This is a genomic window from Psychrobacter sp. NG25, assembly GCF_015234355.1.
Lineage (GTDB): Bacteria > Pseudomonadota > Gammaproteobacteria > Pseudomonadales > Moraxellaceae > Psychrobacter.
The window spans coordinates 1-115,343 of sequence record NZ_JADGMV010000002.1; the positions used below are offsets into that span (position 1 = coordinate 1).

Below are 115,343 nucleotides of genomic sequence, written 5' to 3' on the forward strand. Positions count from 1 at the left end.
CTGCCTTATGCGTTTTTCTGTTATTTGTCGTTACTATTAACGCTGCTCTTTGGCTTTACGGGAGTGACTATTAGTCGAATAAAGAGCCATTAGGTGTTATCTGCTCACTATTACTTCTGATGCTATTCTTACTATAAAGCTGTCCCAAACAATATTTAGGACAGCTGTTAATACTAGGGCGTGTCTTCAATTCACTCGAAAAATGAAGACACACCCTAGACTTTAGTACCGATTAAAATTTATAGTTGATACCCATGTAAAATGAGCGGCCCACGCCAGGTACAGCAGTGCCCCAGTTAGAGCCTGTAGTTAGCTCGTTATTGATACCCATGGTACTGCCTTGACCCATATACGCACCGCCTAGTGGTAATGCGTAGTTCTTATCCAATATATTATCAATACCGGCCTCAACGCTAATCGCATCCCACTGATAACCAGTGCTCAGGTTTAACAAACCGTAGCCAGCTGTTTTAATCTCATTACGCGGTGTCGACACCTTGTTTTTAGCAGCGACGGCAACCACTTCGACTTGGTTTCTCCAGTTATTGTTTTCGTGATTGAGCGCAATGCTAGCATTGAGTGGCATGATGTTGTATAGGTGGGAGCCTGTGTCTTTATTTTTGCCATTGGTATAGCTCAATGAGCCTGTAAGTCCCCAATAACCCCAAGCATTAGAGGTTAAGTCACGGTCTGCTGTGATATCTAAGCCATATATTCTTGCATCTTGATTGGTATAACGCATCACATTATATTGATTCGCCGTTTGGGTAGTTGCGGCGGTATTGGTTGCTGAATCCCATTGTATGGCATCAACATAATCATCGATGTGTGAGTAATAAGGCGTTGCTTTAATACCCCAGCTGTCATCAGCACCGCGCCAATCGAATGTTAGAGATAGCGTGTTAGATTTTTCTGGACTCAGATCAGGATCACCGAAATAGCCGTTACCATCACCCACGGTATTGTTCATAATCGATGCCATGCCCCATGTCGACCATATATAGCGCTCGTATAGGCTAGGGGTGCGCTCTTTGTGTGCGACTCCTATCTCTATTGATCGCTGAGTGTCGATGTCGTAGCGTGCAATGGCAGTGGCGTCAATATTGTTGTCAGTTGTGCTACGGTCGCTTGCGTTGAAAGCAGCACTATCTCGGGCTTGATTGGCCATCATATTATAGCCGCTGACTTCGTCAGCACTGGTACGCACGTTTTCGTAACGAGCACCCAGCTGTGTGGTCCACTTTGGTGCTATCTGTTTTTCCCACTCGCCATAGACACCGATACGTTCGCGTTCGCCATTATTGATATTTTGGAACTCACCAGGCCCCATCATGCCAGTACCAGAGGCTGGCCATAAGTCATCGAGGGTGTAGTCTTGATACTCAGCGCCTACGGTCACAGTGCCTTGGTTAGTCAAATCGATAATGCCTTTGAGGTTAGCACCGATGGTTTCACTGTTGGTATACATAGGCATACCCGGAGCCGTACCGTACAAGAACTGTTTGTCTTCACCAAAGTTCATATAGTGTTCGACGTCTTCATGATACGCCTGTGCTTCTAATTGTCCCCAGCTTAAATCGCCTTTGTATCGTAGATTGATGCGGTCGAGCTGGTTGTCGAGCATGTCCATACGCTGGTTTGGGTAAAGCTCTTCTGGCACACGTTGCCAAAGATAGGTACCTTGCAACAGATGATCGCCATTTTGATAAGCCACATTGACAGACTGAGTCTGGCTTTCAAAGGCAGTCGAACCAACTTCATCTTTGGAGAGTTCTTTGCCGTCGCCACTCGCATCTGTGTAAGACTTAAAGTCACCACCAGCGTCGTAATTGTCTGATTTGGCGTAGCTGCCTTTATAACTGAGGCTTAAAGTATCGTTAGCGATAGTGGTTTCAATGTTGGCACCGTAGCCATTACCATTACTTCGATAGAATGTGCCAACCTCGCCTGACGTCACAACGGTACTGTCTTCTGAAAACGTTGGCTCTGCTGATTCTACTACGATGGTGCCGCCAATACTGTTACCACCGACACTCACGGGCGTGACGCCTGCATAGACTGTGGTTTCTTCCACGGCGCTAGGCGATATGTAGGATAGCGGTGAGTTCATACTGTTTGGGCAAGAAGCGATGGAGTCCACACCGTCTACTAAAATGCGCAGACGATTATCAGCCAGTCCTCTAATGACGGGCAAGTTTGAGATGCCACCAGCACTCTGCACATTTATGCCTGGAATTTTGGTCAATATGGTTGCAGTATCACTGGTTGCTAACTGTTTGTTGTCGATATCATTTTTATTAAGCGTCGCAGATGTACCAAGGTTACTGGCATCTGATGCGGTTGCCATTACTGTAATAGTGGGCAGGTAGGCCATTGGAATATCGTCAGTATTAGAGTGATCCTCTCCATTGTGGGCATAGGCATTACTGATTTGAAACAAAGCCATTGCCAACACGCTAAGCTTTAGAGCAGGGGTCGTACTTTTTAATGGTTGTAACATATTCTTTTCCTGAAAACTTTAAAAAACACATGATAAGAGGATTGTATTTTTGGTGATCAGTCACGGTCAGGCAGCGCATTAATAATGATAATAGCTCGCTGTACGACGCTATATACGGTCGTCAGTTATGCTCTCAACGTTTTATCGTTGAGCGGGTTACCAACTGTTAAATCAGCTGTCAATATTATTGGTAGTGACTGATTAAGCAATCAGGATAAAGGGAGGGGCACGGGAGAATGGTCGTAAGAAGTCAGTTGCATAGTAGACCACTATTGTAGGCGGTATCATCGCTACGATAGCGGTGAGTTCAATGAGCTGAAATTCAGGTAATTCGATGATAAGCGGGGTAATCACTGCTGACATGGAGGTACATATGTCACAGCTATTGTGTTGCTGCGCATCGTGTTTGGAGGTCGTGATGGTCTCTGTATTGACTACTGCTGCTGTCTCTGAGTGTGTCAGCATTGTGGCATCTGAATGATGCTGCGAATGCATATTGTGGTCATGAGAAGCAGATATAACAGGTGCAAGCTCAATACAGATACCGTGACCCAAACTGGCGTTGTCACTCCATAAAGGGGTCAACAATGGAGTGGTATGTAACAGCCATGCGAGGCATGCCAATAGCATAGCTGTCCACATCATTGCAGGTGACAACAATGAATATCGGCACGTATTGTTGGGCAGCTTTACAGGCATAAGGTGCTCATTACTCTAGTATCGCAAAAGAATATTGAATAATCGATAATATGATTCTGATACAATTAGCAAAGAAAAATTAACAAGACTTATAAGGAATGCTATTCTACGGTAATTACCTTGTTTTTTACAAGGAATAAAATATTGAGAGGAAAATTAAGATTGTGGCAAAAAAATACCTCGATGAGCCTTTTATGAGACGCATTGGGGTATCTTGTTTATCTATACTAGAAAGATGTTTTTACGCTTACTTTTCTGCGTTTTTGTTCAAAGTTTTCTTCAGAAAATGGTCGAATATAAAGGGCCCAAAGGGTAAAAATGAGCCAAGCACGCCTGCAGGCATGGCCCAAAGCGGCATTCTTATTCTACCGACAGTAATCAGTAGGACAAGGATATAAGCGATAAATAATATGCCGTGTGCCATGCCGATATATTTTACCGCTTCGGGCATACCCATCATATATTTAAGTGGCATAGCAATGCCCATCAATAATAAGAAAGAAGTGCCTTCTAGATAGCCGACAACGGTTAATACCTTTAACGATGAATGCTGTTTTTTGCTAGGGCCAGTTGTTTCACTACTAGTAGGGCTGGTGGTCTGAGCTTGTGACACGTTGTGTTCCTTTCGATATTATTGAATGCACCATATGATACTGGCTTTGTTCTATGCTTTGAAGGATTGCTTTGTGTCAGTGACTATATAGTCTATTCTTAGGGTAGACCCCAGAATATGTTCTCACTTCAATCTCTTCAAAACTTGTGTATTTCCCATCCGTTCAGCATCATTTATATAGACTCAGCTTTTACTGCCTTAGCTTTTATTATATGAGTCTTTATGTCTGTTTCAATCCTTACGCCAATAGACTTTAACGACCGCATCAGCGCGCTCTAATGTGAGTCTTTGTTTGAGTAATCGACGCAGTGATTTGGCGGCACCTGCTTCAAGCGCTCCCCAGACCTTATCGATTTTTAGCGGATGCGTGGCTAGATAGTCGCCCACTGTATTGTCTATCAACGTAGCTAACTCTTTTCCTGAATTTACCTGACCTGTCACTAATGGCAGTACTGTGATTTTATTATCTGTATTGCTTTCTATGTCACTGCTCATGTTATCAGCGTTTATTTTGACGTCATTAAAATAAGCTTGATCTTTTCCATCTTGAGTAACACAGAGGATGAGTGGTGGTAGAGGATTGTCCCACAGCTCCAGTAAGCGTGCTACGGTCGGCATCGAAGTCTCATCTGCCACTAGCAGCGCTTGTCCCTCATGTAGATGCTCAACTTTCTCTGGAAACTCGCGCTTACTGATCACGCTATCACCTGCTTGCAATGAGCGTGCCCAATTGCCGCCAGAGGTATCTCCGTGTAAAAACACATCGACCCATGCCTGCACACCGTCTGAAGTTTGCCATGCTTTTCTTAGCGTGTAATAGCAATGAGAGCGCGAAGGGCGATCATGCTCATCAGTGACGTTATGCTCTAAATCAAATAAGTACGCATAGCCCGCTTCATTGACGGGCACAGGATTAGAGGTATTAGTTTCTGGTGCTGTTAAGGTCAGACGCAGCATGTTTTCGCTAACCTGATAGCTGTCTTGTACAATGAATTTTTGCTCAGTCAGCTTGATGGTTTTTTTGCCGAGTTTTTTATCTGCGCGTTGTTTAAGCAAAATGTATTGCGTCTGTAGTTCGCTAAGCTGTGTAATAGGCGAGGTAAATGGTATAAAAAAATCATGATCTTGAACGGCTGTATTTTGAGAGTTTGCGCGCGGATGTGTTGAATCGTTCGGCTGTACTCGTAACGCGATACCTTCAGCATAAATATTAGACAACTGTATATCTGCGTTATCCATCTCATCGATCGTCAGGGAAGTAAACGCTTTCAAAAATCCAAGCAACTCGTCGAAATGCTCTTCATTGATATGAGCAATGGTACTTGGCAGCTCTGGAAGGTCTAATGGGGTATAGCTGTTTTCTTGAATTGGGCGCTCATTTGTGGCAGCTAAAGTAGAAGGCATCATATATATACTCACGAACAACAGTGAATGGGAGGTGAAAAGAATCATATTTTGAGTTAATGATAATTGTTTTTATTACTATTTACGAGTAAAATCAGTTTTTATTGGTTATCCAATATAAATACAATGATTTAAATTAATGATGAGTGTCTCTATGTTACGTGCAAACCAACTGACCATCAGCCGTCAAGGAAATACTCTGTTAGACAATGTTAGCTGTGAGATTGATACCAATCAATTGGTTGCTTTGGTGGGACATAATGGCTCTGGCAAATCAACTTTGATCAAAGCGTTGGCAGGCGAGATGATAGGTAATGGCGGTAGCGTCAGCTTAGATGATCGTCCTATGAGTAGCTACAGTAGTAAAGAGCTGGCACGCCAAATGGCATACTTACCGCAGCAGTTGCCTGAAGCCGCTGGTTTTACTGTACGTGAGCTGGTTATGCTAGGCCGTTATCCACATCAAAAATGGCTACAAAAACCCACTCAAGTTGATAAAGATAAAGTAATAGAAGCCATGCGTATTACGCAAGTAGAAGCGTTCGCTGACCGTCTTACCGCCACATTGTCAGGTGGTGAGCGTGCGCGAGTTTGGCTGGCGATGTGTCTGGCACAAGACACGCGATATCTGTTACTTGATGAGCCACTGGCTGCACTAGATATGCACTATCAGTTAGAAGTCATTCAGCTGATTCGCCGTCTGGTCGATGAGCAGGGCTTGAGCGTGGTGATCATCGTACATGACATCAATCTGGCTGCGCAGTATGCCGATCGAGTGATTGCTCTAAAAAAAGGCCGCATCTGCCATAACGGTGATATCAAAAGTACCATGCAACCGGACATACTACACAATATCTTTAATGTTGATATGCAACTACTCAGCCATCCTATAACAGGGCAACCTGTCGCCATCGCTTAATGTCTGGCTCATCTTGTGTCTCCTACTTGCTTACTTCACTTTATTTGCCCAAAAGATAGGCCGCCATGTTTCCTGCTCTTTATAAAAATAATATCTCTAAAAATGTCTCAAGAAATACTATCAAACCGTCAACCAAAGATGGTTCATCAGAATCTTCAAAGATACGCTTGAAGCGGTTGTCTCTCGTCGTCAGCTTGGCATTGACTACCATGCTGACCGCGTGTCAAGAACCAGTGACTGAGCAAAAAAACGTTCAGGCAACTGCTGAAACAGACGTTCAGGTAGGCGAGGCGAATCGCAATAAAATGAATATTGTCTCACCTGATTGGGGTAACGCAGCAACTTTGACAGCGATGGGCTATCCACCGATCGCGACTGGTGATGTTCGAGTATGGGACAGATGGGTAGGGACACCAAGTCTGCCGCCTAATACGATGGACTTGGGTATTCGTTATCAGCCTAATGCTGAATTGGTCGCCCAGTTGCCAGTTGACCTAGTGGTAGATAACTCTTTTTATCAACATGCCCGCAATTTATATGGTGATGTGCCTGCCGAGTCTATTATGTTTGCCGCTAAAGGTGAGACAGCTAATTGGACAGATTATACTGAGCCCACTCGTAAGCTGGGTGAGATAATTAATGAGCCAAAATTGGCGGAAGATTATATCGCCAAAAGTAAACAAGACATACATATTGCTAGTGAGCGTCTCCAACAGCGCTATCCAAACGTTAAGAAATTTGCAGTGGTACAGTTTGCTGATGCCAATAACATGCGTATGTATGTCGCAAACAGTTTGTTTCAACCAGCGCTCATAGGTATGGGCAGACAGCTTGATGTGTTGGGCAAGGGCAATAAATGGGGGTTTGTACCGATACGTATGGGAGATTTGGCACAGTTAGACGCTGAGACCTGTCTCTTGATTATAGACCCCCTGAGTCCAATCACCCGTGCTGAGATTGATGATAGTTTGATCTGGCAGCGGTTGAGCTATGGCAATGAGCGCTGTGTGGGTGAGCTACCACCAGTATGGATATATGGTGGCATGTCATCATTGGTCAGTTTGGCCAACAATCTATCAGAAGTCACATTACAGGGCGGGGCCGCATCATGAGCCATAATACTGCCGATACCACCATCAATAACGTTGATTCTATGTCTTCACTCCCTCAGCAAGCCAAGCGCGAATCCCAACATAATAATACGGCTCCCAATCCGTCACCAAATTCGCCGTTACCAGAGGTTTCTACTGCTAGCACTTCGTGGCGATTATGGGTGATGCTTGTTGCTCTCATGGTGTTGTCACTATCGAGTGGGTGGGCATTAATCGCTCAGGAGTGGACACGGCCTATCGCCGATCTGCTAATGCCAAGCTCACAGTTAGACATTGCAAGTATGGCGACACAGCTGCACTTGGTCGCAACCAGTATCGTGGCAATATTGGCAGGTGGACTGCTTGGGGTCGTCAGTATTTTACTCCAGCAATTGGTCAAAAACCCATTGGCTTCAGACACCACTTTGGGTGTCGGTGTGGGTGCGCAATTGGCAATGCTAATCGTGACCCTGTTTTTGCCAAGCTTGGCAATTTATGGCGGTATTTATGTCGCGTTTGTCGGTGCGATTATCAGTATGGGCTTGGTATTTGCCTTGTCAGCACCCAGTCGCTTTAACCCGTTGATTTTAATACTTGCCGGCTTAGTGGTGAATATTTTGCTCGCTGCGGTGGCCAATGTCTTGGTGTTATTTTTCGCGGAGCGCAGCAATGGTATGCTGTCATGGGCTGCAGGGTTTTTGGCACAGAATAGCTGGCATACCAGTACGACGCTATCGATAACCGCAGTTGTGATGCTGGTCGTATGTCTGCCATTGTTAAAACCACTGACTCTAATGAGCTTAGATGACTTGCAAGCCAAGCGTTTAGGCGTACCTATTAATAGTATTCGCGCGCTAGTGGTGTTGCTCGTCGCGATCGTAACTGCATTGGTCGTGAGTGAAGTTGGGCTGATTGGCTTTATCGGATTGGGTGCGGCTAGTCTGGTCAATGCGCTGGGTATTTCTTCTATTAGCAAGCGTTTAGTCGTCGCCTTCGTATTGGGTGCGCTATTACTATGGTTGACCAGTAATGTTGCGTTATTGCTAGAGCCGATACTTGACATGCAGATTCCAGCAGGTGCAATGACGGGCATCCTCGGTGCTCCGTTGATCATCTGGCTGATTTTACGTCAGCGCCGTGAGCAGATAGAGACCGTAACCCCAATGATTACCGGTAAGGATAAGCCGGTCGTATTATGGCGTTGGGGTATTGGCGTAGTTGCACTCATCGCGTTGGCATGTCTGTTCGTCCAAGATATCAATGGCTGGGTATTCAGTACCGACTGGGCCATTACTCAGCAATATCGACTACCTCGCAGTTTGAGCGCGGCGGCAACGGGTCTAATGCTTGCCATCGCTGGTGTGCTATTACAAACGCTCACGCGCAATCCAATGGCAAGCCCAGAAGTATTGGGGGTCAGCTCGGGCGCTGCGCTTGGCGTTATTTTAGGGTTTTTGCTGCTGCCCAGTTTGGGTCTGTCCGCAGGTGCAGGTACGTTGCTCATCTCAGGATTGTCTGGTGCCATGGCGGTGTTGCTATTGGTTATTTGGCTGGCACGTCGAGTAAGTTCGGGCTATCTATTATTGGTCGGTATCGGGATCGCTGCCATGATGGATGGGGTGATGCATATGGTAAAGATATCTGGCGATCCGCGTTTAGAAGCGATGCTCAGTTGGCTATCAGGAACGACCTATAGCGCCCAGCCTAGTACGGTTTGGTATCTTATTGCGATTGCCTTTATTCTGTTTGCACTCAGTTTGCTAGTAGTAAAACCTTTGCGTATCCTTGGTTTGGGTACAGGCGTGGCTCGTAATTTGGGCGTCGCCGTCAAGCCCGTGACCCTTGCATTGTTGGTATTGGTAGCGGCATTAAGCACCGCCAGTACATTGGCTGTCGGGCCACTAAGTTTTATTGGCTTGATGGTGCCACATTTGGCGACGTCGCTTGGTGCGATAAAGATTGAGCGTCAATTGCCATTAGCCGCCTTGCTCGGTGCAGGTGTGATGGTGATAGCAGATTGGATTGGGCGTTATGTTATCTTCCCTTATGAGCTGCCTGCGGGTACTGTGGCGGCTATTATTGGTGGCGCATATTTCTTGTGGCTGATTCGCAAAGTGCCTGTTTCTGCGAGTTGATGGTTCTCACAATAGTATTAAGCCCCATTTTTCTATAAACCAGACGAATGGGGCTTTTTTATAGGCTCAATACGCCATACTTTGCTGTATGTCATCTGTCGCGCTCAACGCAACCGCGACGAAAGCGGCAGCCGTTGCACTGTTATTGGTCTGCTTGTATTGGATATGCACGGGTATGTGTGTGCTGACATTGTTTAGCATCATAAAGTGACAGCCATCGCTATACAGTTTGCGTACGCAATAAGGCGCAATCGCCACGCCTAAGCCTGCAGCTACCTCGGTCACCAATGTCTGCATGTGCTTGGGTTGACTGATAATATTGGGCGAAAACCCAGCTTGTTTACACAGCATGATGGTTTCATCAAATAGACCAACCGCTTCATCACGGTTAAAAATAATAAACTTATCATCTTTCAGCTGCGCCAAATCAATGGTTTGTTGATCGGCCAATGCATGGCTCTGGTTCACAATCGCCACCAATTTATCGATATAAACACTGTGGCTGACAAAGTCATCGGCAATAGCGCTCGGTAGCGGCCTAGAAAAACCAATATCAATGCGATCATTATTAAACGCTTCTATTTGTTCGGTCACCGTCATCTCAAATAATGACACATGCACGTGCGGAAATTTTTCTTTATAACTGCGTACCAATGTGGCCATAAAGGTCAGACATGCTGAGCTTAAATGCGCAATATTGAGCGTACCTACCTGTCCGTCATGTGCCCGTTTAACTTGTGTTTTCGCTTGCTCTGCTAAGCTCAAAATAACAGCAGCGTCTTTCAGTAGTTGCTCGCCAGCGGGTGTGATAGTCACCTCACGAGAAGTACGGTTAAATAGAACAACACCCAATTCTGTCTCTAACGATGAGATATGGCGACTGATGGCAGGTTGTACGGTATACAGCTCACGCGCCGCTTCCGAAAAGCTCTGGTGCTTGGCAACGGCCATAAAGCTTTTGAGTGTTTTTATATCCATATCATCAATCCCTTTTATTAATATCTTTCATCAAAATCTTGCTCAATCTTGGTTTTTTATCTATACAGTATTTGTATGGATTCAATCATATACTATCATTTTTGTTATGGTTTGATAGGCTCTATACTTGCGGCATGATTTATTAAGCCGAGATAACAATGGATAAGCCAGTACCAGTACTAAACCAATCGTCAAGCCAGTCATTAAGCCGATTTATTCTGCTTTTAATGACCGCCGCGATTGCTGCAACCGCCGCCAACCTTTATTACAATCAGCCGATTTTACCGCTCATCGGTCATGAGTTTCATTTGACCGACTCACAACTGGGTAGTATTCCGGCATTGACGCAGTTTGGTTATGCCTTTGCTTTACTGTTCCTCTCACCTTTGGGCGATTCGATTGCGCGTAGACGCTTGATTGGTATTCTGTCGTGCTTATTAGTAGCGGCTTGTATTTTTGCAGCGATATCACCCAGCTTACCCGTACTGCTGCTATCGGTGTTTTTGATTGGTGTCAGCGCCAATATTACCCAACAGCTCATTCCGTTTGCCGCGTCCATGGTGTCTCCTGAAAACAAAGGTGCAACCCTTGGTACTCTGATGATGGGGTTAACCATTGGTATATTGCTATCTAGAACCTTAAGTGGGTTTGTAGGGGAGCAATTCGGTTGGCGCAGCGTGTTTGTGATGTCTGCAGCACTTGCCGCTATCTTTGGGATATTACTGCGGGTATTTTTGCCAACCAACACCCCACAAACCACACTACGTTACTTTCCGCTTATTAAAAGTAGCTTGGCACTGTTTATAAAACATAAATCCCTGCAGAAATTCACCCTTGCAGGCGCATTTTGGTTTGCTTCATTCAATGTACTGTGGGCAACACTGGCGATTTATGTCAGCGATGCGCCTTTTAATTACAATGCACAGCAAGCAGGATTGTTTGGTGTGATTGCGCTGGCAGGCGTGATAGGGGCTAAATCCTCTGGCAAATGGGTCAATAAACTGGGCTCTAAAACCTTAGTGATGATCGCATTGGCACTGGCTGCCACAGGCTTCGCTATTACAGGGTTGTTTGCAGGTAATTTGGTGTCGCTGATTGTCGGTATTATCTTAATCGACTTTGCTGTATTCAGTGCGCAAGTGGCCAATCAGGTTCGCGTCTTTAGTATCGACCCAGCTGCCCAAAGCCGTATCAACGGTATCTATATGTTGGGTTACTACACAGGCGGAGCATTGGGGTCTATGGCGGGTGTCAAAGCTTTTGCCTTATACCAATGGCCAGGAGTAGTGGTGGTCAGCATCGTCTTTATCATCATCAGCGCAATATTCAATTCATTCGCCAAAAAATAAGCGATATCAGTACGTAGGTATTGATTAGTACGAGATTACTGATAAATCGATGTTACTTCTTATCGTCTAAGGACACATATGAACCAATTAAAAACGGCAGGTAGTTTTACCTTACTGTGTATTGCCAGTTTGACCATTATGGTCGGCACGTTACTGGCACCCGGCTTGGTCAGTATTTCGGCAGGCTTGGGCATTACCGACAATAGCGTGCTATTAATCACCTTGCCGTCATTGGGTGCGGTGGTATTTGCGCCACTGGCTGGCAAGTTAATCGATAAATATGGCGCGTACAAACTCTTGATAATCGGTTTGTTTTTATACGGATTTGCAGGTGCCAGTGCTTATCTTCTATATGGACCAGCACAGGTGTTTAGCAATCGGTTTCTATTGGGCGGTATAACGGCAGTCGTCATGGCGAGCTGTACGGTACTAATCTCCACGTGGTATCAGGGGGAGGCGCGCCTAAAAATGATTGCCAAGCAAGGGATGTCCATTGAGCTGGGCGGGGTTATATTCTTATTTTTAGGTGGTTTGCTAGCTTCACAGTTTTGGGCATTACCGCTATCGATTTATTTATTAGCGTGGGTGTTTTTAGCCATGCTGCTACTGTTTGTACCACGGCATCATGTAACTGCTGTAAACAACGATCAGATGGCCGAGGACGATAGTAAAGCCATCATTAGTGGCTTATCTCTAAAAAATGTATATCTTATCTCAACCTTAGCGATGACCATATTTTTTACCTCAACCGTGTTACTGCCCATCACCATGCATGAATTGAGCTATAACGAATCACAAATTGGTCAACTACTGGCCTTTATCTCTTTGGTGGCAGTCGTTACCGCAGGCTTTATGCCAAAAATAATCAAATGGTTGAATGAACCCAAAGTATTGGCACTGGCATTTTTAGCATTTGCGTTGTCGTATATTTGCTTTACGCAAGCCAGTACTTTGCTACTAACATTAGGCGCGCTATTGATCGGTATTGGCTTTGGTTTTAGTATTCCGCTGTTGAACCATATGACCGTCGAGCTAAGTGCTGCGAAAGTACGTGGCCGCAACTTATCTTACTTTACGATGGCGGTGTTTTCGGGTCAGTTCTTCACATCATTTATGGAGTACATGCCGGGCGGCGCGCACAACGTGTTTATTATGTGCAGCGTGTTGAGCGTCATTATTAGCATGGTTTTATTTGTGAAAGGTCGTAAATTTGCTTGATAGATTGCTATAGTGGGATAGAGATAAAGTAGAAAAAGGGAAGGGGCTAATAATCCTTGGCCAACCCTCTTCAAACCGTCTGATTCTGTATTACCAACAGCATCAGACGGTTTTCGTTTTAATTAAGCCAGTTGCTTTTTAAGCGTTCGTAAACGACTTTTAAACTCTGAGCGGTCAACATAACAGCCTTTGAGACGACGCTCACCGACGTTTTCATCAAATGCGTTACGCCCATGCAGGACTCGGCGGTTATCAAAGACCACCATTTGACCCGCTGCTAATTTTAACTCAATCTTATAGCGACTGTCTTTTAGTCGAGCCATCAGCTCTCGATAAGCGAGATAGTAGTCGTACATAATATCACTTGGCAAATCAAAAACATCTGCAAGATGCGCGTTGTATTTGATTTCGACAATATTGCCAAAGTTGTCTAGATTGATGACGGGGTGGTGCTCACGGATATCATGGGCAGTGTCATGAAAACGAAAGGGGATAGCATACTCGGCAAGCAAGCGAAAATACTCAGGCTGCTCTTTTCGTAACCCTTCTAACACCTTTAATCCATCCACAAAAGTAGATTCGCCGCCTATGCTTTCATTACTCAAAAAATGCAAAAATTGATAGCCTGGAGGCAATTCCTGATTTGGCAAGTCGGTATGCAAAGGTAATGAGAGTGAGGTATAAGCCAAATTAATCGGTGATTTTTCTGATATCACATCAAAGGTCATACCGAAATTAGTCTGCCGCAGATAATCAACTCGCATGGCGGTCTGTACGCCAGCATCAGAGTCATCTGGCATATTATCAATGATAGTAAGCCCATATTTATCCAGCGCACTCATCCACTCATATAAAGCACTGTCACTGGTCATGATGCTCTGTTGGTCATACATCGGAATGTGGTCAATAAACGTGCCATCCCAGCTTTCATAAGGACTGCTATGGTCCTTGGCCAACGCGTTAGAATACCCAAACTCACGTAACCAGCTTTGTTCAAAGTGGCTGATATGCTCTTGTTCTGACCATTCAATCGTCAGCGTTGTCTCATCAAAAGAGACGGATAGCGGATGGATATCTTTTGAGATACTCAGCAAATCAAAGCTACGCTCGCCAGTTTGCGGATGAAAAGCCGATGGGCAGTTATCACGCAGCCAGATATAGTGATAGGTGCTCTCGATACCATCATTCCAGCGTATTTGAATGGCGCGGTCAATGAGTGCAACGGATTCTATTTGATAGTCATTTGCTACGGTGATGTCTAGAGATGGTGTTGCTTGAGGCGTTTCCATTGGAGCAGATCCTACATATACATGAAGTAAAAATATATTTTACGGTATATTGCTAATATCGGTTATTCAAACACTGAATTACGAATCACCTAATGGGCAATATCAATTAGCATGTGACAGAGCGAGTGATGTGGGTAATCTAATAGGAGGTAGCAGATAACTTGTATTGTGGCTCATTGACATGAGGGATATAGTTGAGTTCAAATAATTCCAATACAAGGAAACCGTGTGCAAGCTATTGTATGGCTTTGCGAACGCCATTTTTAGCCCATTTACCGTTTACTGTTCAGATTGAGGACACGCCCTAACTAAGGAAGAATAAATGAGCAATACAAACGACGTCTGGCTATCAGGCTTTAATATGACAACTTCTGTCAATTTTTATGATATTTATCCTGCCAATAGTAAAAAATATGACTTTCCTAAGTATTGGAAAGTATTTGAAAGTAGGGAAAAAACAGCTGATCCTAAGTTATTAGAAATAAAAAAAGTGTATAAAGAAAATAGGTTGGAGCTATCCAAAGCTAGCAGTGGTTTTTTTGAGACCGAGCACTTACCAGACAGCTTGTGGGTAGAGAGTAGTGATACCAAGCTACCGCCATCGTCTGAATATATCTTTTTTATGAGAAGTGGTGGCGTTGTGCTTACTCAAGCCTGTGCCCAGCTGCTACAGCAGTTTCGCTTAGGGGAAAGTACGATCACGCCAGTACAACTCTACAACCTTGAGACCCAGCAGCTGTGTAGTGACGAGACTTTTTATTTTCTTAATCTATGTGAAAGACGAGAATATCTTCAATACCCGCACCCTCAGGTGAACGAGTCATTTTCCTCTTATGCTAGTTCTAGCTTTGATGGTAAGCAAAGATACGCAACCAGTATACCTATCAAAGACAAACAACTACTAGTTAGTAAATCAGCACTAAACTGCGAGCTAGACCTATGGCATGACCCCTTGTTGATGAGTTATGTATTTGTGTCCGATGCACTGCATGATGCCTTGGTACAAGCGAATATGGACAGTCAATGGGAGATGGTGTCTTGTCAGCTGGTTTGATCTTCAATATTTAATACTTAAATCTTACTCATTTTAACGCTTAACTTTTGGAACATTACTATGGCAGACTCCGTCCCACAGCAAGCCCATCACATCATTCCGAAAATGTAGATAGCTTTGCAGTGCCTATTGATGACAGTAATGACTGCAAAGCTTTTAACTAACTTAAACTTTAACCCTGAGGAGATAACAAATGAGTAACGAACCAAAGGTATGGATTAGCATACTGGATTATGAACATGTCAATATCTATTCAATCGGCATGAATATTCCTAATGTTTATGACTACCCTGCCTATCAAGCAAGCAATTTAGAATATTTTGCTAATCAAAAGGATAAGGATGTTATAGCTAAAAATAAGGAGTTAGGGTCTTATGGCGCGAATATAGAAAGGCTTGTCCAAGCTTTTAAGAAGTTTCCCACTTCTCCAGATAGCTTATGGCTAGAAAATGATAGAGAAGAGTTGCCTAAGAAGTCAGATTATATATTTCGAGTCAAAGGCGGTGGGTTAGTGCTAAACGAAGCCTGTGCAAATGTTTTTAAGCAGTTTAACTTAGGGGAGTCAACGCTGACCCCGCTGAAGATTCATAAACTCTTTACCGATGAGCTGTGGCTGGACGATACTTTTTATTTTTTAAATTTATGTGAGCGTAGAGAGTATCTGATAAATCCACAGCTTGATGAAAGACTTGAATATCACTATAAGAACTATCCTACACCATTTTATAATACTTTCCATGATATAGAAGACAATATGTTAGCGGTAAGTCAATCCGTGACAGAGTGTGATGTGGATATATGGCATGACCCCTTATTTCAGAGTTCTTATTTTATGTCCGATGCGCTGCATGATGCCTTGGTACAAGCGAATATGGACAGTCAGTGGGAGATGGTGTCTTGTCAGCTGGTTTGATGCTCAATATTTTAGTTTCTAAACCCCACTAACTTTTCATTTTTAAAACACTAGAAAGGCTACTCATGAGCAATACAAACAACGTCTGGCTGGCAGGCTTTAAATTAACTTCAATTAATTTTTATGATATCTATCCTGCTAATAGTAAAAAATATGACTTTCCTAAGCATTGGAAAGTACTTCAACGTATAGAAAAAACAGCTGACCCTAAGTTATTAGAAATAAAAAAGGTGTTTAAAGAAGAAATGTTGGAGCTATCCAAAGCTAGTAGTGGTTTTTTTAAGACCAATCACTTACCAGACAGCTTGTGGGTAGAGAGTAGTGACACCAAGCTACCGCCATCGTCTGAATATATTTTCAAGGTAAGAAGTGGTGGTGTTGTGTTTACCCAAGCCTGTGCTCAGCTGCTACAGCAGTTTCGCTTAGGGGAAAGTACGCTCACGCCAGTGCAAATCTACGACCTTGAGACACAGCAGCTGTGTAGTGAGGAGACCTTTTATTTTCTTAATTTGTGCGAGCGACGAGAGTACCTTCGAGACTTGGAGTCAGATGGTATGTTGGTGTCTTTTATGACCGATGAAAAGGCTGTTCAGTATAGCGTTCGTGGTGACATCAAAAGTGGACAGTTACTAGTAGATCAGTCCGTACAGAACTGCGAGCTAGATCTATGGCACGACCCATTGTTGATGAGTTATGTATTTGTGTCCGATGCACTGCATGACGCCTTGGTACAAGCGAATATGGACAGTCAATGGGAGATGGTGTCTTGTCAGCTGGTTTAGATAAGATTACCCGCCAAACCTACTTTTACTGCGGCCAGTAAGCACGATATCAGTTATCTTAGCTGATATGCTTATCTCTAGTACTACTAAAAATAAGCTGTTTATTTTGAAGTATATTCAAGCATAATGAAAAAAATTGAGGCTTCGTTCGCGAAGCCTCAATTGGTATAAGCATTCTATTTATCTCAAAACTGCTCTAACCAGTATTGCGTAAGCCCGCTGCCAGTGCATTAATACTACGGATTAATGGGTCTTCAACTTGCAGATTATTCAGCTCGCTGCTGGCTATATTATCTGTGCTATCTGAGCCATCTGCTTGTCTAGCACGCTTTAACAGCTCGATTTGAATATAGTTAATCGGGTCTAGATAAGCGTCGCGCCATTGCAGGGATGAAGCAAGGTTTTGCTGATTGGATAATAAAGAGTATTGCTCAAGCAGAGAGTTCAATCCTGAATTGGTCAGCGTGTGTTCATCGGTGACCGCTGTCATGATTTTTTCGCGTAACGGCTCATCATCACATAGTTGGCTATAAGCCTCGGCAATATTCATATTGGCTTTGGTAAATGCCATTTCGATATTACTGATAAACACGCTAAAAAACGGCCAGTGCTTATTCATCTCTTTCATCAATGCTTCGTCTTTTTTGACGCTATCTAGCGCACTACCGACGCCATACCAAGCAGGTAGGGTAAAGCGTGCCAATGACCAGCCAAACACCCAAGGAATCGCTCGCAAGGTGGTCTTACTTGGTAGGCCTTTTTTACGATGGGCTGGACGTGAGCCAATATTCAATAAAGAGATTTCTTGTACAGGGGTGACCTCGGAGTAGAATTTATAAAACCCTTCGGTATGATCGGTCAGCTCGCGATAGCGTTGTTCACCCGCATCTGCTAAGCGTGCAAACAGCGCTTCATAATTTGGTAACTCAGTAGGTTGCACCACAAACCTTGAAGAGCAGGCTTTGAGTGTGCCCGTGATACCCATGGTGAGCTCAAATACAGCGGTATCAGTATTGGCATACTTAGCATATAGCACTTCGCCTTGTTCAGTCACTTTAATCTGACCATGTAGCGTGCCAGCGGGCTGTGCGGCGATGGCATTATGCGTTGATCCACCACCACGGCTCACAGATCCGCCGCGACCATGGAACAGTCGTGTTTTGATGCCATATTGCTCAGCGATATGGTTGATGGTTTGCTGTGCACTATAAAGCTGCCACGCCGAGGTAATGATGCCGCCATCTTTCGATGAATCTGAATAACCCAGCATGATCTCTTGCGTATTATCCGTATTCTGTAGCAGTCCACGATACAATGGGTTGTCTAACACGGCAGGCAAGATTTTATCGATGTTTTTAAGATCTTCGATGGTCTCAAACAATGGTGCGACAGGTAGGTCAGCAGACAATTGACCATCAGCATCAATCGTACATAAACCTGCAAACCGCATCAATAGCAACACTTCTAGTAGCTGACTGGCATTATTAGTCATGGAAATGACGTAACTGCCAAAGGTGTCTTGGCCAACCAGTTTGCGTAGGGTGGCGACTGAGTTCATCAGTGCCAATTGCTCGCGTGTTTTGTCTGCTAGGTTGTCAGTATAGATGAGCGGTGTGCCTGGTTTTTTCAGCAAGCGTGTCAACCAGTCACGGCGTTCTAGCTCACTGAGCGCTTGATAGTCTGGGAGGTTAGAGGCACTGGCAAAAATATCGGCAATGACTTCGCTATGGTATGACGACTCCTGACGGATATCGAGCGCTGCCAAATGAAAGCCACAGGTCTTGACCAGACGAATGACATCGAGCAATAAACCATCTGCATGTGCTGTGTCATGAGTATTCACGCTATGACGGATAATGCGTAAGTCTTCTAGTAACGCTTCTGGGTTGGCATACGCATCTCTTTCGGCCTCGATATCCGTACCTTTGCTTTGAATGCGGCGATTGGTGGCTTTGACTTTAGTCAGAATGATAGAGAGCAGTCGACGATAAGGCTCATTGCTGTAATCATCGAGATTGTAGTCAAATACCCGCTGATCGAGTTCGTCATAGCTTTTGATTTTGGCATACACTTCAGGCTCGACCGTCACGATCGTATCACTGTGAATGAGCTGGCGGCGTAGTTTTTTGAGCAATACTTGGTAGTGACGTAACACCGTATCCGCATGCATCAATACAGCACGCTCTGTGGTTTCAAACGTCACAAAAGGATTGCCATCTCTGTCGCCACCGATCCAAGAGCCAAAGCTGATAAATGCGGGTAGCGGATAGTCTGTCAGCTCTGGGTAGATATCGATGATGGCTTTTTTAATATTGCGATACACTTTAGGAATGGCATTAAACAAACTGGCATTAAAGTAGTGCAGTCCATTATTGATCTCATCATAGACCAGTGGCTTACGGGTACGCACTTCATCAGATGACCATAATAAGTCAATCGTTTGTGCGGTTTGGTCTTTAGCTTGCTCGTAGGCGACGCTGTTTTTATCCAGATTGTTTAGCGCATCGCTGTGTGTGAATAGGCTTTGTAACATGTTCATCGTCGTGCGGCGACGAGCTTCGGTAGGATGGGCAGTGAATACGGGTATGAACTTTAGCTGATCAATCAGCTCTTGCATTTGGGCAGGTTCGATATTGCGCTCACGGCACTCAAGTAGCGTACGACGGAACGAGCCTTCCCAGCTATGTTCTGACTGCATGCGTTGGGCATGGCGTTGCTCACGTAAGTAGTTCTCTTCACTTAGATTGGCAAGGAAAAAATAGATAGAAAAGCTACGGATGACATTTTTTAAGGTTTGATTGTCTAAAGAGGCAATGAAGTCGATGAGCTGCTGCTTGTTTTCCTCGTTAGGCTCGCGGCGTTGTTGAATAAAACCTTTGCGTAGAGTTTCAATCGTGTGAATTGTTTTTTCGCCAGTTTGGCGAGAAATCGCATCACCTAAAAATGATCCTAATAAGCTGATGCGCTCACGTAATACGTTATTATCTATAGTCATCATTAACCTTCTCATTAAATGGGTTGGCAATATATGAAAATCATGATTTTAATATATTGTTATTGACGGGTATTCATTGGCTGCTTTTATTATTTTGACTGTCCAAGCAATTTACCACATTAACCATAGCAAAACTAATGTGCTACTGGTATAAGTTTTTCTCGCGAAATGCATTTAGAATTTATCAAAGTTGTCAAATAACTCACATTAACTCTACGACAGTACTTCAAAATGAATTAACTGTCGTTTAATAAATTTGCTTTAAGATATGAAGTTGCGATCAAGGGTATTGCTCTTGAAGTAGCTGGCTAGTAGCCAATAATCTAGGGCGTATCATCATATAGATTGTGGGTCTTTATATCAGAAAGATAGATGACACACCCTAGCGTAGTGCTTTCAGTCTTACCTTTTTCAATGTTAACTATTTTTGATGGGTTTACCAAGATCTACGATGGCTTCCGCATCGATAGTAGTAGGGGACTTTGCTTGCTGACGTTTATCCCACCAAGCAAAGATATTTGCTAATACAGAGCCGGATACAGAATGCCAGATACAAGCAACGGCAGCAGCGATGGCTGATTCTGCATTACCAGGGAAAAACTTGGTACTTAGACCTGTGGCTAAACCTGCATTTTGTACACCAACCTCAATAGATATGGTGCGTTTTTTGGCTTTATTCATACCAAAGAGTGCGCCTGAGTAGTAGCCCAATACATAGCCGATGATATTGTGTACGGCAATGGCTAAAATGACGACCAATCCTGATTGTAAAAACTGACTGCCAAATACGGCCGCAACGCCACCGACGATAGCGGCAAAAGCCAAGACAGCAACGCCTGGCATAATGGCACGTACATCATTAAACCAGTGCTTGTTGTGAAATAAAATATTTAGCATAGAACCAATAGCGACTGGTAACAACGTCACTAGAAGCATAAAGCGGAACATGCCCCAGCCATCCATTTCGACTGATTGACCCACCAGATAGTTCAACCAAAGTGGCGTTACTAAAGGCGCAATGATGGTCGAGACAGTGGTCATACCTACTGAAAACGCCACATCACCTTTAGCCAGATAACTCATGATGTTCGAAGACACACCACCTGGACAAGTGCCGACTAAGACCAAACCTAGTGTCAAGCCGGGTGAGAGATCAAAAAGGCGAGCCACGCCAATGGCCAATATTGGCATCACGGTATATTGAATGATAGAACCAATAAAAATATCTAGTGGGCGCTTGGCCAATACTTTGTAATCTTCTTTGCCTAACGTCATACCCATTGCTAGCATGATGACACCCAGCACAATGACTTGGGTATCGCCTGTCACCCAAGAAAAAGTCGCAGGCTCTATAAATGTCACTGCCGCTGCCAAAATAATAACCAATGCTGTAAATCGACTCAATTGCTGACTTATCATCCCTAAAAACTGCATCTCTCACTCCTTCTAAGTCGAAAAATACTAAAGTATAAGTTTAAAACCGTTGTATTTCCAATAGGTTTGGGGTGTTTTTAGCCAACAATAAGTTGCTATTATGACAACTTTAAATATTTTCCATTTTTGATACAGAGGGGACTATTTGATCAAAATTACGGATAGCTGACCATATCGTTACCTTTCTTTAACTTCCACAATTTTAGATGCCGTTATAATTGCTTATAATTTAGTGTATGTAATCTAAATAACACTTCATTTATGAAGCATATGTATAAGGTGCTATGCAAATTAACGTTATTCTTTGCAGTAGAATTATTTCACAATAGCATCGTATAGTTAGTATACTAACAATTAATATGCTAACTAAATAATATCTAATATGCCTAATCAACCTTATCAGTTTCACTTTTTTTTGCATTGTGGTCATCTCATCGAAGAGCGTCTGCGTACCAAACTGACCCCTTTAGAAATTATGCCGCGTCAAGCACGCGTGTTAGATGCGCTCGGAAGAATGGGGCAAGCATCGCAAGTGCAGTTGGCTGACGAGTTTGGATTGTCTGCTGCAAGCATGAGCACGATGACAGCACGCTTATTGACAGCGGGTCTAATCGAAAGACGTGTCGATGAGCATGAGCTGCGCAGTAACGTCCTCAAGCTCTCCAAGCACGGGAAAGGTTTATTAACGCAGATTTATGAAGTATGGCGCGAATTAGATCAAGAAATATATGAGGCGATAGGGTCTGAAAACGCGACGCAACTTGCCAAAATTACTCATGAGCTACGCAATGCATTTGGCGGTTTTACACCAGGTGAGAATAGCTCGAATTCAGAAAAATAAGCGCCCACACAATTGAATTCAACACGCCCTAATATTTTTATAAGAGATTGTTCACCCATTCAGTCTAACCAGCTATCAGGAACCTTACGATGTCGACCTTTATTCAATCACCTGTTCGATCAAAAAGTATTATCAAACGCCTATCTTTACTGACGTTATTAACCACATCTTCTTACGCCTTTGCGCTCGATGTTAATTTTGTGGATAGCAAATGGGATGGTAAGACCGTTCCTGAAGGACAACAGTGCCAAAAATTTGATGGGGTCAATCCAGGCACACCCAAGCTGAGCGTGTCTGGTATTCCGGCAGGGTCAGACAGTGTGGTTTTGGTATATAGCGACCGCGATTCAAAAAAGATGAATAATGGCGGGCATGGCATTATGAATTATACCTTGCCAAAAGGCTCAACTGTGGTTCAGTTGCCGATTGTGGCTGGACACAGTTATGAGATGCCAAAAGGGTTTGAGATAATTGCAGAGCATCGCGGTGCTGGCTGGGACAAAGAAGGGGCGTATATGCCGCCTTGTTCTGGTGGTAGTGGCCATGAATATTACGTCACGGTTCAAACGTATAAAGGCAATACGGTCACTGCTGAAACCGTATTAGAGCTAGGTAAGTTTTAATCGGTAACGTGGTATTCGCTATAAAAAAAATTAATCAATTATTTATATAAAGAGGACACTATTCATGCAACTTTCTACTGCCAAATTTGGCTTAAGCTGCTTAGCGCTGACACTCGCATCAGGCGGACTGTTCGCTTGTAGTAGTGACATGTCGAACACTAGTGAAAGTACGTCTACCAGTGTATCTAGCAAAAATGCAGACAATGTAATGCCATCGGTACAACCGTCTTATTTTTTGAGTGATGGCTTGGTTGAGCCTATTAGTAAGGTGTCATGCTCATTGTCAGATGGTAGTACTGGTGAATGCTATAAAATCGTTACCGAAAACAAGCCGAGTGACGTTGGTATGGGGCCGTGGTGTCCGAGCAATATTGCAGATGATGCCTCAAAAGGTGGGATTTGGCTAGAAGGCGGCGAAGTCCATGATGTTGATGGCGAGTTCGTTAAAAACTTAGCAGAGTTCTATGGCGACAGTAATTGGAATATGTATAACAAAACCACTGGGAAGATTATAAAAACATCAACGCTTGAGGACTGTGTCGCTGCGGCCAACCCCAACGTCGGTGCAGAGTATCGTAACTATTGTGTGGAGTGCCTGCCAGAGTACGCCGCAGATTTGACCGATACTTTCTATATACCAGTGACGCCAAAAGCCTCAGAAAGTATCACTGAGTTCGGTGGCCCAGGCCCTCAGGCTAGAGGTCCATCGGTGCGCGGTATTGCTTTTAATGGTGTACGTTTTGATGCGCCAGCACCTGTCAGTAATATCTTAGGTGCTTATACGCTTGCGCCATTTGATGATGCTGGTGGGCATATCAACTCTCATGAAGGCTACCATTATCACGCTGCCACTGGTCTAACGACTAAGGTTGAACAAGAAGACGGTCATGCACCAATGATAGGTTATGCACTTGATGGTTATGGCATATACGCTAATACTGATGCAGAGGGTAATGAATATACCGATCTGGATGAAGCACGTGGTCATTATGATGATATGAGAGGGTATCACTATCACGTGGACAAAGCAGGAAATAACAACTTTATCAACGGACTGCGTGGTGTGTATGCTGAAGACTAGTTTGTCATCAACGACGGTTGCGTGCTTAGCTACATTTGGACTGAGTATCGTGAGCGTCAATGCGACTGCCCACAACCCCAATACCTCGACTTTTATACTGTCGAAAGCGGCTGATGGCAAATATTTGGTGCGTCTAGATGGTGCTTTGACTGGAGTAGAGGCGCAAATTAACGAAACGTACTCGACCGACGCGTATAAAACGGCGGAGGAGTTTCAGCAGTTAGCCAATGAGCACTTTGTTAAGTCATTGACTTTATCTATCAATGACCAGCCCATTAAAGTAGTAAACCCAAATGTACAGCTGGGCCACGGTACACAGTTCTCTGCCGAGGCGCAGGGTACTGGCGATACGGTCGAATCTATTGATTTGACCAATACGTTCTTTAAAGACTTGCATGGCAACCGAATGACGGTCGTATTGCTGTCTGACCAATTTCCAAAGACGCAATATACGCTTAGTGATAGCAATGAGCATCATTTAAGTTTACAGTTGGTTGACGGTCAGTGGCAACAAAATAACAGCGATGCACTGCCTATGACAGCTGATGGTGCTCAACCGCATACTCATGATGGAAGTGGTCAAGAGGTGGTACATCATCATGACGAAGACGGCCATGACGTAGATAATCATTCGCATGAATCTGCTGATGATCTAGCACTAGATAGTGTTTTAAATGATGATAAAATAAAATTAGCAAGCACGCCGACATTGGCTGCAGCAGACAAGAGCTTGTTTGGTTCTATCTATGTATTGGGTATTGGTGCTGTAATAGTATTGCTGATAGGTGCAAGGTGGTTTTTTAAGAAAAAACAGTAGGAGCATGGCGCGTGGTGTCAATCTAGACATCACGCCCAGAGCTTTTTCCAAACAATATAAACAGGTCAGCATATTTCAAGGCTATTTAATTGAACACTGTGTCTACGCATCTTTTGTCTACGACTCGTGCGCCATCGAAATCAACACGTCTTAGACATCTGGCTCTTGCATTATCCATATTTTATCTGCTCTATAACGTGACGACTTTGTATAGTGTTTCATTATATAAACTCTACCCATCGACAATTCATAATCTCGCCACGCCGTTCGATAGCGCAATACCTTTCATTCCAGCTATGATTGTTCCTTATAGCTGGTCGTTGATTTTATTTGTCGTCAGCTTTTTTTTAGTACGGACATCCACGCAATTATCCTTATTGAGCTATCGCGTAATCTTAGCGACCATCTTTGCCTGTTTGATCTTCTATTTTTATCCTGCTCGTTTTTCATTTAATCGGCTGATACCCGATGATTGGACGCAGTTCGGCTATCAGTTTTTACAGTTGGTGGACAAGCCATTTAATCAATTGCCATCATTGCATGTCAGTTATGCCATATTGCTTGGCGTGTCATTATGGGATATTGCAGGGTCTGAAAAATCATGGGTTTCAGGGGCTTATCGGTTATTGCTTACTGGCATATGTACATTGATTGCTCTTTCCACGGTGTTGACGTATCAACATCATTTGCTAGACATGCTAGGTGGGGCAGTATTGGCCATTTTGGTGCTTATGCTCTCGAATCAAATCCGTAATGCACTGGTAATCAAGTATTTGGCAGTGGGTAGTATCGGGTTTTTGTTAATAGCGATTGCAGGGTTTTGCTTTGCTAATATGAGTATGATAGCGTTTGAGTCTATAGAAACCTTAGCTATTATTATCGCTCTATATTGGTTAATAAGCTTTACAACGTTGGCTTATGCCTATCAACAGGCCAAACCAATGCGGGATGCACGTTGGTTTCAAAAGTCCTATAATGGACGACTCACCTTATATACTTGGATGAAGTTTGCGCCGATCATTATCATTTATAACGGTATGTCGTTTTTGGGACAGTGGTATTTTAAAGTTTTCTCAAAAGGTCAAAGACATCTGCTCACACCATATTCGATTAATAACAGGGGCAAGGTTGTTGCTTCAGCTCGATTGATGCGGAATGATATAAGTAGTCATTTAACGTATTGGCTGTTTGGCTGCGATTCACTAGAGCGGTCGCGCTCATTAGAAAAACTGCCGCCCTCGGTTCACTATCAGATTATCGTCATTGATTTAGCCGCTGAGATATCTAGCCACGCTGATCATCTCGAAGCAGCTGCTAAAAATATGACGAGTACGCCTGTCCATTATTTATATCTACCTCTACTAGACTTGCAGCCATTAAGTGATGTATTGCTCAAAGATTATATTGATCTATTTAAGCGAATTGACGCTTTGACGCAATCAGCTGAAACGCGAGCGATAACTGCTAATAATGACAGTCATATAGAGAATAGCCTCACCACGATTATCAATTTCCATTGCGTAATGGGGTTATCACGTAGCATCGGCGTGCAGGTTTTATATTTATTATATTGTGGTACGCTAACTGTCCATAACTATCAATCGTGGCTTGAGAAGCATTATCCGCATGCGCACCTGAAAGATGATTATCTACCCCAGTCATTGGTAGAAACGATGGCTAATTATAAATCTGTCACCTATTCAACAGCGCCTTAATAAATATCAATGTCAGTAGGTTTGCGTCTGCTAATTTTTCTTTGTTTGCTCTTTACCTATTATTTAATTCCTATTCAACTATGGAAATATCTATGAACGCTTCATTGCCTTACTTGTACTCTTTTCGTCGCTGTCCTTATGCCATGCGTGCTCGTCTCGGTCTATTATTTGCCGAGTTATCAGTAGAGCTACGAGAAATCACATTAAAGAATAAGCCAGAGCAAATGCTAGCGATTAGTCCAAAAGGTACGGTGCCAGTATTGCAGCTCTCAGATGGGTTAGTGATTGAAGAAAGCTCAGAGATAATGATGCGGGCGCTTGGGCAGCAAGACCCGCAAGGACTATTAGACGAAAAAGTGCTACATCAAGCCAATATGCTCATTGACAAAAACGACAATGAATTTAAGCATTGGCTAGATCGCTACAAATACGCTGACCGCCATCTCGAAATGACTCAGACCGAGTATCGACAACAGGGTGAAGTTTTTTTACAGTCATTAGAGTCATTGCTGGTGGAAAATACGTATCTGCTCGGAGATAAAGTGACTGTTGCTGATATTGGTATCATGCCTTTCGTTCGCCAGTTTGCCCATGTCGATCGTGATGTCTTTTATAGTTTGCCGTATCCGAAGCTGCAATTATGGCTACAGCATTGGCTGACGCATCCATTGTTTATACAAGCCATGACGAAGTTTCAGCCATGGCAAGAGGGAGATGAGATAGTGGTTTTTTCTTCTTAATATTAGGGTCTGTCATCAGTAGACCCGAAGCCGTGAATCTAATACAGTCGTATAATAAATAGGCATTAATAACAGCTATCTTCACTTAGCCATGTTTTCTATCTTGTTCGAACTTACTATCTTTGTGCTTTGTTTTGCTGTCATGATGCGCGTCTTTCTGCTTAGCTTTTTGTTTTGCTCGCAGCTCTGCATCATGCTTGGCTTTTTGTTTCGATTTCAGATCTGAGTGGTGCTTTGATTCTGCCTTGTGTTTAGCTTTGGCTTTAAGTTCTGTATGGTGCTTGGCTTTTTGCTTGGCCTCTATCGAATTTTTTTGTTTTTGGGTCAAATGATGCGTATCTGTTTGGGGCGCAGCGTTTGCTTGACCAATCGCAGCAAAGCAAGTAGACACAGCAATTAGTGAGCTGATGGCGATATTTTTCAAGTTAAATTTTTTCATGGTAAAGCCTTTTTAAGCTCATTATAAGCATTTATTAAGTGGTTAAAGAGGTATGAATATAAAGTTGCTCTATCGAACGACGACCACTTTCTTTGTTGGATGTTTTGCTTTCGCTACGACAACTTGCTTGGCCTTATGTTTTGCTTTAACAACTACCACTTTTTTCGCTTTAGGCTTGGCTTTTTTAACGACTACTACTTGTGTTGCTTTAGGTTTTTCTTTGACAACGATCACTTGTGGTGCGGCATTTGCTGTGCCGACCATTGCAAAGCAAGTAGACACAGCAATTAGTGAGCTGATGGCGATATTTTTCAAGTTAAGGTTTTTCATAGTAAGGTCCTTTTAAGCTCATTATAAGTATGAGTATTTATTGAGTGGTTAGAAATATAAATAGAACGTCGCTCTATCCAATAAGGAAATCATAACGGATTGCAGTGTTACGTACGTTTATGAAAGTTAAAGAAAGGTGACTTTTTCTAGCCAATACTCAACTATTCACACTAATGCACGTGAGTTGTGCGAGTGATAGGCACGTTAGCAATACTCTAGAGAGGATACTTACTCAAGACCCTCACTTTGTTTTCCCCTTTAAGGGTCTGATACATTCTGACAAGCTTGTTAGTTACTCTATTAAGAGACTAAATTATTAATGGATTGTGATACGAGTAGAGTAGGCGGTTATGACAGTAAGCAGTAAGCAGTAAGCAGTAAGCAGTAAGCTGGCGAATGATATGTTGCTTGGTGAGTATTGAGACCATCATTGAGAGATGAGTCAGACGGCATATGGGCAATAAGTAGAGGGGTTTTATAAAATTTAGAAGAGTTGCTAACTAATGGCACCTGTTTATTATGGAATAGTGTGACCATAGAAGATATTGATATCAAGCTGTTCGTTCGCCACTTTTCCTATGTGAATCGTGATGTCTTTTATAGCTTATCTTACCCAAAGCTACCACTATGGCTAAAATGCTAGTAGGAGCATGCATGGCTTATAACGAGCAAGCCATGACTAAGTTTTAGCCATGGCAAGAGGAGAGTGATGTGGTGGTTTTTCTTGATTAGTAAGGAGCTTCACTAATAGGTCCTTAAGTAGCTTGGAGTTTTTTTCTTCCAGCTATTTTATCGACACCAATTTTTTTTAGCACTAGGAAGAGTACAAAAGTAAATGGAAAGCCAACCAACCAAGAGTAGTCAAGAAATGCAAAGGATATAATGGCGCCACCAACGAGTGACATCATGCCAGCAGGACTAAACCCACCTTTATACTCATAGCTTTCATTATCATACAGTTTATCAAGGTCTAGTTTCATTTTTCTAACTATGAAATAGTCTGCAATCATGATCGCGGCTGCTGGACCAAGAAAACTCGAATATACATTTTGAAATTTAAAGAAATAGTCACTACTGAAAAGAAACCAAGGTGCTGATACGACGGATAGAATGGCGACCCAAATAATGCCACCTTTCCAAGAGGTTTTCATAATATCCTGAAAGGCTAAGGCTGGTGGTAGGATGTTTAACGTAAGATTCGATGTGATTTGAGCTAGGATAATAAAAATCAGTAACACAATACCGAAGGCTGGATTGGGAGATAGTTCGACTAAACCAGCAATAGGATCTTTACTTCCTGTTGCGAGACCTATGAATATACCAGACACTATCATGAACATCCAAGGTGGAAGCACCCCAACGAAGTTAGCGATAGCACTGGTTTTGAGAATCGATTGACCTTCAGGATTTACTTGTCGCGTGAGATCTGATGCATTCAAAATCACAGTGGTCCAGTTCGCAAATGCTGCCATCATTCCTGCAACCCATGGCAGTCCCCACGAGCCTTCAATTGCTGAGGCGGCTGCGAAGTCGATGTCACCAGTTGAGAAAACCACATAAAAGAAGTACAGCAGCATGGCGAAAATGATGAACGACATGGCACCATTAAATTTTGATATGGTTTCAATGCCACGATATGCAAGTAAGCTTTGTAATATGATTAAAAGAAAGAAATAAACCCATATATTTGAAAACCCGAACAGAGTGTTTGTGACTTGCTCTAATGCGAGTGCACCTATCCACGTTCCTATACCGTTCCAAGCGATTGCGGGTATACACCGTAAAATTGCAACTATCTTGGTACCTTTGTTTCCAAAGCTGCTTCTACCCTGAACGATAAAAGGAATACCATAGCGCATACCTGCATGACCTTGAAACGTCATCAACAGTGCAACTCCAATAGCCGCTACAATACCTGCCACAAGTGCCTGTATGAAGTTTAAACCTCCAATAGGGTATAAAAGGTACTGACCAATAACCATGATTTGTACAATAATCCCCGATGACCAGAAAACAAGAGCATAATTCATTTTAGTCATAGGTCTACTATTAGGAGGAATGGGATTAATACCATCTAGCGAGTTTGTATTTGGTGTAGATTGATGCTGACTCATATATAGTTCCTTCTTATGTCGGGTGCTATCGGTAGAAAAGTACTACTGAGTAAATTACCCATAGCCATTAGCTGTACTAGTAGGATGTTTTACTGAAGGGCTGGGACTACGTGTTTGTGCTTGTCTGTAATCACTTCAAAAGTAAATGTGCTTCGTAGTTTCTGAGTAAGTAATGTCATTGAACTCATCTCCTGAAATTTGTTAAAAATTCTAAAGTATTTATTTAGAGCTCAGTAAAGCCTCAATTTTTGGGAAACCATTCAGTGATACACTAAATGGTGCCGATTCAGATAGGATTTGCATGCCAGCCCATGTACCGGTTGATATGATGGTTCCGGATTCTAGGGGTTGCTCATATAAGGTTTGACTAAGATTGGCAAGCCAAGGAAGCGATTGAAGCGGATGGCCTTGTGGATGTGTCAGGATTTTTTCGTTGATGAGTTGCTGCCCTAAGTGAATGATGGGCGTTATATGCGAGAACTCATTAGGCCATCCTGTGATAGGCAAGCCAAAAAGTACAATATTACGATTCATTTGATGGTCGGCGAGTCGAAATAAATCTGGTAGAAACTGCCATTGCTCTGCACGTTCATCACAGATTTCTAGCGCTAAATACGTTTCACCAATCGCTGAAATAGCATCGTCTAAGCTATCGCCTGCCTTCAGAGTTCTCTTAAGCTTTACTGCCAATTCAAACTCTAGCCCAGTAAAAGTGCAGGCTTCATCTATATGGAGAGCTAACGGTTCATTCTTGGTATGGTGTTTTAACATTGATAGATCCAATGCTGCTGCTGTCGGATTTCCCAGTAGGCCGCCTAATTTCCACAGTTTAGGGCCTTGACTATCGAACCAGCCAAGTTTTTGGGAAACAGTTTTTTGTACTTGGTATGCTTCGAAATCACTTTCAGGTGTAAGCTCAATTGCAGATGTTAGAGTAAGCGGAATATTTAGGCTTCTTGATTTGATTAATTGCTCAATGAGTTTGTGGTTATTTTTCATGAGGGTTGCACTCGTTTAAAGGGAGTGGAGTGCACTTTGGGACGAGCAGGTTCTGGTTTTTCACAACGTAGAAAGCGACCATTTCCTGGTGTTCCAAGGAATTCACCGTTTTGCCACACTACTTTTCCTCGACTTAACGTTATAGCAGGCCAAGCATCGACTTCAATCCCTTCATACGGCGTATAGTCCACGGCATGATGTAATTTACTATTAGTAATGGTTTGAGACTTTTTGCAATCCCAGATAACTAAATCTGCATCGGAGCCGATAGCAATCGAACCTTTGCGTGGATAGAGCCCATACATTTTTGCCACGTTGGTCGATGTTATAGAGACAAACTGTTCAATACTAATTTTGCCTGTCATGACACCATATGAAAACAACAGTGGTAGCCGTGTCTCTACACCCGGAATGCCATTAGCGACTTTATTAAAAGCTGGTTTGTCTCCGTGAGCGCTCTTGCCTTTTGGGTCTGCATAACTAAAGGGCGCGTGATCTGATGAGAAAATTGAGAAAGTATCTGCTTGTAAGCCTTCCCATATATAACGCTGATTTTCTGGATCTCTTGGAGGAGGGCTACAAATACATTTGGTTGCCTCGTAATCATCTTCACCGCCAAGATCATCTGTAGAGAGAAACAAATACTGTGGACAAGTTTCAGCGTATATTTTCAGCCCCTTGTTTTGTGCCCATCTAATCTGCTCCATTGCTTCTCTACCTGATACATGTACTATCAACATAGGTACATCAACAAGCTCCGCAAACGTAATTGCTCTATGTGTAGCCTCTCGTTCAACAAGCATCGGACGTGACTCAGCGTGATATTTCGGAGCGGTATGACCAGCTTCTAATAAACGTTCAGTAAGCCAAGCAATACAGTCAGAGTTTTCTGCATGAACCATCACTAGTGCGCCATTATCTCGCGCCGCTGCTAATGTATTTATGATGTCTCGGTCAGATAGTTTCATATCTTCATAAGTCATATAGATTTTAAAAGAGGTATAGCCTTCTTTGGTTAGCGTAGGTAACTCTTCTTTAAGTACTTTCTCGTTAACATCAGTGAGAATCATGTGAAAGGCGTAATCGATGCATGAGTTATTACCAACGATACGATGATAATTATTAACGGCATCTCTTAGCGTTTGTCCACGTTGTTGTACTGCAAAAGGAATGACGGTGGTGGTACCACCACAAGCAGCTGAGCGGGGACCTGAAAGGAAATTATCCGCCATCTCGATACCGTTTTTACTTGGTTCTGCGAAATGACAATGGCCGTCAATACCACCTGGTGTAACCCAAGCGCCTTTGGCATCTATTTCTTCTAGAGATTCTTTTAAGTGATTGCCAAGCGCAGTAATAATGCCGTCTTGTATACCTATGTCAGCTGTGAAAGTATCTGCTGCTGTCGCACAGCGGGCATTACGAATGATTAAATCGAAGGGAGTATTCATTTTGCCTCCTGAGGAAAGAGGCTGCAGGTACCACTACAGGTTGGTATAAAACGTGTATTTTTGAGCATGACTTTAGCTATTGTAGAGCTCATACCAATAGGAGATGAAATATTAAGATATTTCAGATTTAGATTATTTAAGATGCTATGTGTGATTTTAGATCTGGCTAAATCAGCTAGTAATGCTTCGATTCGGTCTGCAATTCTGGTGATGGGTGTTTCTACTGATTTTTTGAGGGTAGGCTTCAACGAAGGGGACAGTACACCAAGCAAAAATTGGTCAGTGAGATAAATAAGTTCCATCTGTGAGCTCCTGAATATATCTTAGCGATATATATCCATCGCTAAAAATTGTAAAATTATCGCATGCAAAAATGCATGCAATCTTGTATACAATATTCAGAAGCATTAAATGTGCCAATTAAAATTTAAAAAACAAAATATAAGCCTAGTTGAGCGCTCAGTTATCCAAGTATGTTCTCCCATTTAAACTCTTTGGAGCTATTAGACTTATCTAAGTTTAGAGCTTTTTCAATATGTCCTAAGTGATGTTGCATCAATGAAATAGCCTTATTTTTATCTCCTGATTCAATAGCAGAAACGATGTGTTGATGCTCATCTTCAGGGCAGGCAGGCGTATTGGGGACATCATATAAAGCTATTATTAGACAAGTCAAAGGGCATAGTTCAGCCATTGTTTTTTCTATATAACGGTTGCCACACATAGCAGCCAACAACATATGGAACTCTCCAGATAGACGAATAATAGCGCGCCGATCTGAGCATTCACGTGCTTGTTTTTCAGTGGCAAGATGTTCATGCAGTAACTTGATATCGTTATCTTTTATGTTAGCTATTACCCCTCGAATTATTTCTGGCTCAAGCAAATTACGAAGCGCAAATACTTGTTTGGCTTCGGTAATAGATGGACTATTGACAAAAAAACCACGGTTGGGTAGCTGCTGAACGAGTCCGCTTTCTGCTAGCATCATCAACGCTTGATTTGTTTTAGTTCTGGAAACATTGAATGCTTCAGCCATACGTGATTCTGATAGCTTACTGCCTGGAACAAGTCGTTGCTCCATAATGGCGTTGGTTATAGACTCAGCAATTGCTTCAGCTTGGGGGTTCGCTGACTTTAATAGTTCCATGTTATGTTCTCATACTCAATTGAAGACAACTGCCAAATAATTAGCAAATTTAATTATAACATTCGAGACTATCATCAGATTAAAGAATCAATATACATATATTTTGACCAAGATTGGTGCAAATTTTTAAATTAAGTGTATTTTTTTAGAGCAATACCGCACTAATATAGAGCGACTTTGATTATTTATTTTAAGTTATTTCTGACTTGTAGGCTGTATTAGAAAATATCAGATGAGGTGGGGTACTATAGTGAGAGGTCTTCATATCAATTCTAAAGCTTTCCCTCAAATTAAGCCCTCAATAGCTCAACACTGACTTGAAAGTAATAATCATCTTTAATAGTCACGCTGACATTACCTTTATGAGCTTGTGCAATCGTTTGGACGATTGATAACCCTAAGCCCGCTCCTGTGTGCTTGTTGTCTGTTTTATGATGACGATAAAAACGCTCAGATAATTTATCTGCCTCTAGCGGGGTCATTGGCTCATCTAAACGATTGGTCATCACGATTTTTAGAGAAGATTGCTTCAATGCAGGTGATGATACCTTTTGCAGAACATTCCTAGTTGTATGCGTCATCGTCGAATCTCCAGTCGAAAAGGCTTCAATAGTGATGCTACTATCACTCGCTGCATAATAAGTGGCATTTGATATCAAATTGGCAAATAATCTCTGCAATAAACTCTCATCTCCCAATACGGCTTGGAAGTTACCTGTCTTTTGAAAGGTAATGTTACGCTCTTCCGCTACCAGCTCATAATAAGAGATAAGGTTGGTCATCATTGACTCGGTATCGATACGATTGAGCTGTGAATCAGACAGCCCTTTTTGGGTTTTTGCGAGTAGTAGCATGTTGTTGATTAGCGCAGATAGTTGCTCGAGGGTGTCATGTTGATGATGCAGTTGTTCGACATATTCATTACAGCTTCTATTTTTGCTGAGCATCACTTGAGTTTGGGTGCTAAGCGTGGCAAGCGGAGTACGCAGCTCATGCGCGATATTATCCGAAAAGCGAGACAGCGATTCAAAATTGCTTTCAAGGGTTGCCATCATGAGATTGTAAGATTCAGTCAGTGGTCGTAGCTCTCGAGGCATATCAGTAACGATGACCCTTTCATCCAAGCGCTCAGGATTAATGCCTTTCATTTTTTGGACGATGGTAGATAACGGTGCAAAACCCCAGTAGACACTCATGGCGGCCACTGATATCAGTAGCAGTGTGATTATCCCTAAAATAATACTTAACTGACGATTGAAGTGTAATAGGTATTGCTGATGGACATCGATAGGTAAGGCAATCAGTGCCAATGTTTGGTTGTTTTGAATAATAATGGCATGGTAGTTTTTACCGTTCATTGCCAATGAAAACTGTTGCTCATGGTAGGTGTCCCATAATGGCAATACTTGAAAGTCTTCGGGTAAAAAGGCTGAAAATCCGCTAGGGGCGCTCGATAGTAGTTTTCCATTTTTATCAAAAATAAGGGTTTTTATATCGTAATCAAGCCATGAAGTATGCAGGTGGTCCGCATCAGCAGGTGAAGATAATGTCAAAGCATTAGATAGAGTCGTTTGTTCATCAGTGCTATTGACACGTTTGCGCAGGTTGAAGGCGGCATGAGACAGCATTTCAGTATCCATTTGATCGAAATGGTTACTGACAGAGCGCTGAACCCAGATATAGATGATGGCTTGAGAGATAACGACAAATATCGTTAGTAAGAAAATAGTACGCCATAACAAAGGCAAGCGCCGATTGTGGATATTACTCTTCATTGTGTGCGTACTCAGCGTTGTCATTGCTATCGTCGGGTACATCTAACTTATAACCCATACCTCGTACGGTATGAATCAGTTTTATATCAAAGTCATCATCGATTTTTAGACGCAAACGACGAATGGCAACATCAATGACGTTGGTGTCACTATCAAAGTTCATATCCCAGACTTGAGAGGCAATGACAGAGCGCGGTAATACCTCGCCATGGTGCTCTAAAAATAACTGCAGTAGAGAGAACTCTTTAGCAGTAAGTTTTATGGTGGTGTGACCTCTATTGACTGTGCGCTTGGAGAGATCCATCTTTAAGTCTGCGATTTGCATGATGCTGCTTTTATAATCTGCTTGATTAGCACGGCGTAGCAAACTCTTGATTCTTACAATCAATTCAGCAAAAGCAAAAGGCTTGGTCAGATAGTCATCACCACCAATCTCAATACCTTTGATTCTGTCGCTCAGATCATCTTTTGCTGTCAAAAATAGCACAGGCGTATAGTTTCCAGCCGCTCTATAATTGCGGATTAACTCAAAGCCGCTAATGTCTGGCAACATGACATCCATGACTACCACGCTGAAATCATCCGTCATCAACGCATGATGACCATCTAAACCAGTCATATAGTGGTCTACAATAAAACCTGCTTCGGTTAATCCTTTTTTAATATATTCACCGAGTTTTATTTCATCTTCAACCAGTAGTACTTTCATATTTTCTCTATTTAGTATGATGTGCGTATTTATCACAACTGAAGTGCATGGGCATGAATAGGGTAGATGCCATTAATGCTATCAGGTGTTTAGGATTCAAGTTATATTAGTTTTTGATACGTCAATTCTGTGTGGCAGTATATGTTTGATAGAAATCATACAGCTGACATAATCATAGGGTTTCAACGTCATATTAAAGGAAACGGTCGCGCATTAGAATCCAAAGGCACCAACATGACAAAATTGTCATGTTGGTGTCATCTATCAGTCAGAATCAACCGTGTATGCTCCATGCTGATTTAATGGACTGTAATACCAGTCCTATCACTTTTATTAGCATCGAATCAAACCAATAGAACTCCCTGATGTGGTCATTCAAATCAATGGCGGCTTGATTGGTGCATATTGAAACACAAGCATATCTCAATATTAAATTAATCTTGGTACGAAACAAATTAGAGGCGGTCTTATGAGACACGAGAGTAGTACTTATACATATAGGCATCGCAAGATATCGAGTCATATTTTATTAGTGGCGCTGACATCGTTACTCTTTGCTTGTAGCCAACCAAGTACGGATGCACAGAATATACAAAGTATATCAAACGATAAATCTGCCACTACTGACTCGCAAGCAGTACAGACAAGCGCTGCTGAGATAGAGCCAGTCATGACTCCTGTAACCGACTCGTCTACATCACTTAAAAATGTTTCAGCCACTGTCTACAAAACGCCAGATTGCGGCTGTTGTGAGGACTGGATAGAACACATAGAAAGTCATGGTTTGGATGCAAGTGTTCAACACCCTGAAGACTTGTCTTTATTTAAAGATCGTTATGATGTTCCGCAGCAGATGCGTACTTGTCATACCGCTGTTACCGCAGATGGCTACGTCTTTGAAGGTCATGTGCCTGCAAAATATATGGCGCAGTTCTTAGCGAGCCCGCCCGCCCAAGCCATTGGTCTTGCTGTACCAGGTATGCCAGTGGGCAGTCCTGGTATGGAGCAACAAGATAAATTTATGCCGTACCAAGTAATGCAGATGAATAAAGATGGCACAACAGAAGTATATGTTGATATTACGTCTGCTCAGCAGCAACTATAGCCCTGTATGGTGTGATCATTATCAATTATTAATATCGAGCACCTTATACCTATTATTATTAACAAAACAACCTATTGAAAATGAAATGCTTTAACATCATTTTTGATATCAGTACTATAAATTTAGAACCATGGAGAAATATAATGATGAACGATACCGCTATGAATGGATCAATGATGAACGGAACCATGATGCAAGGTATGGGCATGGGTGGCATGATGATGTGTATGCTATTTGCACTATTGCTATTTGCAGTACTCATATTAGCTGGCATCGCACTGATAAAACACTTGCGTAAGCCAGCAGCAATTGCATAATAAACGACCGTATCTGGCAGCAGGGGATAGAGATAATGTGTCTGTCCCAAGTTGCCAGAGATTGTTTTAAGCTGATGGTTCTCGACGGAGAGTTTGATTCAGTGTGATATACCATCAATAGAGATGAACAATCTAATAGGGCTGGCAATTTAATAAAATTGCCAGCCCTAATGGTATGGTGATGACGTCATTTAATGTATTTTCTAATGCTTTGCTATCAGATGTTTATTAAAAGATTGCCAGTTATAGTCAATCCTCTATAAATTGGGTACGGTGTCAGTCTCGCTTAGCCTACTACTTGTAGTGCTTTCACTCGGCTTCCTTGTATCCAAATTATATTGAACTGACTATAGTAAAAAGGTTATTCAGGGTTGTCATTAATGAACGTAACCAAAAGCTCGCCCAATGTTTCGCCCTGATCTTCTTGAAGAAAATGCCCACCATTGGTAATAATCGTATGGTTTTGACCTTTGGTCCCCGGAATAAGCTTTTGCATTATCTTATCGCCACCGTTAGTGACCGGATCTGAATCGCTGAATAAGGTGATGAACGGCTTTGTCCATTTACTCAGTTCAACCCAAGCCGCACGGTTCTTGTCTGAGGCAGGATCATTCGGTGTCGTAGGTACGAGTACAGGGAACTGTCTGGCGCCTTCTTTATAAGACTCATCAGGAAACGGTGCATCATAAGCGTCGATTACCGCCTGTGATAGCTCTGTAGTAGTACCGCTCTTGATAGCACCGCCAACATTGAATAGTGGCGTTTCTTGTGAGAATTTTTGCCATTTGCGAAAGCCTTCCCCTGGATCATGATCGCCTGTAGGGAGCATGGTATTACCAGCGGCTACCCGAGTAAATTTATCTGGGTGTGCGGCTACAAGACGAAGTCCGATCAGACCACCCCAATCTTGACAAAACAGGGTAATGTCCTTCAAATCTAATTGATCAAGTACCGATTGCATCCAGTCGACGTGACGCTGGTAGGTATAGTCTTCACGAGACGCAGGTTTGTCTGAACGTCCAAAACCAGGAAGGTCTGGGGCAATCACACGATGACCAGCGGCAGTTAATATTGGGATGACTTTGCGATATAGATAAGACCATGAAGGCTCTCCGTGTAACAATAATACTGGAGCGGCATCTTTTGGGCCTTCGTCGAGGTAATGCACACGTAGTTCACCCCCTTCGCTATCGTCGACCATTAAGTAGTTCGGCTCAAAGTCGTAATCAGATAGGTTCGCAAAACACGAATCAGGGGTTCTAAGTACTTTCATATATCATCCTTGTTATCGTTTAGGTCCATTAAATGTGACTTCAGGGTGGGGCTTTTGGTACGTGATGTAATAATTATATTTTATCTACTTCGACACTTCGACACTTCGACAGGTAGTCATCTTAATCAGCAGAGGTATCTACTATAATGAATGAGCAAGCTCGCCTTGTATATTTAAAAAATACTTCAAATAAAGACTATATCGCAGATACCTTTGTTCATGCAACACAGAGATTTCTGAAAAAGGTATGAGCGATATGTTGTACGGATAATGAAACATTCAAATTCAGTTAATACATGAATTGCTATATATAGGCTTTGTTATTTATGAACGAGCTTGGTGTAAGCTTTGCCTAATACCACGCCAAAGACGAGATGTAGCATTAAGGTTGCGATAGGTATCATAAAACCGCTTGGCATATCTAAGCCAAACATTGCTTTGCCCATTATTGGCATCACGGCAACCATCATCACAAGCCAACCTACAAAACCTATCCCGATACCGAGCCCGACGAAGTTTCTATGTAAATTATTACCAGATGCTGATGCAATGCCAATACCGTAGCCGATAGACCCAATCATAAAGTGAGCCACCAAAGCGATGGCTTTACTACCACCCATCTTGGATGCGATCATCGCGATGATATCGAAATCAGGCATTAGTCCCATCATGCTTTTGAACATGAGTAGTAAAGACATGACGATAGTAGCGATAAAGCCTGCAATTATTCCTGCTATATATTTATTCATGACCAATATCCCTTTTTTATGGTTTTATAGTTATTCTTTCTTTTTTGAGATAATTTGCTCAACCAGTGTGATAAGATCTGACGCTATAAAGTTAGGAGTTGGGACATTAGGCGCGGGTAACATAGCGTTGTAAGGGCGTGTGAGAAAGGCCCCTTGGCAGCCAACTGCTTGTGCGCCAATCGTATCCCAAAGATGAGAAGCTACTAGGCACATATCAGACATCTCCACCGATAGCTCGTTTGCCACCATTTGATAGGTCTCAGGTGCAGGCTTGAATTTCTCTACCGTCTCAACACTAAAAGACTGCTCAAAAAATTCACTCAATCCTGCTTTTTCAAGTGGTGTAGGGGAGGTGATACTCGCTGAATTGGTCAATGTCACGAGTCTAAACCCTGCTGCACGTAGTTTGGTCAATGCAGGCGCAGCGTCAGGATGAGCAGGCATATTACCCATGCGAGTTTTGAATTCTTGGATATCATCATCGGTGAGTGTGATTTGATGGATATCAGCTGTCATCTGTAATGCGCCAACACCGAGCTCACCGAAAGATGTATAAAGACCGGATAAGGTCATGACTTGCGAATACAGCACCAACTGAGCGAACCATTCTCTTAATATATTTTCGTTGTCGAACAGATGAGAAAATAAAGGTGTGAGGGTGTCGATATCTAGTAATGTCTCATTAACATCAAATACGATGATTGAGGGAGATAGGTTAGAGGGCATAAAAGCTCCTTTTAATATATAAGTATTTTAAATATATGTGCTTTGCAGTTATAAGTATTAGAGCAACAGCATCAGTAGCTATTACAGTAACTGGACTTAAGCAAGCATTCAAGTTAATTTGAGTAATCACTCAAATTTAATAATTAAGCTTAATCGAGATTTTTAAATAGCTCGCTTCGCTTAACTTGCTTATATTCTTTCGCTTAGAAGACTTGGTTATATATCACTGAAGGGCATTGCGAAAGTTTTGGAATTCTTCAGATTGATCAAGCAGACTGCTGCCAAGCGAGCGCAAATCATCGACTTGCTCAGGTTGCAAGTGAAAAGTCGTTGGCATTGCATCGAACTTTGCACGTTCGTTTTTATCTTTCACTTGATCAAAGGTTAATACTGAAAAATGCACCTCAACCTGAGGAGAGTCTGAGTCGCGCTGAGCATTCACATGCTCACCCCATTGCAAAAACTCTTTTTTAGCCGATGAGACAGTCTCGTTATTCAAAGTACCTAATGCGACCTCACTAGCAGCGGAAATGGTATCAAGAAAACTAGGATCTTTACTCTCTATTGACCACTCATGCTCTGAGTAGGTTTGTGCATTGGCAATGACGATTAGCACTTGTTTGACCTGACGCAATTTGTCAGGGCTAAATGCACCAGCCATATTCGGGACGTCGCCATATTGAGTCACAGGACTCATCATCGAGCCACGAACGCCTAGATTATCGGTGACACCGCCATCTACCAACCGAAGGACAGGCATGCGATCTGGCTGTGAATATCGGTCTAATGCACGGGCGATTGCATAACTGCGCGGTAGATGATCGTCTTGATTTAAAGCCTTATCCACCCAAGGTTGCTCTCGCTGTGCGCAGTCAGAAAAGTTACGTAGGGCTATGGGAGCAAAGATGCCAGGCACAGACGAAGAAGCCATCACTGCATTGGCCACGGGATAGCTCGATAAATCTGAACATAAAAAATCAAATTGCTGCTGAGTGAAGGAGAACGTCATGGCGTTATTTAGGTCACTGGCATTGAGGATGACATAAGGCAGTTTACCCCGACCCATATCCGCAAAGGTCTTTTGCTGAAACAGACCGCTGTCTAAGTTATCCGCTACCAGATCACCTCGATTGTATTCAGAACTGCTCATAGCGATTAGGCTTTTTGGGCGTAATGCAAGCTTGATCAGCCGAGACTGCCAGTCCTCATATAGAAACTCTGGCGCAAACCGCTTAAAGATATCATCACCAAACAAGCCGTAATAAGCAGCGGTGTAACTACCGCCTGATACTGAGGAGATGACATCTACCTCATCTAGCAGTCGACGCTCGACGCCATTGATAGTCACGGGTGTATCACGCAGTTTTTCGAGCACGCCGTAGCTAAGCGCCGCTGCCCGTGTGCCACCACCAGAAAAGGCGAGAACCACAAAGACATCATCTGAGTTTTGAGGTAAATTATTATCAAAGTCGTAACGAGTGGTGGTTTTATCCGCTATGGGTTCGTTCCAGACTCGTTGCGTACAACCTGTCAATAGGCTAGATATAAGGATAAGCATTAAGAGGAAAAGGTTGAAGCGTAATCGAGGCGCAGCTATGTAGTGTGATAGCCTTTGAAGTAGGCGTTCGTAGTAAGTAGATAGATATATACGCATGCAAACTACCTCAAAATATATATAGTCAAATCCACATAAATTCGCTACATCGTCACCCTCGCTAACCATATTAATGTATAGCTTGCACTCGGTTTTCTTGTATCGAAATTAATTGAACTCAACTATAGGTCAGGCCTCTTGTCTCTCAGTTATTTCAAAGCGGCTATCCGTGACACTTTTTATGAATTTCTAGAGAGAGCTTGACGCTTATTATATTGACCTTTCTTATAATAGATAGCTGATGCGTTCGGTTCGCAGTTGATAAGTACGATTGCTGAATATAAACAATAACGGTATAGCAATGGCCAGTCAAGATTAAATTGAGTGCCCATTCAATTTTGATAGCGGCGTGTTTAAGATCAATATCTCTAGAAGACTGGTATTTTCGTTTTAATATAGAAATGGTCTGCTCTAAAGAGCGCTAAACAATCATGCGGCAGCCTAACGTCTGATGATTGAGAATGACCATATATTAGCCGTCGTCAGCATACTTATTCGCTAGGATCAGAGCCAGGTGGAAAGTCATGGCGCAGCTGAGACACGTTGTCAGTTGTCACTATATCAGTATAGTTATTTAAATCGCTATGCACATATTGGGTAACCGCAGCTATCTGCTGATCATCCATCATGCTATGAAAAGAGGGCATACCGCGCAATCCGTTGATAACGATGCTAATGATGTAATATTTAGACTCCATTTTACTGTTGTTGGCCAATGGTGGGTAGTAACCCGCTCCCTGTGCACCTTCACCTTTGAGCATATGACAGCCCGCGCAGGATTCGTCATAAAGCTTCTTACCATCCGTAGCGAAAAACCCAGTTTTGCCTTGTGTACTGCCTTCAAATTTGGCTAGCCATTTTTGTAAGTTGGCATCGTTACTCATTTTTGGTATAGCACTGACGTCGACGATATCCATAGGCGGGCGTGTCAGCGCTTCTTTTGATAGATAGACGCCGCCCCAAGCCCCATTATTGCGGCTAGCTTGATCGTCAAACACCATGGGCGCTGTTTGCTGGCTGGCGATAGTAGCGGCGTTCTCGGTTCTATGCTGACTACAGCCTGACAACGTTATTAACGCTATCGATCCACCAACAACGAGGGTCATTATTGCCTTACCCGAGCTCAGCGGGCTAAATGGTTTGATTGGGTTTGATGTCACCATTTTTATGATTTTCCCTAATGTGTCTAGTATCATTGTTGTCATTCTTGCTTCAACGCCAGACTTGTTAACCAAAGACTTATGATTTAAAGACATGCTATCCAAGTTTCTTGGCCTTTTGATGTAAGCGCTTGGCTGCGTCTAGCCCTGATAGGATTGCGCCTTCTTGCCAAGCAGGGATATGAGAGCAATGCTCACCCGTTAATACAATACGGTGGTCAATACTGCAAAGCGACTCGTAATATTGCTGACGGCTCGACTCACTCCAAATACCATAGCAGCCGAGTGACCAAGGAATACGATGCCAAGCGACTGATGTACCTGCACGGAACTCTTTGGTGTATTGCGGATGAATCTGTTTGCCATAGGCGAGAGCCGCACTGATACGTTCTTTTGGCGTTAACGCATTGAATTTATAAGATGCCTCTCCAAAGCCATAAGCACCTAGTAACACGCCTGAACCTGAGGTGAATAAGTCTTGTGAAGGGTAGGAGATTTGGGTAATGGGCAGATCGGTATAAGTGATGCCGCCGTATATCCATTCATCTTCTTCCCAAAACCGACGCTTAAACTCAAGACCTACTTTGTAGGAGGAGTCATAAGGAACGGCAGCCATGGCTTGCTTCATTGGCTCTGAGACATTGATGTCAATTTGGGTCAATACTGACAGGGGAATATTACAAATACACCAATCAGCACGAATACTTTTAACACCACTTGTTAAGTTGCTGCTTTCAGAGTTGCTGCCTTTAGAGTTATTGGCATCGACATAGTCAACCGTGACCCCTGTTTCATCTTGATGAATCTTAGTCACCTTAGCATTGAACTGAATCATATCTCGGCATTCACGAGTGAAAGCATCACCGATCTTCCCCATACCACCAACAGGTTGGAACATGGCGGGTTGATGCACGTGAACCGTATAGTTGTTATAGAGATCAGACCACATGCCTGAACTGAGCAGCTTATCCATTGGAATGGGCGTAGAGGGTTTGGCATCGGGCATCAGCCCACCACCTGGATAGACGCTATAACCACGATGTTTCCCCGTTTCATGGCTTTTGACATAGCGGTAATCAGTATTGAGCACGCCCCAACCTTTGAGACCTTCTAACAGTTTTTCTTTGTCTTCTTTAGTCACCGTATCATCCAAGCTGCCTTTATTGACGGCTTTGGATAATAGCTCTGATACATAGCCACGAATATCGCTTTGCACGTCACCTAAGCGCTGCGGCGCACCATTGAAATGGTTGGTACGATGCAGATAAGCACGATCATTAGTTTGAATAAAGGGCTGTAATACCACATTGAACTTTTTGCAATAATGAAAGACCGCATAGTGATGCACGGGCAGTCGCCATGGCCCACCATTAAAGTAGTTGCCTTTTTCGAAGTCACAGGTAACTTCTTCGCCTCCTAATTCCGTGTATTTATCCCCACTGTTTAGCGTCCAACTGCGTCCGCCGCCGCGATTCTGGTACTCAAGGACGGTGACTTTATAGCCTGCTTTACGTAACTCATAAGCCGCAGTCAGTCCACCTAAGCCCGCACCAAGGATTACGATGCTGGCGCCAGCAGGGGCGCCTTTTAGATCTATTTCTTTTTGAAAGCTAGACTCTGAGGCAAAGCCCAATGTGGTCATTGCCTGATACATGGCCGTCGCGCCAGCCGTTTTACCAATCATCGAGAGCAGTTGTCTCCGTGTAGGGGAATGCAGCAAATCTTTCATTTAATTATCCTTGTGGTGCTCAATCTCTATATTAGTATAGTCAATCCTCTATAAAAGAGTGGCAGCGTTAACCTCGCTTGAAGTATTGCATATACATCTACACTCGGTTGCCTTGACTCTCTTTCAAACTGAATCAACTATATAAGAGGCAAACAGTCCGATTTATTTTTGGGGTTAGCCTTTCTCTTTTATCACTCGCTTAACCTTGTCGGCACTTACATCACTACTGGATAGACCGCCAAAGTTGATTCGCACATAATTGGCAATACTAGCAATCTGCGCGTGGCTTAAGTCTTTCTCAAAGCCTGGCATCTTGGGTGCAGTATTGAATGCACCTTTTGCCCCAAATGCAATCACGCCGATAAGTGCATCAGGTTTAGCGCGGCGGATGCTACTGAGACCGACGATAGCGGCATAGCGGGCATCAGGTTGAGCGTAACCATCGACACCGTGACAGCTGGCGCAATGAGTCAGATATAAAGATTTTGGTGAATCGCTATTTTCCATGCCTCTATTTTGACTGTTGATTTGACTACTGATTTGATGACTGCTTTGATTACTGCTTTGATGAGTAGTGACATGAGACTGGTCGGCTTTTGCCTTTGCCAAGTAATCCTTTTGCTCGAGTAAATCATAGGTGATAGAAGTGCTTTTTGGGCTAGGGAGTCGAGCGACATTGACTGGTATTAGGTAATCATCCGTCTTGATTGCTGGGACGACTTTTAGATAGTTAGCCATCGCACTCAAGTCTTCATCAGTGAGATAGCGTGTACTATGTGCTACCGCTTCGGCCATGGGGCCACCGGCATAAGCTTGCTTATCAAGCTTTCCAGTACGCAAATAAGTAACGATGTCACGTTCAGACCAGCGCCCAATACCCGTATCGTTGTCAGGTGTGATGTTAGGGGCAAACCACTTACCGAGCGGTGCTCCAGATAGATAGCGGTCTTTATCGAGACCTTGGGTAAGATTGCGCGGCGTATGACAAGTGCCGCAATGCTCTAGATTATTTACCAAATATTCACCGCGTTGCTGTACGGGAGTCAATCCTGAGCGATTTTCGGTAGAGGGTACATTGATGACATTCCATGCCAGCATTAAGCTGCGGATGTTTAATGGAAATGGCAGATGAGTAGTCTTTTCAGGAGGTTTATCAATGATAGGCACTGTCTGGAAATAAGCGAATAAAGCGCTAATGTCAGCGTCAGACATGCCGTGATAGGACGGATAGGGCATGGCGGGATAGATTTGATGCTTTGGCGCACGACCTTTTCGCAGGGCATTTTTAAAATCAGATTCGGTATAGTTGCCGATACCATACTGCGTAGAAGGCGTAATATTGGTTGAATAAATATTGCCAATAGGCGTCTCTATCGGTACGCCGCCGCTATAGTCTTCACGGTGGCAAGCCATACAATCTGCCGTACGTGCCACATAAGCCCCGCGATTGGCAAAATCACTATTAAGTGGACTAACATTCGGCAGACTAGTTCTAGCAGGCAGAGTCTCTCTTGGGAAACTGACAGTGTCTGCCATCGCCACCGTAGAGATTGAGCTGAGCCCTAGTGTTAGCATTAGCGTTATTGCTGAAGAAAACGACCATGCTGGCATGACTGTAGAAAGTGGCTTCGTAATGTCCTTATAATGCTGATCAATCATTCTTAGTCCCTTTTCATAAGATGTCCGCAAGTCACCGATAGTGTCTACCAAAATAAAGCAAAGTGATAAAAGTTCATATTTTAAAAACGCAATGTCGTAAAATTAAAACTGACTGCTACAGCCTAGCGGCTTCAACTTTAATGTTTAAGTTAAGGTTTTTAGTCAATCCAAACCAGCCAAATTTGTTTATATTCCATTTTGTTCGATCAATCGTCGCAGTGAAATCGCCACCGCAAACATCTTTTTTGAGGCTAGGGCTTAGATAACAATCAAACTTCGTGGCTGTTAGGCTAATAGGGTGTGTCTCACCATGTAGCGTCAGCTTGCCATCTACTCTTGTTACCTGTGGGCTTCTCTTATTTTGATCAAAATACCATTTCGTCGACTTAAATCGCGCTGAGGGGAACTTTTTTGCATCAAAAAAATCAGGCCCCGTTAGGTTGTTATTAAAAGATGGGTTGCCTGTATTGAGTGAGTCTATCGGTATAACTAATGAGATGTCACCTGTTCTTAGAATCGGGTCATATTGCAATTGACCTTTGATATCATAGAAGCCACCAGTAGTAGCAGAGGTTTTGAAGCGTTCAATGGCAAACCGTATATGAGTGCTGGCAGGATTGATAGCATAACTGGCGGCATGACTGTCATCTATAGTGCTGACAAGCAGTAATGGGATAATTGACAAGGAGTAGAGATGCAGGGGTTTTTGATCAATAAAAAAGAGGCGCATAGCTACATTCCTTTGCGAGCTATTGATATATAAAGCGTTTATCAACGAGCACTATCCATAGTTCTGCTTAACGATAAGGTGGTTATTGTTTATTATTTATACATTATTTTTCAAATGGTTAGTAGTGCTATTTTGGTAAATATATCATCATCAGTTCCATTTATACCCACAAGCTCATTTTAAGTATTAGATGTTTCAATATCAGGCAGGCTATTGTCGGCTTGTCTTTTATTACTATTGACGCTTTTGGCCTTTTTCGTTATCGAGTCTTTAAAGACAAAGGTGGCGAGCGCACAAGCAATGGTTAGTGATAGCAGCATCGAGACCAATGTATGACTAAAGAAATGGTCACCAAACAGCATTTTATACAGCCCCATCGTCCAGCCTAAGACCGTCACACTCTCAAATATTCTATAACGATATTTTTTTAGAGTGGGTAAAAATACCAAACCATATAAAGAAAATCCTGCGCTCGCATGTGCGGCTGGAAAGCATTTGGCTGGCGTGTCGGCGACTATGTTTTGCCAAATATTTAGATACGGCAAACTCCCACCAAAGAGCGTTAAATGGTTAGGGCAACTCACATGTGTTACCCCTTTTAATAGCGCGATAGAGGTAGGGACTACGATAAGAATCGTCAGGAGATAACTTATCTCACGCATGGATAAAGGGATAATGAATTTACGAAGCTTACTGCTATTGGTTTTAGAAATGCTGTTTGGATATTGTCTGTATTTCAAGATTAATACGGTAATCAAATAGAGTGCTAGGAGAATCAATGACGCTTTAGGTCCATCATAAAAGATGAAAGCATAGGGCTGTGCATCCTTTTGGATGAGCCATTGCCCATGGCTATAAAATAGCTCACTAATACGAATATCAAATTGGCTATGCTCAAAAGTTAAAGCTGTAATAATCGTTAAGCACAAGAGTTTAAGCCAAACCCAATCCGTTGAATTATCCTCTAGAATCATTTAAAACCTCAACTAGTCCTATAGTCAATTCTCTATAAAAGAGTTACCGCGTTAACCTCGCTTGAAGTATCACATATACATCTACACTCGGTTGCCTTGTCTCTCTTTTAAACTGAATAAACTATACATACATTATGGTAGTGATACTGCTCACCAAATACTGTTTAAGATAAAAAAGTCGATAATGCCATTAGCCATAAAACAAACAATAACAGTAATGCTAGAAACTGAGCAGCCGAACCGACGTCTTTGGCTATTTTGGCTAATGGATGTTGCTCAGTAGAAGTATGGTCGACACTCGCTTCGATACCAGTGTTGATAAGCTCAACGATTAAGGATAGGAAAGAGGCGAATACCAGCATCATTTTGATGCTGATAGCAAAAGGCATAAATATGATGAATATGATCAGCAATAGATTGAGCCAGAGAACTTGTCTGAATGCGGCTTCGAACTTATAAGCAGCACGGAAACCATCTATAGAATATCCTGTTGCGTTTAGGAGTCGGTTTAGACCTTTTTTACCCTTGGCATTACTTGCAAAGCTGCCAGTCATCACAAGAGTATTAGGGGTGCTCTTATTTTTAGAATAGGAATCTATCTGTTGATGGTCGATAGAACTGATTTTGACATTTCTTGTATTGATGCTCATATTGATGGCTCAATCGTTAGGGATATTTTGAGTGTATGGCAAGGAGTACGTAGTGCTTTCACTCACTCGCCTTTCTTATCTCTGAAAATATAGAGTAAGTGCAATCATTCCTATAATTATTGTTTTAATGATCCCAGTGTAGGAGGTCACTGGTTAGCACTTGAGTATCAGTATAAGCGGGGCACTGTTAAGAAAACGTTAAGATGAGAGACTTTTGCTTTTTTATATTTATGCGATGTACTTATGCAATTGTTGAGTGTAGATGTAACTGTAATACTTCAAGCGAGGTTAACGCGGTAACTCTTTTATAGAGGATTGACGATAGAGAATGCTATGTATAATAAATACTAAAGGTGCTACCGCCAGCCTGATTGGCTTGGTGCGTTAGTTGCCAGTCCATATGGGTCATGATGCGTTGCACGATGCTAAGCCCCAAACCGCTGCCTTCAACTTGGTAGCTAGACTGACCTTTCGACAATAACGTGGTATCCAGTTGTTGGTCATTGTTCTGTTGCTCTAGGCGCTCAAATCTTTCATATAGCAAAGGCATCATTACTTCAGGAATACCAAGCCCTGTATCCGTGACTGTGATTTTTTCGGCATCAATCGTAATGACTACCTCACCATCGTCAGTGTATTGGAACGCATTTTTTATTAGATTGCCCAATGCCATTTTTAGTAGCTCGGGTCGTACGTACGCGAAATATTCTTGTTCAGCCATTACGGTGCAAGTCACTGCCTTATTGCGTAGCAAATATCTTAAGCGGGCCACTTCATTTGAGGCAATATCATTGATGGAGGTTTGCGGTGTGTCTAGTTTTTCAGGCGCACGAGAGAGTAATAATAAGGCACTGATAATCTCAGAAGTTTCTTTAGCGGTATTGCTAATGCGGTTGGTAAATTCACTTAAGTGACTGTCATGTTCTAATTGTGAGGCCAGCACCTCTGATGCCCCCATGATAATAGTCAAAGGGGTGCGCAGCTCATGGCTGACATCGCCTGTAAACAACTGCTCACGCTTTAGATATTGCTCTAGTTTATGGTTTTTATCATCGATAGCGCGAGCCAAGACGCCAACTTCTGAAGGCATATGTGTCAGTTGGGATAGGTTTTGATGATCGGTTTCTACGGCTTTTTTTAAGTCTAATAGTGGTTTGGTGATTTGCCTAGAAGACAGCTGAGAGAATATCGCTGCGATTAATAAACTCAAAATGACAGCCGCTCTTAAGGCATTGGCAAAAATATCTTCTAAGCTTTCGAAGATTTCTAAAACCGGATAGTGCCTCATCACCATCTCAACCCCTTCTACGTAGGTCAAGATATAAGCTTGCTCACCCTGCTGATCGATAAAAAAATGAAGGTTGGCGTGAGTTTTGCCAGACTCATCGTTGATAGTGACTGACATTTCTTGCACTTTTTCATTCGCTAATGCTTGTAGATTGGCAGGTGCAACATCGTAGCGGTAAATTTTAATACCTGGGTCGGCAGTATAAATAGGCTGATCGCCGTACTTCTCTTGACTAAGATCAAGCTGCTGTAATAGACGAGCCTTGACCAACTCCTGTTCTATTCTGCTTTCCGCGTACAGAAAAATACTGACGAAAGTTGCGCAAAGCAATAAGGCAAATAAGAAGTAAGAGATTCGAAACTTATTAACGATGGAGTCGATACTAAACATGGTATTTACTTCGTAATGAAAGGCAAAAAGAAAAAGAAAGAAGCGGCCATAGAAATAGCTAAACATTCTTTATCACAAGGACAGGTTGTTAAAGCTAGCAGCGAATTTTATACTTTATCTGGATCAATGATTTGGTAACCCACACCAGGTATCGTGACTATCATGGCTTGTACAAAAGGTTTATCGACTTGTGCACGTACACCATGCATATGTGTGCGCAGGGCATCGCTACTAGGAATGTCCTCACCCCATACCTTTTCTTCTAGCTCGTTTTTACTGACGACTCGAGGAGAAGTGCTCATGAGCACATTTAGTATTTTAAAGCCTGTTGGCGTGAGTTTTAGCGACTTTCCTTCACGTGTAATAGTGTGCTCTTCTGTGTTTAACGACAGCTTGCCGACTTCTATACTATGCCGGAAGTGGTCATCTTGATGTCGACGTATAAGGGCTTTGATGCGTGACTCTAGTTCTACTAAAGAAAAGGGCTTAACCAGATAATCATCAGCACCACTATCGAATCCTGCGACTTTATCTGAAATAGTATCGCGCGCCGTCAACATAAGTACAGGGGTTTTATTATGTAGCTCATCTCTTAGCTTTTTACACAGTTTTGTACCGTCCATGCCCGGTAGCATTACATCTAATAGAATCACGTCATAACGATTATTAGCAGCAAGCGTTAAGCCGCTGATACCGTTATGAGCATTATCCAACTCAAAGCCTTTTGGCTCAAAAAAAGCATAAATATTGGCCACAATATCAGGATTATCTTCAATAATAAGTATTTTGTACATAGATGTCTCGTGCATAAATGCCAGTCGTGAATGGATTAAAACGCTAACTGGCCAGCTTAAAAAAGGTGGGTTCTGCTGCCACTTCATCGGTTATGATACCGAAGAAACTGAGTAAAGTGGGCGTAATGAAATCATGTGACACGGGCTGATCAGTTATACGAGCAAGACTATGGTTATCAATGCTGTTACTAGTAGGCGACCAGATGATGACTGGTACCTGCTTTTGGGTATCGGGTGCAATACTATAGGGTAGGCCATGCAAATAAATATTGTTTTCTCCTAAGCTCTCTCCATGATCACTGATATATACCATCACCACATCATAGTCTTGCTCATAATTTTTTAGCGTATCAATAACGTTATCTAAGAAGTAATCGGTATAACGAATGGCATTATCGTAACCATTGATAACAGATTGGTCATCGCACTTGGCTAGCTCATTGGTCATGCAGACAGGGTTAAACTCTTCAAACTCGCTAGGGTAACGCTGGTAATAAGCAGGACCATGATTGCCCATTTGATGCAGTAAAATAAGCGTATCTTTAGGTGTTTCGCTTGACTTAACAAGTTTGTCAAAACCATCGAGCATACCAATATCCCGGCATTCAACATCGCAATTAGGGTTAGTCTCAGCCGTTTTATAGTCTTCAAACGTGACGCGATTGGCCACACCTTTAGAGCTAGAGTTGTTGTCTCGCCAAATGACGTTGATACCTTGTTTATGTAGCGTGTCCAGTACGTTTTCATTATAGTTTGCATTCTTAGAATCATAGTTTTCTCTATTAGCATAACTAAACATACAAGGTACTGAGTAAGCGGTAGATGTCCCGCAAGAGGTGGCTTTTTTGAAACTATAAATGTCTGGCTGGCTAGCAAGTAATGGCATGGTATCGCGCTGATAACCATTGAGACTAATATGATCGGCACGGGCGGTTTCACCGACGACAAAGACCATCAGCTTAGGTTTTGCAGCATTAGTGCCCGTCGCAGTGACAGGTGCTAGGCGCTTGGCATCCGTCGCATGCAGTATCAACGTGTCAGGCCGACGTAGTTCATCAACGTAATCAGTGCCCAGTTTGATAACAGAATAGACAGGAGTGATGGGGTTGGCGTAACTACGGATTATTTTGTGTTGACGAAAAAAAATGGCATATTGATCGCCCAAGGGCAAAAGGCATGCGCCTATAAACGCAAGTGACAGTATCAAAGTCATAATGCGTTGTAAGACAGCACGACGTAAAGGGCTGCGTTTTATAGGCGTTTTGGCAATAATAAAAGCGGGTATGATGCCCAATAAAATAAGACGAATAAAAAAGCTTGGTGCCATCAGTCCTGCTACTTCGGCTTGGTCCGTCTCCATACTATTGATCAGCATATTGGTGTCAAATATCGTACCGTAAGCATCCGTAAAGTACCCGCATATTGCAGCTATCAATACCATCGCAATCAGAAATATCTTTGCAATTGGACGATAGCATAGCAACTGAAATAGTAGCCACATGAGTCCGAATAACAGACCTGCGAGGGATGTTATAAAAGCAATATGCGTTCGAAAAGGATAAATATTCAGCACTTGCTCAAAAAAGCCAATATTCGCCGTGGCGACTAAGTAGAGCGCAACGATTATAATCAAATAATGGAGATTAATCTCGCGATTAGACACTTTGCTTATTCTGCTTATATCGCTATTTTTAGTATAAGTTTTAGTGTCATTAGTGCTAATTAATTGAGGTGTTGACATAATCTGGCTTCTCAACAGCGTTATAGGGAATATGTTCCTCACCATAACAAGGGGCCTGTTAAGAAGACGTTAAGGTAGCTGGGTTAAAGAATCGTTCAATCGGATACTATGATTGATTAAGCTGTCGATCAAAGTTGCTCTTAAGAAATCGTTGACTCTTGATAGTATATCGAGATATCATGTTATATGAATATAGAAAACGTAATCTCCGCTCTTAATAACCCCATGCGCCGTCAAATCCTTGAATGGTTAAAAGACAGGTCAAACTTTCCAGCCTCATTACCAGAGCACGCGGATTTGGATGGTGTGTGTGTGGCATATATCCAAGAAAAAGCAGGATTGTCGCAATCAACCATCTCGAATTACATGGGGGTGTTAAAAAAGTCAGGACTGGTCATTGCTGAACGTCATGGGCAATGGACGTTTTATCAACGCGATGAGGCTAATATTAAAGCTTTTCTCAACGAGGTTGAGAAAGAACTACTAAAGCTTTGATACACTGTCTTCTCAATCTAAGATGGATTTTTAAAAGATAATATCGAGATATTTCGATATAACGATGGAGCGTCCCAATGAAACAAACAACAACCAAAATTAAGCCAACCAACCTAGCAGAAACATTAGGTAAGCCGCTTGAACTGCCCTGCGGGGTAGTGCTCAAAAATCGAATGGCAAAGGCAGCAATGTCAGACTCGCTAGGTGATGGGTGTGGTAATGCAACGGATGCTCAGTCACGTCTTTATGAGCGCTGGGCGCAAGGCGGCGTTGCATTGTCATTGATTGGCGAAGTACAAGGTACGCCTCATTATCCTGAAAAGCCTGGTAATTTAGTATTAAACCCAAATTCAGATATTGAGGCATTACAGGATTTGGTACGTCGCGGATCTATCAATGGTGCACATCTTTGGCCGCAGCTTGGACACGCTGGTGCATTGTCATATTTGCCTATTAGTAAACCCAAAGGCCCTTCTGCATTAGATCTGGCAGAATTACAATGCGAAGGGATGAGCATAGCAGACATCAAAGCATTACCCATTATGTATGCAAATGCTGCGCTTATTGCCAAAGAAGCAGGGTTCAGTGGCGTTCAAATACATGCAGGGCACGGTTTTCTGCTAAGTCAGTTTTTATCTCCGTTGTTCAATCGACGCACTGATGGATACGGCGGCTCTGTAGAAGGAAGATTCCGTGTCGTGCATGAGGTGATAGAAGCCGTTAGAGAGGCAGTGGGCGATGCATTCCCCATTGGTATTAAGATAAACTCAACCGATCAATTAGAAGGCGGCCTAACAGAGGCAGATGCTATGGAGATGATTGGTATCATCGATCAGACTTCTATCGATCTGATTGATATTAGCGGTGGTACTTATTTTCCAGGAGCGTCTGCAAGCTCAGACAGCAGCTCTGGTAATGGCCCTTACTTTATTGAGTTTGCTCAGCGTGCCAAGCAGATAACTAGTATTCCTATTATGGCAACGGGCGGTTTTAAGACGCGCCAGCAAGCCGTGGACGCTATTGCGAATGGTGCAGTCGATATGGTAAGCGTAGGCCGTGCGATGGCATTAAACCCCAGTCTTGCCAATGACTGGTTAAGTATGGAAGGTGGTGATGCAACATTCCCAAGATTCGCTACCAATCCTCCGGGCGGTGTGACGGCTTGGTATTCAATGCGGCTGACGGCACTTGCAGAAAACAAAGAAGATATGTTCGATTTAGATCTAGAATCTGCTATGAGTATTTATGATGCAAGAGATGAGGCTCGTTGTGATGATTGGCGTCAGACTTTCGGTCGTATCTAATACAAAACACCTTAATTTTAGGCTCTCTTATTTAGAGTAAGCCTTATTACTTTACAGCCAGTAGTTCTCTTGAACATACGCAACACAGAGATCATAAAAAGCTTGAGCGGGCGGAGAGATGGATTTATTAGCGAGTTTAAAAATTCCGATCTGTCGGTTCAAGGATGGATCAACTAAATCTATCCAAACCAAATCGGGTTCATTAGCAGGGAAAGCAAGCTTGGGCAGGGTAGTGATACCAAGATCATTACGCAATAAAGAAAATAGCGAGGTGATATTTTCTACCGTATATCGAGCTCTGCGGTTTAGCCCTGCCGCAGGTGTATTTTCCAGTAATCTACAAGTACCGTTATAAATAAATGGCTGCGACATAAGCTGCTGCCATGTTAGCCCTTGTGCCTGACTTAACTCGTTGTTCAGCTCATTGCTTTTAAGGCAGACTACTCCAATCGGGTCTGATATGAGTAGGGTGAAATCTATATTCGTTTGATCAATACTGGTGCAATTGCCCAATGCCAAATCTATCTCACCGGCCAACAATCGATTGGCCACACCAACAGAATTATCATCTATCAGTACAATCTCTATATCAGGATATTTCTTTGAGTATTCGACTAACACGCTAGGCAATAATTTGGTCACTAGCGACGGCACGCTTGCAATCTTGATTTTACCTTTATCACCAGATGCGGATGCTTTTAAGTCATCTTCTAGCGCTTGATAAAGGGTTAGGAATTGCTCAATTTTTGGTAAGCAGGTTTCACCGAAAGGCGTCAGTATCGCTTTGTTTCCTGTTTCAAACAAACGCTGTCCCAAGGTTTTTTCTAATTCTTTTATCGAGGCTGACAAAGCAGCTTGCGAACGGTTGGCGCGATCTGCCGCCGCACGAAACCCTCCTTCCTCTACGACGAATAAAAAATGACGCAATTGCTGTAGCTTCATATTCAGACCATCCAAGACTATTCTTCCATAATTTATCTTAAATGATAGATTAAATCTATCAAAATGCAAATTTAATTAGTTAGATTTATCGTTCTTAATTGAGTAGGATAAGTCATATAGACATTAGCAGTGGTTAAATAAATCTCAGATCTGCTGCAACCATTCATCAAAGGATATGACAATATGACGATTCACTCAAACAAACAGGCCATCAAAACCTCGCTTTATGCGTCTAAAGCGCCTTTGGAGTGGGCCATCACTAATAATGGAACCTTATACACCGCTCAAATTCCTATCGATGAAAATGGTGACGTGGTTGCAGGTGGTATTGAAGCGCAAACACGCCAAACGCTAGACAACCTCAAGCACACACTAGAATGTGCCAATGTTGGCATGGATTCGGTACTACAGGTACTCATCTACGTAACCGATCGAGCATATCTAAAAACGGTCAATCAAGTGTATGCCGAATACTTTGAAGCACCATATCCTAATCGTGCGGCACTGGTGATAGCAGGACTGGCACGAGAGGAGATGCTGGTTGAGCTGGTCGTATATGCCGCTGTGCCCTAAATTTTGAATGTACTCTAGTCAATAAATCAAATAGTTAATACGTTATCAAGGAAACTCTTATGTCAGCCCAAACGACTCAAAAGATATTGCAGCAAGACCCAACCAAATCACTTTACATCAATGGTGAATGGCAGGCAGGCGTGGACACACTTGCCAATATTAATCCATCTGATATCACTGAAACTATCGGTGAGTTCGCACAAGCGAGTAGCGATCAAGTCAAAGATGCCATCGCAGCAGCGCGTCAAGCCCAGCCAAAATGGGAGGCGACTCCTTTAGAAAAGAAGCAGTCTATCCTACAAGCGATCGGCGATGAGATGATTGCTCGCTGTGATGAGTTAGGTACGCTGTTGTCTCTTGAAGAAGGTAAGCCATTCGCAGAGGGTCGCGGTGAGATTTATCGTGCAGGTCAGTTCTTTCATTACTATGCGGCGGAAGTATTGCGTCAAATGGGTGATACGGCTGATTCAGTGCGTCCAGGTGTCAAGGTCGAAGTCACCCGCGAAGCAGTCGGTGTGGTCGCGATTATCTCACCTTGGAACTTCCCAACGGCCACCGCTGTGTGGAAAATCGCCCCAGCGCTAGCGTTTGGTAACAGCGTCATTTGGAAGCCTGCCAATTTAACACCTGCCAGCGCAGTGGCATTGGCTGAAATTATCCACCGTCAAGGCCTGCCAGAAGGTACGTTTAACTTGCTATTGGGTGGTGGTTCGTCAGTCGGTGATGCGCTCATCAATTCTACAGATATCGATGCGGTGAGCTTTACGGGTTCTGTCCCAACGGGTCGCAAAGTTGCGGCTGCTACTGCACCAAACTTTATTCGTTGTCAGCTTGAGATGGGCAGCAAAAACGCCTTGGTCATCGCTGATGATGCCGATTTGCAAGTTGCTATTGATGCAGCGGTCGCTGGTGCGTTCGGCGGTTCAGGGCAGAAATGTACGGCTTCTTCACGTCTCATCGTGATGGACGGTATCCACGATGCGTTTATGGATGGTGTGATTGCCAAAATGAAAACCTTAAAGGTTGGCCATGCGCTTGAAGACGGTATCTTTATGGGTCCTGTGGTTGATGATAAGCAGCTGGCATCCAATATGGACTGGATCGAAAAAGCCAAGCAGGCTGGTGCCAATTTAGCATTTGGCGGTGAGCGGTTAGAGATGCCACATGACGGCTACTATATGTCGCCGACGTTATTTACCGAGACGGATAACAGCTGGGATATCAATCAAGAAGAAGTGTTTGCACCGCTGGCGTGTGTCTTACGTGTCAAAAATCTAGAAGAAGCGATTGCGATGACTAATGACACACGTTTTGGTCTGACGGGCGGTATCATCACCCAAAGCTTACGCAGCAGTGCGATGTTCAAGGAGCAAGTACAAGCTGGCTGTGTCATGGTCAATCTAGCAACTGCAGGTACTGATTATCACGTGCCGTTTGGTGGTCGTAAACAGTCAAGCTTTGGCCCGCGTGAGCAAGGTCAATATGCCAAAGAGTTTTATACCATCGTCAAGACCGCTTATCAAAAAGCGTATTAGACACCTTTTTGACAAGCATGCTAGCCGCTATCGAAGCGACACAGTGTAAAAAAGCACTTAATAGCAAATGATAGCGGTCACTTATAAAAGTATTAAAAGGAATTGATATGTACCAAGATCATATCGTCATTGACGGATTACAGTATAGCCATTGGGATCGTGACTATTTTAAGATGCTTCAAGCCAGTGGTATCAATGCGGTACATGCCACCTTGGTCTATCACGAAGACGCTCGCCAAACCACGACCCGCTTTGCTGAATGGCATGCACGCTTTGAGCAAAACTCAGATCTTATCTTGCCTGTGTACTCAGTGGCTGATATTAAAACGGCAAAAGAGCAAGGCAAAGTTGGTATCTTTTTTGGCGCGCAAAACTGCTCACCAATCGACGATGAAATTGGTTTGATTAGCGTGATGCGTCGTTTAGGCCTATTGATTATGCAGCTGACTTACAACAACCAGAGCTTACTGGCGACGGGTTGTTATGAGCAGAATGACAGTGGCATCACCCGATTTGGTCAGCAAGCCATCGCTGAGATGAATCGTGTCGGTATGATTATCGATATGTCACACAGCGCTGAACGTTCAACATTAGAAGCGATAGAACTATCATCGCGTCCGATATGTATCAGCCATGCCAATCCAACGACGGCTCATGAGGCGCTGCGTAATAAATCGGATACGGTCATCAGTGCCTTGACTCAAGCAGGCGGGTTATTAGGGTTTAGTTTATACCCGTTTCATTTGCCAAATGGTAGTGCATGTACGCTTAATGACTTCTGCACCATGATTGCTAATTGCGCTGATAAATATGGCGTAGAGCATCTAGCGATTGGTAGTGATCTATGTCTCAATCAGCCACAAGCAGTGCTTGAGTGGATGCGTAATGGTCGCTGGTCAAAAGCGATGGATTATGGTGAAGGCGATGCCAATAATTCAGGTTGGCCAGATACCTTGCCATGGTTCGCTGGCAAAGACGGTATGGAAAACATCTATAACGGTCTGCTAAAACATGGTTTTAATGAAAGTGATGCTGGAAAAGTCATCGGTCAAAACTGGTTTGGTTTTTTAGAGCAAGGCTTAAAACCTTTGGCTTAACCAACTATTTTGAAAACTAAGTGTAGTAAATGGGCGATCGACATTGCTATAAAGCGACAGACGTTTTATAGCGCATAGCCATTTGAAGTAGGTAATTTTGAATTAGATCGTATGTATAGTGAGGTCGTCTGATTATACCCTCATTGCTACCACTCTGATCTAAAACGCAACGTTAGCATTAGTATATGGAGCCACATCATGGCCGATTTAAAGGGATTTAATCAAGATGAGCAAGGACGCTCAGCGCCTGTTAATCAAGGAGCAAATGACACCAAAGCCGCCGCTATTTCTACCGATACGTTAGGTCTCAAAAACCCCGCGTTTTGGTACAGTGGCGGATTCATTGTAGCCTTTGTTTTGATGGCTATTTTTGCAGAAGCACGCTTAGCAAAAATAGTCGAAGTGGGCTTCGCGTGGTCCGTCAAGATATTTGGACCTTTTTGGCAGATTTTGCTATTAGCGACCTTTGTTATTGCATTGGCCGTCGGTGCTGGCCGTACAGGTCGCGTGATATTGGGTAACTTACCCGTGCCTGAGATAGACAGTTTCAAATGGATGGCTATTCTTTTCTGCACACTATTGGCTGGGGGCGGGGTTTTTTGGGCTGCCGCTGAACCCATCGCGCATTTCGTGTCAGCACCTCCTTTATACGGTGAGTCAGCCGATCTACAGCAACGCGCTTTCAACGCATTGTCTCAATCATTTATGCATTGGGGGTTTTTGGCGTGGGCGATTGTAGGTAGTTTAACCGCGATTGTGATTATGCATCTGCATTATGACAAAGGCTTACCGTTGAAGCCTCGTACTCTCTTATATCCTATGTTTGGTGAGCGTGTACTCACTGGCCAAACGGGTGCAATCATCGATGCTTGCTGTATCGTGGCAGTGGCTGCCGGTACTATCGGTCCCATTGGTTTCTTGGGGTTGCAAACCAGCTATGCGCTGAATGAATTGTTCGGTATTCCCGATACGTTTACGACTCAGCTAATCATCATTGTCTTTGCCATCGTACTCTATACGTTGTCTGCGATCAGTGGTCTAACTCGTGGTATGCAGCTACTCAGCCGCTTTAACGTCATTTTGGCTTTTGTGCTGATGGTCTTTATTTTAATATTTGGACCGACCAATTTTATTGTCAACGGCTACATTCAGGGTGTGGGTACGATGATTGACAACTTCGTTCCAATGGCAACCTTTCGTGGTGATGAAGGTTGGCTGAGCTGGTGGACGGTGTTCTTCTGGGGTTGGTTTTTAGGCTATGGTCCGATGATGGCGATATTTATCGCTCGTATTTCACGCGGTCGTACTATCCGCCAACTGATTACCACCGTCTGTATTATTGCACCGCTTGTCACCTGCTTTTGGTTCACCGTCGTCGGGGGCTCTGGCTTAGCGTTTGAGATTGCCAATCCAGGAAGTGTCAGTAGCGCCTTTGAAGGCTTCAACTTACCCGGTGCATTATTAGCTGTCACGCAGCAATTACCCTTTCCTTTAATTACCTCGATATTGTTTCTGATTCTGACCACCGTCTTCATCGTTACGACGGGCGATTCGATGACCTATACCATCAGTGTCGTCATCAGTGGCGAACGCGAACCAAACGCCATGATTCGTACCTTTTGGGGCATCATGATGGGTGTAACGGCCATTGTTTTAATCTCTCTAGGTTCGGGCGGTGTGACAGCGTTGCAGTCTTTTATCGTTATCACCGCAGTGCCAGTCTCTTTTGTATTGTTACCTTCGTTATGGAATGGGCCACAGATTGCTCAGAAAATGGCACGAGAGCAGGACTTGTATCGTCCTAATAAAGTAGAGGTAAGGCATAAAATCAGTGAAGAGAAACAGGCTAAGGAAAAATTGGCTGAAAAAGTTAATTGAAGTACTAAATCACTGAACGGTAAATAAGAAACTGGCCCTCATCTATACCGCTGACTTCTTATTTACCGATAGATATTATCATTGAGACTAGGGTGTGTTTGACATTCACAAATAGTCTCTGTCAGTGCCATGGTCGAATATCAAACACGCCCTGTTAACGAAGCTGCTGGCTCAGTATATTAAGTAAGGTAGTGAAATTATGAATATGGTTTATGCAAGTAACGAAAACATTAACGTCAAACAACCTTCGCTTATTACGGGTTTTCGTACTCGTGATGTGATTATGAATGCAGAAAGATTAGGCGCAATGCATCAGACCCGTATTAGCTTTGTGCGCACATTACTCCGTAAAATTGACAAAGAAAAATGGACACTCAGCACGCACTTGTGGGATTTGGATGAACAAGGCTATGGCAAAGTTATCTATCGCCTAAATACCCCAGAGCACCTGTATCATCTGGTGGTGTTCTGCAATGAGTTGGCTGATGAAGAACGTAACGATAGGGTGATTGCCCAAAAATGGGATGTCACCTTTGGTCTGGTGTTCGGCGAGATAAGTAAAGAGCTATTAGATAATCTACAAGCTAATGTGCCGCTACAAGAAGCAGGTCGCAATTCTAATATGGTGATGGTGCTGGCACGAGCAAATAAGAGCGTCAGGGTTTTTGATCATATTGTCAGCTCGCTCGCTGTTGGTAAGCAACCGGACTTGGCTGTGCTATCGCAAGTCGGTTATATCTTGCGTACCACTGCTGTCTATGGCAACGGTAAATTCGGTATTTATGATTTTAAACCGTTGGAGCATAGTGAGGACTTTGACCAATCGTTTCGGGCGCAGATGTGTGCTGTCTATCTGCTGCGCGAGTTTAGTTTAGATTGGGTTGATTATTTGGCACAGCAAAAAGGTGGCAGCAACGCAGTCAAGCTGCATCCAGAGATTAAGCGTTATTTGGGAATTGGTAATGCCACGGGTCTAGGTATGGCGCCCTACTTAATCAATCATCCCTGTATCGTTGACCAATGGCTGACCACCCGTGAGGAAGCACTGCAAGCGACATTGGTTTGCCAGATTGAGCCCAAAGAAACGGCGTATTTTGCCAGTTTAATCAAACGTGCTATTCAGCATTTTAGCGAAATCGTCACCATCAATGAGCAGCAAATAAAACTCAATGAAACGGTCGTCACAGAGTTGACAGTATTACAAAACAATTTGATGATAAGTATTAATAATTACGCGACATGGGCAGAGTTCTTGCAAGCCCACGATTACCTAAGTTTTGAGAGTCAAGAAGTCATTATCTCCTGTTTAATGGAGCTGTATCCTGAGCGTGTCGATGCCTCTCAAAAAAAGGTAAATGCTGATGAAGCCTTGTCGCTACCGAAAGGAAAGGCGATTCAAGATTTAATCGATGTATTAGAGCTGCATTACCAGTGGGCGATTGATATTGATTTTAGTCAGCCTGAAAACAGCTATTGGTTCTGGTATCGTTCAGTGGATAAAGAGGAACCACGCATGGGCGTACGTGGGCAAGAGCCTGGCGCTGATCGGGAGCTAGCACTAGATATTGCACGGCAAGCAAACAGGTTATATTTTGCCCTTAAACAAGCCAACCCTCAACAACTGATATCCGAGTTTATCTTAAATCAACCAAAGTACCGCTCAATTGCACGCCACGTTTGGACAATGGGACATAAATCATTGGGTGATATTCAGATGAATGTCTTGCATAAAACCGCATTACCCATGCATCTGTTACGGTGTAAGTTATCGATGTTTGGTGCGACCAAGTTTGATCCGAGATCAGATCGTTGGGTGCGGATTACCTTGTTTCAAGGCGCCCCTTTATTTGCAGAAGTGCATAGTGATGAATGGCTGTTTCCTCTATTACCTGATTTGTCGACAGAGCAGGGAGGTTTGACTCATGATCGTATCGCATAATGAAATCGTAGCAATGGTGTATAAAGCCTTTACTGGGATGCATCGAGAAGTGGGTGAAGCAGATGTGATTGCCACTATGGTCGCTGAGCTACAGATGGCGGGCTTGGATGGTATCAGACACTTTAATAACGCCAGTCCGTATATCTTGAACGAGGTTGATACACCAATTAACATCATCCATCAAGAGGAAGGTGCTATTCGCTTAGAGTTGCATGGTAATAGCTTGGCTTGTCACTTGCCGACCATCATTGACTATGCGCTTGAAAAAATGGGTGATCTAACGCATTTCCACATTTATTTACAGAACTGCCATAACCGTTGGCTGGCTTATAGTGAGCTGGTAGGATTGGCAAGTAAAGGTTTTGCTTGTTTGGCTAAATGGGACAATGGCTCTGTGCCCAAACAAACGTTATTTACGTTGAATCAAGGATTTGTCTATCCTGATTTATACTTTTTTGATAAAGCACAAGCCAATTATAATACCAACGATATGGTTATCGAGATTGCGACTCAAAACTTTGATATTGAAAACGATATTCAAAATTTCGATCGTAAAATATCAACAGATGAGCTGTTTGAAACCCACCAGCGCGCATGGAAAGAAGGCATATATGTCGATGATGAGCAATGGGCGATACTCAAAACAACAGCAGCGGCCATATTGGTTGAAAATAGTGAAGCATCCACCAAAGGAGCAGGGGGCGTATAGCGTATAAAGCCAGACTGCTAATTGCTCTATAAAATATACCTATGTATGCTAATGAGCAATTGGCTATTTAGCGCTTACATTAAGTGCCTGATCCCAATACGGCGGCGTCCCATAATAGTCCGTCATAAAGTCAATAAAACATCTGACTTTATGGGGCAGCAGTTTTCTATGAGCATAGACGGCATACAAGCCTAAAGGGTCGGGCTCATACTCAGGCAACACTACGACCAACTTACCAGTATGTAGCGCATCACTAGCAATAAAAGTCGGTTGCAGTATTAATCCTGCACCTGCAATGGCTGCTTCAACGAGTACATCGCCGTTGTTACTGTGGAAGGTACTCTGTTCTTTGAGTTGTTTCTTCTTTAAGTACTTATAAATTTGTCCGTTAGTTTCTATATTTATATAGCTGTAATGCAAATAGCGATGCGCTTCTAAATCCTCGAGTTGTTTAGGCATACCATGAATTTTTAGATACGCAGGCGATGCGCACAATACCACACGAATAGGGGCAATTTGCTTAGCGATGAGTGATGAGCTCTCTAACTGTCCGATACGCAGTGCAATATCAAAGCCTTCTTCAACGATATCAACTTTCCGGTCGCTTAGCTGAAGATCAACTGTGACGGAAGGATATTTTCCTTGAAAATCAGTAATCAGTCTTGCCATATGCTTTAAAGCAAATGAGACAGGCGCACTGACTCGCAAGACTCCCTTAGGGTGCTGTTGTAGGCCGCCCAATTGCGCCGACATTTCATCAATACTCAATAAAACCTGCTGCGCGTGCGTAAAATATTGGCTACCAGCCTCAGTCACACTTACTTTACGGGTTGTACGATTGAGCAGGCGAGTATTTAGCTGCTCTTCCAATTTTGCAACGTATTTGCTCACCAGTTGCGGCGAGAGCTGCATCGTAATAGCCGCTTTACTAAAACTGCCCTCCGTCACGACTGCTACAAAGGCGCGCATCGCGTCGATTCTATCCACATTTTTTCCTATATTTATCCTAATATCAAATATATTATAAACAATACGTTGATAATCATTCAACATAACTCAGCTTACTCTTTTATATCGTTGATAGTAAAGTGTGCTCATATCATTTCCGACACTATTTATCCTAATCACATATTCTGGAGTAAGCATTAATGAAATCATCACTATTAAATACTATTTTGACATCGAACGCTGGAGCAGCGGCCTTAGTTCTTCGTGTACCCGTTGGATTAATTTTGGCAGCCCATGGCGCTCAAAAATTATTTGGCTGGTTCGGTGGTAATGGGCTAGCAGGTACGGCTCAATGGTTAAGTAGTATCGGTATGGAACCTGGTTACTTGATGGCCATATTGGCAGGCGGTGCAGAATTCTTTGGTGGACTTGCCTTAGTATTAGGATTGCTGACCCGACCGGCTGCCTTAGCCGCAGCCTTTACCATGTTGGTGGCTATTTTCTCTGTTCATATCGGTAATGGGCTGTTTGCTGATAATGGTGGTTATGAGTACGCATTGATATTGATGGTGGCTTCGCTTGCACTAATGATACAAGGGGGCGGAAGTTTTAGTATCGACCAAATGTTATCAGGAAAAGTAGAGCAGATTTAATAGGGGTGAGCAGTCTAAAACTTGCGTCATCTAGAGCTATTTTTGAGCTTAAATATTGATGTTTATCGTTGATTTATTCATCGTTGAGATAAAGCATAAGGGAGTAAAAGCTAATGGGCAACGCATCGATTTCTGTCACACAGCCAGTATTTTTTATACCTCATGGTGCGGGTCCATGCTTTTTTATGGATTGGCAACCGGCTGATACGTGGAATAACATGGCTGAGTTTTTAAAAAATATTACTAATCGACTGTCTGAGCGACCAAAGGCTATCTTAATCATTAGCGCGCATTGGCAGATGTCTGAATTTAGTATTACCGCTGGCGAGCAACCTGAGCTCATTTATGACTATTATGGCTTTCCTGAGCATACCTATCAACTGACTTATCCTGCATGTGGCGCGCCAGTATTGGCTGAGCGGATTAGCCAATTGCTTACCGATGCAGGTATCGCAAATGAAAAGAACACCACGAGAGGCTTTGATCATGGGACTTTCATTCCCTTAAAGCTGATGTACCCTGAGGCCGATATTCCAGTAGTACAGCTATCACTACGTAACAATTTAGACCCGAAGGCGCATCTGGCTGCTGGTCAAGCACTACCATCATTGCGTAAAGAAGGGGTGTTGATTATTGGTAGCGGCATGAGTTTTCATAATATGCGCGGCTATGGCGATGCAAGATTTACCGCGCCGTCAGAGCGTTTCGATGAATGGCTGACCAACACTGTGGAAACAGCAGATTCGGATGAGCGCCTCTCAGCCCTTACGAATTGGTCATCGGCGCCTCACGCGCTTGACTCACATCCACTAGGTGCAGAAGAGCATTTGCTACCGCTTATGATAACGGTAGGGGCAGCAGGGAGTGATGCAGGGCGCAAAATCTATTCTGAGCAAGTGCTAAAAACGCAAATATCGGCCTTTCAGTTTGGTTAAATATGTTGAAAAGTACAACCCATAGTGATTCAGCGTAATTGTCAAAAATAAAACATCCTTTGGGTCTGAGACTCAAAGGATGTTTTAGGTTAATAGAGCAATTATTAGTGACATGTCAAAGTTGTCAAAATGAGAGATAACGTCTGTCATTATTCATAGTTTGCCACCACATTATTTCCATCAAGTTTGAATTTATAAGTATTGAGCACAATACTCTCATCATCTAAACACTGACCAGTAGCTAGGTTAAAGCGTTGCTTATAAATGGGCGAGGCCACATAAAGGACCTCTTTTGCTATTCCTGTATCATCTGTAATTGTGGTGCCACCAATCAACCCCCGTGACAATACATTGGCTTGACTGAATGGATCGTAGTTATCAAGAGCAAATAAATCGTTCTGTTTGGTACGAAAAATAGCAATTTGTTTGCCATCTATCAGGGCGCAGACACCGGTTTCAGGAATGATATCGTCAAGTGTACAAATAGTCTGTTGGTTCATGAGGCGGTATCCTTAGTGATGATAATATTGCTCTGTATGAGTGGTAAATCATGAGTGACAAATTGCGAGTTGCAAAACATGAGTCAAAAAACAGCGCCTTGCTTTTTGTGATAACTAACAAGGCACTCATCATTGGCTAGGCCAATTCAACCAGATTGATGGTTGCTTTTTCCGCATCAGTCGCTGGGCGAATCTGCTCACGATCGGTCACGAAAACGACATTATCATCGCCTTTCTCACTGTTTACAAAATGACGGAAACGTTTGAGTTTTTCGGTGTCATTAATCGTCGCTGCCCACTCACACACGTAATTGTCGACCAATAACTGCATTTGTGCTTCGAGCTCATCTGCTATGCCCAAACTGTCTTCAATAATGACGGCTTTTAGATAGTCCAGCCCGCCATCTAAGCTTTCACGCCACTTTGAGGTGCGCTGTAGCTTGTCCGCTGTTTTGATATAAAACATAATGATGCGGTCGATATATTTGACCATAGTTTCGGTGTCCAGATCGGTGGCGAACAGCTCGCCATGACGTGGGGTGATACCACCATTACCGCAGACAAATAGATTCCAGCCGTTTTCAGTCGCAATCATGCCAAAGTCTTTACTTTGCGCTTCAGCACATTCGCGCATACAGCCTGATACACCCATCTTGATTTTGTGCGGTGAGCGCACGCCTTTATAACGATCCTCTAATCTCAAGGCGAGGCCAATACTGTCATCGACGCCGTAGCGGCACCAGTTATTACCGATACAAGATTTCACGGTACGTAAGGATTTACCATAGGCATGACCAGTCTCAAAGCCTGCTTGCACCAGTTGCGTCCAAATATCAGGCAATTGCTCCATGCGTGCGCCAAACAGATCGACCCGCATCCCACCAGTGATTTTGGTGTACAAATTAAACTGCTTCGCCACTTGACCCAGTACGATGAGCTTGTCTGCGGTAATTTCACCACCCGGCACACGCGGTACGACGGAATAAGTGCCGTCTTTTTGTATATTACCTAAGTAGTAATCGTTACTGTCTTGTAGTGGTGTCAGCTCGGTTTTGAGTACGTAGTCGTTCCAGCACGATGCCAAAATAGAGGCGACTGTCGGTTTACATATCTCACAGCCATGGCCGCTGCCATGTTCAGTCAATAATTCATCAAAGGTTTTGATACCGTGCACACGAATCAGGCTATATAAATCTTGACGAGAGTACGCAAAGTGCTCACACAAGTCATTGTTTACTTCAAAGCCCATGGCAGTGAGTTGATAGCTGACCGTATCTTTGACCATAGGGGCACAGCCACCACAGCCACTACCGGCACTGGTCATGGTTTTTACATCGCTGACGGAGTATGCGCCGTTTTCGACGGCTGAGCAGATAGCACCTTTGGTCACGTTATAACAAGAGCAGATCGTGGCGGTGTCTGGTAGATTGTCGATGCCCATTACGGGTTTTTCAACATTGGGTAATATCAGGCTTTCTGGGTGTGCAGGTAGGTCAATGTCATTTAAATACAATTGCAGTAAGTTGTTGTAGTCTTCGGTGTCACCTACCAGTACAGCACCAAGCAAGCGTTTGTTATCAGGTGTGGTGACCAGTTTTTTGTAGATGCCTTCAGCAGGGTTTTGATACAGATAGCTTAAACTGCCGTCACTCGTGCCATGTGCGTCGCCAATACTGCCCACATCAACACCCATCAGTTTTAACTTGGTGCTCATGTCGGCACCCGTAAATATCTGCTTGCTATCACCAGCAATTTGCGCAGCACAGATACTGGCCATGTTGTAACCGGGAGCCACCAGACCAAATACTTTATTGTCCCATACTGCGCATTCACCTACGGCATAAACATGATCGGCATTGGTGCGACATTGCTCATTAATCAAGATGCCACCGCGCCCGCCCATTTCGATACCGCATTCGGGGTTGTTTTTGATGAGGCCATCTTGCGGTCTAATACCGGCGCTAAACACAATCATATCAGTCGTTAGAGAGGTGCCATCTGTAAACTCCATGGTTAAATGTTGTTCATCACCGCTGGTGTCATCAGAGTTCGGCGCAGTATTAGACAGAATCTCTTTGGTGTTTTTCCCCGTCAGCACTTTGACACCAAGTGCTTCTATTTTTCTCTTTAAAATCTCACCGCCAGCGGCATCAAGCTGAACGCCCATCAATTGCGGCGCAAACTCGACCACATAGGTATCCAGCCCTAGCGTCACGAGCGCTTTTGCGGCCTCAAGCCCCAGTAGACCACCACCAACCACCACGCCTTTTTTGACAGTGGGCAGCTCAGCAATCGCTAAAATCTCATCTAAATCTGCAATGGTACGGTATACGTGGCAGTGCGGATGCTCGCGACCTGGGATGGGTGGCACAAAAGGATATGAGCCCGTCGCTAGTACCAACTCAGAGTACTCAATAATCTCGCCTGCCTCAGTAGTAATACGCTGACTGGCCGAATCGATATCTACAATACACTGATTCAAATGCAAATTAACTTTTGATAATTCATAGGCTGTTAAATCTACTAGGTTCAGCTTACTGGCATCTTTATGTTCAAAGTAGCTCGACAAATAAACACGGTCATAAGCAGGGCGGTCTTCTTCAGCAAACACATGAATGTCAAATTGCTGGTGTAGCCCTTGCTCAATTGCTCGTTCAATAAAGTGATGACCGACCATACCGTTGCCAATCACCACCAAATTGCCTTTACTCTCTGTGCTCAATGCAGTGCTACTCATGCGTCTGTCCTTAGTAATGGGGCTGGTTGGGTACGGTCATCGTTTATTTTTTTATCACGCTATAAACGGCTCCGTCCCTCAACAACAGCTGATAAACAGCATTTAATACCTACTATTACAGAGCATTCAATAATCATGCCATGGCACTTTGATTAGCTGGGTTTTTGCACGTTGCTATTAGGCATAAAGGTATGCCGTATCGAGACCAGTCGCTTATGTACTAAGGTTTTTATGTCAGCATGGTTAGCGTTGCTATTTGCCAAAAATCAGGGTGCGCACGATTGTTAACGACAGCGATATCAAAAATTAATGCACCAAAATAGACACTGTAGTGCCCCAAGTTGGATGTTATTGCTGTTTATAAGGGAGGCTAATGGAGTACTTTAAACCTGTTGCGTTAATGCTTTATTAGCATAAGCGTCAGGTGTGGCGATGGTTATAGACCCACCAGTAAAGGCGCTTGGATAATTAACGAGTGCTGACCTTTATACAGATTTGGCAGCGTACACAAATAACTGGCATAACCATTGCACCGCCTGAAACATCGCTACTTATCATTTTTGAATACTGCATTTTTTGAACACTTAGTACATTTAGTACGTTGTCAGAACCCTGAAGTTAATCATTTGAGGAAGTTGCCTATGTCATCATCAGCCCCCGTTGCGCCTAGTAAAGACAAGCTTAATGTTTTGTCATTTACGGGTAAAAATAAAATCCTTCATTTAGGTTGGATGGCATTTTTCCTTACCTTTTTTGTATGGTTCAACCATGCACCATTTCTATCAGCGATTGGAGAAACACTCAATCTGAGTAAAGACCAAATCAAAACGTTACTCATTTTAAACGTGGCATTGACCATTCCTGCCCGCGTGATTATCGGGATGCTGACAGACCGTTTTGGCCCTCGCATTGTTTATACCGCCATTTTAGCCATTGGTGCTATTCCTTGTTTTACCTTTGCGTTCGCTCAGGATTACAATACCTTGGCGCTGTCTCGGTTTTTGCTGGGTTTTGTGGGTGCAGGTTTTGTGGTGGGTATTCGTTTGATGAGTGATTGGTTTCCAACCAATGAATTAGGGACGGCTGAGGGTATTTATGGAGGGTGGGGTAATTTTGGCTCGGCAGCAGCGGCACTGTTATTACCGACTATAGCGATTGGTGCTGCAGCAGTTTTCGGTGGTGATGAAGGTTGGCGTTATGCAACAGCCACATCAGGGGTGGTAATGGCGCTTTATAGCATCATTTTTTATAAGATGGCGCGTAATACACCCAAAGGGGCTACTTATTTTAAACCCAAAAAATCAGGTGCCATGATGGTGACGTCATCAGGTGATTTTTGGTTAATGATGGTTTTTAAACTGCCTATGTATTTGGCATTGGCATTATTGGCATGGAAACTATCACCTGATGGTGTGAGCTTGCTGAGCCAGTCTAGTGTCACTATGGTCTATATTGGCCTTGCGATACTGTATGTTTACGAGTTCATCAGTAGCTACCGTTTTAATAAAGAGGTTTTCACGACGCCTGTACCAGTGGCGCATCGTTATGATTTTAAGCAAGTAGGTATCTTAAATATTTTGTATTTTGCTACGTTCGGCTCAGAGCTTGCCGTCGTGTCGATGCTACCTTTGTTTTATCAAGAAACTTTTAGTTTATCGATTGTGATGGCAGGGGTATTGGCATCGAGCTATGCCTTTATGAACCTTATGTCACGTCCAGGCGGCGGTTGGCTCAGTGATAAGTTTGGTCGCAAAATAACTTTGTTGATTTTGACAGCTGGTTTGGCCATCGGGTATCTGTTGATGGGCTTCCTTGACTCAACGTGGCCACTTGCATTGGCGCTATTAATTACGATGTTTTGCTCATTCTTTGTACAGGCAGGTGAGGGTGCTGTTTTTGCGGTGATTCCTCTGATCAAACGCAGCATGACAGGGCAGTTTGCAGGGATGACAGGCGCGTATGGTAATGTTGGGTCAGTGGTGTATTTAACAGTGCTGAGTCTGGTGTCTTATCAGGTGTTTTTCTTTGTGATTGCCGCTACAGCAGTGGCTGGATTCTTTGCATTGTTTTTCTTAAAAGAACCAGAAGGTATCATTATTGAAGAAATGCCAGATGGCACATTTGCGGAAATACAAGTGAGTCATAGATAGTACGGGGTGAAGATAGATGACGATAGCACACGCCAATAGAAACAATAGTCAAAATGCGGATGGTGATATGTACCAAAACGCTGATGAGATGGCGGTTCATTTTAATACAGGCAATCCGTCATCTCCAATAGGCTCAGGTCAGTTTGTTGCCAATGATGTCAGCCAGAGCATTGATAGCCACGCTATTGATAAGACTGGTGACAGTAAGGATATTGATGATGCTAGTACTGCATTATGGTGGCTTGATTTTTTCACCATGGCAGGTCGCAAGACGGAAAATCAAGACAGTGTACTTATTACCACCTGCTTGCCCTATCAATGTTCAGGTGAAGAATCATCTAGTGCCAATCGCTCAATATCTCAAGCAAGATCTCACCCGCCATCATCAGCCCCATTATTGGTTTTGATGGCAGATGGGGTCAGCGCTTGCCAGTTTCCAAAACAGGCAAGTCGACTGGTGGTGAATACCATTGCTCACAAAATAACATTGGGGTTGACCGCACTGGCACAATCACAAGATGAGACGTCATCTATCAGTTTTGACGATGATCAAGTCGCTAGTCTCATCAAAACAGCAGTCAATAAAGCCAACGATATCCTATATTTTCCTCAAGCGTATCAACGGGTGCCGCCGTTGTTGTCTACGTTATCAGGCTTGCTCTGTATTGGTGACCGTATTCACTTGTTTCATACAGGCGACTCTCGAATATACCGCGTTGGGGTAGATTGTCTGACAGTATTGAGCAAAGATCACCGCGTGCACCGCGGCCAAGATAAAGGAGCGCTTGCTGCAGCTATCGGCGCAGATAGCCAGTTAGAGCTACAACAATCAGTATTTACCCTCCATCAAAACGAGTGTTTGGCCATCATGACAGATGGGGTGTATGAGCATATAGAGCCTACAGAGTTGCAGTTTGAGCTGTGCAGCAGTGCGACTGATATATTTCAGTTGATGGCTACTACACACAAATTACCGCTAGGGTTTAACACCAGTCAAGCCGTGTGCGAGCAAGCCTTTAGTGCAGGTAGTCATGATAATCTAAGTATGGTCATGCTGAGTATGAACACACGGTCAGCCCATTTTACTTCTATCAATGGCTCTAAGGGCATTGGTCATTTTGATGGCATTGACTTTGATAATCTGGATACGGTCATACATGATGTGAATCGCTACCAGCTGCCAACTGGTTTACAGATAGGCGACCATATTGATGGTTTTACTGTGATTGGTATTATTGCTCGTACGGCTCGCAGTCACGTGTACTGGGTGCAAGATGAAGACAACCATGACTTTGTTTTAAAATCACCCAGTTTGGACTCTGTAGCCGATGGCCACTATCTGCGTGATTTTTTAAAAGAACGCAAAATTGGTTTGAGCCTATCAAAACATCGCCGCGCGGGCGAGTCGGCTTACAATCAAGCTGATCCCAATCGATTGTCTGTCAATCCTGCATCCAACAATATTGGTCATAACGTGGGTTCTGGGCTTAGTGAGTCGGGGCTGCTGCGTTACTATCCAGTACCAGCAAGTACCACATACTTATATCATTTGACTGAATATATCGCTGGTGAGAGTCTACGAGACTTTATGGATCGTCATGCGCCTTGTGATGTGTGGCAAACCTTTGATTTACTTACCAAAATTGGCATGGCGGTTCGAGTCATGCATCGCAACTATCTGTTGCATCAAGATATCAAACCCGAAAACATTCTTTTAACCAAATCAGGTGCCGTCAAACTCATTGATTTTGGTTCCGCCAGTTCCTCTATCTTAAAAGACAGCACCCGACCACCAAATGGTGATTTGCACTATGCTGCACCAGAATATTACACCGATGCACCAAAAGGCGTGCATTCTGACTTGTTCTCGATTGCAGTGATTGGCTATGAATTGCTGACGGGGCAATTGCCATTTAATACCCAAACACTAATGATGCCAAACCAAACATTACTGATGCCCGCGCAGCCGCTACGGCAACAGAACGTACCTGACGCCAGCCAACAGGCACTCATGCGTGCGCTGCATGTCAACACTAACGCGCGCTATCAAGCCATTGGTGAGTTTTTACAAGATTTTAACCCCGATAATAAGGCACACAGCCGCGACCCAGAACCCCTCATTAAGCGTAACCCTCTACTGGTATGGCATGGCATTTGCTTTATAGAGTTTGTCATCATTTTATTGTTGTTGGCGTACTTTTAATGACACGCTGTTTTGCATTCAATGCTGCTCCGCGCGGCTAAGGAATTTTCTGTTTATGTCGCTATCTATGTCGCAAGCCTCCACTAGGGTAGATACTCATACCAACACTCACGCCTTAGCATCAGGTCATCAAAAAAACGCCGGCATCGTTATTATCGGGGCGGGCATGGCAGGCAGTCGCTTTGCCATTGAGCTTGCTCGCACACAATCGAATGATGACAAATCCCGTTTGCCAATTACGTTGATCAGTAAAGAGCCGCACGTGGGCTATAACCGTATTATGTTGTCACCCGTATTGGCTGGCGACACGGCGTTTGAAGATACTTATTTATACGATAGCTTAGAGTATGAGCAGTTAGGTATCACCGTACTGGCTGGGGTTGCAGTAGAGACAATAGATACCAAGTGCCAGTATATTGAGCTAGATGATGGGCAAACACTCAACTATACCAAGTTAGTAATGGCCACAGGATCAACTGCCCGAGTCATTCCATTCCCCAATCACACAGCTAAGGGCGTGCATGTGTTTCGAGACCTTGCCGATGTGACCGCTCTGATGGACTATGCTAGCAAAGGAAAAACGGGTTTGGTGATTGGCGGTGGCGTACTGGGATTAGAGGCTGCCTGCGCGTTAGCGGCACAGGGCGCGAGCATGACGGTTATTCATATGGATGGTTATGTACTCAATCGTCAACTAGACCTGCCAGCGGCCGAGCTTTTGCAAGCTGAGCTCAGTCGCCGAGGGGTTGGTCTCGCGGTTTCTGCACATACTGAGGCCATTGAGATGAATGACGCAGGAGAAGTATGCGGCTTGTCTTTAAAAGACGGGCGCACGCTAGCGGCCGATTTTATCGTGATGGCAGTGGGTGTGATACCCAATACAGCGCTTGCCAAACAAAGCGGTATCGAGGTTAATCGCGGTATTGTGGTCGATGATTTTATGCACACCAGTTGTCCCAATGTTTATGCCATTGGTGAGTGTATAGAGCGAGAGGGCGAGCTATTTGGAATGGTGGCTCCGGTCAATCAGCAAGTAGATACATTGGTCACAGTTTTAGAAGATGCTTTGATAGAAAACGATATAAACGTGATAGATGGTAAATCCACCGTACCAGATCACTGGGTTCCTTTTGTCAGCAAGCCGCTGTCATTAAAATTAAAAGTATCTGGCATGTCGGCATTTTCTGCAGGGCAAATTGCTTTTGATGACGAAGCCGCTGACACTATTGAGACCCTCGTATATCGTCAGCCTGCCTTAAACCATTATCACTGTCTGTATCTCAAAGAAAACAAACTCATTGGCGCTGTGCTTTATGGGGATACAAGCGACGGCAGCTTTTATAGTCAGTTGATTATAGATAACGTTGACATTACGCCCATCAAAGACACACTAATATTTGGCGAGGCATATTGTCATTTGGATGAAATCACGCTTAACAATTCGCCAACTACGGAAGTAGATATAGAACTTGATGATACAGACAAGAACATCAATCATCATAAAGTGGCCGAACTGTTAGAGGATGCATTATGAATGATGCTACCGCCAATCAATCTGCTGCTAGTAAAGTAGTATCAGCTAATAGCCTACCTAATAGTGTACAAAGAACAATAGACCATGTCATTGAGACACATGACATAAGCGCCGCCAAAAATACAGAAAAAGCACCGTTGTCATCTGATGGTGATTTGATTAATAGCTCGATCACTACTATCCGCACGACGTGCCCTTATTGCGGAGTGGGATGCGGTGTTTTAGCGAGCGTGAATGAGACAGAGGTTCTGAGTGTAAAAGGAGATCCTGAACATCCGGCTAACTTTGGTAAATTGTGCTCCAAAGGAAGTGCGCTGGCACAAACATTGGGCACCGCGCGCCGCTTGACCGAGCCATATTATCAAAACAAGCAAGCAGTCATGCAACAGCATCAGCCTATGCAATTGGGTAATGATTTTAATGCTATAGACGTATCCGACAAGCCACTTATAAATCAGACAGACTGGGACACCGTTTTAGATGACGTGGCCAGTCGTTTAAATGACACCATCGCTAAACACGGGCGAGACAGCATTATGTTTTATGTCTCAGGTCAATTGCTGACTGAAGACTATTACGTGGCCAATAAATTTATAAAAGGGTTTATCGGTAATAACAACATCGACTCCAACTCTCGGCTGTGTATGTCATCCGCAGTAGCCGGGCACAAACGCGCGTTTGGCGCAGACCTTGTGCCGGGTAATTACGAGGATTTGGAAGCTTGTGATTTATTAGTACTCGTAGGCTCCAATATGGCGTGGTGCCATCCTATTTTGTTTGGTCGATTTTTAGCAGCCAAAAAAGCCAATCCTAATAAAAAACTGATTGTGATAGATCCGCGCCGTACGGACTCTTGTGAATTTGCCGATTTGCATTTACCAATTGCTGCGGGTACGGATACACATTTATATAATGGGTTGCTACATTACCTAGATCAGCAGGGTTGCCAGAATGATGAATATGTTAGCCAAAGCTTGGGCGTTGATGATGCGGTGAATGCGGCCAAAGCATGGAGCATTGATGAAGTCGCCAGCGCCTGCCAAGTGTCTGCGGATAGTATCCGCCAGTTCTATGAATGCGTTGCCGCCACTGATAAAACGGTCACTGCTTTTAGTATGGGCGTCAATCAATCACAAAGCGGAACCGATAAGGTCAACGCCATCATCAATACCCATTTGTTCACAGGGCGTGTGGGCAAAGTAGGGGCCAGTCCGTTTTCACTCACTGGACAGCCTAATGCAATGGGCGGACGAGAAGTAGGCGCCCTTGCGAATCTGTTGGCGGCGCATTTAGAACTAGACAATGCTGATCATCGTCAGCTCGTGGCAGACTTTTGGCAGGCGCCTCAGCCTATCTCTCCAAATGTAGGTGTCAAAGCCTGCGATGCTGCCGCTGCCATATTGGATGGTCGTATCAAGGCCATTTGGATTATGGCCACAAACCCTGTGGTCAGTTTGCCAGATGCGGATAATTTTCGCCAAGCGCTTGCTGAATGTGATTTGGTGATTGTTTCTGATTGCTCGGTAGACAGTGACACGGTGAAGTGTGCCGATATTGTATTGCCTGCTCAGGGGTGGGGTGAAAAATCTGGAACGGTCACCAATTCTGAACGGCGTATCTCTCGTCAGCGGACATTAATGCCTGCAGCAGGGCTTGCCAAACCAGATTGGTGGATACTATCTCAAGTTGCCACACGCATGGGGTTAACGGGATTTGATTACCAACACCCAAGCGAGATATTTAATGAGCATGTGGCATTGACGGCTTATGGTAATACGCATAACCAAAGCGCATCTCACTCCAATAAGACCTATCCTCGCTACCTCAATCTCAGCAAAGACTTGTCTGCTTTAATGACAGATGAGATGCCAGCCGATAAACCTGCTCAACAACATATTAGCCAGCATATTAATCAGAACGGCAATCAAACATATCAGCCAATCGCACTCAGTCAGCAAGCATACGAAGAGATGTTACCGTTTCAATGGGGTGGCACGCGTATCTCTATGATTGATAAGATAAAACCTTTAGCAAATGAGATCAATAATCCCGCTGTTACTGTTACCAAGTCACAGTTAATCGCTATTACGCCCTCTGATGAAGCGAGCGTAGCCAATGTGCATCGACGTCAAACAAGGCAAAAACCCCAACTGATTGGTGAGAGTCAACCACCCTCTAAACACGAGTTTGAGCATGATACTCAACCTGAAAACCAAGTGGTTCATTTACGCCTGATTACGGGCAGGCTTCGCGATCAGTGGCATACCATGACTCGTACTGGCCTTGCACCGCAATTAAACCAACATCAACCAATACCAACACTGACCATACACGCTAACGATGCACAGCAACTGGGCGTTCAAGACAATGACTTTGTGCAACTGCATCGTAGGTATGAAAACTACGAAAAGTATGAAAGCTATGAGAACGGCGTGACCAGTGATGGCATAGTCAGTGATATCGCGATGAGTACGGCTAAGGATAGTAACAAGCCAGCGAGTACTGTAATGGCGCAAGTTGCCATTAGCGATACGTTGCGCGTTGGCGATGCATTTATGCCTATGCATTGGAGCAATGCTTTTGCTAGCTTCGCCCGAGTAGGCCCGCTTATCCCAACAGTCGTCGATCCACATTCAGGGCAGCCAGAGCTCAAAAATTCGGCGATTAGTGTCACGCCCGTTCCTATGCAATCATTTGGCAAGATTTTGGTGCATCCTGAGTGGCAAGACGCCGTTATAGTGCAATTACGTACTATTCTGGCCAATTTTTCTGCCCACGGGTCAGAGAAAGAGTTTTCTGAAACAAAATACGAGGCACGTTCAAATAATATTTTACCAGAGGCGTTACCTGCACTTACTTGGAGTTTGAGCCATCAAAATAATAGTGTATTGATTAATCTCGCTAGCCCGATGGTGGAGGCTAGCAGTACCTTAGCGTCTCCCGAGTTTTGGCAGCAGTTTATGGCCTCTATGCAATCATTATCACAGCCAAACTTTCAAGAGCGTGTCATGCATACGGCGTTTACGGTCGATAATGTACAGAATCAATTGCGTTTTATTGTGACGCAATCTGTGCCTGAGATAGACTCAGATAACACTGCTATAAATAGTGGAGCATCTGATAATGAAAGGCCTAGCACACAACTAATTATGGCTGTTTATGTTGCCCCAACGCAAAAGCAATTACCGAGTGTACGCTGGCTCGATAGCTGCTTTATGGATACTAGCCAAATACCTGCCAATCAACGATATAAATGGTTGCTAGCGGGGCGGCCTGCCAGCGGTTATGTCGATCCAGGACCCTTGGTATGCTCTTGTATGTCAGTTGGAAAAAACATCATTCTCAACGCTATTACGCAGCATGGTTGTACTAGTGCGACGGCAGTGGGTAAGCAGTGCCGAGCAGGTACCAATTGTGGATCTTGTGTGGGGCAAATCAATGCATTAATTGCAGAATGCGCCCCATTGGCGCAAGCTTAAATGATGTTGTGGCACGTCGCTTGCAGCTTTTTATATGTAATTACTGGTTGAGTGTTGTGTTATGAACAATAAACCATTTTAAAGTAGGGGTTTATTCACAACTTTGCTTTTGGTTGCCCATTTTGCTGTATTCACGCTGTTATCAGGAGTCATCACCATGACCAATATATCTGCCGCTACCTCAACGCATGAGACCTATCAGCTAATGGGTCAACACTGCGCAGAAAACGTGCAAACTTGCACCAAAAGAGGCACTGTGCATCTGATTGGCGCAGGATCTGGTGACCCTGAGTTATTAACCTTAAAAGCATGGCGAGTGATGCAGCGTGCAGAGGTAGTGTTGTATGACAGTCTGGTGTCTGAAGATGTTTTGGATATGTGCGCGACTACGGCTGAAAAAATATTCGTTGGTAAGCGCCGTGCCAACCATGCATTGCCACAAGAGAGTATTAACGAGCTACTGGTCAAACACGCGCTGGCAGGTAAAATAGTGGTTCGTTTAAAAGGTGGCGACCCCTTTATTTTTGGACGCGGTGGTGAGGAGCTACAGGAAGTGGTGCGTCATGGCATTCATTTTGAGTCTATTCCGGGTATCACTGCTGCAAGTGCCGCGGCTAGCCGTGCAGGAATTCCACTAACGCACCGTGACCATGCTCAGTCGGTCAAGTTTGTCACTGCTTGCAAAAAAAATGGCGCGCCTAATAATGATTATAGTGAGCTAATGGACAGCAGTCAGACAGTTGTGTTTTACATGGGTTTGCACCGTTTGCATGAGATGACACAAGGATTGATAGCAAGTGGGCGTGACAGCGAAACGCCTTTTGCCATTATTAGCCATGCCAGTATGCCAACGCAGCAGGTACTTATCGGTACATTAAGTGATATCGCTGATCAGCAAGCTGAAGCAAAACTACCAACACCTGCACTTTTAATCATGGGTGATGTGGTCGCTTTATATCATGAGTTTGCAGGCTACAACCTTGGCAATCTGGATAAAACGTCATTTATAGATGTGAACGAAGTCATAGACAGTGAAGGTTTAGCACCCAGTCTTGCGAGTGTTGTATAAGTGAAGGACGCCTAATAAAACAATCCTAAAAGTGTCTACAGCTAATCATCTCATACTGGGTTAAAACGAGCAGAAAGCTAAAACCAGAATTTAACCCCCGTAGTCAAACTGCTGCTATCAACCGACTCATCTTCTTGACGTCGTTGACCACGAGCCTTGCCAAGCGCTGTCTCATAACTCAAACCCACATAAGGGGCTAGCTGGCGACTGAATGTCTCGTAAGTCAGCCTGATCTCAGTTTCCATTTCATTAAAGCCTTTGGTAATGCCATTATCATGGTCATCTTTACTAAAGGCGGTCAGTCCCACCTCTGGTATGACTACCCAATGCTGATCTAAACGCCATTCGTACTCTGCACCCAAATCAAGACGAAGTTGACCATCGGTATATAAGTAGGCTCTCGCATCCGTTTCAATGAAATAAGGCGCGGTGCCGACAATGCCTGCCATCACGGCAGCGTTATCGTTTTCAGTATCGTAAGCGACACCAGCTTCACCATTCCAAAAAATACTTAGTGGTTTCCAATAAGCAAGCGAGCTCAAGCTATCGATTTCTTTATCATCTTTAGTCTGAGCACTACCTTCGGTACGTAGCCTTATACGGTTACTGTCAGTACCATACCAACCTTCAGCCTCGAAGTTGATTTGATCCTCATCAAACTGATATCCCAAGTCGTCTACTGATACACCCCATAATGGCATGCTGCCCATCATCATTGGCTTACCATACTGCCCGTAGGGAACCCCATTTGAATAGTCTGGACTGCGAGCATCAGCTGGTGGCTGCCCACCTTGCATCCCTGACATGTCCATGCCGCTGTGCTCCATATCAGACATATCGCCTGACATATCCATTCCACTGTGGTCCATACCAGACATATCACCTGACATGTCCATACTGCCATGATCCATGCCCGACATATCCATGCCCGACATATCCATGCCCGACATATCCATGCCGCTGTGGTCCATATCAGACATATCGCCTGACATATCCATGCTGCTATGATCCATATCAGACATATCGCCTGACATATCCATACCGCTGTGATCCATATCTGTCATCTCAGCGGCTGTTGCAAAAGATGGTGTGAGCAAGACTAGCGATGACAAACCAATAAATGGCAGATTTTTCTTAGATATTTTCATAATAAGCCTCATATTTGAAGGTTTGTTAAACAACGGCAACTTCTCGGAACATACCAGCTTCCATGTGATAAAGCAGATGGCAATGCCACGCCCATCGTCCGAACTCACCCGTCACATCGAAGCTAATCTTTTGCGCAGGTTGCACCACAATCGTATGTTTACGTACCTGAAAGTCTCCAGATGGGGTTCGCAAATCACTCCACATACCATGCAGGTGCATAGGATGATTCATCATGGTGTCATTGACTAAGGTAATGCGTACACGCTCGTTAGGCTTAATATTGACAGGCGTTGCATCCTTAAACATAACGCCATCTAAGGCCCAAATATAGCGCTCCATGTTACCCGTTAAATGTAGATCAATCTCTCTAGTAGGCTGGCGCTGCTCCGCAAATATGGCCTCATCGACAGAGCGTAATTGGTCATAAGTTAAAACCTTTCTATCAATCTCACGCAGATTGATACCGGGGTCATCGAGGTTCATACGTGGACTGTCGACGCGCATATCAGATTTAAAGTCATACTCGGTCTTGGCATGCTTTGCTTTGTAGCCTTTATCACCCATCGCACCCATCATATCGGCCATGGTTAGCCATTCGATTTTATCCATAGCAGGTATTGCAGCACGTGCACCTTTTTTGGTCGCAAGCGTGGTAGTAACATAGCCTGAACGATCTATGTTTTGGGCAAATATGGTATGCGCGTCTTGAGTAGGCGTGACAATGACGTCATAAGTCTCAGCCACCCCGATGCGGAAATCATCAATATCGACAGGTGCGACGTCATTGCCATCAGTTGAGACGACGGTCATCTTCAGACCCGGTATACGCACATCAAATATCGTCTGTGCTGAGCCATTAATAAAGCGTAGTTTGACAGGTTGTCCCGCTTTCACTAGCTGCGTCCAATTGGCTGCTGTGGTCTTACCATTCATCAGATAGGTAAAGGTTTTTTCACCAGATAGATCGGTGAAATCCGTTGGCATCATGCGCATCTGATTCCACATTTTGCGCTTATCAAACGCAGTTTTCATATCTGTTTCGGCAATGTCAGACAGCAGCTTTTTGAAATCCGGCAAGTGGTAGTTATCAAAGTCTGCGCGCTGTTTGAGCAGCTTCAAGAGATTGTGTGGATCGCGGTGCGTCCAATCACTCAGCACAATGACATGGTCTTCCTCGACTGGATGACGCTCACGCCCTTTAGGTTCAATCACGATAGCGCCGAGCATACCGGTTTGTTCTTGAAAACCACTGTGTGAGTGATACCAATAGGTGCCTGATTGCACCAGTTTGAATGTATAGGTAAAGGTGCTGTTCGCAGGAATACCAGCAAAGCTGATACCTGGCACACCATCCATCTCAAATGGGACGAGCAAGCCATGCCAGTGAATAGAGGTCGACTCATTCATCTGGTTATGGACACGGATGGTTACGGTATCGCCTTCTTGCATCTTTAGCGTTGGCGCTGGCAGCGAGTCATTGATGAGGGTTGCCATGCTCGACTTGCCATTGACAGTAACAGGCTTCTTGCTGACATACAGGTCAAACTCATTACCGGTTAGGATAGGTACGATATGGTCAGATTTATCACTGTTGACGGCTACGTTTTGTTGACCTTTTCCTAGCGCACTATTGGCAATAGATGGCAATGTGGATAGCATGGATGCCCCTAATAGAGTAGAGGACCCTGTCAAAAAACGCCTGCGGTTAAGCATATTCTTGTTCATAATTATTTACCTAACTTAATCCATGAAATGGGAGTTGAGTCTATATGTTTATCAGTCAAGCTTATGTCTTCGACAGCCCATTAGTAGAGCTGGATAAGCTATTTAAACGTCACTCAAGCTATAATTGCTGCTGCGGTGATTCAATGGTTGCATAAATGGCTGTTGAGCCATCTTTATTAAGCTGCATCACTTTATACGGCATAAATTTATCTTGATATTCCATACCAGGGCTACCAACTGGCATGCCAGGTACGGCAAGGCCAATCGCATCACTTGGTGGGTTTTTTAGGAACTGTGCCATATATTTGGCAGGAACATGGCCTTCAAATACGTAGCCGTCAGTAGTGACGGCGGTATGACAAGAGCGCATCTGCTGCGGTACGCTGTAGCGCTCTTTAAACAAGGACAAATCTTCAACGTTCTGTGCGGTTGCATTTAGGCCATGACCTTCGACATAACCGACCCATTCTTTACAGCAGCCACAATTGGCGTCTTTATAGACGGTGGCTGAGATGTTTTTTAGGATAGTTGGCTGGGTGTCTGAATGAGCACTGACAGGCATTATTTCCGCTTTTGGTTGCTCTGTTTGCGCGGTTTGCGTAGCGGTAGTTGGCTCAGTCGCTGGTGTTGAGTCAGTAGCAGCGACGTTAGGTTGACTACAAGCGGCAATCGCTAGCGATAATGGCAAGACCACGAACGCTGAGAGCACACGGCCAGATAACAGGTTGTGTTCACTAGAAAATATATTAGTATAGCGTCTCATAAAACCACTCCTAAGCGTCTGTCTGACGATCAAATTTATAAAAATTAAAGCCGTAACACTGACCAAAGTAGTACTGGTAAGGCTTAAAACTCAAATCGCAAAAGGCAGCACTATTTAGCACTGCATCTCTTACAAAAAATCAATGTTGCATTCCGGATCCATCACCTGACATATCCATCTCACCATCAAATGACATACCCAACATATCATCGTCTATCCTAGTCGTTAGCATGGTGTACTGGTTTTCATTTAATTCAGGTAACGATCTGATAAAAGCGACCATTGCCCACATTCTATCATCATCGTGCGAAGCGCCCCATGCTGGCATACCTGATGCCATAATACCGTGTTTAATGGCCCAAAATGCTTGCTGAGCACCGGCATCGGTCTTATAGCGTTCAATCAATTCAGTATTGGTAAAATTGGGCGGCTTAGGATATAAACTTGCACTAAAATCAGTACTTTCTACCCCAGGAGATAAGTGACAGCCTGCACACATATCTTTGTAATCGGCACCGCCCGAGCTGATCATGTCTGTCTTTTCTAAGTTTGGAACCGTAATGTCCTTACTAGCATTTGCTATTGAACGCGTACGTACCGTTTCTAAAAAATTGTAAACCAGCGGACTATGGGCTTGATCAGCGCCGATATTTATCACACCACTGGTCACCACAATAAAAATACCTGTAATAGCGACAAAGAAAGTAAACAGTATCCCTAGTAAAAACTTCATAGGTTTGTCCTAAAAATCCATTTTATTAATACCTAACTACGGCTCGACAAAACCATCTAACAACAATTTTGAATTTCTACGATCCACTTCTATTAGATCAAGGTCTAAGAGTCACTTTTGCTAGCAACACAGTGCTTTTGATACATCGCTTTCATTTTTTCCATATTGGCCATCATTGCTTTCATTGATGGATCGTTCATATCCATCTTACTATGATCCATTTTTTTCATCATCTGCATGTGCTTTTCCATTTTTTCACAGTTCATCTGATCTTCTTCAGCATGCATTTTTGGATCATGTGCCATAGCAGAGGTTGAAACGACTAAGGCAACAGCTGTTGCTACGATTGATTTAGATAACCACATAATTAATCCTTTTTTGGTTTGATAATAGTATTGATAGTTGAAGTTATTGAATCTGTTTAAAGTATAAATAAAAGTTTCTGACAGGAGCATGACTGCAAAATGACAATATTGTCATCTTGCAGATTTTGAGCAATGCTAAAAGCGTAGTGGGCTTGGTAAACTTATAACTTGAAAAAGAATTTGTCATGACCAAAAAGAGATAGAGTGACAGCGTTGAATCGAATTAGAATCAGTCATGCAGTCATTGGGTGATAAGGTCAGTCTGAGTATGATTGTTTAGTATTTGGGTTAGAAATAGCGACGAATACGTTATCTAACTGGTAGAACCAAGCGATTGGAAGTAAACTATTTGATGGCGTTGCTAGAGCGAAACAGGCTGGCGCACTCCATTACATCTATACACGATTTTTGAGGCACAACTATAATAATTTATTAAGGAAAGACTATGCATATCACGGCTAATTTTGATGCAGGTAATATTGATATTATTAATTTAGACGATAAAAAAGACATTCAATTAGCAATTCGTCCAGACGTTGGCGAAGAGTTTTTTCAGTGGTTTAACTTTCGTCTGTCCGGTCAGATAGGCGAGCAGTACGTTCTCAATATTATGAATGCAGGTGAGGCATCTTATCTGGAAGGATGGGAGGATTACCAAGCGGTTGCGTCTTATGACCGTCAGGAATGGTTCCGTTTGCCAACCTCTTATACAGATGGCAAATTAACCATCGTGGCAGAGCTGGAATGCGAAACCATTCAAATTGCTTATTTTGCGCCCTACAGCTATGAGCGTCACCAAGATTTATTGGCGACAGTACAAACGCATCCATTGGTAACGCTAGAGCATTTAGGCGAAACGCTTGATAAGCGCGACTTGACGCTAGTTAAAATTGGTGATGGGGCTGCTAACAAGCGCAATATATGGATTACCGCTCGTCAGCACCCTGGTGAAACGATGGCTGAATGGTTGGTCGAGGGTTTATTGTATGGCTTGTTAGACAGTGATAATGCGACAGGCAAACAGTTACTAGACAAAGCAAATTTCTACATCGTTCCTAATATGAATCCCGATGGTAGCGTGCGCGGCCACCTGCGTACTAATGCGGTAGGAACCAATTTAAACCGTGAGTGGGAAAGCCCAAGCTTAGAGAAAAGCCCTGAAGTATTTCATGTGATTAATAAAATGAAAGAAATCGGCGTTGACCTCTTTTATGATGTGCATGGCGATGAAGCACTGCCGTATGTATTCCTTGCAGGCTCTCAAGGGACGCCCAGTTATAGTGACCGTCTCGCACATTTACGTGATAGATTTTCAGACGTATTAAAGTTAGCCAGTGCTGACTTTCAGTCTGAGGTTGGCTATGAGATTGATGCACCGAGTGCTGCCAATATGACGGTTGCAACCAATTGGGTTGCTGAGCATTTTGATTGCCTTGCTAATACGTTAGAGATGCCATTCAAAGACAATGACAATCTGCCTGATGAGGAGATGGGTTGGTCACCAGAGCGCTCTGCTAAATTAGGTGAAGCTTCATTAGTAGCAATGCTTGCCGTGGTGGATGATTTGCGTTAGTTTTATTCCAGTAAGAGAAAAGTCCAACGTTTTTTATCAGTGTAATGCCATTAATATCACAACGATAGTAATGGCATTTTTAGGTTTGAGATAACACGAAATTGCGCTTATGGACCGTTTGATAATGCTCAAATTAAAGACAGCCAATACGATGAAAAATGTATTGGCTTATAGTATTTAGGCTTACTTTTATGAATGGTTAAGCCTTAATGAAAATAGCCTCTTCACTCAAGCGTGACTTGGATATTTTTGGATTAAAGTCTTCATCACTGCGGTACCCAAACGATACCACTGCCACGGCAGAGTATCCTTTGCTACGTAAGTCAAACTCTGTATCAAGTGCCTGTAAGTTAACACCTTCCATGGGTACGGTATCAATACTGAACAGACCAGCCTTCAAGTACAATCTTACCGTGAGCTTCTCTGTTTTCTAGCATTTGATGAGCGCGGCGTAAGTTATTAGCAGTAATTGCCTCCAGTTCATGAGCCACCGTAGTTTTTAGCTTGCCAGCATCAATCATGGTGGCCACTTGGTTTAACAAATGATGCTGCTCGATCATGTCTGGTGTATTAAACATTGAGCGGGCAAACATAAATTCCCAATGTAGGCTCAAGCTTTTTGGTTTCAATGCATTGATATCTAAGGCTTTAGGGTCGTCAATGAGTCCCAATTTGCCTTGAGGTTTTAGGCATTTGATGATTTCAGCGTAATGCTCTTCGGTGTTGTTAAGGCTCACCACATAATCGATTTCGGCAATGCCTGTTTTTTTCAGCTCATCTGATAATGGATTGTGATGATTAATCACATAATCTGCACCTAGCGTTTTTAACCACTTGACGCTCTCATCTCGTGATGCTGTGCCAATAATGACGGCTTGTGTTCTGGTTTTTAGCAACTGAGTCATGATTGAACCCACACCACCGGCTGCGCCAACCACCAAAATAGTTGGGCGACTCTCTGTTTGCTGTGCTGAGTTTTCATTAGCATCTTCGCTAGTTGCAACGGGCACTTGCAAGCGATCAAACAACATCTCCCACGCTGTGATGGTGGTTAAGGGTAGGGCGGCGGCTTCAGAGAATGACAGCGACTCAGGCATACGTCCTACAATACGTTCATCAACCAATTGGTACTCGGCATTGCTGCCTGAGCGGGTCAAATCACCAGCGTAATAGACGCGGTCACCTACTGAAAACAAGCTTACATCCTCGCCAATGGCTGTGACCACGCCTGCGGCATCCCAACCAATGACGGCAAACTCACCCTCTGCTGCAGGTCTTGCTTCACGGATTTTGTAATCGACAGGGTTGACCGAAATGGCTTTTACTTCGACCAAAATGTCACGACCTGAGGCTACAGGCTTGTCTATCGTGATGTCTTGTAATGCCATCTCATTATTGATGGGTAAGTTGTCTTGATATCCGATTGCTTTCATAGTCATAGTCCTAAATTTATGTGTCTGTGGGTATGGAAGAAGCGTTATAGTGCAGGCGATAATACCTGTTGGGTGTGTTGTATCAGCGTATTAAGAGCCGTTTCGTTCAAGGCATCGCTATGCGGTATGCCAAACGCACCTCTCTCATCACCATGCTCGCCATCTTTAATGTCATTATCAAAATACTGGCCAGTTTGATGGGCAAACTTATCGTCCACTGCCAAGGTGACCAAAATATTGGCCCCTTTATCTGCTGGAGACCAATACTGTCCGTAAGCGTCATTTGCCATGCGGGTGTTGAGTAATGAGCCGGGATTGACGGCAATCACGTTGATGTTATCGCTCGCTACCTGATCGGCCAGTGCCATGCTCCACATGGTCAATGCCAGTTTGCTTTGCGCATAGGCATCTTGATCGCTCAGCTTTGTATCTCCTGCCATGGCAGCTAGTGAAACGGTTTGCTGCGCCGCCGAGCTTAAGTTGATAATACGGGCAGGTATGCTGTCGCTAGGTGTGTTGGTAGACTCTTTAACGTCTGATGCACTCATTATAGGCAACAACGCTTGAGTCAATAGGTAAGGGGCAAAGTAGTTCACTACAAAGCGCACATCAAACCCTTCTTGGGTTTGAGAGTTTGCTACTTTAAACACGCCTGCGTTATTGATTAGCACATCTAAGTGCAAGCCTGCCGCAGTAAACTTGCTTATTACTGCATCTGCCATATGTTGAACATCGGTTAATGACGAAAAATCAGCCACGAAGCCATCAACGTCTATTTGCTGATTGGCTTGGGTCGCAGCGGCTTTGGCTTCTGCAATCACATCGGCAAGCTTATTGGCATCTCTACCATGCAGATAGATATTGTGACCCAGTTGTGCAAGTTTTATAGCGGCTAATTTACCAATACCATCGGTACTGCCTGTGATTAAAATAGTCTTTTGCATTTGTTGTCCTTATATATTTTAAGAATTCTTATCCATCTGCTGTTCTTAATGATGACTCATAGTAATGCGTTTGATTAACGTTAAACAGTAGCCGTCAGCGAAAACACTTTCAATATATTTTTGAAAGTCTGTATATAGTATGCTTGGCTGCTTGTTTTGTTGGGCAATCACAAATAGTCTTTGTTAGGGATATGATCGAATATCAAGCACGGACTAATATAAAGAAACAGTTTCAATAATTTTTACATAATGATAAAAACATTAGTATCAGCAATTCGTTGTTGCCACTAATCTAATAAAAGCTATGCTAGCTAAGGCGACACGATGAAAAATTTGCAGGATTTACGTATTTTTATTGAAACTGCTCGCTTAGGTAGCTTGTCTGCTTGTGCGCGCCACTTAGATCTGTCACCAGCAGTGGTGAGTGCAGCCGTAAAAAGATTGGAAGCTGAAATCGAAACGGTATTGTTTATTCGCTCAACTCGTAGACTGCGTCTGACCAGTAAAGGTGAGCAATATTTAACGCATTGCCGAGATGCCATGGCTATTTTGGACAACGCTTATGCAGGATTACATGATAATGATGCCGAGCTGACAGGCAAGATTCGGTTATCTGCATCGTCAGATTTGGGTCGAAATTTGGTATTGCCATGGTTGGATGATTTTATGCACATCCATCCAAAAGTGACGGTGCAGCTGCATATGTCAGACAGCTATGTCGATCTATATGGACAACAGATTGATTTGGCATTACGCTATGGTGCGCCAAAAGATTCATCGCTCGTGGCATTACCCATTGTGTTGAATAATCGTCCGATACTATGTGCTTCAAAGGCGTATTTGGACAAGGTTGAGCGTAGTATTGGCTTGCCAAAAATCCCTGAAGAATTAACTCAGCATAATTGCCTGTGTTTGGGACACGATGAAAAATATTTGAGTGAGTGGACTTTTGAAAAAGAAGGCAAGAACAAACGTGTGGCCGTGGCTGGCAATCGGCGAAGTAAAGATGGTGATGTGGTAAGGCGCTGGGCCGTGGCAGGTCAGGGTATTGCACTGAAATCACAGTTAGATATAGCTGCAGATTTAAAAGCAGGCCGATTGGTTGAAGTAGTGTTGGACGGCTGGCAAGTGGCGAACTATCCGTTATATTTGATTTGTCCAGAACGGCGATTGATAGATCCGCTATTTAATGCGGTTAAAGAATATCTAATTGAGCGGGTAGAGGGAGTGTTGGCATAATTATCCTAATTCGTACAGCTAAGGCATACTCAAATCCTGATTTGAATATGCCTTAATAAAGCCGCACAGCAAATAAGACTTTTTGAAGGGATGATTTTTTAAGTCAACTTCTACGAATTTGATAGCATAGGTCATAGCAACTGATTTAAGAGAACGATAATATGAGTGGTATAGATAAAGATGATCTGAGTCTTAAGTTTGATATGCTTATAGACCATATTATAGCTAAAAGAAGTTCTCAGCCGGTTCTTAGGGATATCTTTGGACATTCTAGTGGTAATTGGGTGAATTTTAGAAATTATATAAATGAAGATGCTTATAATAATGAATACAAAGGGCTAGATGTCTATATGTGTTGGCTAAGCGATATCAACGCAACCAATGACCAATGGAGATTAGTTGCTTTCTTCGAAAACAATCAATTGTATTCCCAAATATTAACATTCAATATGAATACTCTTTAGTTTAGAGCTTAATAGAATTAGGTAGTTCATACAGGCATACTCTATTAGATACCTTTAGTCAACTAAAGATCGACATCATAAGCTGTACTGCAATGTTGGCAGAGTTAAATCATTTGGGTAAAATTGATGAGTACACATAGTCAAGATAAGTGGAATTTACCCTGAAGGTGCTTTATTTTGAACTGATGAACCACTTGCACTTGGTACAAGTGTAGAGCGATAGTATTTGGTGAAAGAATACATTTTTAAGGTATATCGGATATAGCTACGCCTGACTATACCCGATATATTATTTGGACTGTTTAGGGTCTGTTGAATATTCAAATATTAGGGCTGCTGATCGCTAAAATTGCACCAAACTAGGCGCAAACCGACGATAATGTCGAGACCTTAGCTAGATTTGCAACAACGTTTGGGGTGATTTTAGCCTCAGCCCTTCGGGGCAGTACTCTTTTTTGCCAATATATGGCGAAATTGTTTCACCTAGAATGACTAGGCATCAAAAATTTCACTGCATATTGTCTAAAAAATAGTCACTGCCAGCACCACATTTGAATGTCCAATAGACCCTAGTTGTTTTTCGAGCAAGTTACCAATCATCTAGCCCCTTTAAAGCGCAGTAAGCGTAATGCATTTAACGTGACCAATACGGTCGCGCCAGTATCAGCCAATACAGCGATCCATAGCCCAGTAATACCCAGTACAGTAGTGATTAGAAATATGGACTTTAGACCAAGCGCAAACATCACATTTTGATGAATATTGGACATGGTGGCACGTGACAGGGCAATGAGATGAGCGACGTCTGTGACGCGACTTTTTAATAATGCGATATCAGCTGTCTCGATGGCGACATCGGTACCGCCGCCCATGGCGATACCAACATCTGCGGTGGCTAGCGCTGGTGCATCGTTGATACCATCACCAATCATTGCGACTTTATGACTATTTTTCATCTCATTCAACAAGCGCAGCTTGTCTTCGGGTAACAGCTCAGCTTCCCATTCTATCTCTAAATGGCTAGCAAGCGCCTGAGCGGTCAGACGGTTGTCACCTGTGAGCATCACAGAGCGCACACCCATCGCTTTGAGCTGCGCCACGCCTGCCTGAGCATCATCTCGCAACTCGTCTCGTAGCGCGACCAACCCAAGCACTTCACGGCTTTGCTCATCGAACAGAACGGAGACCGTCTTACCCTCGTTTTGTAGTGCTTCAATTTGTGCATTTTGTTCGAGTGATATCGACGTTTCATTGGCTGCGTAGACGGGTGAGCCGATGGCTAACGGACGCCCAGCTATCGTCGCATGTACTGCTTTGCCAGCAGTGGCATAAGCATTGGAAGCTACTGGTATAGAAATATTAGTAGCTTTGGCATGATCAATGATCGCTTTTGCCAGTGGATGACTAGAGGCAGACTCGACACTGGCAAACAGCGCCAACACCTCATTTTGACTTTCAGATTCTATATGCTCTTGTACTATGTGCCCCTGTGCAAAGGCAATAACGTCGGTGACGCGAGGCTTGCCTTCAGTTAACGTACCCGTCTTATCAAAAGCCACGACATTCACGCGACCAATAGTTTCTAAAGCACTACCGCCTTCGATGAGTAAGCCGCGACGGGTACCGACAGCCAACCCTGATGCGATGGCGGCCGGAGTGGATAGGACGAGTGCGCAAGGACAGGCAATTAGCAACAGTGCAAAACCCCGATATAACCAAGTCGCCCATTCTCCTCCCATCGCTAGCGGCGGTATGATAATAACCAGTGCGGCAATAGCCATCACTGCTGGGGTGTAGTAACGACTGAATTTTTCAATAAAGCGGGCAGTAGGGGCTTTAGAGGCTTGCGCTTGCTCTACCAGAGTAATAATGCGCGCAATGGTGTTGTCGGCCGCGGTCTTTTCTACGCGGACTTGTAGCGCTCCTTCCATATTGATGGATCCTGCAAATACTGCATCGCCCATGGCTTTAGCAACGGGTATGGATTCGCCAGTGATGGGCGAATCATCAAGACTAGAGTTACCTTGAACAATGACACCATCAGCAGACACCTTATCACCTGGGCGTACCAGTACCAAATCATTGACCTGCAATGAGACTGCAGGAACGTCACGCTGTCCGCCTTGTGCATCAAGCAAAATCGCAGTCTTTGGAACCAATGATGCCAATGCTCTGATACCAGCACGTGCACGATCAGCCGCCACGCTCTCTAGTAATTCACCGACTGAAAACAAGAAGACAACTGCCGCAGCTTCTTCGGCTTCACCAATGATAAGCGCACCAATTGCCGCGATAGACATCAGCATTTCAATAGAAAACGGGGTGCCTGTCATTGCCAAGGTTATAGATTTTCGGGCAAAGGGAAAAACGCCCACAATGACGGCAATAGCAAATGCCCACTTTCCATAATCAGGAAAAATTAGTGCTAACGCGTAGGCGAAGCTCATCAGGATACCGAGACCAACCACTTGCTTGCCTTTTCGGGTTTGCCACCAACGCTGTTGCTGCGTATCTAATGGATTGTCATCAATACCGTCTGCTGCGATTGCTTGATCAGTAGTGGCAGATATACCAAAACCAAGGCGCTTGATTGTTTTTTCGACATCACTGAACTGAGTCTCTGAACCAGAGACCAATGTTAGCTCTAACTTTTCAGTCGCAAAATTAAGTTGTATGTCAGAGACACCGGGCATACGTGCTAATGCAGTTTCGATCTTTCTGACGCAACTGGCACAGTCCATACCTTCAATACGATATTGCATAATCATTCGTCCTACTATAAGCGTTCTTTTGATAACGCTATTGTGAACCCTCTAGTGGCTTCAGAGTCAAGGCCGTATTTAGGTAACTGTACAAACTTGATTTTCTCAGCACTAAACCTTATAGTTACTTTAATGTTTTCAATTTTGAAATGACTTTGAGAGAACGATGCTAATAAAAATTGGAGAGCTCGCTAAGTGCACTGGTGCCACCGTGGAGACCATTCGCTATTACGAAAAAGAAAAGCTATTACCAGAACCTTCCCGTAGTGAAGGGAATTATCGCTTATATCGTGAAAGCCATATTGAACGTCTACAGTTTATCCTACACTGTCGCACACTTGATATGACGCTAGATGAAGTACGAACCTTACTACAGTATTGGGAAGAACCTAACAGAGACTGCGGCGATGTTGATACCTTACTGGATGAACATATTCATGCGGTAGAAGTACGTATAGAGGAATTAAAGCAGTTAAAGCAGCATCTAAACGTCCTGCGGCAGAAATGCGTCAGTAGGGCGCCAGCGAAGTCATGTGGCATATTAAATGCGCTTGCCGACAACTCCTGTCATAAAGAATAGTATGGATAATAGTTGTTAATATCAGCGACATTGCCCAATAACGATATGGATTTATATAGGCAGGAGATTGATTGTTACGCTGTTTAATGCTGTCAGAGCATACTTGATTGGTTAGAGGAAGTATGGGAGTAGGTATTCAGTCAATATAGCCGTTTCCACAGTCTATTTTGAGTAGTCTGTTAATAGGATAATGCATTCAAATGACTAGTTCTGTTGGGGTATATCTTATAGACCTAACAAAGGTAATTATATGATGAAAATCAATGAACATATGACTGCGACTCAACTAAAAAATATAATCAATGAAAGAAAACATTTGAATTTGATAAGACCAAAGGTGCTTTTAAGGAAATTTGAAGAATACGTAAAAGATATCACTCCACCTAGGACTTTTGAAGAAGCCTGCTTTACATTCCATACAAATGGTACTGTTTTTTATGCGACAGGCAGATCAGTATTTTCTTCAATGTACCAAGCTGTATTTTTAAATAAAAATTTTATTATAGGTGTGAGTATAAGATGCTGTCACCCACACTCTGTCACATTAGACTTCAAGGAAAATAGTAATAAACCAATTGAGCAAGATAAAAAGGAAGTCGTTAACCAGCTGTTTGATATTATAGAAAACGCAGATATTTTTTTACTTGAGGATATGACTAGAGATAACACAACTATTGAATTTGTATTTAAATAATAGCTAACGATCTCAAATACATTAAAAACTCATTCACCATAACATCCATTGTGGAGATACGTTCGATGCCTGTAGAGCGCACCGAACACGAATAGAATATGTATGGTAGTTACACTATAACTATTTCAGTGAGTCAAACCATTGATACCATTACCCTACAGCCAAAGGTTCAAGTTTTCAAATCTCAAAACCTTAAGTACTTTATTCAACAGATGAAGAAACCAGTTGTCTAGATAGTTTCTGATTGGCTAACTGATATTTTTCGAACCGTGGCAGGATTTTTTAATTCATAATATTTTTATCAGCTTATAAACTCCCACCAAAAAACATCGAATACTCCTATCATAGATTTCTTATCACATTGACCAATAACACTAAATTTCGTAAAAAATAATTAAACAATCAATCACTTAAAGCCGCTTACAAAGCCAAAAACCGTTGAATATCGGCTAAAAATAGTAGACTTAAGTAATAACATAGTTGTGATATAATGAATACATAATGATACTTATAAAAACAATTATTTAACATTGAGACGTTTCGATAGATTTTTTACTCAACCTTTAAATACTCTAACGCCTCGTTCAGCCAAGAATCAGCATCACGCTTTACTCAGACCTGCCTGTTTTTAGAAAGCATATCCTATACATCAATAATAGAAATAGTCGACATAAAATCCCTCAATCTCAGAATGTTGCTCTGGTTATCCCTCTTTACTATTAATCATAAACGAGTGCTAGAAAATGAATAAAGTCTATAAAGTGATATGGAATTCGCGCCTCAGCTGTTGGCAAGCGGTTTCTGAATTGGCCAAAGGTCATAGTTCTAGCTCTCAAACGAATAGTGTAAAGAGTCGTTCAACTTTAGCCTATGTTGTTTCTGCTGCACTATTATTTAGTGTGGCGATACTGCCTCTGTCCGTCCAAGCAGCCATCCAAAACAACGCCTTACCCACAGGGGCTCAAGTAAATTCTGGCTCGGCCAGTTTTACCCAAACCAACGACACACTCAACATCAATCAAAACAGTCAAACCCTCAGCAGTAACTGGAATACCTTTAACATTGGTCAAGACGCCACCGTCAACTTTAACCAACCCAATCAATCCTCCGTTGCCATCAACCATGTATTGGATAGCAATGCCTCCCAAATCATGGGACGATTGAATGCCAATGGTCAAGTGTTCTTACTCAATCCCAATGGCGTGGTGTTCTCTAAAACTGCCCAAGTAAACGTAGGAGGTATCGTCGCCTCAACCCTACAGCTCAGTGACAGTGATATCCAAACCGGCAAGTACCTATTAAAAGGCGATGCCAGTAGCAATGCAAGCATTGAGAACCATGGATCTATCAACACCTTATCGGGCGGCACCGTGGCACTCATTGCCCCAACTGTGATCAACACCGGCTCTATTAAAACCCCTAACGGCACCACCCACTTAACCGCTGCAAGCCAAGTCACCTTAGCATTGCAAGATGGCAGCTTGACCCAGTATCAAGTGGATGAAGGCGTACTACAAGGCTTGGTCGACAATGGTGGCGCGATCGTGGCAAATAATGGTGCTGTGTACTTGAGTGCCAAAGCCAAAGACAGCTTAAGTAAAGCCGTTGTCAATCATAGCGGTATCATTGAAGCCAACCGATTGGTACAAAATGCCAAAGGTGAAATTATTTTATTAGGGGATATGCAACAAGGAGAGGTGGTGGTTAGTGGCACGCTAACCGCAGAGGGTAAAAACGGTCAAGACGGTGGGTTTATAGAAACCAGTGCGGCACGCGTCAAGATTGAGCAAGGCACTAAAGTATCGACCTTATCTGACACGGCACAGACAGGCACTTGGCTCATTGACCCGACTGACTTTACGATCAGCGCAGGTAATACATCACAAACAACCAGTGGTATGGGTGCAAGCACGCTACAAAACAATTTAAGCAATAACAATGTGACGCTACAAACCGTTAGTAACGGTGCTGATGAAGGCAACATTAATGTCGACGCGGCCGTTAATTGGAGTGCTGCGACTGCACTGACACTAGATGCTCATAATGATATCAATATTAATGCAGATGTAACGGCAACCAATGATAACGGTAAGCTAAACCTGATATATGGACAAAATACGGCAAACACCAATGCTGACTACCATCTAAACAACTCGGCAAAAATCAACTTAAAGGCTGGGCAGAATTTTAGTACCAAAAAAGGATCGAACGCGGCTAAAACCTATCAGGTTATCACCAGCTTAGGCAGTGCAGGGTCAACCACAGGGACAGATTTGCAAGGTATCGATGGCAATTTGTCAGGTAACTATGTACTGGGGTCAGACATAGATGCTACTGCCACTGCTGGATGGAATAGTGGTGAGGGCTTTAATCCCATTGGTTATTATGATACCAATAAGAGTTTTCTTGATCTGGACCAAGAAACGTTCAACGGTAAGTTTGACGGCCTAGGTCATAGCATAAATAATTTAAAAATAGCATCTCTCTATCAAGGCATAGGCTTATTTGCGATAACCAGTGATACTGCATTAATTCAAAATATTGGATTAGGTAACATTGTTTATTCTGGTTATGCTACGACAGGAGGTTTGGTTGGACTTAATAGAGGCACAATCAACAATGCTCATGTAAGCAGCGGTACGGTCACTGGCAACAACTCTAAGTATGGTGGACTAGTCGGCTGGAACACCAACTCAGGAAAAATATCTAATTCATATGCAAATGCTACTGTAAAAGGATTGTATTCTAGCCATGACGATATGGGAGGGTTAGTTGGGTACAATGATGGACTCGTTGAATCCTCTTTCGCAACAGGAAGTGTTTCTGGTAATAATTATATCGGAGGTCTGGTCGGCGGGACGTCAGGTATTATTAGAAACTCCTATGCAACCGGTACAGTAAAGGGTACGAATTCGGTTGGAGGATTAGTAGGCTTTAATGGTGGGGCTGTTGATCAAAGCTACTCATCTGGAGAAGTTTCTGGTAATACGTTTATAGGTGGGTTAATTGGTAATAATGAGTATGGTACTGCGAAAAGTAGCTTTTGGAATACCGACACCTCTGGAATAAGTACCAGTGCAGGGGGCACCGCAAAAACAACAGCCGAATTGAAACAGCTGTCTACATTTGAAGGATGGGATATTGATACGGCAGGTGCTACAGGAAAAGTTTGGCGTATTTATGAAGATCAGTCAGCACCATTATTACGTCGATTTCTTAAACCAGTAGTGTCTGAAGTTAGCACTGATTTTTCTGATAAAGTTTACGATGGCCTTATTACCTCTGGAGCTTTGGTATCACCAACTTTTTCTTATAAAACGATTAGCAAAAATGCAGGTGTGTATAGTCTCGTGGATGGCTCTATCATCGTTATGGGTGATCCAGCTGCAGACAATATGACCCAATTTGGCAAAGATATCATATATAAAGCGGTATCAGGACCTTCATCTTTTACTGTCACTAAAAAATCTCTGGACATCACAGATATTAAAGCCACTAGTAAGGTTTATGATGGTACGACTATAGCAAATTTGGATAGCAGTTCAGCGATCCTTGTGGGCAAAATTAACGGTGATACTGTCACACTGCCAATAACAGTATCAGGCAGTTTTTCAGACAAAAACGTTGGTATAGATAAAACAGTATCAGTATCAGCTACTGCTTTAAGTGGGGCTGATGCTGGAAACTATAGCTTAAGTCAGACTACTGGTTTGACAGCAAGTATTACTCCTAAAGGAGTAACTGTTTCAAATATCACCGCCAATGATAAAACCTATGACGGTAGTACTGCCGCTACCATCAACACCACTGGTGCCACATTGGCCGGCATCATTGCAGGCGACAACTTAAGCGCCACAGCCGCCAATGGCAGCTTTAGTGATAAAAATGCAGGGGCTGACAAAACCGTGAGCATCACAGGCATCAGTTTAGGTGGCAGCGACGCTGGTAACTACACACTGGCAAATAACACCGCCAGCAGCACCGCCAGCATCAGTAAAGCGGCGATCAGTGGCGTGTCTGGCATCACCGCCAATGATAAAACCTATGACGGTAGTACTGCCGCTACCATCAACACCACTGGTGCCACATTGGCCGGCATCATTGCAGGCGACAACTTAAGCGCCACAGCCGCCAATGGCAGCTTTAGTGATAAAAATGCAGGGGCTGACAAAACCGTGAGCATCACAGGCATCAGTTTAGGTGGCAGCGACGCTGGTAACTACACACTGGCAAATAACACCGCCAGCAGCACCGCCAGCATCAGTAAAGCGGCCTCCACCGTGACCGCCAACAGCGGCAGCACCACCTATAATGGTCAGAGCCAAAGTGTGAATGGCTTTAGCGCCACCGGTCTGGTCAACGGTGAAACCGAATCCGTCTTAGATCAAGTGAGCGCAGGAGCAACTGGCACCAATGCTGGCAGCTACGTCAGCACCGCTAGCGGTTCAGACAACAACTACGATCTCACCTTTGTGAATGGCAGCTTGGACATCGCCAAAGCACAGATTAAACAAGTCAGTGGTATCACAGCAGACAACCGTATTTTCGACACCAGCACCAACGCCACTCTAAACACACAGTCTGCACAGTTCGACGGCATATTTGGTACAGATGAATTAACGGTGGGCTCTGCTACTGGACAATTTGAGAATTCGCTTGTCGGCGTTGATAAAACCGTCAATATCACAGGTATCAGCTTGAGCGGTGCCGCTGCCGCAAACTATGACCTACTCAATACCACAGCGACCACACGTGCAGATATCTATGCACCAACGCCCATCGCCTCTGCACAACCAACAGCGGCTTATCTGCAAGCCCTACCAACCAGACAAGTACAGGCACGACCTATCGCTGCTAACCTTACCATCGCAGCCATAGACGTCATCAATGGCGGTGTTAATTTGACTGGCCTTACTACGCTAACTGGAGTGCGTTAATCCATGAAATCACACTATCAATACAGCACCCTTGCGTTATCCATCACGGCTTGCTCCATGCTCATAAGCACCATGAGTCATGCAGCGCCCGTACCCAACTCAGGCCAGTTACTACAGCAGCAGCAACCGCCTGTCTTTGCGCCACCACAAACTGCTGTCGATGTTGAACGCACACAACCCATTCCAAGTACAATAGACTCTACCTTACAGATACCCGTACAGAAGATCACCATTGAAGGCAATCGCCAGTTTAGTACCGCCCAACTACACGCACTTGTGACCGATGCCGAAAGTCAACGTATGAGTCTGGTCGGTCTTCAAGCCTTGGCCCAGCGCATTACTGACTTCTATCAAAGCCAAGGTTATATCTATAGCCAAGCGTACCTACCACAGCAAACACTGAGTGACGGTGTGGTACGCATTGCCGTCCTAGAAGCCGTGTATGATCAGACCCAAATAAACAATCAAAGTCGAACGCAAGACTGGCTGCTTGATGCCACGGTTGCACCCTTAACACCTGGTAGCCATATCGAACAGCAACAAATGCAGCAGCAACTCAAACGGCTCAATCGTCTGAATGGTGTCAGCACTCGTAACGTACTGACGCCTGGCACCACCACAGGCAGTAGCCAGTTAAACATTGACGTGCAAAATACCCCTTTAGTGACAGGCTATGTGGGTGCAGATAACTTTGGTAATGAGTACACCAACGAAGCCAGACTAACCGCAGGTGTGGCAGCCAATAATCTTGCCGGACTGGGTGATCAACTGAGCGTTGAAGGTTTGACCACAGGATCAGCGCTTAACTATGGCAGAGTTGGTTACGAGTTTGTCTTTACAGGTATGGGGACACGTGCAGGTGTAAGTTACTCTTATCTAGATTACGACCTAGGTGATGAGCTTGAAGATATTGGGGCCGAAGGCAGTGCAGCTCAAACCAGTGTTTGGTTGTCACAACCTGTCTTACTCAGCAACTCAGCTGAGCTGTCAGTGTCACTACAATATGATTATAAGCAACTCGAAGATGATATCAATGTCAGCCAGTACTATAAACACCGCGATATCGATCTGATTACGGCTCGTTTAGATGGGTCGCAGTATGATCAGCTCTTTGGTGGTGGTCTGAGTCAATATGGGGTGTTTAGCAGTTACGGACAGGTTGACTTTAAGAACGATGATGCTAAGGCGTTAGCTGCGCAAGCCGCTGATACTCAGGGCAGTTTTTATCGCATCGGAGCCAACCTTTCTCGTCTACAAAATCTTGGCAGTAAAGGTACCCAAGCGTATGTAGGGGTGTACGGTCAATACAGTCCTTATAATTTAGATACGTCAGAGCAGTACATTGGGGGTGGGCCATTTAATGTCCGTGGTTATGACTCTAATGTATTGGCAGGCTCAAGTGGTTATTATGCCACCTTAGAGCTGCGTCAAATGCTCATAAGTGATGCGAGCAATCAGCTTGGTGCCAAAGTCTTTGTCGATACCGCCGATGTGACGCTCAATGCTGATAAATGGGCGGGGTTAACGGGTAGTAATACGGGTCGGTTAAGCAGTGCTGGAGTGGGCTTTAATTGGGATAGTGCCTCAAACATTCAGGCCAGTGCTGAGGTGGCTTTTCCTATCGGTAGTTTACCGGATCAACTTCAAAGCCGTGATGATGGGCAATACTGGTTGAGTGTGCGCAAGACTTTCTAAGGAGCCTGTGGGTGAAGTGATGCCAATAGCTATAGCATGGCTATTGGCAGATCTACTAGGGACCTCGATTGTTTCTATAACAGATTTTATGTTTGATGGCGTTTTGCCATATATTTTCCCAGCAAAGGCAAGCAAAATGCTGGTAATTGAAAAGCACCCAGTAACGGTAAAAACATCGTACCCATAAAGGGTGCAGTTATGGTGTAAGCAAGTAATACATTGCGTCCGCCACACACCAACGCAGCGACAATGGCATTTTCATAGCCAAAACGCCGATATATTATATAAGCAGTAAAATAAAACACCAATGCTAATACAGAACTTAGTGCCAGTAATGACAACGCTTGCCATGGATTATGATCAAAGGTGGTACGAAACCCTGCCATCAGTCCTAGTGGAAACAACATCAGTAGTAAAATATTAAACTGTCCAATCTTAGGATAATAACGTGACAAAATAGCAGGTGAAACGAACCGGCGCACCCCCACAGCCAGCACCATTGGCATAACAATATAAACCAACAAGCGATTGACATAAGTACCAACGTCTACATGCGCATTTTTATCGCCTAATAGCCACAATACGCCCAATAATGTACATGGCATAATGAGTGTAGCAGCGATGGTTTTTGCTGTCGCCAGTTGTGCATCAAACCCTACCGCATTGACCAATGCACCACTACCAAACAATGGGGCAGTGGCACCAAGACCTGCAATCGCCAATAGCCAATCGCCACGCACACCAAGCGCATAAGCAATCAGTATCAAAACCAAACTCATGCCTCCGCTTTGCAACAAGGCAAAAACCCACACATAGCTTGTCGCTATACGCTTTAACAGCGCATATTGGTCGATGCCTAGCAAAGTAAAAAACATTAAGAAGAACAGCATTTGGGGTAAATATACCAATACCGCATTGGATACGTTTGGAAAAACAAAGCCCGCAATTGCACAAACTGGCATAATTAATGTGCTATGACGCGCAATAAAACGAAGAAGCATGAGCTTTCCTAATAAAAATATTCGTAAAAAGCGGGTATTACTTCTCTTTTTTATAGAGGATTGACTATAGCTCAGCTTTTTATACTGGGTAAATAACTACTTCTAGGGCTTTATACTGACGCTAATGCCTGCTTACAAGCTTCAGCCAAATACGTATCAACCGTATCCTGTTTGAGCAGCCATTTTAGATACCCAGCACCATCCGAATGGGTAACTAAATCTGCAATAGCTTCACCCTTAAACTTACCAAAACTTAAATGCGTGGGTATGCGTGCCATTTGACTAAAGGTATATAGGCTCTCTACGTCAGTGATGACATGACCTTGGCTATTCGCTAAGTCGATCAGGCTGCCAAGTACCAGCTGAGTGAAGTAAATATCATAAATAGCAGCGTGTGCATGCTTTGCTTGAGCGCGCGCTACATCTCTATGGAAATGATAGAGCAGTGATACCAGTTTATGACTTTCAAGAGTAGGAAGGAGGTGATTGGACATGGCATTGGTACAGATTAATTTAGGGGTATGGGTCACGCCCGCATTTTTTAGAACGCCCATATCATAATCAATATTATGACCTATCAAATACTCAACACTACTAGGTAATCTAAAGTCGGTATGAGGTGGCTCATTCACGACATCTTCTTCACATATATGGGATACGGCCATAGACCCTAAACTGATTTCTTTTAGGGGATTAAAGCGCTTAGATCTTGGTTCCTGTAGGACCTCTACGTTACCATTATTTATATCAATAATAGAGTAGGCGGCTTCAGTCATGTGAGGTTCAACAAGACCTGTGGTTTCGGTGTCGAGTATATATGTGGTCATAGTGTCCGTTTATAGTTTGGTGCTAGATGTGAGTGGTAAAGGCGTAAAAGCTTTGACATTGATAACAATGACTAAGAGAGTTGCTAACCATTAACAAGTAAAAATATCAATTGCTAACAGCGGTGATTGATTAGATTGCTTGCTGCATAAGTAATCGCTAACTATACCAGTCTTGGCGGTTCTAATACATATTAGATTATTAATAAAGAGGTGGTCTGCCTGTGCAAAGACAACCGTAAAAATGGCTGATCTGAAAAAATGCCCATACTGAAACTAAACAGTATAGGCACTATACTTACTGTTTTTTGTGAGTTTATCGGAGTATAGTCAATTCTGTATAAATCAAATGCGATAATTTATTTGAAATAATTATAATACTTAAAAATAGGAAGAATTTATGAACACACAAGCGAACAAGCCGCTCACCATCGTTGCCACTGTCAAAGCCAAGCCTGAGCATGTTGAGCAAGTAAAATCAGAACTTCTCAAGCTAACTGAAGCCTCACAAACTGATCAAGGTTGTATCCAATATGACCTGCATCAAGACAATGCGAATAGTAATGGCTTTATCGTTTATGAGATTTGGGAAGACGATGAGCGGTTGCAGCAGCATGTAGAAAGCCCGCATTTCCAAAACTATGTAACAGTAACAGACGGGATGATCGATGAGTTTGTCATAAACGAAATGACCATTATCTCGTAATTTTTAAAAATCTCAGACTGAAAAAGTCTTTTAAGCTATGATTTATACGGCTTAAAAGGCTTTTTCAGTTTTAGAGAAGGTTGTTGTCATGAACTATTACATCTAATGTAGAAAAAAGAGCCACTCAGTCAAAGTTAGCAAAATATGGTTGAATAAGATTTCTCTGGTTCCTACACCACACAACAGGTATAAATTAACAAAAGTTAAAATAGGATAGGTCAAAAATTGAAAACCTGTGATTAATAATTTAGTGGATGTAGCTCAAGGTGTACAGGACATCAAGAGCATTTTAGGAACTTCAATTAATATTCAAGAGATCAAAGTTAATGACAAAAATTATTAAACGCATCTAGGTATAATCTAAATAGATACGCTGTAATTGTCGATACAAACAATACTAATGGTTTTGGCGAAAGATGGGTGCTATCTAAAGATGTTAATGTAATGAACATAAGAGGTTTCAACGGAAATTTTGTACCTGTTAAAGATTCAATAATATTGAAAAATACTAAAATAACTTACGAATACGTCCTAAATAAAAATACATGAGATACTATTACTTATTATCTTACCGAGTAAGTATCATGAATAATAACGAGTGTGAGAGCAACGATGACGCTATACCAAATATATTTTACAATGAGTTCACTTGTCAAATAAATGCAGATATTTTACCATCTAACTGGAATAGTGAATGTTATTTAAATACTCTCGCTAAAGGTTCAGCAACGAGATTATCTTTAGTCGTTGAACCTACTAAACTCATAGAAATTTTTAATGAAATGATTCGAGATAGAGAGCATTATCTAAACAAATTGACATCGGAAGCAAGCAATTTTGAGTGGGTCATAGAAAGTGAGGAATGGGTAGCCTATGTTAAACTTTTGAATAAAATAATAAAATTTATTAGCATAGATTTATAACTATTTAAAATAAGCTCAATTAGGTAAAAGCTACGAACTCTCATGACTCGTAGCTTTTTTTATTTATACGAACAGCTATTATAGATTTCTCAACTGCTCAATCAACCAACGATGTATACCACTGTCGCTGGTACGTGGATGCCATGCCGCGATGACTTTAAAAGTAGGTGGCAATGCTTCAACCTCAAGCTCTTTGACCTTACTGTTCGGCAATAACCGTGAAGGATAAAATGCAATCATATCGGTCGTATGCAAAATATCTGGTACGGCTGAAAAGCTAGGAACTGACATCACAATATTTCGTTTTAGACCCTTTTCTGTAAACCATTGATCATGAGAGCCGCGTAGATTAGCACGCGAGGGTGATACCACTAGCTGAGGATGCGCAGCCACTTGTGCCAGTGTTAATGGTTCTGTTGGAAGTTTATTTTCACAACCCGTCACGCATAAATGTTGCTCTTCAAACAGAGTGACATACGATAAATTATCTGGGATGAATTCGGGAAAGGTAATCAGTAAATCAAGCTCTCCTGCTGCTATCAGCTGATTGATATTGTCCGAGGCAAAATCACGGACGATCAGCTTCAGATCAGGTGCGTCGCGTCGCGTAATATTAAACAACTGCGGTAACAATGCTTGCGTCGCATAGTCAGTCGCACTAATCGTAAATACGCCTTTGTATGTGTGCGGCATAAAGACTTCTGGCTCTAACAAATCCTCCAACTGTTTTAGGATATCGTCAAGAGATTGCTCCATCGATAGCGCCTTTGGCGTTGCCACCATGCTATTGCCTTGACGAATAAACAGGCGATCATCAAACACCTCACGTAACTTACGCAGTTGCTCACTGATGGCTTGTTGAGTTAACCCCATTTTGCGTGCGACTTGCGAGAGGTTTTTTAGATCAAGCAGCGCCTGTAATACTCTAAGTTGCTTAATATCGAGCCGATTCATTCCATTCATAATGCATACCATTAATAGTTGTATCTTAAACAATAAGTGGTTGTTTCTAATTGTATCCTTAAAACGCTATGCTGACTAACATTGCTCAAGTAATCATTAGATTGGTTATTAATCATCAAAACAGGCCAAACACCTTTAATAACAAGCCATCAGCTGCTTTAAAAGAGACACTTATGACACAAACCATTCTAAATACAAATACACTATTTTCCTCTGTAGAACTTGGGCCTTATACGCTCAAAAACCGTATCGTAATGCCACCGTTGACACGCTCTCGTAGTACGCAACCTGACAATATTCCTAATGACTTAATGGCAGAATACTATGCACAGCGCGCGTCAGCTGGATTTATGGTGACTGAAGGTACGCAGATTGAACCAAGAGGCCAAGGCTATGCTTGGACGCCAGGTATTAATTCACCAGCCCAAGTTGAAGGCTGGAAAAAAGTTACGCAAGCAGTACATGACAAAGGCGGTATTATTTTTGCTCAGCTTTGGCACGTGGGCCGTGTCTCTCACACCAGCTTGCAGCCTAATGGTGCTAAGCCTGTAGGTCCGTCAGCGATTGTTGCTGATAATGTAAAAGTATTTATTGAAACAGGTCCAGGCGAAGGTGCTTTGGCCGATCCAAGTGAGCCACGCGCACTCAGTACCGATGAAGTTGGTGAGCTGGTAAATATGTATGCGGCAGCTGCACGCAATGCGCTAGAAGCAGGGTTTGATGGGGTAGAGCTGCATTGTGCCAATGGTTATCTGGTCAATCAGTTTATTTCTGAGCATAGCAACACCCGTGATGACCAATATGGTGGGTCATTGACCAATCGTCTGCGCTTCTTAAAAGAGATCGTCGCTGCTGTCAGTGATGTGGTCGGTGCTGATCGTTTGGGCGTGCGTTTTGCGCCATTATTTGCCAGTACCACTGAGACACGTGTGTATTTGGGCTTGGTAGAGTCAGATCCCCATCATACGTATATTGAAGCAGTCAAAGTGCTTGAGCAAGCTGGCATTGCTTACTTGTCTATTGCAGAAGCAGATTGGGACAATGCGCCTGATTTACCAGACACTTTTTATCAAGCGGTCAGAGAAGAGTTTTCAGGCCGTATCATTTATGCTGGCAAGTACACGGTAAAAAAAGCCGTGAACATTTTAGAAAAAGGCTACGGTGATTTATTCGCGTTTGGTCGTCCTTTTATCGCTAATCCAGATTTGCCAGAGCGTATCGTCAATAACTGGCCATTGAATGAGGTAGACCCTGCCACTATGTATGGTGGTACTGATATTGGCTATAGTGATTATCCTTACTATAGTTAATCCTCTATAAAAGAATGACAGCGTTAACCTCGCTTGAAGTATCACATATACATCTTCACTCGGTTGCCTTGACTCTCTTTTAAACTGAATCAACTATATTAATAATAGCGAAGCAGCTGAGCAGGGAATGAGATAAGGTCATTAATACTAGTGGCCTTATTTTTGTTTATAAATTTAACGCTTTTATATAAGCAGAGGCTTAATCATCAATCGGTATCATGCCATGAATCAAAATACTAAAGAAAGACTGATACGTATATTGGTAGGGTATGTCGGACTTTATCCAACGCTCCTGATCGTATTGACGTTATTGAAGCCTGTGACTCAAGGCTTAAGCCTACCAGTGGTGGTATTAATTGAAGCTATCATACTCGTTCCGCTGACACAGCTAGTTTCTTTCCCACTAGCAGGCAAGCTGATTGATATGCTAAGAAGAAAAAAATAATTGTTCTTTGCATAGCGCATTTACCGCAATAGTTTACCAAGTTGATTCCTAACGAACCTCTAACGAACTCCAAAGCTTGGTTATACAAATTTGATAGTAGGGTTACTCTTCCGCACATTAAAAAAGACCTTCAATCGCTTGAAGGTCTTTTTGGTTTTATAAGTAATGTGAGCTTTCTAAGCATTTAACATGAACGTCATGCTAACAAGCTCTCATAAATAAAGAGCGGTTTTTCATTTCAAAAAGTCAGGTTGCATAAAGGCAGGGTTTGGATAAGTATAAAATCCTTCGCCAGTCGCCGCACCCATTTTATTTTTATCAATCATCTGCTCTTTTAGATATTTAGCGGCCTTTAATCTTGCAGGGTTTTGAGTCGTCTCAGCAGCTAGCTTAGTGATGTTGTAGGCCGTGTTTATACCGATGGTATCCAAGATGCCAAATGGTCCTACAGGCGCACCAGTCACTATCATCCATGTCTTATCAATCGTATGCGGGTCTGCAACCTCTTTGGCTAATAATTGCAGTCCTGCGTCTATAAAGGGCGCTAATAAACTGTTCATTATGTAGCCGGGTTGTTCTTTATACAGCGGCATTGCAACCATACCAATGGCAGTAGCAAAGGCAACAACGTCATTAAACACCTTAGGATCCGTGCCAGGATGTCCCATAATTTCAGCGACATTATGCATCCAAATCTTATTGGCAAAATGTAGGGCCAAAAATTGAGCAGGTCGTCCCGTTGATTCCGCAAACTGGCTAGGGAGTAGGGTTGAGGTATTGGTGGCAAATATGGTCTTCTCTGGCGCTAGTTTGGCAAGCTTTTCATAAAATTCGATTTTAATGTCAGTAATTTCGGGAATAGCCTCAATCATTAGGTCAGCATCTTTGACTGCTTCTGCTAAGTCTGAGGTATAGCTCAGATTGTCAAAGGCCTTGTCCAACTGCTCTTGAGTTGCTCTTAAATCCTTTCGAAAAGCTTTGCACATCAATTGAAATTTTGCCTTTGCTTTTTCTAAAACCTCGTCATTGATATCGTAGACACTGACATTAAAGCCATGAAATGCGGCTTGAAAAGCAATTTGATAGCCTAGGATGCCGCTTCCAGCGACAGTTACATTTTTATACGTCATTGTATTAATTTCCTAAAAGTAGTGGGTATAAGTCGTTAGATAAATGTCTAGAACTTATAGATCTATTATTAGATTGTTTTACCTCATTATTCAACCTTCATTTTTGTAAAAACATTAAAGAGAACCCAAAAATATCGGTATGCAAGCATCAGATTGGTTCATACCACTTGACTTCTTATATTGTTAAATAATTCAATAACTTGATGTTAATATTGCTAGCTTTACACCTGATTATTGTAGGATGGTTTAACGCTACTTTAATATCATGATAGTGTTTTTAATGACTACTGATGTCAAACTATTATCGATGAGATTGTAAAGGAAGATATAAGTAGTGATGTAGGAAGACAAAATGTAAATTAACTCGGGGACTTTTATCGTCCTATCTAGTACGTTCTAAAAATATCAGTAGATGTTACAGCCTGTTCTCTAAACCACTTATGCTTAGGCGCTTTTTGATATTTATTGTGCCACAGCATCCGCATGGTAATCGGTGTAGGTTGATAGGGTGGTGGGGATATTGGTCATTAGTAGCTATGATGTCTAAGTGCTACGGGTATGAATGTTTCTAGAGCGCTGTTCACAAGCATGAGAAAGGTTGCAAATAATCTATCCCAACAGCACTGTATCGAATTTAAAGTAAATCCACTATATTTAGGTTTAAGCCATACGTTTTCTCACAATAGAACTCCTTATAAAGAGTTCTATTGTGAGCTGTATTCTTTTAGGTGGTAGTTATACTCAACTAATATCAAATTATACAATCAAACTATCCACCAGAAGTTGAATACTAGTGTCTAACGCACTATTAGCGAATTTCTTATTTTTTAAACTATGATTACAAACCGCTTCCGTTTGCGTAGAAAAATCAGAATAGTGCTGAGTGACGGCCCAAATATGAAAAATTAAATGAATGGCAGAAACGGACTTAATCTTGTTATCCGCAATCCATTCATCAATCACTGCCACTTTTTCTCGAACCAAGGACTTCAAAGGTCCTTTTAATACGGCCATTAAGTGAGGGGCACCTTGCATAATCTCTAAGGCATACAGTCTTGATGCTGCAGGCGATTTCTTTGAAACTTTATATTTCTCTTCAATGTAGTTTATAAGGGCCTTTCTTGGATCTTGGTTGACATTCATCTCATTCAAAGGTGATAGCCACTTGCTAAGTACCCTTTCTAGAACGGCAACATACAGAACCTCTTTACTGTCGAAGTAGTAGAATATATTCGATTTAGATATATGAGCTTCTTCAGCGATTTTTTCCATTCGCGCCCCATTCAATCCTTCTTGAGAGAACACAATCAATGCAGCATTGATGATGTGTTCTTTCTTCTTCAATATCTTTGAACTCGTTTCTATCTCTTCTTTTAGCACGTATTCTCTCAATGTATGGTTCCTGATCATAAAGTCATGTAAACCTAATTTTACATGATAATTAAGTCAATTTAGAAAAAGGTTAAATCAACCGAGTGTATATACCACTGGTTGGTCAAAACAGACATGTCGACAGCATTTAATCACGCAGCTGTATCGAGTTTATAAGGTATTTGACTATAACGATTTGGCACCAAAAAACCCCTCTTTTTTACTCATTCAACATCATTTTTATCAATATGCACTATTAAAAACTTTCTGCACTATTTTACAACATTCTGCACTATTTTATAACATCCGCACTATTTTCATGCATATTTTTAAACCATATGGTCTAAAAATTTTTGCATATAAAAACGGTAAGTATTTGATAAATAACAATTAATTAATTTGGCATAAATTATGCTACGTAAAAAACATGAAATAATCTTTATTTCTTTTATAGCTCTTTCTTCCTCAAACTTATAGGTGAAATTATGGAAATAGGTATTTTTTGTCCGATTGGCAACAATGGCTGGTTAATTTCAAAAAACGCGCCGCAGTACAAGCCAACATTTGAGCTTAATAAGCAAATTGTGCAACGTGCTGAGCACTATGGCTTCGATTTTGCGCTTTCAATGATTAAGCTACGCGGCTTTGGCGGGGAGACGGAGTTTTGGGATTATAACCTTGAAAGCTTTACCTTAATGGCAGGATTGGCTGCGGTCACGTCCAAGATAAAAATCTATGCCACATCGGCGACTTTGGTCATGCCACCTGCAATCGTAGCAAGAATGGCATCGACGCTTGATAGCATCTCAAACGGACGTTTTGGATTGAATGTCGTGACTGGCTGGCAAGAAGCAGAATATGGACAAATGGGAATGTGGCCAGGCGATGATTATTTTGGTAAGCGCTATGACTACCTATCTGAATATGTCCAAATTTTGAGAGATCTGTGGGCGACAGGCCAATCTGATTTGAAAGGTGAGTTCTTCCAGATGGATGACTGTCAAGTGAAGCCCATTCCAAAAGCGGATATGAAGATTATCTGTGCGGGTCAATCAGATACAGGGTTAGCGTTTTCTGCAAAACATGCTGATTACAACTTTGTCTTTGGTAAAGGTCTAAACACACCTACCGCTTATGCCGGTATCAATGACCGTCTAAAGGTACACACGGATCAGACGGGCCGTAATGTTCCGACCTATGTCCTCTTTATGGTCATTGCAGATGAGACCGATGAAAAAGCCCAAGCAAAATGGCAATCATACAATGATGGTGCGGATTTTGAAGCCATTGATTGGTTGCAGTCACAAGGCGGTAAAGACAAAACATCAGGCAAAGATACCAATATTCGCCATATGGCCTCAAGCGTTTCACCAGTCAATATCAATATGGGTACGCTGGTCGGCTCCTTTGAAAATGTCGCCAGCATGTTAGACGAAGTTGGTGAGATACAAGGTACTGATGGCGTCTTACTTACTTTTGATGATTTCGTGCAAGGTGTTGAAGATTTTGGCAGTAAGATTCAGCCCCTTATGAAGAGCCGTATCAATGTCGATACCCCAGTTGCCAGTCAAGCTGTCAGCGAAGCTTAATAAAAGGAGCGGATATGAATTCGGTTAATACAATTTGTGCAGACTTTACCAAGGAATCCTCTCCTGTTTTAGAGTCGTTGCCTGAACCTATCAAGTTAGATCCCTCACAGACGGCCTTGATCGTAGTAGATATGCAAAACGCTTATGCTAGCCAAGGCGGTTATCTAGATTTGGCTGGGTTTGATGTCACAACGACCAAACCTGTCATAGATAAAATCAAGCAAGCCGTGGATATTGCGCATCAAGCCGGTATACAAGTCATCTACTTCAGAAATGGCTGGGACAATAAATATGTGGAGGCTGGTGGTAGTGGATCACCTAATTATCACAAATCAAATGCCTTAAAAACCATGCGTAAGAATCCTGAAATTGAAGGAACGTTATTGGCGAAAGGGGGCTGGGATTACGAGTTGGTCGACGAGCTGAGCCCTGCGCCTCAAGACATCGTTATAGATAAACCTCGTTATAGCGGCTTTGCGAATACTAACTTTGATAGCGTATTGCGGTCACGAGGCATACGTAACTTATTGCTCACTGGTATCGCAACTAACGTTTGTGTTGAATCTACGCTTCGAGATGGATTTTTCCTTGAGTATTTTGGGGTGTTATTAGATGACGCTTGTTATCAGGCAGGACCAGTAGAGGCTCATGAGGCCACACTATATAACGTAAAAACATTTTTTGGTTGGGTGTCTGATGTTGCAAGCATGCAGCAGTGCTTTTCGAATAGCTAACGTTTTACTTAGCCAGTTTTTAGCAACCTAAACCAAGCGCTTCATACTTAACCTAACCGCAATAGGAATGTAGATATGTCTAAACAAGTGATTATCCCTGAAGGTACCAGCAAGCCACTAGCCCCTTATGTCCCAGCGACTAAGGCCGATAACATCGTTTATGTCTCAGGTACTTTACCCTTTGATGAAAATAACGATGTCGTACATGTGGGTGATGCCGCTGCTCAAACTCGCCATGTGTTAACGACGATCAAAAACGTTATTCAAACCGCTGGCGGCGATATGGATGACGTGACATTTAATTCAATCTTTGTAAAAGATTGGGCAGATTATGACGCGGTCAATCAAGTCTATGCAGAATTCTTTCCCAATGAAAAGCCAGCAAGATTTTGTATCCAATGCGGGTTGGTAAAACCAGACGCTTTGGTCGAAATCGCATCCATAGCGCACATTGGATAAAGACCTGTTTAAAAATGACTGCAGTTAGTGAATTTAAAGTTACCTGACATGGAACCCCCCCCCTAGCATTGGACTGTAGTAGGGCGCTTTAGTTAACTACACATGTGGCGGAATATTGTTTAAAAGGAAATGACAGATGAATACAGTAATTAAAGAAAGCCAAGTAACGCAATCCTCATTAATGAAACATAAATCTAAAGAATCATTCACCTCTACGGCAGCAAACTTAACTGACATGCAGCAATCTTTTAGAGATGCGATGAGTAATTTGGCTGCCGCCGTCAACATTATCACCACTGAGGGTCCAGCAGGGCGGGCAGGATTTACCGCCTCTGCTGTGTGTAGTGTCACTGACTCACCACCAACCCTATTGGTATGTTTAAACAGAAGCGCTTCTGTCTATCATTATTTTAAAGAAAACATGGTGCTATGCGTCAATACACTTGCTCTTGAACATAAAGATTTAAGCGGTGTGTTCGGGGGTAAAAAATCTCTAGAAGAAAGGTTCGATCAAGGCAGCTGGTCTACGCTGTCGACAGGATCGCCTGTACTAGAAGATGCCAGTATCTCTTTTGATTGCAAGATCAAACTCATTAGCTCGGTGGGAACTCACGATATTCTTATTTGTGAAGTATTGGATATCAAACACAAGCCTAATTGTGACAGTCTCATTTATTTTAATCGAGACTACCATCAATTAAGTAAGTGCACGAACTAAGTATCATCCCTCTACTTTTTAAGGATATTTAAAATGGATAAATGGTTTGTTAAATGGCGTCCCTATACTGGAAACCTAGAAACGACGCCGGTAGGTATCAATGAGTATCTACCAATGGGTAAAAGTGTGGTATTAGGCGCACAGCACTCATTCGCAATGTTCGGCGCGACAATCTTAGCTCCCTTACTGATGGGCTTTGATCCTAGCTTAACCATGCTGATTACTGGTATAGGTACGATACTTTTCTTTCTCATTACTGGCGGGCACGTACCAAGCTATTTAGGCTCCAGCTTTGCATTTATCGGGGCGGTAGCAGCAGTAACAGGCTATAGCGGCACTGGTATCAATCCAAATATTGGTATTGCGCTGGGGGGCACACTGGTCTGCGGGGTCTTATACGCATTGATGGGTCTGCTGGTGATGAAGACAGGTGCAGGATGGATTGAGAACTTGATGCCACCTGTGGTCACAGGGTCCATTGTGATGATTATCGGGTTGAACTTAGCGCCTGTCACCATACAAAGCGTCATTGGCAGTAGCTTTGATTCTTGGATGGCTTTAGTCACCGTGTTGTGTATCTGTTCAGTTGCCGTATTCACCAAAGGTATGGTCAGACGCTTGTTATTGTTAATAGGACTGGTCGCCGCGTATTTCATTTATTTCCTATTAACGAATGTGATGGGTATGGGCAAACCTATCGATTTTAGTCCAATTGCGAATGCTGCTTGGTTCGGTCTGCCAACACTATATTCTCCTGTCTTTGAGACTAGTGCCATATTAGTCATCGCACCCGTCTTTATCATCTTAATCGCTGAAAACCTTGGTCATTTCAAAGCAGTAGAGGCCATGACTGGCAAAAGTATCTCACCTTATATGGGTAGAGCGTTCTTCGCTGACGGCCTTTGTACCACGCTTTCGGCTTCGGTAGGCGGCACTGGTATGACGACCTATGCAGAAAACATCGGCGTGATGGCCGCGACCAAAATCTACTCTACAGTCGTCTTTGTCATAGCAGGTGTCTTCGCCATTCTATTGGGCTTATCCCCTAAGTTTGGCACCTTGATCAGTACCATTCCTGTGGCCATTTTGACAGGTGCTTCAATCGTTGTCTTCGGTTTGATTACGATCGCCGGCGCGCGTATTTGGATGAATGCAAAAATTGATTTTAGTAAGAATGGCAATATGTTGGTAGCCGCCGTTCCAGTCATCCTAGGCACTGGCAACTATTCACTAAACATTGCGGGCTTCGATTTAGGTGGTATCGGTACCGCTACTTTTTTAGCCATTCTTATGAACCTCGCTTTCAATTTTAAAAACAAAGAAAAAGAGATGAGCGTGACCACTGATAAAGAAGTCGTTACTTCAGAGCCGCTCTTGAAGCTCAATACATAAATTTAAACACTTATTTGATATTACCTTAAGGAATCGTGTCATGACTGCAGAACTACGCAACGTACAACAATTGATAAACGGCGAATTTACTGAATCGACTACCACAGAATGGATTGATATCACCAATCCAGCCACTCAAGAAGTTATCGCCAAGGTACCACAATCAACACCTGAGGAAATTGATCAAGCCATCAAAATGGCCGCTGAGGCTTTTAAGAGCTGGCGTATCACACCAATCAGCAAAAGAGCCCGTGTTTTCTTAAAGTATCAACAACTGATACGTGAGAATATGGATGAACTGGCGGCGCTACTGACTGAAGAGCAAGGTAAGACACTGGCAGATGCTAGAGGCGATGTGTTTAGAGGTCTTGAGGTCGTAGAACACGCATCAGGTATCGGTAACTTGCAACAAGGGGGCTACATTGAAAACGTCGCTAGTAGTGTTGATATGTATACCGTGCAGCAGCCAATAGGCGTCTGTGCAGGTATTACCCCCTTTAACTTTCCTGCCATGATACCGCTATGGATGTTTCCAATGGCCATCGCCACAGGCAACACGTTCATCTTAAAACCCTCTGAACAAAATCCAATCGTTACCATGAGGTTGGTCGAGTTGGCCCTTGAAGCAGGTATACCGAAAGGGGTGTTAAGTGTCGTTCATGGTAGTAAAGATACAGTAGATGCGCTGTGCGATCACCCTGACATAAAAGCGATATCTTTCGTTGGTTCAACAGCAGTGGGCAAGCATGTCTATGACCGTGCAGGTCAGGCTGGCAAACGTGTGCAATGTATGATGGGTGCGAAAAACCATGCCGTTATCATGCCTGATGCCAATAAAGAACAAAGTCTGAATCAGTTAGCAGGCGCAGCATTTGGTGCAGCAGGTCAGCGATGCATGGCACTGTCTGTCGTGGTATTGGTTGGGGAATCTAAACAGTGGGTTGAT

96 protein-coding genes (1 of these 96 running past the window's edge) are annotated in these 115,343 nt (G+C 43.2%); 48 read left to right on the forward strand and 48 right to left on the reverse strand.

Annotated elements, in window-relative coordinates; genetic code table 11:
- Positions 1-232: 232 nt before the first annotated feature.
- The 4 genes from IPZ60_RS02840 to IPZ60_RS02855 form a co-directional block, all read right to left on the reverse strand.
- Positions 233-2,500, reverse strand: coding sequence for a TonB-dependent receptor (locus IPZ60_RS02840; RefSeq protein WP_194196368.1), 2,268 nt, complete (start codon positions 2,498-2,500; stop codon positions 233-235).
- Between the two features lie 201 nt (positions 2,501-2,701).
- Positions 2,702-3,199 (reverse strand): DUF2946 family protein, encoded by a 498-nt coding sequence (locus IPZ60_RS02845; RefSeq protein WP_194196369.1) that lies wholly within the window; start codon positions 3,197-3,199, stop codon positions 2,702-2,704.
- Positions 3,200-3,446: 247 nt separating this feature from the next.
- Positions 3,447-3,812 (reverse strand): DUF3817 domain-containing protein, encoded by a 366-nt coding sequence (locus IPZ60_RS02850; RefSeq protein ID WP_194196370.1) that lies wholly within the window; start codon positions 3,810-3,812, stop codon positions 3,447-3,449.
- 231 nt (positions 3,813-4,043) lie between these two features.
- Positions 4,044-5,219, reverse strand: a complete 1,176-nt coding sequence (locus IPZ60_RS02855) for a siderophore-interacting protein (RefSeq protein WP_194196371.1) — start codon at positions 5,217-5,219, stop codon at positions 4,044-4,046.
- A gap of 151 nt (positions 5,220-5,370) precedes the next feature.
- Here IPZ60_RS02855 and IPZ60_RS02860 point away from each other — a divergent pair, with 151 nt between their 5' ends.
- From IPZ60_RS02860 to fhuB, 3 genes are all read left to right on the forward strand, one after another.
- On the forward strand, positions 5,371-6,135 hold the full coding sequence (locus tag IPZ60_RS02860) for an ABC transporter ATP-binding protein (protein ID WP_194196372.1): 765 nt from the start codon (positions 5,371-5,373) through the stop codon (positions 6,133-6,135).
- Between the two features lie 65 nt (positions 6,136-6,200).
- Positions 6,201-7,247, forward strand: coding sequence for an ABC transporter substrate-binding protein (locus IPZ60_RS02865; RefSeq protein WP_227669205.1), 1,047 nt, complete (start codon positions 6,201-6,203; stop codon positions 7,245-7,247).
- Positions 7,244-9,361 (forward strand): Fe(3+)-hydroxamate ABC transporter permease FhuB, encoded by a 2,118-nt coding sequence (gene fhuB / locus IPZ60_RS02870; RefSeq protein WP_227669206.1) that lies wholly within the window; start codon positions 7,244-7,246, stop codon positions 9,359-9,361. The genes IPZ60_RS02865 and fhuB overlap by 4 nt, the downstream gene beginning before the upstream one ends.
- A 66-nt stretch (positions 9,362-9,427) precedes the next feature.
- On the opposite strand, the gene IPZ60_RS02875 is transcribed toward fhuB, so the two are convergent.
- Positions 9,428-10,339, reverse strand: coding sequence for a LysR family transcriptional regulator (locus IPZ60_RS02875; protein ID WP_194196373.1), 912 nt, complete (start codon positions 10,337-10,339; stop codon positions 9,428-9,430).
- Positions 10,340-10,497: 158 nt separating this feature from the next.
- Here IPZ60_RS02875 and IPZ60_RS02880 point away from each other — a divergent pair, with 158 nt between their 5' ends.
- Entirely contained in the window at positions 10,498-11,688 is a 1,191-nt protein-coding gene (locus IPZ60_RS02880; protein ID WP_227669207.1) for an MFS transporter, read from the forward strand.
- Positions 11,689-11,766: 78 nt separating this feature from the next.
- Complete coding sequence (locus tag IPZ60_RS02885) at positions 11,767-12,906, forward strand: MFS transporter (protein ID WP_194196374.1); 1,140 nt, start codon at positions 11,767-11,769, stop codon at positions 12,904-12,906.
- Between the two features lie 122 nt (positions 12,907-13,028).
- Here IPZ60_RS02885 and IPZ60_RS02890 read toward each other — a convergent pair whose 3' ends face one another.
- The gene (locus IPZ60_RS02890) at positions 13,029-14,195 is read right to left on the reverse strand and encodes a TauD/TfdA family dioxygenase (RefSeq protein WP_194196375.1); all 1,167 of its coding nucleotides are present in this window, start codon (positions 14,193-14,195) and stop codon (positions 13,029-13,031) included.
- A 322-nt stretch (positions 14,196-14,517) separates the two neighbouring features.
- Between IPZ60_RS02890 and IPZ60_RS02895 the strand changes: the two genes are divergently transcribed.
- The 3 genes from IPZ60_RS02895 to IPZ60_RS02905 all read left to right on the forward strand — a co-directional run bounded on the left by IPZ60_RS02895 (position 14,518) and on the right by IPZ60_RS02905 (position 16,944).
- Positions 14,518-15,249 (forward strand): hypothetical protein, encoded by a 732-nt coding sequence (locus IPZ60_RS02895; protein ID WP_194196376.1) that lies wholly within the window; start codon positions 14,518-14,520, stop codon positions 15,247-15,249.
- A 193-nt stretch (positions 15,250-15,442) separates the two neighbouring features.
- Positions 15,443-16,162 carry a hypothetical protein gene (locus tag IPZ60_RS02900; RefSeq protein WP_194196377.1) on the forward strand — a complete coding sequence of 240 codons (720 nt, stop codon included), beginning with the start codon at positions 15,443-15,445 and terminating at the stop codon, positions 16,160-16,162.
- Positions 16,163-16,227: 65 nt separating this feature from the next.
- Positions 16,228-16,944 carry a hypothetical protein gene (locus IPZ60_RS02905; protein WP_194196378.1) on the forward strand — a complete coding sequence of 239 codons (717 nt, stop codon included), beginning with the start codon at positions 16,228-16,230 and terminating at the stop codon, positions 16,942-16,944.
- A 196-nt stretch (positions 16,945-17,140) separates the two neighbouring features.
- Here IPZ60_RS02905 and ppc read toward each other — a convergent pair whose 3' ends face one another.
- Together ppc and IPZ60_RS02915 are read right to left on the reverse strand one after the other, a co-directional pair.
- On the reverse strand, positions 17,141-19,939 hold the full coding sequence (gene ppc / locus IPZ60_RS02910; RefSeq protein WP_194196807.1) for a phosphoenolpyruvate carboxylase: 2,799 nt from the start codon (positions 19,937-19,939) through the stop codon (positions 17,141-17,143).
- Positions 19,940-20,356: 417 nt separating this feature from the next.
- Positions 20,357-21,373 (reverse strand): bile acid:sodium symporter family protein, encoded by a 1,017-nt coding sequence (locus IPZ60_RS02915; RefSeq protein ID WP_194196379.1) that lies wholly within the window; start codon positions 21,371-21,373, stop codon positions 20,357-20,359.
- A 382-nt stretch (positions 21,374-21,755) separates the two neighbouring features.
- Between IPZ60_RS02915 and IPZ60_RS02920 the strand changes: the two genes are divergently transcribed.
- The 6 genes from IPZ60_RS02920 (at position 21,756) to IPZ60_RS02945 (ending at position 27,190) form a co-directional block, all read left to right on the forward strand.
- Positions 21,756-22,214, forward strand: coding sequence for a MarR family winged helix-turn-helix transcriptional regulator (locus tag IPZ60_RS02920; protein ID WP_194196380.1), 459 nt, complete (start codon positions 21,756-21,758; stop codon positions 22,212-22,214).
- Positions 22,215-22,303: 89 nt separating this feature from the next.
- Complete coding sequence (locus IPZ60_RS02925; RefSeq protein ID WP_194196381.1) at positions 22,304-22,837, forward strand: hypothetical protein; 534 nt, start codon at positions 22,304-22,306, stop codon at positions 22,835-22,837.
- Positions 22,838-22,901: 64 nt separating this feature from the next.
- Positions 22,902-23,918, forward strand: coding sequence for a YHYH protein (locus IPZ60_RS02930; protein ID WP_265087426.1), 1,017 nt, complete (start codon positions 22,902-22,904; stop codon positions 23,916-23,918).
- Positions 23,905-24,735, forward strand: a complete 831-nt coding sequence (locus tag IPZ60_RS02935; RefSeq protein ID WP_194196382.1) for a hypothetical protein — start codon at positions 23,905-23,907, stop codon at positions 24,733-24,735. Before IPZ60_RS02930 ends, IPZ60_RS02935 begins: the two co-directional genes overlap by 14 nt.
- 98 nt (positions 24,736-24,833) lie before the next feature.
- Positions 24,834-26,450, forward strand: a complete 1,617-nt coding sequence (locus tag IPZ60_RS02940; protein ID WP_320108716.1) for a phosphatase PAP2 family protein — start codon at positions 24,834-24,836, stop codon at positions 26,448-26,450.
- Between the two features lie 92 nt (positions 26,451-26,542).
- Positions 26,543-27,190: a glutathione S-transferase gene (locus tag IPZ60_RS02945; protein WP_194196384.1), complete on the forward strand. Its 648-nt coding sequence runs from the start codon at positions 26,543-26,545 to the stop codon at positions 27,188-27,190.
- Between the two features lie 85 nt (positions 27,191-27,275).
- Here the strand turns inward: IPZ60_RS02945 and IPZ60_RS02950 are convergent, their stop codons facing one another.
- The 9 genes from IPZ60_RS02950 to IPZ60_RS02990 form a co-directional block, all read right to left on the reverse strand.
- The gene (locus tag IPZ60_RS02950; RefSeq protein WP_194196385.1) at positions 27,276-27,629 is read right to left on the reverse strand and encodes a hypothetical protein; all 354 of its coding nucleotides are present in this window, start codon (positions 27,627-27,629) and stop codon (positions 27,276-27,278) included.
- Positions 27,630-27,698: 69 nt separating this feature from the next.
- The gene (locus IPZ60_RS02955; protein ID WP_194196386.1) at positions 27,699-27,959 is read right to left on the reverse strand and encodes a hypothetical protein; all 261 of its coding nucleotides are present in this window, start codon (positions 27,957-27,959) and stop codon (positions 27,699-27,701) included.
- 755 nt (positions 27,960-28,714) lie between these two features.
- Entirely contained in the window at positions 28,715-30,073 is a 1,359-nt protein-coding gene (locus IPZ60_RS02960; protein ID WP_194196387.1) for a cytosine permease, read from the reverse strand.
- 219 nt (positions 30,074-30,292) lie between these two features.
- Positions 30,293-31,072 carry a hypothetical protein gene (locus tag IPZ60_RS02965; RefSeq protein ID WP_194196388.1) on the reverse strand — a complete coding sequence of 260 codons (780 nt, stop codon included), beginning with the start codon at positions 31,070-31,072 and terminating at the stop codon, positions 30,293-30,295.
- Positions 31,069-32,523: a dihydropyrimidinase gene (gene hydA, locus IPZ60_RS02970; protein WP_194196389.1), complete on the reverse strand. Its 1,455-nt coding sequence runs from the start codon at positions 32,521-32,523 to the stop codon at positions 31,069-31,071. The genes IPZ60_RS02965 and hydA overlap by 4 nt, the downstream gene beginning before the upstream one ends.
- On the reverse strand, positions 32,520-32,825 hold the full coding sequence (locus tag IPZ60_RS02975; protein WP_194196390.1) for a hypothetical protein: 306 nt from the start codon (positions 32,823-32,825) through the stop codon (positions 32,520-32,522). The genes hydA and IPZ60_RS02975 overlap by 4 nt, the downstream gene beginning before the upstream one ends.
- A gap of 161 nt (positions 32,826-32,986) precedes the next feature.
- Positions 32,987-33,673 (reverse strand): GntR family transcriptional regulator, encoded by a 687-nt coding sequence (locus IPZ60_RS02980; RefSeq protein WP_194196391.1) that lies wholly within the window; start codon positions 33,671-33,673, stop codon positions 32,987-32,989.
- Between the two features lie 290 nt (positions 33,674-33,963).
- Positions 33,964-35,448 (reverse strand): histidine kinase dimerization/phospho-acceptor domain-containing protein, encoded by a 1,485-nt coding sequence (locus tag IPZ60_RS02985; protein ID WP_194196392.1) that lies wholly within the window; start codon positions 35,446-35,448, stop codon positions 33,964-33,966.
- Positions 35,438-36,157 carry a heavy metal response regulator transcription factor gene (locus IPZ60_RS02990; RefSeq protein WP_194196393.1) on the reverse strand — a complete coding sequence of 240 codons (720 nt, stop codon included), beginning with the start codon at positions 36,155-36,157 and terminating at the stop codon, positions 35,438-35,440. The genes IPZ60_RS02985 and IPZ60_RS02990 overlap by 11 nt, the downstream gene beginning before the upstream one ends.
- 469 nt (positions 36,158-36,626) lie before the next feature.
- On the opposite strand from IPZ60_RS02990, the gene IPZ60_RS02995 reads away from it, so the two are divergent.
- The gene (locus IPZ60_RS02995; RefSeq protein WP_194196394.1) at positions 36,627-37,262 is read left to right on the forward strand and encodes a DUF411 domain-containing protein; all 636 of its coding nucleotides are present in this window, start codon (positions 36,627-36,629) and stop codon (positions 37,260-37,262) included.
- Positions 37,263-37,405: 143 nt separating this feature from the next.
- Positions 37,406-37,579 (forward strand): hypothetical protein, encoded by a 174-nt coding sequence (locus tag IPZ60_RS03000; RefSeq protein WP_194196843.1) that lies wholly within the window; start codon positions 37,406-37,408, stop codon positions 37,577-37,579.
- A 361-nt stretch (positions 37,580-37,940) separates the two neighbouring features.
- On the opposite strand, the gene IPZ60_RS03005 is transcribed toward IPZ60_RS03000, so the two are convergent.
- The 13 genes from IPZ60_RS03005 to IPZ60_RS03065 form a co-directional block, all read right to left on the reverse strand.
- The gene (locus tag IPZ60_RS03005) at positions 37,941-38,852 is read right to left on the reverse strand and encodes a haloalkane dehalogenase (protein ID WP_194196395.1); all 912 of its coding nucleotides are present in this window, start codon (positions 38,850-38,852) and stop codon (positions 37,941-37,943) included.
- A 320-nt stretch (positions 38,853-39,172) separates the two neighbouring features.
- Positions 39,173-39,601 carry a DUF6789 family protein gene (locus tag IPZ60_RS03010; RefSeq protein ID WP_194196396.1) on the reverse strand — a complete coding sequence of 143 codons (429 nt, stop codon included), beginning with the start codon at positions 39,599-39,601 and terminating at the stop codon, positions 39,173-39,175.
- 30 nt (positions 39,602-39,631) lie between these two features.
- Positions 39,632-40,327: a haloacid dehalogenase type II gene (locus tag IPZ60_RS03015; RefSeq protein WP_194196397.1), complete on the reverse strand. Its 696-nt coding sequence runs from the start codon at positions 40,325-40,327 to the stop codon at positions 39,632-39,634.
- A gap of 223 nt (positions 40,328-40,550) precedes the next feature.
- On the reverse strand, positions 40,551-41,885 hold the full coding sequence (locus IPZ60_RS03020; RefSeq protein WP_194196398.1) for a patatin-like phospholipase family protein: 1,335 nt from the start codon (positions 41,883-41,885) through the stop codon (positions 40,551-40,553).
- Between the two features lie 587 nt (positions 41,886-42,472).
- Complete coding sequence (locus IPZ60_RS03025) at positions 42,473-43,144, reverse strand: cytochrome c (protein ID WP_194196399.1); 672 nt, start codon at positions 43,142-43,144, stop codon at positions 42,473-42,475.
- A 94-nt stretch (positions 43,145-43,238) separates the two neighbouring features.
- The gene (locus IPZ60_RS03030; RefSeq protein WP_194196400.1) at positions 43,239-44,870 is read right to left on the reverse strand and encodes a flavin monoamine oxidase family protein; all 1,632 of its coding nucleotides are present in this window, start codon (positions 44,868-44,870) and stop codon (positions 43,239-43,241) included.
- 174 nt (positions 44,871-45,044) lie between these two features.
- Positions 45,045-46,481: a cytochrome c gene (locus IPZ60_RS03035; RefSeq protein ID WP_227669229.1), complete on the reverse strand. Its 1,437-nt coding sequence runs from the start codon at positions 46,479-46,481 to the stop codon at positions 45,045-45,047.
- 163 nt (positions 46,482-46,644) lie between these two features.
- Positions 46,645-47,259 (reverse strand): YceI family protein, encoded by a 615-nt coding sequence (locus IPZ60_RS03040; RefSeq protein ID WP_194196402.1) that lies wholly within the window; start codon positions 47,257-47,259, stop codon positions 46,645-46,647.
- A 179-nt stretch (positions 47,260-47,438) separates the two neighbouring features.
- Entirely contained in the window at positions 47,439-48,233 is a 795-nt protein-coding gene (locus IPZ60_RS03045) for a PAP2 family lipid A phosphatase (protein WP_194196403.1), read from the reverse strand.
- Positions 48,234-48,397: 164 nt separating this feature from the next.
- Complete coding sequence (locus IPZ60_RS03050; RefSeq protein WP_227669230.1) at positions 48,398-48,787, reverse strand: diacylglycerol kinase; 390 nt, start codon at positions 48,785-48,787, stop codon at positions 48,398-48,400.
- A gap of 427 nt (positions 48,788-49,214) precedes the next feature.
- Positions 49,215-50,561 (reverse strand): HAMP domain-containing sensor histidine kinase, encoded by a 1,347-nt coding sequence (locus tag IPZ60_RS03055; RefSeq protein WP_194196405.1) that lies wholly within the window; start codon positions 50,559-50,561, stop codon positions 49,215-49,217.
- 107 nt (positions 50,562-50,668) lie between these two features.
- The gene (locus IPZ60_RS03060; protein WP_194196406.1) at positions 50,669-51,355 is read right to left on the reverse strand and encodes a response regulator transcription factor; all 687 of its coding nucleotides are present in this window, start codon (positions 51,353-51,355) and stop codon (positions 50,669-50,671) included.
- Positions 51,356-51,398: 43 nt separating this feature from the next.
- A complete protein-coding gene (locus IPZ60_RS03065) occupies positions 51,399-53,018 on the reverse strand; it encodes a phosphoethanolamine--lipid A transferase (protein WP_320108708.1) in 1,620 nt (539 codons plus the stop codon).
- Between the two features lie 264 nt (positions 53,019-53,282).
- Between IPZ60_RS03065 and IPZ60_RS03070 the strand changes: the two genes are divergently transcribed.
- A complete protein-coding gene (locus IPZ60_RS03070) occupies positions 53,283-53,591 on the forward strand; it encodes a helix-turn-helix transcriptional regulator (RefSeq protein WP_194196408.1) in 309 nt (102 codons plus the stop codon).
- 77 nt (positions 53,592-53,668) lie between these two features.
- Positions 53,669-54,895 carry an NADH:flavin oxidoreductase/NADH oxidase family protein gene (locus IPZ60_RS03075; protein WP_194196409.1) on the forward strand — a complete coding sequence of 409 codons (1,227 nt, stop codon included), beginning with the start codon at positions 53,669-53,671 and terminating at the stop codon, positions 54,893-54,895.
- A 51-nt stretch (positions 54,896-54,946) separates the two neighbouring features.
- On the opposite strand, the gene IPZ60_RS03080 is transcribed toward IPZ60_RS03075, so the two are convergent.
- On the reverse strand, positions 54,947-55,837 hold the full coding sequence (locus tag IPZ60_RS03080; RefSeq protein WP_265087427.1) for a LysR family transcriptional regulator: 891 nt from the start codon (positions 55,835-55,837) through the stop codon (positions 54,947-54,949).
- A 183-nt stretch (positions 55,838-56,020) separates the two neighbouring features.
- Here IPZ60_RS03080 and IPZ60_RS03085 point away from each other — a divergent pair, with 183 nt between their 5' ends.
- From IPZ60_RS03085 to IPZ60_RS03110, 6 genes are all read left to right on the forward strand, one after another.
- Positions 56,021-56,410, forward strand: coding sequence for a RidA family protein (locus IPZ60_RS03085; protein WP_194196410.1), 390 nt, complete (start codon positions 56,021-56,023; stop codon positions 56,408-56,410).
- 59 nt (positions 56,411-56,469) lie between these two features.
- Entirely contained in the window at positions 56,470-57,945 is a 1,476-nt protein-coding gene (locus tag IPZ60_RS03090; RefSeq protein ID WP_194196411.1) for an aldehyde dehydrogenase family protein, read from the forward strand.
- Between the two features lie 107 nt (positions 57,946-58,052).
- Positions 58,053-59,042 (forward strand): membrane dipeptidase, encoded by a 990-nt coding sequence (locus IPZ60_RS03095; protein WP_194196412.1) that lies wholly within the window; start codon positions 58,053-58,055, stop codon positions 59,040-59,042.
- A 198-nt stretch (positions 59,043-59,240) separates the two neighbouring features.
- Complete coding sequence (locus IPZ60_RS03100) at positions 59,241-60,920, forward strand: BCCT family transporter (protein WP_194196413.1); 1,680 nt, start codon at positions 59,241-59,243, stop codon at positions 60,918-60,920.
- A 199-nt stretch (positions 60,921-61,119) separates the two neighbouring features.
- Positions 61,120-62,859 carry a hypothetical protein gene (locus IPZ60_RS03105; RefSeq protein WP_265087428.1) on the forward strand — a complete coding sequence of 580 codons (1,740 nt, stop codon included), beginning with the start codon at positions 61,120-61,122 and terminating at the stop codon, positions 62,857-62,859.
- The gene (locus IPZ60_RS03110) at positions 62,843-63,568 is read left to right on the forward strand and encodes a DUF3726 domain-containing protein (RefSeq protein WP_194196414.1); all 726 of its coding nucleotides are present in this window, start codon (positions 62,843-62,845) and stop codon (positions 63,566-63,568) included. Before IPZ60_RS03105 ends, IPZ60_RS03110 begins: the two co-directional genes overlap by 17 nt.
- A 63-nt stretch (positions 63,569-63,631) precedes the next feature.
- Here the strand turns inward: IPZ60_RS03110 and IPZ60_RS03115 are convergent, their stop codons facing one another.
- Positions 63,632-64,555, reverse strand: coding sequence for a LysR family transcriptional regulator (locus IPZ60_RS03115; protein ID WP_194196415.1), 924 nt, complete (start codon positions 64,553-64,555; stop codon positions 63,632-63,634).
- Between the two features lie 161 nt (positions 64,556-64,716).
- On the opposite strand from IPZ60_RS03115, the gene IPZ60_RS03120 reads away from it, so the two are divergent.
- Together IPZ60_RS03120 and IPZ60_RS03125 are read left to right on the forward strand one after the other, a co-directional pair.
- On the forward strand, positions 64,717-65,169 hold the full coding sequence (locus IPZ60_RS03120) for a DoxX family protein (protein ID WP_194196416.1): 453 nt from the start codon (positions 64,717-64,719) through the stop codon (positions 65,167-65,169).
- A gap of 113 nt (positions 65,170-65,282) precedes the next feature.
- Complete coding sequence (locus tag IPZ60_RS03125; protein WP_194196417.1) at positions 65,283-66,104, forward strand: class III extradiol ring-cleavage dioxygenase; 822 nt, start codon at positions 65,283-65,285, stop codon at positions 66,102-66,104.
- A gap of 149 nt (positions 66,105-66,253) precedes the next feature.
- Here IPZ60_RS03125 and nirD read toward each other — a convergent pair whose 3' ends face one another.
- Positions 66,254-66,604 carry a nitrite reductase small subunit NirD gene (nirD, locus tag IPZ60_RS03130; RefSeq protein ID WP_194196418.1) on the reverse strand — a complete coding sequence of 117 codons (351 nt, stop codon included), beginning with the start codon at positions 66,602-66,604 and terminating at the stop codon, positions 66,254-66,256.
- A 136-nt stretch (positions 66,605-66,740) separates the two neighbouring features.
- The gene (gene nirB, locus IPZ60_RS03135) at positions 66,741-69,341 is read right to left on the reverse strand and encodes a nitrite reductase large subunit NirB (RefSeq protein WP_194196419.1); all 2,601 of its coding nucleotides are present in this window, start codon (positions 69,339-69,341) and stop codon (positions 66,741-66,743) included.
- A gap of 641 nt (positions 69,342-69,982) precedes the next feature.
- Between nirB and IPZ60_RS03140 the strand changes: the two genes are divergently transcribed.
- The 5 genes from IPZ60_RS03140 (at position 69,983) to cobA (ending at position 79,776) form a co-directional block, all read left to right on the forward strand.
- Positions 69,983-71,491 carry a NarK family nitrate/nitrite MFS transporter gene (locus IPZ60_RS03140; RefSeq protein WP_194196420.1) on the forward strand — a complete coding sequence of 503 codons (1,509 nt, stop codon included), beginning with the start codon at positions 69,983-69,985 and terminating at the stop codon, positions 71,489-71,491.
- A 256-nt stretch (positions 71,492-71,747) separates the two neighbouring features.
- Positions 71,748-73,694: a bifunctional protein-serine/threonine kinase/phosphatase gene (locus tag IPZ60_RS03145; RefSeq protein WP_194196811.1), complete on the forward strand. Its 1,947-nt coding sequence runs from the start codon at positions 71,748-71,750 to the stop codon at positions 73,692-73,694.
- A gap of 55 nt (positions 73,695-73,749) precedes the next feature.
- Positions 73,750-75,228, forward strand: coding sequence for an NAD(P)/FAD-dependent oxidoreductase (locus IPZ60_RS03150; RefSeq protein WP_227669208.1), 1,479 nt, complete (start codon positions 73,750-73,752; stop codon positions 75,226-75,228).
- Positions 75,225-78,707: a nitrate reductase gene (locus IPZ60_RS03155; RefSeq protein ID WP_194196421.1), complete on the forward strand. Its 3,483-nt coding sequence runs from the start codon at positions 75,225-75,227 to the stop codon at positions 78,705-78,707. Before IPZ60_RS03150 ends, IPZ60_RS03155 begins: the two co-directional genes overlap by 4 nt.
- A gap of 157 nt (positions 78,708-78,864) precedes the next feature.
- Entirely contained in the window at positions 78,865-79,776 is a 912-nt protein-coding gene (gene cobA, locus IPZ60_RS03160) for a uroporphyrinogen-III C-methyltransferase (protein WP_194196422.1), read from the forward strand.
- A gap of 77 nt (positions 79,777-79,853) precedes the next feature.
- Here cobA and IPZ60_RS03165 read toward each other — a convergent pair whose 3' ends face one another.
- The 5 genes from IPZ60_RS03165 to IPZ60_RS03185 form a co-directional block, all read right to left on the reverse strand.
- Positions 79,854-80,924, reverse strand: a complete 1,071-nt coding sequence (locus tag IPZ60_RS03165; protein WP_194196423.1) for a copper resistance protein B — start codon at positions 80,922-80,924, stop codon at positions 79,854-79,856.
- Positions 80,925-80,949: 25 nt separating this feature from the next.
- Complete coding sequence (locus IPZ60_RS03170) at positions 80,950-82,650, reverse strand: copper resistance system multicopper oxidase (RefSeq protein ID WP_320108710.1); 1,701 nt, start codon at positions 82,648-82,650, stop codon at positions 80,950-80,952.
- 118 nt (positions 82,651-82,768) lie between these two features.
- Positions 82,769-83,413, reverse strand: coding sequence for a DUF411 domain-containing protein (locus IPZ60_RS03175; protein ID WP_194196424.1), 645 nt, complete (start codon positions 83,411-83,413; stop codon positions 82,769-82,771).
- A 139-nt stretch (positions 83,414-83,552) separates the two neighbouring features.
- Positions 83,553-84,146, reverse strand: a complete 594-nt coding sequence (locus tag IPZ60_RS03180) for a cytochrome c (RefSeq protein WP_194196425.1) — start codon at positions 84,144-84,146, stop codon at positions 83,553-83,555.
- A gap of 104 nt (positions 84,147-84,250) precedes the next feature.
- On the reverse strand, positions 84,251-84,511 hold the full coding sequence (locus IPZ60_RS03185; protein ID WP_194196426.1) for a hypothetical protein: 261 nt from the start codon (positions 84,509-84,511) through the stop codon (positions 84,251-84,253).
- A gap of 445 nt (positions 84,512-84,956) precedes the next feature.
- On the opposite strand from IPZ60_RS03185, the gene IPZ60_RS03190 reads away from it, so the two are divergent.
- Positions 84,957-86,084, forward strand: a complete 1,128-nt coding sequence (locus IPZ60_RS03190; protein ID WP_194196427.1) for a M14-type cytosolic carboxypeptidase — start codon at positions 84,957-84,959, stop codon at positions 86,082-86,084.
- Between the two features lie 199 nt (positions 86,085-86,283).
- Here IPZ60_RS03190 and IPZ60_RS03195 read toward each other — a convergent pair whose 3' ends face one another.
- Genes IPZ60_RS03195 through IPZ60_RS03205 form a run of 3 tightly spaced genes read right to left on the reverse strand, consistent with a single transcriptional unit; the run spans position 86,284 to position 88,461 of the window.
- Positions 86,284-86,448, reverse strand: a complete 165-nt coding sequence (locus IPZ60_RS03195; protein WP_194196428.1) for a hypothetical protein — start codon at positions 86,446-86,448, stop codon at positions 86,284-86,286.
- A gap of 10 nt (positions 86,449-86,458) precedes the next feature.
- Positions 86,459-87,517, reverse strand: coding sequence for a zinc-binding alcohol dehydrogenase family protein (locus tag IPZ60_RS03200; RefSeq protein ID WP_194196429.1), 1,059 nt, complete (start codon positions 87,515-87,517; stop codon positions 86,459-86,461).
- 44 nt (positions 87,518-87,561) lie between these two features.
- Positions 87,562-88,461, reverse strand: coding sequence for an SDR family NAD(P)-dependent oxidoreductase (locus tag IPZ60_RS03205; RefSeq protein ID WP_194196430.1), 900 nt, complete (start codon positions 88,459-88,461; stop codon positions 87,562-87,564).
- A 324-nt stretch (positions 88,462-88,785) separates the two neighbouring features.
- Here IPZ60_RS03205 and IPZ60_RS03210 point away from each other — a divergent pair, with 324 nt between their 5' ends.
- Both IPZ60_RS03210 and IPZ60_RS03215 read left to right on the forward strand, forming a co-directional pair.
- Positions 88,786-89,700 (forward strand): LysR family transcriptional regulator, encoded by a 915-nt coding sequence (locus tag IPZ60_RS03210; protein WP_194196431.1) that lies wholly within the window; start codon positions 88,786-88,788, stop codon positions 89,698-89,700.
- Positions 89,701-89,861: 161 nt separating this feature from the next.
- The gene (locus tag IPZ60_RS03215) at positions 89,862-90,164 is read left to right on the forward strand and encodes a hypothetical protein (RefSeq protein ID WP_194196432.1); all 303 of its coding nucleotides are present in this window, start codon (positions 89,862-89,864) and stop codon (positions 90,162-90,164) included.
- Positions 90,165-90,760: 596 nt separating this feature from the next.
- On the opposite strand, the gene IPZ60_RS03220 is transcribed toward IPZ60_RS03215, so the two are convergent.
- A complete protein-coding gene (locus IPZ60_RS03220; protein ID WP_194196433.1) occupies positions 90,761-92,926 on the reverse strand; it encodes a heavy metal translocating P-type ATPase in 2,166 nt (721 codons plus the stop codon).
- Between the two features lie 166 nt (positions 92,927-93,092).
- On the opposite strand from IPZ60_RS03220, the gene cadR reads away from it, so the two are divergent.
- From cadR to IPZ60_RS03240, 4 genes are all read left to right on the forward strand, one after another.
- Entirely contained in the window at positions 93,093-93,506 is a 414-nt protein-coding gene (gene cadR, locus IPZ60_RS03225) for a Cd(II)/Pb(II)-responsive transcriptional regulator (protein ID WP_227669209.1), read from the forward strand.
- Positions 93,507-93,756: 250 nt separating this feature from the next.
- Positions 93,757-94,200 carry a hypothetical protein gene (locus IPZ60_RS03230; protein ID WP_194196434.1) on the forward strand — a complete coding sequence of 148 codons (444 nt, stop codon included), beginning with the start codon at positions 93,757-93,759 and terminating at the stop codon, positions 94,198-94,200.
- 743 nt (positions 94,201-94,943) lie between these two features.
- On the forward strand, positions 94,944-99,137 hold the full coding sequence (locus tag IPZ60_RS03235; protein ID WP_194196435.1) for a YDG domain-containing protein: 4,194 nt from the start codon (positions 94,944-94,946) through the stop codon (positions 99,135-99,137).
- Positions 99,138-99,140: 3 nt separating this feature from the next.
- Positions 99,141-100,832: a ShlB/FhaC/HecB family hemolysin secretion/activation protein gene (locus IPZ60_RS03240; RefSeq protein ID WP_194196436.1), complete on the forward strand. Its 1,692-nt coding sequence runs from the start codon at positions 99,141-99,143 to the stop codon at positions 100,830-100,832.
- A gap of 86 nt (positions 100,833-100,918) precedes the next feature.
- On the opposite strand, the gene IPZ60_RS03245 is transcribed toward IPZ60_RS03240, so the two are convergent.
- Together IPZ60_RS03245 and IPZ60_RS03250 are read right to left on the reverse strand one after the other, a co-directional pair.
- Positions 100,919-101,833 carry a lantibiotic ABC transporter permease gene (locus tag IPZ60_RS03245; protein ID WP_194196437.1) on the reverse strand — a complete coding sequence of 305 codons (915 nt, stop codon included), beginning with the start codon at positions 101,831-101,833 and terminating at the stop codon, positions 100,919-100,921.
- Positions 101,834-101,943: 110 nt separating this feature from the next.
- On the reverse strand, positions 101,944-102,660 hold the full coding sequence (locus IPZ60_RS03250) for a 3'-5' exonuclease (protein ID WP_194196438.1): 717 nt from the start codon (positions 102,658-102,660) through the stop codon (positions 101,944-101,946).
- A gap of 397 nt (positions 102,661-103,057) precedes the next feature.
- Here IPZ60_RS03250 and IPZ60_RS03255 point away from each other — a divergent pair, with 397 nt between their 5' ends.
- Both IPZ60_RS03255 and IPZ60_RS03260 read left to right on the forward strand, forming a co-directional pair.
- Entirely contained in the window at positions 103,058-103,363 is a 306-nt protein-coding gene (locus IPZ60_RS03255; protein WP_194196439.1) for a putative quinol monooxygenase, read from the forward strand.
- A 584-nt stretch (positions 103,364-103,947) separates the two neighbouring features.
- A complete protein-coding gene (locus tag IPZ60_RS03260) occupies positions 103,948-104,286 on the forward strand; it encodes a hypothetical protein (RefSeq protein ID WP_194196440.1) in 339 nt (112 codons plus the stop codon).
- Between the two features lie 78 nt (positions 104,287-104,364).
- On the opposite strand, the gene IPZ60_RS03265 is transcribed toward IPZ60_RS03260, so the two are convergent.
- Entirely contained in the window at positions 104,365-105,249 is an 885-nt protein-coding gene (locus tag IPZ60_RS03265) for a LysR family transcriptional regulator (protein WP_194196441.1), read from the reverse strand.
- A gap of 173 nt (positions 105,250-105,422) precedes the next feature.
- Here IPZ60_RS03265 and IPZ60_RS03270 point away from each other — a divergent pair, with 173 nt between their 5' ends.
- Positions 105,423-106,559: an alkene reductase gene (locus IPZ60_RS03270; RefSeq protein WP_194196442.1), complete on the forward strand. Its 1,137-nt coding sequence runs from the start codon at positions 105,423-105,425 to the stop codon at positions 106,557-106,559.
- Positions 106,560-106,782: 223 nt separating this feature from the next.
- Positions 106,783-107,004 (forward strand): hypothetical protein, encoded by a 222-nt coding sequence (locus tag IPZ60_RS03275; RefSeq protein WP_194196443.1) that lies wholly within the window; start codon positions 106,783-106,785, stop codon positions 107,002-107,004.
- 233 nt (positions 107,005-107,237) lie between these two features.
- On the opposite strand, the gene IPZ60_RS03280 is transcribed toward IPZ60_RS03275, so the two are convergent.
- A complete protein-coding gene (locus tag IPZ60_RS03280) occupies positions 107,238-108,134 on the reverse strand; it encodes a 3-hydroxyacyl-CoA dehydrogenase (RefSeq protein ID WP_194196444.1) in 897 nt (298 codons plus the stop codon).
- Positions 108,135-108,890: 756 nt separating this feature from the next.
- Complete coding sequence (locus IPZ60_RS03285; RefSeq protein ID WP_320108711.1) at positions 108,891-109,514, reverse strand: TetR family transcriptional regulator C-terminal domain-containing protein; 624 nt, start codon at positions 109,512-109,514, stop codon at positions 108,891-108,893.
- Between the two features lie 476 nt (positions 109,515-109,990).
- On the opposite strand from IPZ60_RS03285, the gene rutA reads away from it, so the two are divergent.
- From rutA to IPZ60_RS03315, 6 genes are all read left to right on the forward strand, one after another.
- Complete coding sequence (gene rutA / locus IPZ60_RS03290; RefSeq protein ID WP_194196446.1) at positions 109,991-111,094, forward strand: pyrimidine utilization protein A; 1,104 nt, start codon at positions 109,991-109,993, stop codon at positions 111,092-111,094.
- Positions 111,095-111,108: 14 nt separating this feature from the next.
- Positions 111,109-111,828 carry a pyrimidine utilization protein B gene (gene rutB / locus IPZ60_RS03295; protein ID WP_194196447.1) on the forward strand — a complete coding sequence of 240 codons (720 nt, stop codon included), beginning with the start codon at positions 111,109-111,111 and terminating at the stop codon, positions 111,826-111,828.
- Positions 111,829-111,903: 75 nt separating this feature from the next.
- Complete coding sequence (gene rutC / locus IPZ60_RS03300) at positions 111,904-112,287, forward strand: pyrimidine utilization protein C (RefSeq protein ID WP_110923384.1); 384 nt, start codon at positions 111,904-111,906, stop codon at positions 112,285-112,287.
- A 136-nt stretch (positions 112,288-112,423) separates the two neighbouring features.
- A complete protein-coding gene (gene rutF / locus IPZ60_RS03305; RefSeq protein WP_194196448.1) occupies positions 112,424-113,005 on the forward strand; it encodes an NADH-dependent FMN reductase RutF in 582 nt (193 codons plus the stop codon).
- Between the two features lie 33 nt (positions 113,006-113,038).
- A complete protein-coding gene (locus IPZ60_RS03310; protein ID WP_194196449.1) occupies positions 113,039-114,397 on the forward strand; it encodes a solute carrier family 23 protein in 1,359 nt (452 codons plus the stop codon).
- Between the two features lie 40 nt (positions 114,398-114,437).
- On the forward strand, positions 114,438-115,343 hold the 5' portion of the coding sequence (locus IPZ60_RS03315) for a CoA-acylating methylmalonate-semialdehyde dehydrogenase (RefSeq protein ID WP_194196450.1). The gene runs 594 nt beyond the window's last position; only the first 906 of its 1,500 coding nucleotides appear in the window; the start codon lies at positions 114,438-114,440; the stop codon falls past the right edge of the window.

Bases quoted from the DNA above. Each gene is read 5' to 3' on its own strand.
- IPZ60_RS02950 (WP_194196385.1), bottom strand. From the start codon at position 27,629: ATGAAAAAATTTAACTTGAAAAATATCGCCATCAGCTCACTAATTGCT.
- IPZ60_RS02860 (WP_194196372.1), top strand. From the start codon at position 5,371: ATGTTACGTGCAAACCAACTGACCATCAGCCGTCAAGGAAATACTCTG.
- IPZ60_RS03035 (WP_227669229.1), bottom strand. From the start codon at position 46,481: ATGCCAGCATGGTCGTTTTCTTCAGCAATAACGCTAATGCTAACACTA.
- IPZ60_RS03150 (WP_227669208.1), top strand. From the start codon at position 73,750: ATGTCGCTATCTATGTCGCAAGCCTCCACTAGGGTAGATACTCATACC.
- IPZ60_RS03170 (WP_320108710.1), bottom strand. From the start codon at position 82,650: ATGAACAAGAATATGCTTAACCGCAGGCGTTTTTTGACAGGGTCCTCT.
- IPZ60_RS03010 (WP_194196396.1), bottom strand. From the start codon at position 39,601: ATGAATAAATATATAGCAGGAATAATTGCAGGCTTTATCGCTACTATC.
- ppc (WP_194196807.1), bottom strand. From the start codon at position 19,939: ATGACTATAGATAATAACGTATTACGTGAGCGCATCAGCTTATTAGGA.
- IPZ60_RS03195 (WP_194196428.1), bottom strand. From the start codon at position 86,448: ATGGAAGGTGTTAACTTACAGGCACTTGATACAGAGTTTGACTTACGT.
- rutB (WP_194196447.1), top strand. From the start codon at position 111,109: ATGAATTCGGTTAATACAATTTGTGCAGACTTTACCAAGGAATCCTCT.
- IPZ60_RS03270 (WP_194196442.1), top strand. From the start codon at position 105,423: ATGACACAAACCATTCTAAATACAAATACACTATTTTCCTCTGTAGAA.
- IPZ60_RS02845 (WP_194196369.1), bottom strand. From the start codon at position 3,199: ATGCCTGTAAAGCTGCCCAACAATACGTGCCGATATTCATTGTTGTCA.
- IPZ60_RS03020 (WP_194196398.1), bottom strand. From the start codon at position 41,885: ATGCTTATCCTTATATCTAGCCTATTGACAGGTTGTACGCAACGAGTC.
- IPZ60_RS03255 (WP_194196439.1), top strand. From the start codon at position 103,058: ATGAACACACAAGCGAACAAGCCGCTCACCATCGTTGCCACTGTCAAA.
- hydA (WP_194196389.1), bottom strand. From the start codon at position 32,523: ATGAATACTCCCTTCGATTTAATCATTCGTAATGCCCGCTGTGCGACA.
- IPZ60_RS03015 (WP_194196397.1), bottom strand. From the start codon at position 40,327: ATGCCCTCTAACCTATCTCCCTCAATCATCGTATTTGATGTTAATGAG.
- IPZ60_RS02965 (WP_194196388.1), bottom strand. From the start codon at position 31,072: ATGAAAAATAACCACAAACTCATTGAGCAATTAATCAAATCAAGAAGC.
- fhuB (WP_227669206.1), top strand. From the start codon at position 7,244: ATGAGCCATAATACTGCCGATACCACCATCAATAACGTTGATTCTATG.
- IPZ60_RS02915 (WP_194196379.1), bottom strand. From the start codon at position 21,373: ATGCAGTTTTTAGGGATGATAAGTCAGCAATTGAGTCGATTTACAGCA.
- IPZ60_RS03125 (WP_194196417.1), top strand. From the start codon at position 65,283: ATGGGCAACGCATCGATTTCTGTCACACAGCCAGTATTTTTTATACCT.
- rutC (WP_110923384.1), top strand. From the start codon at position 111,904: ATGTCTAAACAAGTGATTATCCCTGAAGGTACCAGCAAGCCACTAGCC.
- rutF (WP_194196448.1), top strand. From the start codon at position 112,424: ATGAATACAGTAATTAAAGAAAGCCAAGTAACGCAATCCTCATTAATG.
- IPZ60_RS03240 (WP_194196436.1), top strand. From the start codon at position 99,141: ATGAAATCACACTATCAATACAGCACCCTTGCGTTATCCATCACGGCT.
- IPZ60_RS03110 (WP_194196414.1), top strand. From the start codon at position 62,843: ATGATCGTATCGCATAATGAAATCGTAGCAATGGTGTATAAAGCCTTT.
- IPZ60_RS03215 (WP_194196432.1), top strand. From the start codon at position 89,862: ATGAGTGGTATAGATAAAGATGATCTGAGTCTTAAGTTTGATATGCTT.
- IPZ60_RS03175 (WP_194196424.1), bottom strand. From the start codon at position 83,413: ATGAGACGCTATACTAATATATTTTCTAGTGAACACAACCTGTTATCT.
- IPZ60_RS03265 (WP_194196441.1), bottom strand. From the start codon at position 105,249: ATGAATGGAATGAATCGGCTCGATATTAAGCAACTTAGAGTATTACAG.
- cobA (WP_194196422.1), top strand. From the start codon at position 78,865: ATGACCAATATATCTGCCGCTACCTCAACGCATGAGACCTATCAGCTA.
- IPZ60_RS03030 (WP_194196400.1), bottom strand. From the start codon at position 44,870: ATGAAAGATTTGCTGCATTCCCCTACACGGAGACAACTGCTCTCGATG.
- IPZ60_RS03095 (WP_194196412.1), top strand. From the start codon at position 58,053: ATGTACCAAGATCATATCGTCATTGACGGATTACAGTATAGCCATTGG.
- IPZ60_RS02920 (WP_194196380.1), top strand. From the start codon at position 21,756: ATGCCTAATCAACCTTATCAGTTTCACTTTTTTTTGCATTGTGGTCAT.
- IPZ60_RS03190 (WP_194196427.1), top strand. From the start codon at position 84,957: ATGCATATCACGGCTAATTTTGATGCAGGTAATATTGATATTATTAAT.
- IPZ60_RS03165 (WP_194196423.1), bottom strand. From the start codon at position 80,924: ATGAAAATATCTAAGAAAAATCTGCCATTTATTGGTTTGTCATCGCTA.
- IPZ60_RS02985 (WP_194196392.1), bottom strand. From the start codon at position 35,448: ATGAAGAGTAATATCCACAATCGGCGCTTGCCTTTGTTATGGCGTACT.
- IPZ60_RS03260 (WP_194196440.1), top strand. From the start codon at position 103,948: ATGAATAATAACGAGTGTGAGAGCAACGATGACGCTATACCAAATATA.
- IPZ60_RS03245 (WP_194196437.1), bottom strand. From the start codon at position 101,833: ATGCTTCTTCGTTTTATTGCGCGTCATAGCACATTAATTATGCCAGTT.
- IPZ60_RS02890 (WP_194196375.1), bottom strand. From the start codon at position 14,195: ATGGAAACGCCTCAAGCAACACCATCTCTAGACATCACCGTAGCAAAT.
- IPZ60_RS02865 (WP_227669205.1), top strand. From the start codon at position 6,201: ATGTTTCCTGCTCTTTATAAAAATAATATCTCTAAAAATGTCTCAAGA.
- IPZ60_RS02945 (WP_194196384.1), top strand. From the start codon at position 26,543: ATGAACGCTTCATTGCCTTACTTGTACTCTTTTCGTCGCTGTCCTTAT.
- IPZ60_RS03145 (WP_194196811.1), top strand. From the start codon at position 71,748: ATGGCAGGTCGCAAGACGGAAAATCAAGACAGTGTACTTATTACCACC.
- IPZ60_RS03055 (WP_194196405.1), bottom strand. From the start codon at position 50,561: ATGTTTAGTATCGACTCCATCGTTAATAAGTTTCGAATCTCTTACTTC.
- IPZ60_RS02875 (WP_194196373.1), bottom strand. From the start codon at position 10,339: ATGGATATAAAAACACTCAAAAGCTTTATGGCCGTTGCCAAGCACCAG.
- IPZ60_RS03120 (WP_194196416.1), top strand. From the start codon at position 64,717: ATGAAATCATCACTATTAAATACTATTTTGACATCGAACGCTGGAGCA.
- IPZ60_RS03205 (WP_194196430.1), bottom strand. From the start codon at position 88,461: ATGCAAAAGACTATTTTAATCACAGGCAGTACCGATGGTATTGGTAAA.
- IPZ60_RS03155 (WP_194196421.1), top strand. From the start codon at position 75,225: ATGAATGATGCTACCGCCAATCAATCTGCTGCTAGTAAAGTAGTATCA.
- IPZ60_RS03085 (WP_194196410.1), top strand. From the start codon at position 56,021: ATGACGATTCACTCAAACAAACAGGCCATCAAAACCTCGCTTTATGCG.
- IPZ60_RS02975 (WP_194196390.1), bottom strand. From the start codon at position 32,825: ATGGAACTTATTTATCTCACTGACCAATTTTTGCTTGGTGTACTGTCC.
- IPZ60_RS03075 (WP_194196409.1), top strand. From the start codon at position 53,669: ATGAAACAAACAACAACCAAAATTAAGCCAACCAACCTAGCAGAAACA.
- IPZ60_RS02980 (WP_194196391.1), bottom strand. From the start codon at position 33,673: ATGGAACTATTAAAGTCAGCGAACCCCCAAGCTGAAGCAATTGCTGAG.
- IPZ60_RS03210 (WP_194196431.1), top strand. From the start codon at position 88,786: ATGAAAAATTTGCAGGATTTACGTATTTTTATTGAAACTGCTCGCTTA.
- IPZ60_RS03060 (WP_194196406.1), bottom strand. From the start codon at position 51,355: ATGTACAAAATACTTATTATTGAAGATAATCCTGATATTGTGGCCAAT.
- rutA (WP_194196446.1), top strand. From the start codon at position 109,991: ATGGAAATAGGTATTTTTTGTCCGATTGGCAACAATGGCTGGTTAATT.
- cadR (WP_227669209.1), top strand. From the start codon at position 93,093: ATGCTAATAAAAATTGGAGAGCTCGCTAAGTGCACTGGTGCCACCGTG.
- IPZ60_RS02880 (WP_227669207.1), top strand. From the start codon at position 10,498: ATGGATAAGCCAGTACCAGTACTAAACCAATCGTCAAGCCAGTCATTA.
- IPZ60_RS02990 (WP_194196393.1), bottom strand. From the start codon at position 36,157: ATGAAAGTACTACTGGTTGAAGATGAAATAAAACTCGGTGAATATATT.
- IPZ60_RS03000 (WP_194196843.1), top strand. From the start codon at position 37,406: ATGATGAACGATACCGCTATGAATGGATCAATGATGAACGGAACCATG.
- IPZ60_RS03230 (WP_194196434.1), top strand. From the start codon at position 93,757: ATGATGAAAATCAATGAACATATGACTGCGACTCAACTAAAAAATATA.
- IPZ60_RS02885 (WP_194196374.1), top strand. From the start codon at position 11,767: ATGAACCAATTAAAAACGGCAGGTAGTTTTACCTTACTGTGTATTGCC.
- IPZ60_RS02895 (WP_194196376.1), top strand. From the start codon at position 14,518: ATGAGCAATACAAACGACGTCTGGCTATCAGGCTTTAATATGACAACT.
- IPZ60_RS03140 (WP_194196420.1), top strand. From the start codon at position 69,983: ATGTCATCATCAGCCCCCGTTGCGCCTAGTAAAGACAAGCTTAATGTT.
- IPZ60_RS03025 (WP_194196399.1), bottom strand. From the start codon at position 43,144: ATGGTGACATCAAACCCAATCAAACCATTTAGCCCGCTGAGCTCGGGT.
- IPZ60_RS03200 (WP_194196429.1), bottom strand. From the start codon at position 87,517: ATGAAAGCAATCGGATATCAAGACAACTTACCCATCAATAATGAGATG.
- IPZ60_RS03070 (WP_194196408.1), top strand. From the start codon at position 53,283: ATGAATATAGAAAACGTAATCTCCGCTCTTAATAACCCCATGCGCCGT.
- IPZ60_RS02905 (WP_194196378.1), top strand. From the start codon at position 16,228: ATGAGCAATACAAACAACGTCTGGCTGGCAGGCTTTAAATTAACTTCA.
- nirD (WP_194196418.1), bottom strand. From the start codon at position 66,604: ATGAACCAACAGACTATTTGTACACTTGACGATATCATTCCTGAAACC.
- IPZ60_RS03235 (WP_194196435.1), top strand. From the start codon at position 94,944: ATGAATAAAGTCTATAAAGTGATATGGAATTCGCGCCTCAGCTGTTGG.
- IPZ60_RS02960 (WP_194196387.1), bottom strand. From the start codon at position 30,073: ATGAGTCAGCATCAATCTACACCAAATACAAACTCGCTAGATGGTATT.
- IPZ60_RS03105 (WP_265087428.1), top strand. From the start codon at position 61,120: ATGAATATGGTTTATGCAAGTAACGAAAACATTAACGTCAAACAACCT.
- IPZ60_RS03040 (WP_194196402.1), bottom strand. From the start codon at position 47,259: ATGCGCCTCTTTTTTATTGATCAAAAACCCCTGCATCTCTACTCCTTG.
- IPZ60_RS03180 (WP_194196425.1), bottom strand. From the start codon at position 84,146: ATGAAGTTTTTACTAGGGATACTGTTTACTTTCTTTGTCGCTATTACA.
- IPZ60_RS03050 (WP_227669230.1), bottom strand. From the start codon at position 48,787: ATGACTGGCAGCTTTGCAAGTAATGCCAAGGGTAAAAAAGGTCTAAAC.
- IPZ60_RS02935 (WP_194196382.1), top strand. From the start codon at position 23,905: ATGCTGAAGACTAGTTTGTCATCAACGACGGTTGCGTGCTTAGCTACA.
- IPZ60_RS03080 (WP_265087427.1), bottom strand. From the start codon at position 55,837: ATGAAGCTACAGCAATTGCGTCATTTTTTATTCGTCGTAGAGGAAGGA.
- IPZ60_RS03100 (WP_194196413.1), top strand. From the start codon at position 59,241: ATGGCCGATTTAAAGGGATTTAATCAAGATGAGCAAGGACGCTCAGCG.
- IPZ60_RS03220 (WP_194196433.1), bottom strand. From the start codon at position 92,926: ATGCAATATCGTATTGAAGGTATGGACTGTGCCAGTTGCGTCAGAAAG.
- IPZ60_RS02955 (WP_194196386.1), bottom strand. From the start codon at position 27,959: ATGAAAAACCTTAACTTGAAAAATATCGCCATCAGCTCACTAATTGCT.
- IPZ60_RS03280 (WP_194196444.1), bottom strand. From the start codon at position 108,134: ATGACGTATAAAAATGTAACTGTCGCTGGAAGCGGCATCCTAGGCTAT.
- IPZ60_RS02855 (WP_194196371.1), bottom strand. From the start codon at position 5,219: ATGATGCCTTCTACTTTAGCTGCCACAAATGAGCGCCCAATTCAAGAA.
- IPZ60_RS03090 (WP_194196411.1), top strand. From the start codon at position 56,470: ATGTCAGCCCAAACGACTCAAAAGATATTGCAGCAAGACCCAACCAAA.
- IPZ60_RS02995 (WP_194196394.1), top strand. From the start codon at position 36,627: ATGAGACACGAGAGTAGTACTTATACATATAGGCATCGCAAGATATCG.
- IPZ60_RS03045 (WP_194196403.1), bottom strand. From the start codon at position 48,233: ATGATTCTAGAGGATAATTCAACGGATTGGGTTTGGCTTAAACTCTTG.
- nirB (WP_194196419.1), bottom strand. From the start codon at position 69,341: ATGAGTAGCACTGCATTGAGCACAGAGAGTAAAGGCAATTTGGTGGTG.
- IPZ60_RS03005 (WP_194196395.1), bottom strand. From the start codon at position 38,852: ATGAAAGTACTTAGAACCCCTGATTCGTGTTTTGCGAACCTATCTGAT.
- IPZ60_RS02840 (WP_194196368.1), bottom strand. From the start codon at position 2,500: ATGTTACAACCATTAAAAAGTACGACCCCTGCTCTAAAGCTTAGCGTG.
- IPZ60_RS03185 (WP_194196426.1), bottom strand. From the start codon at position 84,511: ATGTGGTTATCTAAATCAATCGTAGCAACAGCTGTTGCCTTAGTCGTT.
- IPZ60_RS02900 (WP_194196377.1), top strand. From the start codon at position 15,443: ATGAGTAACGAACCAAAGGTATGGATTAGCATACTGGATTATGAACAT.
- IPZ60_RS03275 (WP_194196443.1), top strand. From the start codon at position 106,783: ATGAATCAAAATACTAAAGAAAGACTGATACGTATATTGGTAGGGTAT.
- IPZ60_RS02925 (WP_194196381.1), top strand. From the start codon at position 22,304: ATGTCGACCTTTATTCAATCACCTGTTCGATCAAAAAGTATTATCAAA.
- IPZ60_RS02930 (WP_265087426.1), top strand. From the start codon at position 22,902: ATGCAACTTTCTACTGCCAAATTTGGCTTAAGCTGCTTAGCGCTGACA.
- IPZ60_RS03250 (WP_194196438.1), bottom strand. From the start codon at position 102,660: ATGACCACATATATACTCGACACCGAAACCACAGGTCTTGTTGAACCT.
- IPZ60_RS03310 (WP_194196449.1), top strand. From the start codon at position 113,039: ATGGATAAATGGTTTGTTAAATGGCGTCCCTATACTGGAAACCTAGAA.